At 40.5% G+C, this 115343-nt stretch carries 115 protein-coding genes, 2 tRNA genes and 1 CRISPR repeat array (1 of these 118 cut by a window edge); of the genes, 38 read left to right on the forward strand and 79 right to left on the reverse strand.

Annotated features, from left to right (window positions below; translation table 11 throughout):
* The 14 genes from fliH to flgK all read right to left on the reverse strand — a co-directional run.
* Positions 1-240: the beginning of a flagellar assembly protein FliH gene (gene fliH, locus C9J41_RS02025; RefSeq protein ID WP_107205496.1), read on the reverse strand. It extends 564 nt beyond the left edge of the window; the window shows 240 of its 804 coding nt (coding positions 1-240); its start codon is at positions 238-240; its stop codon lies beyond the left edge, outside the window.
* Between the two features lie 35 nt (positions 241-275).
* Positions 276-1319, reverse strand: a complete 1044-nt coding sequence (fliG, locus tag C9J41_RS02030; protein ID WP_107205920.1) for a flagellar motor switch protein FliG — start codon at positions 1317-1319, stop codon at positions 276-278.
* Positions 1312-3060 (reverse strand): flagellar basal-body MS-ring/collar protein FliF, encoded by a 1749-nt coding sequence (gene fliF, locus C9J41_RS02035; protein WP_107205495.1) that lies wholly within the window; start codon positions 3058-3060, stop codon positions 1312-1314. Before fliF ends, fliG begins: the two co-directional genes overlap by 8 nt.
* Before the next feature lie 61 nt (positions 3061-3121).
* On the reverse strand, positions 3122-3433 hold the full coding sequence (gene fliE, locus C9J41_RS02040; RefSeq protein WP_107205494.1) for a flagellar hook-basal body complex protein FliE: 312 nt from the start codon (positions 3431-3433) through the stop codon (positions 3122-3124).
* A 41-nt stretch (positions 3434-3474) separates the two neighbouring features.
* Complete coding sequence (locus tag C9J41_RS02045; protein ID WP_107259334.1) at positions 3475-4854, reverse strand: sigma-54 dependent transcriptional regulator; 1380 nt, start codon at positions 4852-4854, stop codon at positions 3475-3477.
* 37 nt (positions 4855-4891) lie between these two features.
* A complete protein-coding gene (locus tag C9J41_RS02050) occupies positions 4892-5932 on the reverse strand; it encodes a PAS domain-containing sensor histidine kinase (protein ID WP_107205492.1) in 1041 nt (346 codons plus the stop codon).
* 338 nt (positions 5933-6270) lie between these two features.
* A complete protein-coding gene (locus C9J41_RS02055) occupies positions 6271-7719 on the reverse strand; it encodes a sigma-54 dependent transcriptional regulator (protein ID WP_107205491.1) in 1449 nt (482 codons plus the stop codon).
* A gap of 274 nt (positions 7720-7993) precedes the next feature.
* Positions 7994-8395, reverse strand: a complete 402-nt coding sequence (gene fliS, locus C9J41_RS02060) for a flagellar export chaperone FliS (protein ID WP_107205490.1) — start codon at positions 8393-8395, stop codon at positions 7994-7996.
* A 52-nt stretch (positions 8396-8447) separates the two neighbouring features.
* Positions 8448-8747 carry a flagellar biosynthesis protein FliS gene (locus C9J41_RS02065; protein ID WP_107205489.1) on the reverse strand — a complete coding sequence of 100 codons (300 nt, stop codon included), beginning with the start codon at positions 8745-8747 and terminating at the stop codon, positions 8448-8450.
* A 12-nt stretch (positions 8748-8759) separates the two neighbouring features.
* Complete coding sequence (fliD, locus tag C9J41_RS02070) at positions 8760-10145, reverse strand: flagellar filament capping protein FliD (protein WP_107205488.1); 1386 nt, start codon at positions 10143-10145, stop codon at positions 8760-8762.
* Positions 10146-10156: 11 nt separating this feature from the next.
* Complete coding sequence (locus C9J41_RS02075) at positions 10157-10582, reverse strand: flagellar protein FlaG (RefSeq protein ID WP_107205487.1); 426 nt, start codon at positions 10580-10582, stop codon at positions 10157-10159.
* Positions 10583-10652: 70 nt separating this feature from the next.
* A complete protein-coding gene (locus tag C9J41_RS02080; RefSeq protein ID WP_107259328.1) occupies positions 10653-12071 on the reverse strand; it encodes a flagellin in 1419 nt (472 codons plus the stop codon).
* Between the two features lie 200 nt (positions 12072-12271).
* Entirely contained in the window at positions 12272-13507 is a 1236-nt protein-coding gene (gene flgL, locus C9J41_RS02085) for a flagellar hook-associated protein FlgL (RefSeq protein ID WP_107259326.1), read from the reverse strand.
* A 12-nt stretch (positions 13508-13519) separates the two neighbouring features.
* Positions 13520-15853 carry a flagellar hook-associated protein FlgK gene (gene flgK / locus C9J41_RS02090; protein ID WP_107245634.1) on the reverse strand — a complete coding sequence of 778 codons (2334 nt, stop codon included), beginning with the start codon at positions 15851-15853 and terminating at the stop codon, positions 13520-13522.
* A 234-nt stretch (positions 15854-16087) separates the two neighbouring features.
* Here flgK and C9J41_RS02095 point away from each other — a divergent pair, with 234 nt between their 5' ends.
* Positions 16088-16276 carry a flagellar hook protein gene (locus C9J41_RS02095; protein ID WP_107205483.1) on the forward strand — a complete coding sequence of 63 codons (189 nt, stop codon included), beginning with the start codon at positions 16088-16090 and terminating at the stop codon, positions 16274-16276.
* 96 nt (positions 16277-16372) lie between these two features.
* On the opposite strand, the gene flgJ is transcribed toward C9J41_RS02095, so the two are convergent.
* The 11 genes from flgJ to C9J41_RS02150 all read right to left on the reverse strand — a co-directional run bounded on the left by flgJ (position 16373) and on the right by C9J41_RS02150 (position 26034).
* Positions 16373-17359, reverse strand: a complete 987-nt coding sequence (gene flgJ / locus C9J41_RS02100) for a flagellar assembly peptidoglycan hydrolase FlgJ (protein ID WP_107294139.1) — start codon at positions 17357-17359, stop codon at positions 16373-16375.
* Between the two features lie 42 nt (positions 17360-17401).
* On the reverse strand, positions 17402-18493 hold the full coding sequence (locus C9J41_RS02105) for a flagellar basal body P-ring protein FlgI (protein WP_006646763.1): 1092 nt from the start codon (positions 18491-18493) through the stop codon (positions 17402-17404).
* A 45-nt stretch (positions 18494-18538) separates the two neighbouring features.
* Positions 18539-19309, reverse strand: coding sequence for a flagellar basal body L-ring protein FlgH (gene flgH, locus C9J41_RS02110; protein WP_199187034.1), 771 nt, complete (start codon positions 19307-19309; stop codon positions 18539-18541).
* Positions 19310-19364: 55 nt separating this feature from the next.
* Positions 19365-20153 (reverse strand): flagellar basal-body rod protein FlgG, encoded by a 789-nt coding sequence (flgG, locus tag C9J41_RS02115; RefSeq protein WP_107205480.1) that lies wholly within the window; start codon positions 20151-20153, stop codon positions 19365-19367.
* A gap of 16 nt (positions 20154-20169) precedes the next feature.
* Positions 20170-20919: a flagellar basal-body rod protein FlgF gene (gene flgF / locus C9J41_RS02120; RefSeq protein WP_107205479.1), complete on the reverse strand. Its 750-nt coding sequence runs from the start codon at positions 20917-20919 to the stop codon at positions 20170-20172.
* Positions 20920-21093: 174 nt separating this feature from the next.
* The gene (gene flgE / locus C9J41_RS02125; RefSeq protein WP_107205478.1) at positions 21094-22488 is read right to left on the reverse strand and encodes a flagellar hook protein FlgE; all 1395 of its coding nucleotides are present in this window, start codon (positions 22486-22488) and stop codon (positions 21094-21096) included.
* Between the two features lie 6 nt (positions 22489-22494).
* Positions 22495-23220 (reverse strand): flagellar hook assembly protein FlgD, encoded by a 726-nt coding sequence (flgD, locus tag C9J41_RS02130; protein ID WP_107205477.1) that lies wholly within the window; start codon positions 23218-23220, stop codon positions 22495-22497.
* A 17-nt stretch (positions 23221-23237) separates the two neighbouring features.
* On the reverse strand, positions 23238-23654 hold the full coding sequence (flgC, locus tag C9J41_RS02135) for a flagellar basal body rod protein FlgC (RefSeq protein ID WP_045082774.1): 417 nt from the start codon (positions 23652-23654) through the stop codon (positions 23238-23240).
* Positions 23655-23656: 2 nt separating this feature from the next.
* Positions 23657-24052, reverse strand: a complete 396-nt coding sequence (flgB, locus tag C9J41_RS02140) for a flagellar basal body rod protein FlgB (protein ID WP_005370239.1) — start codon at positions 24050-24052, stop codon at positions 23657-23659.
* Positions 24053-24204: 152 nt separating this feature from the next.
* Positions 24205-25032 (reverse strand): protein-glutamate O-methyltransferase CheR, encoded by an 828-nt coding sequence (locus tag C9J41_RS02145; RefSeq protein ID WP_045148043.1) that lies wholly within the window; start codon positions 25030-25032, stop codon positions 24205-24207.
* A 66-nt stretch (positions 25033-25098) separates the two neighbouring features.
* On the reverse strand, positions 25099-26034 hold the full coding sequence (locus C9J41_RS02150) for a chemotaxis protein CheV (protein WP_107205476.1): 936 nt from the start codon (positions 26032-26034) through the stop codon (positions 25099-25101).
* 150 nt (positions 26035-26184) lie between these two features.
* Between C9J41_RS02150 and flgA the strand changes: the two genes are divergently transcribed.
* The 3 genes from flgA (at position 26185) to C9J41_RS02165 (ending at position 27788) form a co-directional block, all read left to right on the forward strand.
* Positions 26185-26892 (forward strand): flagellar basal body P-ring formation chaperone FlgA, encoded by a 708-nt coding sequence (flgA, locus tag C9J41_RS02155; protein WP_107205475.1) that lies wholly within the window; start codon positions 26185-26187, stop codon positions 26890-26892.
* Between the two features lie 120 nt (positions 26893-27012).
* Entirely contained in the window at positions 27013-27324 is a 312-nt protein-coding gene (gene flgM, locus C9J41_RS02160; RefSeq protein WP_105060722.1) for a flagellar biosynthesis anti-sigma factor FlgM, read from the forward strand.
* A 35-nt stretch (positions 27325-27359) separates the two neighbouring features.
* Positions 27360-27788: a flagella synthesis protein FlgN gene (locus tag C9J41_RS02165; RefSeq protein WP_107294140.1), complete on the forward strand. Its 429-nt coding sequence runs from the start codon at positions 27360-27362 to the stop codon at positions 27786-27788.
* 2 nt (positions 27789-27790) lie between these two features.
* On the opposite strand, the gene C9J41_RS02170 is transcribed toward C9J41_RS02165, so the two are convergent.
* Complete coding sequence (locus C9J41_RS02170) at positions 27791-28252, reverse strand: LPP20 family lipoprotein (protein WP_107294141.1); 462 nt, start codon at positions 28250-28252, stop codon at positions 27791-27793.
* Between the two features lie 10 nt (positions 28253-28262).
* Positions 28263-28898 carry a FlgO family outer membrane protein gene (locus C9J41_RS02175; RefSeq protein ID WP_005370226.1) on the reverse strand — a complete coding sequence of 212 codons (636 nt, stop codon included), beginning with the start codon at positions 28896-28898 and terminating at the stop codon, positions 28263-28265.
* A gap of 144 nt (positions 28899-29042) precedes the next feature.
* On the opposite strand from C9J41_RS02175, the gene C9J41_RS02180 reads away from it, so the two are divergent.
* The 6 genes from C9J41_RS02180 to C9J41_RS02205 all read left to right on the forward strand — a co-directional run bounded on the left by C9J41_RS02180 (position 29043) and on the right by C9J41_RS02205 (position 32408).
* Positions 29043-30179: a flagella assembly protein FlgT gene (locus tag C9J41_RS02180; RefSeq protein WP_107287240.1), complete on the forward strand. Its 1137-nt coding sequence runs from the start codon at positions 29043-29045 to the stop codon at positions 30177-30179.
* Between the two features lie 46 nt (positions 30180-30225).
* Positions 30226-30302 (forward strand) — tRNA-Arg (locus C9J41_RS02185).
* A 499-nt stretch (positions 30303-30801) separates the two neighbouring features.
* Positions 30802-30990 (forward strand): AlpA family transcriptional regulator, encoded by a 189-nt coding sequence (locus C9J41_RS02190; RefSeq protein WP_107294142.1) that lies wholly within the window; start codon positions 30802-30804, stop codon positions 30988-30990.
* A gap of 118 nt (positions 30991-31108) precedes the next feature.
* A complete protein-coding gene (locus C9J41_RS02195) occupies positions 31109-31576 on the forward strand; it encodes a helix-turn-helix domain-containing protein (RefSeq protein ID WP_107294143.1) in 468 nt (155 codons plus the stop codon).
* Between the two features lie 22 nt (positions 31577-31598).
* The gene (locus tag C9J41_RS02200; RefSeq protein ID WP_146151671.1) at positions 31599-31778 is read left to right on the forward strand and encodes a hypothetical protein; all 180 of its coding nucleotides are present in this window, start codon (positions 31599-31601) and stop codon (positions 31776-31778) included.
* A gap of 114 nt (positions 31779-31892) precedes the next feature.
* Positions 31893-32408, forward strand: a complete 516-nt coding sequence (locus C9J41_RS02205) for an HGGxSTG domain-containing protein (RefSeq protein WP_107294145.1) — start codon at positions 31893-31895, stop codon at positions 32406-32408.
* 57 nt (positions 32409-32465) lie between these two features.
* On the opposite strand, the gene C9J41_RS02210 is transcribed toward C9J41_RS02205, so the two are convergent.
* From C9J41_RS02210 to C9J41_RS02260, 11 genes are all read right to left on the reverse strand, one after another.
* The gene (locus C9J41_RS02210; RefSeq protein WP_233220376.1) at positions 32466-32960 is read right to left on the reverse strand and encodes a M48 family metallopeptidase; all 495 of its coding nucleotides are present in this window, start codon (positions 32958-32960) and stop codon (positions 32466-32468) included.
* A 63-nt stretch (positions 32961-33023) separates the two neighbouring features.
* Positions 33024-35306: a CRISPR direct-repeat array (repeat unit 32 nt; unit sequence GTTTCAATCCACGCTCCCGTGGTGGGAGCGAC).
* A 176-nt stretch (positions 35307-35482) separates the two neighbouring features.
* Complete coding sequence (cas2, locus tag C9J41_RS02215) at positions 35483-35776, reverse strand: CRISPR-associated endonuclease Cas2 (RefSeq protein ID WP_107294147.1); 294 nt, start codon at positions 35774-35776, stop codon at positions 35483-35485.
* Positions 35777-35791: 15 nt separating this feature from the next.
* Positions 35792-36820 carry a type I-C CRISPR-associated endonuclease Cas1c gene (gene cas1c, locus C9J41_RS02220; RefSeq protein WP_107294148.1) on the reverse strand — a complete coding sequence of 343 codons (1029 nt, stop codon included), beginning with the start codon at positions 36818-36820 and terminating at the stop codon, positions 35792-35794.
* Positions 36817-37440 (reverse strand): CRISPR-associated protein Cas4, encoded by a 624-nt coding sequence (gene cas4, locus C9J41_RS02225; RefSeq protein WP_199194424.1) that lies wholly within the window; start codon positions 37438-37440, stop codon positions 36817-36819. The genes cas1c and cas4 overlap by 4 nt, the downstream gene beginning before the upstream one ends.
* Before the next feature lie 2 nt (positions 37441-37442).
* The gene (gene cas7c, locus C9J41_RS02230) at positions 37443-38315 is read right to left on the reverse strand and encodes a type I-C CRISPR-associated protein Cas7/Csd2 (protein ID WP_107294150.1); all 873 of its coding nucleotides are present in this window, start codon (positions 38313-38315) and stop codon (positions 37443-37445) included.
* Positions 38316-38325: 10 nt separating this feature from the next.
* Positions 38326-40305, reverse strand: coding sequence for a type I-C CRISPR-associated protein Cas8c/Csd1 (gene cas8c / locus C9J41_RS02235; protein ID WP_107294151.1), 1980 nt, complete (start codon positions 40303-40305; stop codon positions 38326-38328).
* The gene (gene cas5c, locus C9J41_RS02240) at positions 40302-41036 is read right to left on the reverse strand and encodes a type I-C CRISPR-associated protein Cas5c (protein WP_107294152.1); all 735 of its coding nucleotides are present in this window, start codon (positions 41034-41036) and stop codon (positions 40302-40304) included. Before cas5c ends, cas8c begins: the two co-directional genes overlap by 4 nt.
* 16 nt (positions 41037-41052) lie before the next feature.
* The gene (locus tag C9J41_RS02245; protein ID WP_107294153.1) at positions 41053-43545 is read right to left on the reverse strand and encodes a CRISPR-associated helicase/endonuclease Cas3; all 2493 of its coding nucleotides are present in this window, start codon (positions 43543-43545) and stop codon (positions 41053-41055) included.
* A gap of 327 nt (positions 43546-43872) precedes the next feature.
* A complete protein-coding gene (locus C9J41_RS02250) occupies positions 43873-44247 on the reverse strand; it encodes a contractile injection system protein, VgrG/Pvc8 family (RefSeq protein WP_107294154.1) in 375 nt (124 codons plus the stop codon).
* 110 nt (positions 44248-44357) lie between these two features.
* Complete coding sequence (locus C9J41_RS02255; protein ID WP_107294155.1) at positions 44358-44858, reverse strand: Hcp family type VI secretion system effector; 501 nt, start codon at positions 44856-44858, stop codon at positions 44358-44360.
* Between the two features lie 387 nt (positions 44859-45245).
* Positions 45246-46538 (reverse strand): site-specific integrase, encoded by a 1293-nt coding sequence (locus tag C9J41_RS02260; RefSeq protein ID WP_107294156.1) that lies wholly within the window; start codon positions 46536-46538, stop codon positions 45246-45248.
* A gap of 618 nt (positions 46539-47156) precedes the next feature.
* On the opposite strand from C9J41_RS02260, the gene C9J41_RS02265 reads away from it, so the two are divergent.
* Positions 47157-47690 (forward strand): hypothetical protein, encoded by a 534-nt coding sequence (locus tag C9J41_RS02265; RefSeq protein ID WP_233217610.1) that lies wholly within the window; start codon positions 47157-47159, stop codon positions 47688-47690.
* 103 nt (positions 47691-47793) lie between these two features.
* Here C9J41_RS02265 and C9J41_RS02270 read toward each other — a convergent pair.
* Positions 47794-47869 (reverse strand) — tRNA-Ala (locus tag C9J41_RS02270).
* 204 nt (positions 47870-48073) lie between these two features.
* Here C9J41_RS02270 and C9J41_RS02275 point away from each other — a divergent pair.
* The gene (locus tag C9J41_RS02275; protein WP_107205470.1) at positions 48074-48610 is read left to right on the forward strand and encodes an LA_2272 family surface repeat-containing protein; all 537 of its coding nucleotides are present in this window, start codon (positions 48074-48076) and stop codon (positions 48608-48610) included.
* Between the two features lie 60 nt (positions 48611-48670).
* Here C9J41_RS02275 and gltX read toward each other — a convergent pair whose 3' ends face one another.
* The 5 genes from gltX to zipA form a co-directional block, all read right to left on the reverse strand.
* The gene (gltX, locus tag C9J41_RS02280; RefSeq protein ID WP_107259314.1) at positions 48671-50095 is read right to left on the reverse strand and encodes a glutamate--tRNA ligase; all 1425 of its coding nucleotides are present in this window, start codon (positions 50093-50095) and stop codon (positions 48671-48673) included.
* 266 nt (positions 50096-50361) lie between these two features.
* Positions 50362-50991, reverse strand: a complete 630-nt coding sequence (locus tag C9J41_RS02285) for a DUF2057 domain-containing protein (RefSeq protein WP_107245642.1) — start codon at positions 50989-50991, stop codon at positions 50362-50364.
* Positions 50992-51068: 77 nt separating this feature from the next.
* On the reverse strand, positions 51069-52160 hold the full coding sequence (locus C9J41_RS02290) for a porin (protein ID WP_107245644.1): 1092 nt from the start codon (positions 52158-52160) through the stop codon (positions 51069-51071).
* A gap of 529 nt (positions 52161-52689) precedes the next feature.
* Positions 52690-54702, reverse strand: coding sequence for an NAD-dependent DNA ligase LigA (gene ligA / locus C9J41_RS02295; protein ID WP_107294157.1), 2013 nt, complete (start codon positions 54700-54702; stop codon positions 52690-52692).
* Between the two features lie 144 nt (positions 54703-54846).
* Complete coding sequence (gene zipA, locus C9J41_RS02300; protein ID WP_107259312.1) at positions 54847-56202, reverse strand: cell division protein ZipA; 1356 nt, start codon at positions 56200-56202, stop codon at positions 54847-54849.
* Between the two features lie 355 nt (positions 56203-56557).
* On the opposite strand from zipA, the gene cysZ reads away from it, so the two are divergent.
* From cysZ to crr, 5 genes are all read left to right on the forward strand, one after another.
* Entirely contained in the window at positions 56558-57319 is a 762-nt protein-coding gene (gene cysZ, locus C9J41_RS02305; protein WP_107205465.1) for a sulfate transporter CysZ, read from the forward strand.
* Between the two features lie 270 nt (positions 57320-57589).
* Positions 57590-58558, forward strand: a complete 969-nt coding sequence (gene cysK / locus C9J41_RS02310) for a cysteine synthase A (protein WP_107294158.1) — start codon at positions 57590-57592, stop codon at positions 58556-58558.
* 308 nt (positions 58559-58866) lie between these two features.
* Entirely contained in the window at positions 58867-59154 is a 288-nt protein-coding gene (locus tag C9J41_RS02315; RefSeq protein WP_008986407.1) for an HPr family phosphocarrier protein, read from the forward strand.
* A gap of 54 nt (positions 59155-59208) precedes the next feature.
* Positions 59209-60933: a phosphoenolpyruvate-protein phosphotransferase PtsI gene (gene ptsI / locus C9J41_RS02320; RefSeq protein ID WP_107205463.1), complete on the forward strand. Its 1725-nt coding sequence runs from the start codon at positions 59209-59211 to the stop codon at positions 60931-60933.
* A gap of 40 nt (positions 60934-60973) precedes the next feature.
* On the forward strand, positions 60974-61483 hold the full coding sequence (crr, locus tag C9J41_RS02325) for a PTS glucose transporter subunit IIA (protein WP_005370195.1): 510 nt from the start codon (positions 60974-60976) through the stop codon (positions 61481-61483).
* A 122-nt stretch (positions 61484-61605) separates the two neighbouring features.
* On the opposite strand, the gene C9J41_RS02330 is transcribed toward crr, so the two are convergent.
* From C9J41_RS02330 to C9J41_RS02340, 3 genes are all read right to left on the reverse strand, one after another.
* Complete coding sequence (locus C9J41_RS02330) at positions 61606-62502, reverse strand: Dyp-type peroxidase (protein ID WP_107205462.1); 897 nt, start codon at positions 62500-62502, stop codon at positions 61606-61608.
* Positions 62503-62712: 210 nt separating this feature from the next.
* Positions 62713-63126: a hypothetical protein gene (locus tag C9J41_RS02335; RefSeq protein WP_107294159.1), complete on the reverse strand. Its 414-nt coding sequence runs from the start codon at positions 63124-63126 to the stop codon at positions 62713-62715.
* Positions 63127-63145: 19 nt separating this feature from the next.
* Positions 63146-63592: a DUF2919 domain-containing protein gene (locus C9J41_RS02340; protein ID WP_107294160.1), complete on the reverse strand. Its 447-nt coding sequence runs from the start codon at positions 63590-63592 to the stop codon at positions 63146-63148.
* A gap of 425 nt (positions 63593-64017) precedes the next feature.
* On the opposite strand from C9J41_RS02340, the gene C9J41_RS02345 reads away from it, so the two are divergent.
* From C9J41_RS02345 to C9J41_RS02355, 3 genes are all read left to right on the forward strand, one after another.
* A complete protein-coding gene (locus tag C9J41_RS02345) occupies positions 64018-64365 on the forward strand; it encodes a DUF2956 domain-containing protein (RefSeq protein ID WP_107205459.1) in 348 nt (115 codons plus the stop codon).
* Positions 64366-64379: 14 nt separating this feature from the next.
* A complete protein-coding gene (locus C9J41_RS02350; RefSeq protein WP_107205458.1) occupies positions 64380-64817 on the forward strand; it encodes a DUF1499 domain-containing protein in 438 nt (145 codons plus the stop codon).
* 69 nt (positions 64818-64886) lie between these two features.
* Positions 64887-65120 (forward strand): hypothetical protein, encoded by a 234-nt coding sequence (locus tag C9J41_RS02355; RefSeq protein ID WP_107205457.1) that lies wholly within the window; start codon positions 64887-64889, stop codon positions 65118-65120.
* A 45-nt stretch (positions 65121-65165) separates the two neighbouring features.
* Here C9J41_RS02355 and C9J41_RS02360 read toward each other — a convergent pair whose 3' ends face one another.
* The 6 genes from C9J41_RS02360 to napF all read right to left on the reverse strand — a co-directional run bounded on the left by C9J41_RS02360 (position 65166) and on the right by napF (position 69768).
* The gene (locus C9J41_RS02360) at positions 65166-65306 is read right to left on the reverse strand and encodes a TIGR02808 family protein (protein WP_107205456.1); all 141 of its coding nucleotides are present in this window, start codon (positions 65304-65306) and stop codon (positions 65166-65168) included.
* A 15-nt stretch (positions 65307-65321) separates the two neighbouring features.
* Positions 65322-65897 (reverse strand): NapC/NirT family cytochrome c, encoded by a 576-nt coding sequence (locus C9J41_RS02365; protein WP_107205455.1) that lies wholly within the window; start codon positions 65895-65897, stop codon positions 65322-65324.
* Between the two features lie 19 nt (positions 65898-65916).
* The gene (locus tag C9J41_RS02370; protein ID WP_107294161.1) at positions 65917-66426 is read right to left on the reverse strand and encodes a nitrate reductase cytochrome c-type subunit; all 510 of its coding nucleotides are present in this window, start codon (positions 66424-66426) and stop codon (positions 65917-65919) included.
* A 67-nt stretch (positions 66427-66493) separates the two neighbouring features.
* Complete coding sequence (gene napA / locus C9J41_RS02375) at positions 66494-68980, reverse strand: periplasmic nitrate reductase subunit alpha (RefSeq protein ID WP_107294162.1); 2487 nt, start codon at positions 68978-68980, stop codon at positions 66494-66496.
* A complete protein-coding gene (locus C9J41_RS02380; RefSeq protein ID WP_005370174.1) occupies positions 68977-69249 on the reverse strand; it encodes a chaperone NapD in 273 nt (90 codons plus the stop codon). Before C9J41_RS02380 ends, napA begins: the two co-directional genes overlap by 4 nt.
* 21 nt (positions 69250-69270) lie before the next feature.
* Complete coding sequence (napF, locus tag C9J41_RS02385; RefSeq protein WP_199187032.1) at positions 69271-69768, reverse strand: ferredoxin-type protein NapF; 498 nt, start codon at positions 69766-69768, stop codon at positions 69271-69273.
* Between the two features lie 287 nt (positions 69769-70055).
* Between napF and narQ the strand changes: the two genes are divergently transcribed.
* Together narQ and C9J41_RS02395 are read left to right on the forward strand one after the other, a co-directional pair.
* Positions 70056-71741: a nitrate/nitrite two-component system sensor histidine kinase NarQ gene (narQ, locus tag C9J41_RS02390; protein WP_107294163.1), complete on the forward strand. Its 1686-nt coding sequence runs from the start codon at positions 70056-70058 to the stop codon at positions 71739-71741.
* A gap of 4 nt (positions 71742-71745) precedes the next feature.
* The gene (locus C9J41_RS02395) at positions 71746-72372 is read left to right on the forward strand and encodes a response regulator (protein WP_107294164.1); all 627 of its coding nucleotides are present in this window, start codon (positions 71746-71748) and stop codon (positions 72370-72372) included.
* A 48-nt stretch (positions 72373-72420) separates the two neighbouring features.
* Here the strand turns inward: C9J41_RS02395 and C9J41_RS02400 are convergent, their stop codons facing one another.
* Positions 72421-72699 carry a helix-turn-helix domain-containing protein gene (locus C9J41_RS02400; RefSeq protein ID WP_107205449.1) on the reverse strand — a complete coding sequence of 93 codons (279 nt, stop codon included), beginning with the start codon at positions 72697-72699 and terminating at the stop codon, positions 72421-72423.
* 240 nt (positions 72700-72939) lie between these two features.
* Here C9J41_RS02400 and C9J41_RS02405 point away from each other — a divergent pair, with 240 nt between their 5' ends.
* The 3 genes from C9J41_RS02405 (at position 72940) to C9J41_RS02415 (ending at position 74791) form a co-directional block, all read left to right on the forward strand.
* Positions 72940-73293, forward strand: coding sequence for an ArsC family reductase (locus C9J41_RS02405; protein WP_005370164.1), 354 nt, complete (start codon positions 72940-72942; stop codon positions 73291-73293).
* A gap of 13 nt (positions 73294-73306) precedes the next feature.
* Positions 73307-74437, forward strand: coding sequence for a succinyl-diaminopimelate desuccinylase (dapE, locus tag C9J41_RS02410; RefSeq protein WP_107205448.1), 1131 nt, complete (start codon positions 73307-73309; stop codon positions 74435-74437).
* A gap of 159 nt (positions 74438-74596) precedes the next feature.
* On the forward strand, positions 74597-74791 hold the full coding sequence (locus C9J41_RS02415; protein ID WP_107205447.1) for a DUF2897 family protein: 195 nt from the start codon (positions 74597-74599) through the stop codon (positions 74789-74791).
* 82 nt (positions 74792-74873) lie between these two features.
* On the opposite strand, the gene C9J41_RS02420 is transcribed toward C9J41_RS02415, so the two are convergent.
* The 6 genes from C9J41_RS02420 to C9J41_RS02445 form a co-directional block, all read right to left on the reverse strand.
* Positions 74874-76115 carry a glutamate-5-semialdehyde dehydrogenase gene (locus tag C9J41_RS02420; protein ID WP_107205446.1) on the reverse strand — a complete coding sequence of 414 codons (1242 nt, stop codon included), beginning with the start codon at positions 76113-76115 and terminating at the stop codon, positions 74874-74876.
* An 82-nt stretch (positions 76116-76197) separates the two neighbouring features.
* Positions 76198-77352 (reverse strand): glutamate 5-kinase, encoded by a 1155-nt coding sequence (proB, locus tag C9J41_RS02425; protein WP_107205445.1) that lies wholly within the window; start codon positions 77350-77352, stop codon positions 76198-76200.
* Positions 77353-77607: 255 nt separating this feature from the next.
* Positions 77608-78012 (reverse strand): sigma factor-binding protein Crl, encoded by a 405-nt coding sequence (gene crl / locus C9J41_RS02430; protein WP_107205444.1) that lies wholly within the window; start codon positions 78010-78012, stop codon positions 77608-77610.
* Between the two features lie 273 nt (positions 78013-78285).
* A complete protein-coding gene (gene frsA / locus C9J41_RS02435) occupies positions 78286-79545 on the reverse strand; it encodes an esterase FrsA (RefSeq protein ID WP_107205443.1) in 1260 nt (419 codons plus the stop codon).
* Between the two features lie 157 nt (positions 79546-79702).
* Entirely contained in the window at positions 79703-80161 is a 459-nt protein-coding gene (gpt, locus tag C9J41_RS02440; RefSeq protein WP_107205442.1) for a xanthine phosphoribosyltransferase, read from the reverse strand.
* A gap of 69 nt (positions 80162-80230) precedes the next feature.
* Complete coding sequence (locus C9J41_RS02445) at positions 80231-81520, reverse strand: NCS2 family permease (protein ID WP_107205441.1); 1290 nt, start codon at positions 81518-81520, stop codon at positions 80231-80233.
* Between the two features lie 1093 nt (positions 81521-82613).
* Between C9J41_RS02445 and C9J41_RS02450 the strand changes: the two genes are divergently transcribed.
* Positions 82614-84074, forward strand: a complete 1461-nt coding sequence (locus tag C9J41_RS02450; RefSeq protein ID WP_107205440.1) for an aminoacyl-histidine dipeptidase — start codon at positions 82614-82616, stop codon at positions 84072-84074.
* Between the two features lie 104 nt (positions 84075-84178).
* Here the strand turns inward: C9J41_RS02450 and dinB are convergent, their stop codons facing one another.
* Positions 84179-85258, reverse strand: a complete 1080-nt coding sequence (gene dinB, locus C9J41_RS02455) for a DNA polymerase IV (RefSeq protein WP_255418304.1) — start codon at positions 85256-85258, stop codon at positions 84179-84181.
* A 234-nt stretch (positions 85259-85492) separates the two neighbouring features.
* On the opposite strand from dinB, the gene C9J41_RS02460 reads away from it, so the two are divergent.
* A complete protein-coding gene (locus C9J41_RS02460) occupies positions 85493-86713 on the forward strand; it encodes a response regulator (protein WP_107294166.1) in 1221 nt (406 codons plus the stop codon).
* 61 nt (positions 86714-86774) lie between these two features.
* Here the strand turns inward: C9J41_RS02460 and nqrM are convergent, their stop codons facing one another.
* The 9 genes from nqrM to bolA all read right to left on the reverse strand — a co-directional run bounded on the left by nqrM (position 86775) and on the right by bolA (position 94917).
* A complete protein-coding gene (gene nqrM, locus C9J41_RS02465; protein WP_105060759.1) occupies positions 86775-86996 on the reverse strand; it encodes a (Na+)-NQR maturation NqrM in 222 nt (73 codons plus the stop codon).
* A gap of 11 nt (positions 86997-87007) precedes the next feature.
* Complete coding sequence (locus tag C9J41_RS02470) at positions 87008-88033, reverse strand: FAD:protein FMN transferase (RefSeq protein WP_198038429.1); 1026 nt, start codon at positions 88031-88033, stop codon at positions 87008-87010.
* Positions 88034-88185: 152 nt separating this feature from the next.
* On the reverse strand, positions 88186-89412 hold the full coding sequence (gene nqrF, locus C9J41_RS02475; protein ID WP_107205436.1) for an NADH:ubiquinone reductase (Na(+)-transporting) subunit F: 1227 nt from the start codon (positions 89410-89412) through the stop codon (positions 88186-88188).
* A gap of 22 nt (positions 89413-89434) precedes the next feature.
* Entirely contained in the window at positions 89435-90031 is a 597-nt protein-coding gene (gene nqrE, locus C9J41_RS02480; RefSeq protein ID WP_005370126.1) for an NADH:ubiquinone reductase (Na(+)-transporting) subunit E, read from the reverse strand.
* 7 nt (positions 90032-90038) lie between these two features.
* Complete coding sequence (locus C9J41_RS02485; protein ID WP_107205435.1) at positions 90039-90671, reverse strand: NADH:ubiquinone reductase (Na(+)-transporting) subunit D; 633 nt, start codon at positions 90669-90671, stop codon at positions 90039-90041.
* The gene (locus C9J41_RS02490) at positions 90664-91455 is read right to left on the reverse strand and encodes a Na(+)-translocating NADH-quinone reductase subunit C (protein ID WP_107205434.1); all 792 of its coding nucleotides are present in this window, start codon (positions 91453-91455) and stop codon (positions 90664-90666) included. Before C9J41_RS02490 ends, C9J41_RS02485 begins: the two co-directional genes overlap by 8 nt.
* The gene (locus C9J41_RS21870) at positions 91445-92689 is read right to left on the reverse strand and encodes an NADH:ubiquinone reductase (Na(+)-transporting) subunit B (RefSeq protein WP_199194425.1); all 1245 of its coding nucleotides are present in this window, start codon (positions 92687-92689) and stop codon (positions 91445-91447) included. The genes C9J41_RS02490 and C9J41_RS21870 overlap by 11 nt, the downstream gene beginning before the upstream one ends.
* A 3-nt stretch (positions 92690-92692) precedes the next feature.
* Positions 92693-94033 carry a Na(+)-translocating NADH-quinone reductase subunit A gene (locus C9J41_RS21875; RefSeq protein ID WP_107205919.1) on the reverse strand — a complete coding sequence of 447 codons (1341 nt, stop codon included), beginning with the start codon at positions 94031-94033 and terminating at the stop codon, positions 92693-92695.
* Positions 94034-94605: 572 nt separating this feature from the next.
* Positions 94606-94917, reverse strand: coding sequence for a transcriptional regulator BolA (bolA, locus tag C9J41_RS02500; RefSeq protein WP_107205432.1), 312 nt, complete (start codon positions 94915-94917; stop codon positions 94606-94608).
* Between the two features lie 148 nt (positions 94918-95065).
* On the opposite strand from bolA, the gene C9J41_RS02505 reads away from it, so the two are divergent.
* From C9J41_RS02505 to C9J41_RS02540, 8 genes are all read left to right on the forward strand, one after another.
* Positions 95066-96190, forward strand: a complete 1125-nt coding sequence (locus C9J41_RS02505) for a methyltransferase (protein WP_107294167.1) — start codon at positions 95066-95068, stop codon at positions 96188-96190.
* A 98-nt stretch (positions 96191-96288) separates the two neighbouring features.
* Positions 96289-96858 carry a YajG family lipoprotein gene (locus C9J41_RS02510; protein WP_107245666.1) on the forward strand — a complete coding sequence of 190 codons (570 nt, stop codon included), beginning with the start codon at positions 96289-96291 and terminating at the stop codon, positions 96856-96858.
* On the forward strand, positions 96858-97409 hold the full coding sequence (locus tag C9J41_RS02515) for a peptidylprolyl isomerase (RefSeq protein WP_107294168.1): 552 nt from the start codon (positions 96858-96860) through the stop codon (positions 97407-97409). Before C9J41_RS02510 ends, C9J41_RS02515 begins: the two co-directional genes overlap by 1 nt.
* 43 nt (positions 97410-97452) lie before the next feature.
* The gene (locus C9J41_RS02520) at positions 97453-97821 is read left to right on the forward strand and encodes a hypothetical protein (RefSeq protein ID WP_107205428.1); all 369 of its coding nucleotides are present in this window, start codon (positions 97453-97455) and stop codon (positions 97819-97821) included.
* 184 nt (positions 97822-98005) lie between these two features.
* The gene (locus C9J41_RS02525) at positions 98006-99400 is read left to right on the forward strand and encodes an MFS transporter (protein WP_107245668.1); all 1395 of its coding nucleotides are present in this window, start codon (positions 98006-98008) and stop codon (positions 99398-99400) included.
* 321 nt (positions 99401-99721) lie between these two features.
* Positions 99722-100474 (forward strand): outer membrane protein OmpK, encoded by a 753-nt coding sequence (locus C9J41_RS02530; protein ID WP_107205426.1) that lies wholly within the window; start codon positions 99722-99724, stop codon positions 100472-100474.
* Between the two features lie 116 nt (positions 100475-100590).
* Complete coding sequence (panE, locus tag C9J41_RS02535; RefSeq protein WP_233220377.1) at positions 100591-101487, forward strand: 2-dehydropantoate 2-reductase; 897 nt, start codon at positions 100591-100593, stop codon at positions 101485-101487.
* A complete protein-coding gene (locus C9J41_RS02540; protein ID WP_107205424.1) occupies positions 101480-102097 on the forward strand; it encodes a DJ-1 family glyoxalase III in 618 nt (205 codons plus the stop codon). The genes panE and C9J41_RS02540 overlap by 8 nt, the downstream gene beginning before the upstream one ends.
* Before the next feature lie 88 nt (positions 102098-102185).
* Here the strand turns inward: C9J41_RS02540 and thiI are convergent, their stop codons facing one another.
* From thiI to pomA, 3 genes are all read right to left on the reverse strand, one after another.
* On the reverse strand, positions 102186-103637 hold the full coding sequence (gene thiI, locus C9J41_RS02545) for a tRNA uracil 4-sulfurtransferase ThiI (protein ID WP_107294170.1): 1452 nt from the start codon (positions 103635-103637) through the stop codon (positions 102186-102188).
* Between the two features lie 364 nt (positions 103638-104001).
* Positions 104002-104925, reverse strand: a complete 924-nt coding sequence (locus tag C9J41_RS02550; protein WP_107205422.1) for a flagellar motor protein MotB — start codon at positions 104923-104925, stop codon at positions 104002-104004.
* An 11-nt stretch (positions 104926-104936) separates the two neighbouring features.
* Entirely contained in the window at positions 104937-105698 is a 762-nt protein-coding gene (gene pomA / locus C9J41_RS02555) for a flagellar motor protein PomA (protein WP_107205421.1), read from the reverse strand.
* 347 nt (positions 105699-106045) lie between these two features.
* Between pomA and xseB the strand changes: the two genes are divergently transcribed.
* Genes xseB through dxs form a run of 3 tightly spaced genes read left to right on the forward strand, consistent with a single transcriptional unit; the run spans position 106046 to position 109073 of the window.
* Entirely contained in the window at positions 106046-106291 is a 246-nt protein-coding gene (gene xseB, locus C9J41_RS02560; protein WP_005370105.1) for an exodeoxyribonuclease VII small subunit, read from the forward strand.
* Entirely contained in the window at positions 106281-107183 is a 903-nt protein-coding gene (gene ispA, locus C9J41_RS02565; protein ID WP_107205420.1) for a (2E,6E)-farnesyl diphosphate synthase, read from the forward strand. Before xseB ends, ispA begins: the two co-directional genes overlap by 11 nt.
* A 24-nt stretch (positions 107184-107207) precedes the next feature.
* Positions 107208-109073, forward strand: coding sequence for a 1-deoxy-D-xylulose-5-phosphate synthase (gene dxs / locus C9J41_RS02570; RefSeq protein ID WP_107290600.1), 1866 nt, complete (start codon positions 107208-107210; stop codon positions 109071-109073).
* 93 nt (positions 109074-109166) lie between these two features.
* Here dxs and C9J41_RS02575 read toward each other — a convergent pair whose 3' ends face one another.
* From C9J41_RS02575 to ribBA, 6 genes are all read right to left on the reverse strand, one after another.
* Positions 109167-111254, reverse strand: coding sequence for a hypothetical protein (locus C9J41_RS02575; RefSeq protein WP_107287232.1), 2088 nt, complete (start codon positions 111252-111254; stop codon positions 109167-109169).
* A gap of 187 nt (positions 111255-111441) precedes the next feature.
* On the reverse strand, positions 111442-111930 hold the full coding sequence (gene pgpA / locus C9J41_RS02580) for a phosphatidylglycerophosphatase A (protein ID WP_107205417.1): 489 nt from the start codon (positions 111928-111930) through the stop codon (positions 111442-111444).
* 9 nt (positions 111931-111939) lie between these two features.
* Complete coding sequence (thiL, locus tag C9J41_RS02585; protein WP_107205416.1) at positions 111940-112923, reverse strand: thiamine-phosphate kinase; 984 nt, start codon at positions 112921-112923, stop codon at positions 111940-111942.
* Positions 112924-113055: 132 nt separating this feature from the next.
* Positions 113056-113526, reverse strand: coding sequence for a transcription antitermination factor NusB (gene nusB / locus C9J41_RS02590; RefSeq protein ID WP_005370080.1), 471 nt, complete (start codon positions 113524-113526; stop codon positions 113056-113058).
* A gap of 2 nt (positions 113527-113528) precedes the next feature.
* The gene (gene ribE / locus C9J41_RS02595; RefSeq protein ID WP_005370076.1) at positions 113529-113999 is read right to left on the reverse strand and encodes a 6,7-dimethyl-8-ribityllumazine synthase; all 471 of its coding nucleotides are present in this window, start codon (positions 113997-113999) and stop codon (positions 113529-113531) included.
* Between the two features lie 234 nt (positions 114000-114233).
* The gene (gene ribBA, locus C9J41_RS02600) at positions 114234-115337 is read right to left on the reverse strand and encodes a bifunctional 3,4-dihydroxy-2-butanone-4-phosphate synthase/GTP cyclohydrolase II (RefSeq protein ID WP_107205415.1); all 1104 of its coding nucleotides are present in this window, start codon (positions 115335-115337) and stop codon (positions 114234-114236) included.
* Positions 115338-115343 lie beyond the last annotated feature (6 nt).

A 115343-nucleotide genomic window follows, 5' to 3' on the forward strand; every position in this document is an offset into this window, starting at 1 on the left:
CTCTATTCCTTCGTCATACGCCGATTGCTGCATCGCTTCTAAATCAGCAGCCGTTAATGGCGGAGGCCCCGCTTCTTCTTCAGGCTCGAATTCTTCAATAACAGGGCGAGGCTGATAATTAAAAGCGTTGTCACTTTGTTCTTGACGCTGTTCTGAATAATCAGGGTATGCCCAACGTTCTAATTCTTGTGCTTGATGGTCTGAAACTCGAAAAAAGCCGCGACGACGTTCATCACTCATGACGACCACCTGCTAATTCAACAATAGGGATAATTTTATAGGTACTCATCTGCACCGCCACCGCCGCCGCCCAGCATAATTTCACCTGCATCAGAAAGACGACGAGCAATGGTTAGAATTTCTTTTTGCGCCGCTTCTACATCAGCAACACGAATCGGCCCCATCGCTTCTAATTCTTCACGTAGCATCTCAGAAGCACGCTTGGACATATTGGCGAAGAATTTATCACGCAGCATATCATCCGCACCTTTTAGTGCTTTTTGTAAGAGATCTTGTGGTATATCACGGAGCAAGGTCTGAATACCGCGATCATCGACTTCTGTTAGGTTATCAAATACAAACATTAAGTCTTGGATCTGGGTCGCCGTATCTTCATCCGTTTCACGGATCTGATCCATCAACAAGCCTTCAACATTATTATCGAGGTAGTTCATGATCTCAGCCGCAGCTTTCAAGCCGCCAATTTTAGCCGCTTGCGCACCAGCTTGACCTGCAAACTGTTTCTCCATGATATCGTTCAATTCATGCAGTGCCGCTGGTTGTACTTCTTCTAAGTTCGCAATACGCATCATCAGATCTAAACGTACACGCTCAGGAAATTGCGCTAAGATTTCCGCAGATTGTTCCGGCTCTAAGTATGATAAAACAATAGTTTGGATCTGCGGGTGCTCATTAAGAATAATGCTCGCTACTTGACGAGGATCCATCCATTTCAGCGAATCCAAGCCACGAGAGCCACTGCCCATCAGGATTTGATCAACAAGGTTATTCGCTTTATCTTCACCTAGCGCAGCAACTAATGTGTTACGTACGAAATCTTCGCTACCCATGCCAATGCTAGTGTATTTTTGAATATCTTCGAGAAACAATCGGTGTACACCGGAGACTTTCTCTTGGCTAAGATCTGTCATACTCGCCATCGCACCACCCACACGTTGCACCTGCTTAGGTTCAAGGTGACGAATAATACTGGCAGCGTCTTGCTCACTAAGGCTAAGCAGTAAAATGGCGGCTTTTTCTGTCCCACTTAGCGTATTTGGATCAAATTTATTTTCACTTATAGCAACATCATTAGCCATCTTCATTCACCCAACTTTTAACCACTTGTGCTGCGAGATCAGGTTCATTATCCACCAATGCTCGAACGGCTTTCAGTAAATCTTCATCTTTATGTAAATTTGGTAAATCTAAGCTACTAGAGCTCAATTCAAACCCTTCACCGCCATCCAATTCTGCGCCAATAAGCCCAACAGCATCCGCTGAGTTTGCCATAACTGGCATACCATTTTCGTCTAATGGCGTACCATCTGGTGCTTGGTTTGGATACAACAGCTTACGCATTGCTGGACGTACTAATACCATAATCACCACAATAATAACGAGCGCCGCTGCAATCCAACGTACCCAGCTACTAAAGTTCGGATTTTCCCAGATAGGGAGATCGGCAGCTAATTGAGATTCTGGTAACGCAAAAGGAACGGAAAGCACTTCAAGTAAATCCCCTCGCGCTTCTGAAAAACCAATCCCCCCCATTAGCAGGCGGCGAATTTTAGCAATTTCTGCTTCTGAAACAGGTACGCGAGTCACATCGCCCGTTTTAGGATCTGTGATGGTCTTATAATCCACCGCAACAGATACCGTTTGACGGTCAATCACCCCCGTTTGTGCACGCTTATGACTAATCGTGGTATCTAATTCATAGTTACGGGTAGATTCTCTATGTACCGAGCCATCACTGCCGTTTGTACCCGACTGCATGTCTTTCACATTCTGAGGAATAGCCGATTCAACCGGCGGCTGATTACTTAATGCGCCAGGAATACCTGCAACTTGGTTACCACCATTAATATCTTCCAGCGTAAATTCACTGCGCGTTGCCGCCGTTGATGGATCATAGCGCTTACGGGTTTCTTCTAACGCCGAGAAATCCATAGCAACGTCAACTTGCGAAGTATAATTACCCAGCCCTAAAACAGGCATTAAGATAGCATCAATTTTTTCGCGTAATGCTTGTTCCTGTTTTCGCTCTAATTCGTATTCTTTACGTTTCGCTGTTGTACTAGGATCTTCAGTACCAGAGCTCAATAAACGACCATGTTGATCGGTTACCGTGACTCGTGTTGGACGAAGCCCAGGTACCGCTGTTGCCACCATATCAACAATGGAATCTACTTCTTGTTGGCCTAATGAACCACCAGAAGATAAGGTTAAAAAGACTGTTGCCGTCGCTTCTTGATTATGACGAACAAACACACTTTGTTTTGGTGTCGCCAATAAAACCTGCGCTTTACGTACTTGGCTAATTTGTTCGATAGCACGGGCTAATTGACGTTCACGACTGAGCTTTAAACGCTCACTTTCCATTCGTTGTGATACACCAAATCCCATGTCTTGCAATAAAATATCATCGCCTTCTGCCGTTTGGGCATTTAGTCCAGTACGGGTTAAATCTAACTTGATCGCACTGTATTCATCAGCAGGAACGCGGATCGTATTGCCATCTAATTGATATTCAATTTTCTTTTGATCAAAGTGATCGAGGATTGGAATTAATTCTTCGGTATCATAAGTACCTAATGGGCGCATCTCAGGCTCTTTGATCCACATTGTTACCAACACGATTAGCGCTACACAAATTGCCACCGATAGCACTAGAATAACTTGACGTAATAAATCCAAGTTACCCAAAATACTATCAGTCGAAGAGGCTTTCTTCTCTGAAATATCAGCACCTTGATCTGCGCCCATATCATCATGTAATACAGGAGCGGCGCCATTGCCCGATACCGCCAAAGGTTGATTAATGTTTTCTTCTGCCACGACTTTTACCCATAAACTGCAAGAATAACGGTGTTACTTTCCATACTTTAAAAAGTCAGGCTTATACCGGCATATTCATTAATTCTTTGTACGCTTGTACCATTTTATTGCGAACTTGTACGGTTGCTTCAAACGCCACACTAGACTTATTTCTTGCAATCATGACATCTGCTAATGAAACGCTACGATCACCTTGATCAAAACGCGTTGCTAACTCACTGGATTGCCCTTGTATCTGATTCACAGATTGCAATGCATCACTCAAAAGATTGCCAAAATCAGAGCTCACTTGTTGGGCTGTTGCAGGGGAAGTGGTATTTTGAGCATCCAGTCTCATTGCTTGCATTTCTGCTTGTAATCCGTTTACTTTCATTCCGTGATTCTCTCTATCAATGTATTTATTTTAACCGCTCACTACGCAGGAATTTCAATACCTGCATCACGCATTTTCGCCAATTTATAGCGCAAAGTTCGAGGACTGATCCCTAACTGCTCTGCCACATCTTTACGGCTGCCTTCACAGGCGATTAAAGTATCTAAAATAATACTAAACTCTTGTTCACGTAACTCACTACCCAGCCCTTCTCCCGTTGCCGCCGGTTTAGGACGAGCAGCCACAACGCAAGGTTCAGGCTCTGGCACACTTTGAGGCATTTCCGTATCTAACCAATCAAAATGTTCTAATAAAATATCTTGCTGTTGAATGTGGTTGTTATCGCAAAGAATTAACGCGCGTTGAATAACGTTATCTAATTCTCGCACATTCCCAGGCCACGGGTATTGCACTAATTTATCTTGTGCAGCTTGGCTTATACTTGGTACCACATTTCCTTGTTTGATACTGTGTCGCTCTGCAAATAATGCCGCTAAAGGCAGAATATCGCCCTGACGTTCAGCTAAAGCAGGCCAAGCAATTGGGAAGACATTAAGTCGGTAGTACAAATCTTCACGAAAATGCCCTTCTGCCACATAAGTTTTAAGTTCACGGTTACTGGTCGCAAGAATACGTACATCTAACTTAATGCTTTTGCGGCCACCTAGACGTTCAACTTCACGTTCTTGCAATACACGCAATAATTTTGCCTGTAAGCCTAAATCCATTTCACTGATTTCATCAAGCAATAAGGTACCACCTTGCGCTTGCTCAAATTTACCCGGACAGGCTTGAATCGCCCCCGTAAATGCACCTTTTTCATAGCCAAATAAGGTCGCTTCAAGCATATTTTCAGGAATGGCAGCGCAGTTAATGGCAATAAAGGGCCCATCTTTACGCTCGGAGTTATCATGGATATAACGAGACAGTACTTCCTTTCCTGAGCCACTCGGCCCTAGCACCATCACATTCGCCTCCGTTTTTGCGACCTTATCAGCAAGTGCTAATAACTTGATACTTTTCGGATCAGCAACAACGGTTTTACTGCTTTGTTTTTTTATCGGCGCATAACGCCCGACCATGTTTAACAGCACTTCAGGGGCAAAGGGTTTTGCCATATAATCAATCGCACCTTCACGCATTGCCGCGACTGCATCTTCAATATTGGCGTAAGCCGTCATTAATAGTACTGGGATTTTAGGCCAATTTAATTTAATACTGCGAAGTAATGCTAATCCATCCATCCCTGCCATTTGTACATCAGAGACAACGATATCAACCGTTTCCGACTTCATGATCACTAAAGCATGCTCTGCGCTTTCCGCTTCAATCCATTGATAGCCAGCTAACGCTAACGTATCAACCAATGCTTCACGTAATCCTTCATCATCTTCGACTACTAAGACTCTCGTTTGATTCATCTCTTCTCTCCATGAGTAAGCTCTGGCACTTTAATGCTCACGATGCGGCTAACTGTGATTGCATATTCTGCTGTGAGGCAATGGGAAGGGTTAAAGTAAAGCATGCCCCTTTACCTAACTCTGATATTAAAGACAACTTGCCACGATGCGCGAGTGCCACCATTTGAACAACGGCTAATCCCAACCCTGTACCTTGTTTTCGAGTGGTAAAGAAAGGCTCTAAGACCTTGCTTTGGAGCTCTGTCGCAATACCGGGGCCATTATCAGTGACTGATAACAAAATTTCGTCACCTACGGCATAACAAGACACAGCAACAGTACAGCCTTTACCTGACATTTGGATAGCGTTTGTAATTAGGTTACTGATAGCGCTCGCCAGTGCATTTTCATTGCCTAAAATAGCCAGTGATTCATCATCACAGTCAATACTAAAATCAACATTTTGGCTCATCACCAAGGCTTCAACCATGTTTTCCATACTATTAAGTAAACTTTCTAATGAAAAACAATTAACCACTTTATTATCACCACCTTTGGCGAACAGCAGCATATCATTAACTTGTTTTTCAAGATCTTGAAGACGATCGACAAGTTTACTTTGGAAGCGTTCACGGGTTGTTACTGGCAAGTTAGGGGCTGATAAATTAGCGGCGTATAACATCGCACTCGATAATGGTGTTCTGACTTGATGCGCCAAGGATGCCACCATTTTTCCTAATGATGACAGTCGCTGCATTTCACTTAATCGTGATTGTAATCGGCGCGTTTCTGTCATGTCTGTAATGACAATTAACTGTCCAGCCGAAGAGGCTGAAATAGCTAATTTTACCTTAGCGCCAGAGCGCAGTGAAATTTCGTGTCCATCATCTTCCTGAGGCTGAAAACAGCGCTGGATAATATCTACCCAACGTTCACCTTCAAGGGGCTCGCCGAGCAAACGTAATGCTTCATTATTGGTTTCACAAATAATGCCTTTAGGATCGAGTAAAATGACACCAACAGGCATCACTTCCAGCACTTGTTGATAACGTTCAACTTGTTGTTCTAATGCCCCAATCACAACCGCTTTATCATCCATGCATGAAACCTAATAACAAAAAATCCAATCTAATTCATAAAAAAGCAATTTACATGCCATGTATTATTCTTTTAAATCATGCAATTACAAAATAGTCATGACAAAAAAACAATGTCAAAAAAATGACAATATATTAGAGTTTTATGGAATTGGCTAAAAAAATACAGATTGGCAGCAGTTTTTTGAGAGGTTATTGCTAAAAATAAATTAAAAGAAAGTGATTGTTAGCCCGCTCTGTTGAAAGTGATGTATTAACAACCTGCTATTTCGATTGCTATGAGGAATAAAAAAGCCGATGTCAAATTAATGGCATCGGCTTTGTATAAATTCATGACGCTCTATAAGCCTTCTTTATTCAGACCATATTTACGCATTTTTTCTACTAACGTAGTGCGTCGCATACCAAGCATATCAGCCGCCCTTGCAACAACACCTGACTGAGCATCTAACGCTTGCTTGATCATATCAACTTCAAGATCAGCTAACATTTCTTTTAAATTTAGCCCTTCAGGAGGAAGCTCGCTATTTACACCTGTTTGCTCATCTTCATATGATGAAAACATACTTGCTAATGCTTCTTGCTCTAATTCCTCAACACTTGGTTGAGAACTTTCTGGCGTAAAGTCAGGAAGTTGGCCGTAGCGATACTTAATCGGCAAATGATTAGTATCGACCATTTCACCGGGGTACAGAATACATAAACGCTCAACAAGGTTTGCAAGTTCACGTACGTTACCCGGCCAGTTATGCTCCATTAATGAATTAATCGCACGCGGTGTGAAGTGAATGCGTTTCGCACCTTCAGCTTCCATTCGAGTAAGCAACTCTTGAAGTAATAAAGGCAAATCCTCAATACGTTCACGCAATGCGGGCATATCAATAGGAAAAACATTAAGGCGATAGTACAAATCTTCACGGAATAAATTCTCATGGATCATTTTGTCTAAATCGCGGTGTGTTGCTGCAACAATACGTACGTTGGTTTTAATGGTTTGACTACCACCAACACGTTCAAAGCTTCGTTCTTGCAAAACGCGTAGGAGCTTAACTTGCATCGACATCGGCATATCACCGATTTCATCAAGAAATAACGTACCACCTTCAGCTAATTCAAAACGGCCTTTACGTGCAGAAATCGCACCAGTAAATGCCCCTTTTTCATGACCAAACAATTCACTTTCCAGTAAATCTGGCGGAATAGCACCACAGTTAACAGGAACAAACGGACCTTTACCACGCGCAGAGTGATAATGAACGTTACGTGCCACGACTTCTTTGCCTGTACCAGATTCACCTAAAATCAGCACACTGGCATCACAAGCAGCCACTTGCTCCATAAGGTGACGGATCTGACTAATTGTAGAGCTACTACCAACCATGCTACGGAATAAGGTATTTTTACGCCCTAGCTGAGGAACTTGGTAAGCACGTTTACCCATGTATTCTTGGCAATGACGGAAAGCATCAACGAGTTGGTTATAATGCAAAGGTAACTCTAGATCGCCAACATAATTCGCTAAACCAGAAAGATGAGCACGGTGATTTCCAAGCGATACAACAGGAATATGGGCATGAATTTTTAATGCATCTACGATATGAGATAAATGTTTATTTACTTCAATATTGCCCAGTAAACATGCGCCCCATGACTGCTGCCATAATGATGCATCAATACTCTGTGACGAGATAATTTCACACTGCTCACCAACAAACCCCAGAATTACACTGAGATCATGACGTTGCTGTTGATCGTCCTCAATAACGAGTGTCTTTGCTAAACCTTGCATAGAATGGATATAGCCTGCCTTCATAAAATGATGTAATTATTGGCTTATTTAATAGAAATGCGAACCACTGCCAATATTATTGGTATCTATTGTAATTAAACCATAGGAGAAGGCAATATTTGATAACGGAAAGGTGTGATACCAATACAAGGATAGATAAAACAATAGGACGAATATTGCGCATTTACAGCTATTCATCCTATATTTGAAGAGTTATTACCATTTTTTATAGTGTTATCCTGCCTATATGCATTTTAACACTTAACTTTATTAATTAACTCGCTTCACTTAAATGATGATACTCAGTTGGGATTTGATCCCACGCTGATTTGATCTCACGTAGCATACCAATCACATCATCAATGGGCTTAGTTTGGTTTTCGGCATTTGCTCGGCTGATCTCTGCAGCCATAAACTCATATAGGGCATCAAGGTTCTTGGAAATATCACCACCGTCTTCCATTGATAAGCAATCACGCAGACTTAGTACAATATCTAATGCTTTGCTTAAACGCTCGCATTTAACCGCAACATTGCCTTGCTCCATTGCCGCTTTTCCTTGAATTAAACGCTCAATCGCCCCTGCATACAGCATTTGAATAATACGGTGAGGAGAAGCACTGGCTAATTGTGCGTTTACTGAAACTTTTTTATATGCCTGAAGAGAACCACGCATGATGTAATCCCTTATTTAATAAGTGAAATCAAAATCAACAAAACCAAGAAGGCTATAAACCGTTTTGTTGAATATTGCTATACAGTGATAACGATTGTTTGCTCTTTTTAGAACGCACTAATCGCTCGCCAATAATGTCTTTGTGTTTTTGAATTAAGCTTTTTAATGCTTTCGTTCGTGCAACCACATCATCAAACACGACACGCGTTAAATCCGGTTGCCCTAAGATGTTTTCTACTTCTTGATGACGCAGAGCAACCAAATTTTCCAATTGTTGAGGAAAATCATCAGGATAATCTTGCTGCTGCAAAAGCTGTTCAATCTGCTGTTCGAGTTGAGTTAATTTTTCCATTTTTCATTCACTTTAAAATGTCATTAGGCTCATCATGGTATTCAGCTGATTATTCATTTTTCCAATAGCTGCATCCATCGCGGTAAACTGTTGATAGGTTCGTTCTTCATAAGCTTTCATTCGCTCATTTAAATCATCCATATCATCGTTTAATCTGTCTTGCTGCTCTTTTAAACTTTTCTCTTTATTGGTTAGAGAGCCGTCCGTTGAACTGGTGTAACCTTTAAAAATAGCTTCAGCCTTATCAAGAAAGCCTTTTTCATCGGTATGGAAGAAAGAATTAAATGCATTAAAATTATCTTTTAAAGACTCATCTAACTTTTCATCATCAATCTCGATTTTTCCATAACGGTCAGTGGTAATACCAAAGTCACTTAAGCTATAAGTTCTACCATCAACTTCGATACCCGCATTCATCATATTTCGCATTTGACTGATAATTGAACGGGTTAAACTATCACCGTTTAATGGCCCACTAGATTTAGACTCTGTATCGTATTTACTTAAACTATCAGCGGTATCGATAAACTCATTGTACTTTTCAACAAAGTCTTCAATTGAAGACTTTGCCGTTGAAGTGTCGTTGGTGATATCAATCGTTGCGAACTTAACATCGTCAGTATTTGTGAGTTTTTTAATATCAAGCGTCACACCTTCAATGGCATCTTCGATTTTATTACTACTACTAGTGATCTCGGTGAAGTTATCAATTTTTATTTTGGCATCAACACCGTTTTGCATCTCAACCATATCGGCATTGGCTGTTGGATTGGCAGGATCAAAGCTTAATTTGGCTAGCTCGCCCGTCATCCCTGAAGCATCAATAGAAATTTCATTGGCAACACCGGTATCAGTGCTTGAAAAAACAATTTTCGAACCATTGGCATCATTAATAACTGTTGCCGTTACACCAGGGTTATCTGCAGAATTGTTAATTGCATTCAGTACATCTTTTAAGCTGCTTTTATCTTGATCAATGGTGACAGACATGGTTTTACCATCAACGGTAATTTCCAAATCGCCCGATCCCAGTTGTGCTTTAGGATCGGCATCAAAAGCACTGTTAGTGACCACTTTATGAGATTTGGCAATTTCTAACACTTCAACGGTATAACTACCATTTTTTGCTTTATCTGATGCTTCAACAGAGACAAAATCTTTCTCAGATGATTTAGCTGATTGACCTGCAAATACTTTATCTTCAGCAAATTTTTTCACCATATCTTCTAAACCAGATACCGCCGATTTAATTTGCCCGTAGCCACTTAACTGTACTTCCAGTTTTTGTTGCTGCTCTTTAATGCGTTGCTCTTTTGGCGTACGCTCGGCGGCAACCAATTGTTGCGTCATGCCCGCCACATCTAAGCCAGAAGCTAAACCACCTGCACTTAACCCCATGAGTTTTCCTTTTACACTTTATGACTTAACGAGCCTAAACCGTACTTGGCCAAATTTTTGTTTAAATCTAGCAATTCTTGTGCCGGAACTTGGCGAATAACTTCACCCGTTTTGTTATCAACTATGGTGGCAATTGGTTTACCTGACTCATCATCTTGATGGAAACGTAACGAACGATTGGCAGATTGTAATGCCATTTCAATCTGCTTAATTCTCTCTTGTTCCGACTTTTGCTCTAGCAAAGATGAATTAAGGGGATCGTCAATGTCACTGGAATCAATAGGATTAACAGCCTTTATCGATGATAGGGAAGATTCAGAGCTAACAGTTTGTTGCTCTACACCTTGAGGGGAAGTGTGACGAACTTTCTTATCGCCTTCCATATCCTGATTAGAGGTTAAAGACGATGAAAAGATAGTTATCGGATTGATCGCCATAGCCAGTCCTTAGCGATATCGCTGTAAGTAAAAAGCCCTGTATTGAATATACAGGGCTTCATTTGAATGATTAACCCAGTAGGCTAAGTGCCGCTTGTGGGATCTGCTTAGCTTGCGCAAGAATTGAAGTACTTGCTTGTTGCAGAATTTGGTTCTTCGTCATGTTAGTGGTTTCAGCTGCGAAATCGACATCTTTAATACGGCTGTTTGATGCATTTACGTTTTCATTGATGTTCGCAAGGTTATTTAGCGTGTGGTTAAAACGGTTTTGTACCGCACCCAAATCTGCTCGTTGTGAGTCAATCCCAGCAATAGCTGCGTCAATAACGTCTAGTGCGCCTTGAGCACCACTCTGACTTGTAATATCGATATCTTTAACAGTACTTAAAGATGAGTTACCAGCTGCAGTAGTAATGGCTGTAGCAGTACCAGTTACCGTAAACTTATCACTAGAACTAAAAGTTAATTCAGAATTAACTACAGCACCACCAACATTAACAGTAGCAGCTGTACCAGCAACTCCCGTTGAAGGATCAACTGCCGCCATAGTTAATGTACCGCCTGCAGGACCTACAGCTTTAATACCTGCAACATCTTCAGCTTCGATCTGCAATTTACCTGTAGACTTATCATAAGTAGCATTATAACCATCTTTACCGATATCACTTGCAAGCTCAGACATATCACCATTATAAGAGCTTAAGTCATAACTTGTTGTACCAATCTCCAGTGTACCAGTATCGGAAGCAGTCAAATTATCCAACTCAACACGAGCCGTAGCCTTAGCTTCAACACCAGTACCCAATGCACTCAAGGCATCAGCTGCTGCTTTAGCATCCATTGTTGAAATATCAGTAGCAGCTGAAACACCATTTGGACCTGATAAAACTATATCAGTTGCGCCTGTTGCTAAACCGTATGCTGTGCCTGCTGCTGCTGCTGCGCCAAATACAGTACCAGCACCTGATTTCTGGTGTTGACCAATATCGCCAGAAGCAACACTTGATAATGAAACATCAATAGTCTCATTCGCATTTGAGCCAACTTGGAAGGATTTCGTACCGAAAGTACCATCTAATAACTGTTGACCACCAAACGTTGTAGTATCTGCAATACGGGTCATTTCTGTTTGTAAGGCACTTACTTCTTTTTGAAGTGCTTCACGGTCTTCAGCTGAGTTTGAGCCATTCGCTGCTTGAAGAGACAAATCACGCATACGTTGAAGCATGTTTGTTGTTTCTGACATCGCGCCTTCAGCGGTTTGCGCCATTGAGATACCGTCGTTGGCATTACGCATTGCTACGTTTAGACCGTTTGTTTGGCTGGTTAAACGGTTTGAGATTTGAAGACCTGCAGCATCATCTTTTGCAGAGTTAATGCGAAGACCAGAAGAAAGTTTTTCCATGCTATTAGCAACGCCGTTGCTTGCACCGTTTAGGTAACGCTGGGCGGTCATTGCAGAGACGTTAGTATTAACTGTAACAGCCATAATTGTAGCTCCTTGATTTGATACCCAGCGATTCCCGGGCTAACTAAGTATTTCCTGTTGTGATTTCTTTAACGGCACGGCGAGAAAATGCTTTAATGTTTTTTTTTATTTTTTTCTTATCAAGGGTTAACTTTATTTTTTTACAGTAAGTTAGACAAAAAAAGCGGCAATTTATTGCCGCTTAATTCTATGGCAGATAGCTATAAATAATTAAATAATGTGAGTTCTTTTGTCTTATTAAACGCAGCCTGTGATGCTTGCAGTGCCATTGATTGTTCATTCATATCAATGATCGCTTTGCTGTAATCAAGATCTTCTAAGCCGCTTTGTGCTTTATTCAAGGTTAATTCAAAATCTTTGTGTTGTTCGCCTTGTCTATCAAGGGTTTGTAACACACTACCAACCTGCGAGCGCTGCTGGTTCATGTGAATGAATGCGCCATTTAAATCATCAATTACACGTTGTAAATTGGCATTACCTTCTGCTGATGACGTTGGCTGCTCTGCGTTGTTAATCGCATCTTGAAGAGAGTCTAAAACGTTAAAGGTTTTACTCGGGGTTAACGCGACACTATCACCCAGTTTGATTTCACCATCAAATTGAAAGTCTAACGTCCCCGCACCACCAGCAGCTGCGAGATCAAAGTTTACCCCCACTTTAGGATCATAAGTATTTTGATCTAATAGTACCCCCGTTGTTGGGTCCCCTTGATAAAGTTGATATTCCATTACACCAGCATTATCGACAAACTTAACACTGTAATTGTTGCTGTCATTAGGATTGCTATTTGTTGCCGTTAAAACATGTAGCTGCGAGTCTGGTTGTAAACCAGAAAAGTCAGGCCGGTAATCACCGTAAGGGTTGGGTATCGCCATGAAGACATCATTACCCGTTAAGCTGGTCTTCACCTCTAAGTTTTTATCTATTTGGCTATGACGCGCTTGATCATCCCCTTGATAAACAATGGTTGGTGGCGTTTGTCCATTTTGCATAAACGGTTTGGTGGCTGATTGTGTACCTGCAAAAATATAGTTACCCGATTCATCTTGTGTATTTGCCAGCCCCAATAACTCATCATAAAGGCTCTGCAATTCATCTTTAAAGGCACTGCGATCTTCTGCAGCCATAGCACCATTGATCATGCGAATGACTTTTTGTTTCGTCACATCAAGATTGTTCTCTACACCCGTTAACGTTGATTCCGTCACATTCATGCGGTTGGTCGCTAATGTTATCGCATCTTGATATTGCGTGATGAGTGTCTGCTCTTGACGATAATTCTGAATCATTACTGATGAAACAGGATCATCACCGGCGGTTAATACGCGTCGACCCGTCGCTAAATGTTCATTACTGGTATTTAGTTCACCCTGCTTACGCATTAAATTCGAGGTTAAACTTTGATACTGGCTAGCAGTAGAAACTCGGTTAATCATGATTTACTCCTACTACACGGTACGCATTAAGGTATCAAAGGTTTCTTTAGCCACTGACATGATCCGAGATGATGCCATGTAAGATTGCTGGAACTTCATAAGATTAGCGGCTTCTTCATCAAGATTAACACCCGATAAGTTCGATACTCGCTCGGACGCGGCATCAAAATCCAATTGATTGACTTCTGCAGTTTTATCCGCATTATTCTTTAACATACCAATGTCTGTTGCTAACCCTTCAAACAAATCAATCACACTCGATTTGCCCTCATTCATGGTTTTGCCATGCTGAATTTGCTGCATTGCTAAGAAGTTACTGTTGCCACCTACCGCATTAGTCCGGCCTAAAGTCACCGTGAAGTTATCTCCAACTTGACCATTATCCGTCAGTGACAATGTCGGGGCTGTTTGGCCTGCAAAGGTAATTTCTTTACTCACGTTAGTTAATGGATAAGCCAGTGATTGGACGGTATTACCCGCATCATCTTTTAAATCCATTAGGGTGTTCGTTTGAGTATTCGTTACTGTTAACTTGTCAGAAGCGGTGATGGCTAACGTAAACGTATCACCAATCGCTGCACCTGAAGTTAAACTTGCTACGCTGATTTGATCACCATTGCTAGCAACCATGGTTAATACATTGCCCGTTGTTGTCAGTGGATAGTCTAGCTCGTTAACAACAGCACCCGTAGCATCCACTAAATTAATCGGATTATTTGCAGCATCTACCATGCTAAGTTTATCGCCCGCACCATTTAAGCTAAGGGTATACGTGCCTTGTGCCACTGTGGCACCAGCAGCTTGAATAGCCGTCAGCGTCGCTGTACCAGTGTTACTTGCATTATTGGTCGCTGTTAAATCAGCGCTGTTAATAATGTCGACTCTGTAGGTGCCCGCTAATTGGTCAGGCACTAACCCGCCGGCTTTATTGAGCTCTGCTGTTCCAACGTTATTTGGGTTAGCTTCAATACTGGATATTTTATTCCCTGCTAGGCCACGAGGATCTGACATCTCCACGCTAATGTTTGCCGCACCACGACGCATCGGCTGAATGATGACGGTCTCACTTTGTCCTGCCGCAGGGGGATTGCCCATCACAGTATTCATGGTTAACGTTAAACCATCGACACTGACTGATAAAGGCATTGTCGCCGTTGGAGATATAAGTGGATTGCCGTTTGACTGTTTCATCTCATTGCCAGCGGGATCGATTAAGCGAAAACTATAATCAGTACCATCAAATTCAGTTGTAAGCTGGTATTCTCCCGTTTTTAACGCATTTACATCATCAATTTTGACATCAATGTCAGTTTGGCTACCTAATGGCTTTAATACTCGCTCTTTCATTAAGTTAGGGTTGTTAACATCATAAAAAATAGCACCTCCAACCGCACCTGAGAGATCGGTACCCGATTGCTGCAAATCGTTTATTTGCTTTGAAAAGCCAATCGCCATTCGCCCCATTTCATCGAGGCTTTTATCTATTACATCATCACGGATCGACAACATGGCACCTAATCCGCCGCCAATGTGATCACTTTTAATGGCTTTGGCTTGATTCCCATTAATTAATGCCATCTGTTTGTCTTCCAAATCAGGATCACCATTAACCATTTTTAATTGTGATGATTCAACGCCAGAAACCAAGGTATCACCGCTACCAATAATGACTTTATCGGCAAGGCTGCCTTTATCCGCCAATACTGTCACTTTGGTATATTTGGCTAATTCATTAATTAAGCCTCGTTGTTTATCCAGCAAGTCATGGTTTTTATCGCCATCAGGCATGCCTTGTAAACTGGTATTAATAGCGGCAAGTTCTTGCCCTAATGCATTCACACGCTCAAGTGTTACATCCAGTTGCTCATTCACATCTCGACGAATATTGGTTAACGTCTCATAAGAATTATTAAAACTTCTTGCCGCTTGTTCGGCATGCTCTAACACGGTTTGACGAGAGCCAAGATCGTTAGGGTGATCTGACAATGAACGTACCGAGTTATAAAAATTATTCATGCTATTAACGGTGTTAACAGCACTTTTTGAGGTGAAATCATCCAGCATCATCATGTGCTGTTGACGAACATTTGAAGCTTCAAGCTGGGTGGTAGAGAGGGTTAATTCACGGGCAGCAAACTGATCATAAGCACGATTAACGCTATCAATGTACGCACCACTGCCGTAATAGTTACCGCCGCTCCATTGTGCATCGGCCGCTTTTTGATCGACCACCTGACGGCTATAACCTGCGGTATGCACGTTACTAATATTATGGCTGGTTACATCAAGTTGCTTTTGCGATGTACGCAAACCACTGATACCAAGCTGCATTAAATCCGACGCCATATTAATTCCCTAACTCATTAACAACGTGATGTTTTATATCAATCTTAATGACGCTTATTCATATAAGGCGTGCATTACGATAGCTTCTTTGCAAAAATCGAACCAATTAAAAATAATAAAAGTTTTTTTAATTAAACGATTATTTTTGAGTATTTAAAGATGGTAATAAATCGCTATTTGTTTATAATTTAAAAGCTCAACCCAAATTAAAATAAAACATAAAGGATAATGATTATGAACTTATTAGTATCAGGATTAATTGGTTACGCATTAAAAGAAGTTGTTGTGCCACTCGTTAATGATCATTTTGACGATAAAAAAACAGAAGAAAAGCAAGTACCTGAAAAAGAAGTAGAAAATGCTTTATTTGAAAGTAACGATCTAATTAAAATGGTATCGAACATTATTGACATTGTTGTATAACCCTATATTTCAGATACTAAAAGCCTTCCATCAAATATTATTTGATAGAATATAAATGTTTTATTTTAATTCGCTTTTTTTATATATCCCTTCTTTTTACATTAATGTTTTCACCTTTTTCATTACTGCTAATACTTTATTACTGTAATTAGGATCGGTGGCATACCCTGCTTTATGTATTTCTCGAATAAATTGATTCGGCTCACCACTATGTTTTAACGCAGTTGAATAACGTGGGTTCTGTTGTAAGAACTTCACAAAATCTTGAAAGCTATCTTGATAAGAGCCATAAGAGCGAAACGCCGCATTTTCTTGTACAGCAACACCGTTATGATATTCCAATGTACGCGTGGCAACCTTTTGCCCACTCCAACGTGGATCGGCTTTAATATTAAATAAGTTGTTACTCGTTCCTGCCGCATTTTTGATCACTTTTTTACCCCAGCCTGTTTCTAACGCCGCTTGCGCTATCAACATTGCGGGATCGGTTCCCAAAGCGCGTGCCGCTTTAGTCGCATACGGTGCCATATGATCAACAAATGCTTGTGGCGTTTCAAAACGATCAGGTTCAGGTTGTCGTAATGGCGGCTGAATATCGGCAGTTTGTAGTCGCTGCTTATATTTTTCTAATACCTGTTGTGCCGCAACACTGTTTTGATCTTCTCGTTGCGGTAGTTTTAATGGCTGGGATTTATTATCGATTGGGCGAATCTGCAATGGATCCGTATTGTCTTTTTTCGGGAATAAATCTGTCGTTGGAGTATGCGGCTTTTGCTCGTTATCTTCGCCACCCAATTGCTTAACAATCATATCAGCCAAGCCCAAACTTCCAGTGGTGCTTAGTTGAGATGACATCTGCTCATCATGCATTTGCTGATAAAACTTACTGTTATTGCTGCTCATTAAATCAGATTCAAACGCTTCGTTCGCTTCGCGCATTGACTTAAATAACATCTGAGTAAAGATAGACTCAAACTGATTAGCCGCCTGACGCAATGATCCCTTTGAATCTTCGCCAATACCCGCACGTAGACGGTCTAGGTTACTAATATCATGGACAAAACCGGGATCAATTTGCTTCATATTACAATCCTTGTTAATTACTTTTTACTTAAATCATCAGTGTTAAATAATGATTAACTGTCCTTCAATGGCACCCGCTTGTTTCAGCGCTTGCAAAATTGCCATTAGATCTGATGGCGCGGCGCCCACTTGATTCACCGCTCGAACAAGCTCATCTAACGACACGCCCGGCTCAAACTTAAACATGCGTGCATCAGATTGTTGTACGTTGATATTACTGTTCTCAACCACGGTCGTTTCACCACCAGCAAAGGCGTTGGGTTGACTCACCTGTGGATTTTCTTTAATGGATACTGTCATACCACCATGCGTAATTGCCGCAGGTTTTAACTTCACATGCTGGCCAATAACAATGGTACCAGTACGTGAGTTAACGATAATTTTGGCTGAGCCTTCTGCAGGATCAAACTCTAAGTTTTCAACTGTTGATAGGAACGCAACTCGCTGGCTAACATCGCGTGGTGCTCGCACTTTTATTGATGTAGCATCGACAGCTGATGCCATTTGAGGCCCTAAAAACTGATTAATAGAATCTGCCATACGTTGTGCCGTAGTAAAATCTGAATCATGCAGGTTAAAGGTTAAGTAATCACCGCGTCCAAATGGGTTTGGTACTTCTTGTTCAACCATTGCACCATTAGAGATTCGACCTACCGTTGGCGTATTACCGATAACTTTAGAGCCATCAGCCCCTTCAGCACTAAAACCACCAACGACCAATGTACCTTGAGCTATTGCATAAACCTTGCCATCTAAACCTTTTAAGAAAGTTTGCAATAACGTACCACCTCGTAAACTCTTGGCAGAACCAATAGAAGAGACGGTAACATCAATGCTTTGACCTTGTTTGGTAAAAGGAGGCAAAGTGGCATTAACGGCAACAGCGGCAACGTTTTTGATCTTTGGCTTTGTACCTACCGGCAATTGAATGCCGAAATTTTGCAACATGGCATTAAAGCTTTGATCGGTGAAAGGCGTTGTCTCGCCAGTACCAGGCAAACCAACGACTAAACCATAACCGACGAGTTGGTTACTACGAACGCCTGCAACAGAAGCGACATCTTTAATACGTGCCGCATCCACAGTGCCAGATAATAAAATTAATCCAGTAATAATAATTGCGCGAAAATTCAATGGATTCTCCTGTCCCTAACGCTATGTTTTGACAAAATTGGCTGATTAGAAAGCAACGTTAAAGAAACGTGATAACCAATTTTGCTCTTGAATATCTTGGCGATCACCGGTACCTGAGTATTGGATCCGCGCATTAGAAATACGTGTTGATGCAATGGTGTTATCTTGGCTAATATCGTCAGGTCTAATATGTCCGCTAACCCGAATATATTCTTCGCCAGTGTTAAGCATTAGCCATTTTTCACCACGTACAACCAAGTTACCGTTATTTAAAACCTCAACCACTTCAACTGAAATAGAACCTTTAATACTGTTACTTTGATCGGCAGAAGTAGAGCCTGCAAATGTGTTGTTGTTCGACATACCATAAGACAAGCTGTAATCACGAATGGTGACGGGTTTCCCCCCTAGCTCTATTGGCTTCATATTTAAATCGGTAGATTTATCTAAATCTGAACTTGCACTCTTTTTCGCTGCGGTTTTTTCTTCGAGTAAAATTGTGACGATATCACCAATACCACGGGGCTTAGTGTCGTCATACAGATCTTGCACTTGTGATTGATTAAACAAAGAGCCTGTGGCAGTTGCGTAATGCTCAGGTTTATCTTGTGGACGAACAGGATTCCAAGCGGGATCGCCCGCTTCTGGATCTTCACGTTTACGGATCCGATCAATCAGCCCTTTCGACTCTTTCTCTTTACCTTCTACCGCATCAACATTGGTGGTGGCTTTTTCAATATCACTGCCAGCAACATCAGGTGGTGTAGATACACAGCCTGTTAATGCCAAACTTAATAGAAGTAATGATTTTTTCATCCACTGACGATTCATTTTATTTACCTGAGCGCAATTCATTCATTACCACCAATCATTACAACTGCTGGTTAACGTAACTCAACATCTGATCGACAGTTGAAATCACCTTCGAGTTCATCTCATAAACACGTTGTGCTTCAATCATATTCACAAGCTCTTCCGTCACGTTTACGTTGGACGTTTCAAGCATAGATTGGCGAATAGAACCATATCCTTCTAAGCCTGGCGTTCCTTCTTGAGGATCACCACTCGCGCCTGTTGGTAAGAATAAGTTCTGACCGATAGGCTCCATACCACCTGGGTTAATAAAGTCGACAGTCGTAATTTGCCCCAAGGCTTGGTTTTCTTGCTCTCCACGAATACGGGCAGAAACTTCACCATCAGTACCGACGGTGATGCCTACCGCATCTTCAGGTACCACAATCTCAGGCTGGACAGGATAGCCACTACCACTGGTAACCAATTGACCTTCAGAGTTAATCGTGAACTGACCATTACGGGTATAACCTATGTTGCCATCTGGTAATAGCACTTGGAAAAAGCCATCACCTTCGATCATCATGTCCATGGCGTTATTGGTGGTTTGAGTATTACCTTGAGTAAAGACTTTTTGTGTCGCAACCACTTTTGAACCCGCCCCCAACATTAAACCTGTTGGTAATGTGGTATCTTGAGTTGACTGACCGCCCGGTTGGTTAATATTTTGATAAAAGAGATCTTCAAAAACCGCGCGACCTTTTTTAAAACCAACGGTTGATGCGTTAGCCAAGTTGTTAGAAATAGTCGAGATATTTGTCTGCTGCGCGTCAAGACCGGTTTTACTTACCCATAGTGCTGGATGCATTGTTCTGTCCTTTTAATTAGCCAATACGCATAAGAGAAGAAGAGGCTTTATCCATTTCTTCTGCGGTTTTCATCAGTTTTACTTGCATTTCAAAGTGGCGCTGAAGATCTATCATGCTGGTCATTTCAGAAACCGCATTCACGTTACTGCCTTCAAGCATACCTTTCGCCAGTGTTACACTGGCATCTGCATCAAGCGGAATACGCTCGCCGATGGATTTAAATAAACCATCAGTATCTTTAAATAACGCTTGATTATCAGGTTTAACCAATTTGATGCGATCAACGACTGCGATTGCATCAGGCGGCGCACCTTGTGGTAAAACCGACACTGTACCGTCTTTACCAATTTCAATTTTACTGATCGGAAGTGGGATAAAAATAGGACTGTCGTTTTGGCCTAATACCAATTGACCATTACTGTTTTGTAGCATGCCTGTTTGATCAATTTTCAAATGCCCAGCACGGGTGTAAGCTTCTTGGCCTTTGACATCCATTACAGCAAGCCAACCATCACCTTCAATAGCAACGTCTAAATCACGCCCTGTATTGATCACTGAACCTTGTGCAAAATCATTACCCGGGCGCTCAGTCATTGAAAACACTCGGCTAGGTAGACCTTCACCATAGGCTTGCATACTGCGCGCCTGTTGTAAGTCGGCACGAAAACCTGTTGTACTGACATTTGCCAAGTTATTGGCATGAACTTGCATACCATACATATCTTGTTTTGCGCCACTCATGGCAAGATACAGAGCACGATCCATTTTTTGACACTCCTATTATCTAACAGCATCAATAAAGCAAAAACTAAGCCAATTATATTTATTGTTTAATAACAGTGAATTGAGAGCAAAAGAGCAAGAAGGTAAAGCAGGAGGGAAAAAAATTGCCGCTTCAACGAAAAGGTAAAACGGCAATAGGACTGGAAAGGATAAAGCTTAACGAATTTGTAGAATATTCTGTTGTAGCTGATTATTCACATCTAGTGCACGAGAGCTGGCTTGGAAGTTACGTTGCGCGGTTATCAAATCCACCAGCTCTTGAGTCATATCGATATTTGATTGTTCAAGCGTTCCGCTTTTAACAGAGCCAAATGAACCTTGTGATGCATCGCCCCAAATCGCCTGACCTGATTCTTGGGTGGTATTCCAAAGCGTGCCACCTAACTGTGCTAACCCTTGTTCATTAGAAACACGGGCTAAGGCAACACGTCCTACAACGATATCTTTACCATTTGAATAAGACGCCAAAATATTGCCTTCAGGATCAATATCAACTTTCGATAAATAACCTGTTGTCGCGCCGTCTACATCTTGAAATTTGCGCACTTCAAACGCTGAAGCATATTGCGTCGGATCATCATAATTCATAGTTAACGATTGCGTAGGATCAGCACCACCGACATCAATACCAGCAGAAGCGAATGTCTCCATTTGGATATTTAATGGCATTGGTGGAGTTGCTGGAACGGCAGGTGGATTACCAGGGTCTCCAGGATATGGCTGACCATTTTGATCAAATCGCATCCGATAGCCTGTCACTACAGGGGCTGCAGGGTTTGTATTATCAATAACTTGATAAGCTGCAGGGATGCTTGCTGGATCTGGCTTTAATAACCGCTCTTGACCACTGTTATTGGTAACAGTTTGATGCACTTCCCATGTATTAGCATTGGTTGGAACGGCATTAGGATCATATTTAGCGACATAATAAGTCGTCATTTTATACGGTTTACCTAATGAATCATAAATCGTTGATGACGTTGATTTATTGAAAGAATCAGGATCTTTAAAGTCAAATGGACTATTTTTAGGCGTTGTTTCTTTATTAGGTAAATTTAAAGACACTTTGATTGTGCCTGATTTTGTTGGCTGACCAAATACATCATCAATTTTCATCGATTTTGCTTCATAAGAAGCCACGGTATTTGAATCTTTATTGACAGGGTAACCCAGTAGAAACTTACCTTCAGAGTTCACTAACTCATTTTCGTTATTTAGATGAAATGCACCATTGCGAGTAAGATTATTATTCGAAGGTTCATTCTTATTATCTGCCACAGCAAAAAAACCCGAACCAGATACACGTAAATCTAATGGGTTATTGGTATAAATACTAGAACCTTCATGGAACTGTTGTGCAACCGTTGAGGTTTGTACGCCCCCACCCGTTGTCGTTTTACCATTAGAGAAAATCGAATTAGAATAGACATCACCAAATTCAGCACGTGATTCTTTAAAACCAAAGGTGTTGGCATTGGCTATGTTATTACTGGTGGTATTTAGATCTTTTTGAGCTGCACCTAGACCGCTCAACGCAATGTTCATACTCATATTCGATTATCCTTTTTGTGTTGCTTTGCCAATTTGTAGAACATCAGCCAACTGAACTGGCTTATCGAAACCAGCAAGGTTTAACATCACCTGACCGTCGTTATTCCCTAATAAAACGCTATTCACGTTTGCGTGTGTAAGCACTTCAAAATTCTGGCTTTCGCCTTTTACATTGCCTGACACAGAAAACTTATACATACCTTGCGGCATAATATTGCCATCATCATCTTTACCATCCCATGTAAAGGGATGTTCACCGGCTGATTTAGCACCAAGACTCATGGTTTTAACCAATTCACCTTGTTCATTTTCAACGCGCAACATTGCGTTATCAATGCTTTGCGTTAAACGCGTCATGCCAGACATTTCGCCTTCGCTACTGCGCATTGCGGTTGAATTAGGAATAAGTACATCTTGTCCAACAAGAGAAGAAGCTTGTAGTGCTTGATTTGACGTCATCGCACTATTTAATGAGCCAAACTGCTCATTCATTTTGTTAATGCCATCAACGGTAGCGAATGATGCCATTTGCGCGATCATTTGATCATTACTCACAGGTTTAAACGGATCTTGCTGTGCTAACTGCTTGGTTAGTAATGACAAGAAATCATCTTGCTTTAGCTGATTTTTTCCTGTGACTTCTTGCTCTTGTTCGACTTTCTTATCTTGCATGCTTTTTAGCTGGTCAAGGTAAGAAAGATTGCTGGTTCCTGCACCATTAACTGTGCTCATAATGACAACTCCTTACCTTATTTGCCCATCTGCAAGGTTTTCATTAGCATCTGCTTACTTGCATCGGCTACCTGAACATTATTTTGATATGAACGAGATGCTGAAATCATATTCGCCATCTCTTCCATCACATTAACGTTGGGCTTATAAATAAAACCTTCAGCATTTGCCATCGGGTGCTCTGGATTGTATTCAGCTGATAGCGGCTTATCACTTTCAACAATACCTTTAACTTGCACAGGTACGCTGCTGCTTTGATGATAAGACGCAGAATTTAATGCGGCGGCAAAAATAGGATGACGGGCTTTATAAGTTTCTTCTGCTGAACTACTGACACTGTTGGCGTTAGCAAGGTTACTTGATGTGGTATTTAAACGTACAGATTCAGCACTCATTGCCGATCCCGTTACATTAAAAACATTAAATAAACTCATTATTATTCCCCTTTCAATGCCTTGCTCAGGTTCTTAAATTTAGAACCTAAAAAATCCAACGATGCTTGATATTCAATACTATTTTGCATAAACAAGTTTTGCTCTAGTTGGGCATCCACCGTGTTGCCATCCCCTGTATCCGGCTGTGTTGGCACACGATATTTTTGCTCGCCACTGACTTGTGTAGAGGCATTAATGTGCCGCCCATTTGTTCGGCTTAGGCCAATATCTGCCCCAGATGTTGCCGCTTTAAGCGCACGACTGAAGTCTAAATCTTTTGCTTTATAGCCAGGAGTGTTGGCATTAGAGATATTACTCGCTAGGGTTTCGGCACGTTTTTCACGTACGCCAACAGTATACTGATGAACCCCTAATGCTTTATCGAACGAAATGGACATATCTTGCCTCCACAATTACTTAGCAGTAATGAAGCAAAGACAGTGCCAATTTTAAGAATTGAGAAATTAAGAAGATGGTTGGTAACTAGAGAGGAGAATAATTAACTAAAAAGCGCTACACGCAATATTAACAAGCGGCAGCGCTTCTTCAATTAACGGAGTTTATAAATGATGCCAGGGTTACAACGGATCATTTCAAATTTTTCTGTTAACCCTGTTAGTGACTCTGATGCACCTAAGAACAAATAGCCACCAGGATTTAAGCTGGCCGCTAATTGATTTAAAACTTTCGATTTCATCTCTGGAGAAAAATATATCAAAACATTTCGACAGAAAATAATGTCAAACTTCCCCAGCAATGCATAGCTATCTTTAAGGTTCTGCGGCCTAAAATTAACCATTTGTTTAACTTTATTGTTAACCCGCATACGGCCATCACCATTGTCTTCAAAAAACATACGGCGACGCTCCGGCGATAACCCTCGGCTTAAAGCAAGATTGTCATACACACCTGCTCGGCATGTTTCTAGCATCGTCTGTGAGATGTCAGTGGCTGTAATTTGAATAGATGGCAGTAAACCAGGACGCTTAGCTTGGGTTTCCAAAACCGTCATCGCCATAGAATACGGTTCTTGGCCTGATGAACTCGCCGCAGACCAAATTTTGATCGGTTTTTTATTTGCTGCAAGTTCAGGCAAAATTTTGTCTGATAATACGGTAAAAGGATAACCATCACGAAACCATAATGTTTCATTGGTTGTCATCGCATCAACGGCGGCAATACGTAATTCACGATTACGACCTGATAATACATTCTGCAACAAGTCTGAAAGCGACGATAAAGAAAAACGATTCACTAACGGGCTTAAACGACTGCGCACTAAATATTGCTTGCTATCGCCTAATACGATGCCACATTGAGACTCAAGAAATCGGCAAAATTCACGATATTCTTGGTCATTTACAGTTACTGCTGTCATTTACAACTCTTCTTTGTCAGTACATTCGGCATTAAATACTCAATAATTTTTAATAATTTCAAACTGTTACGCCGATTCAATTGAGCTATCAGGCATTGCCCCTTTTACAGCTCGACCCAATTCGTCTGGGTTAAATTTAGGAATAAAAGCATTTGCTCCTACACGTTCAACCATGGCTTGGTTAAACACACCACTTAATGATGTATGTAAAATAACATGTAAGTCTTTTAATTTAGGATCATTTCGTATCTCAGCAGTTAATGTGTACCCATCCATTTCAGGCATTTCAATATCTGAAATAATCAATGCTAGTTGATCATAAATAGAGCCTTGAGCGGCCATTTCACGCAATTTAATAATGGCTTCTTTACCATCTTTTACGAGTACGCATTCACAACCAATCGCTTCTATCGCTCGTTGTACCTGCTTACGTGCAACGGTTGAATCATCAGCAACAAGAACCCGACGCACGGCAGGGCCATTTTCAACCAACTCTTCAAGCACGGTTCCTGTAATGTTGGTATTAACCGGTGAGATCTCATCGAGAATTTTTTCAACATCTAAAATTTCGACCAGTTCACCGTCTATTTCTGTCACAGCAGTCAGATAGTTACTTCGACCAGCCCCTTGAGGAGGTGGAAGAATCGATTCCCAATTCATATTAATAATGCGTTCAACAGAAGACACAAGGAAACCTTGAATAGAACGATTAAATTCCGAAATGATAATAAAGCAATTCGTTAAATCGGTGATTGGGCGTCCACCGGTCGCTAAACTCATATCAATAACAGAAATGGTTTGTCCTCGAATATGAGCAACACCTTTAATCAATGGATGTAAATTCGGCATTGATGTTAATTGGGGACACTGCAGAACTTCTTTAACTTTAAATACGTTAATGCCATAACGTTGACGTCGATTAAGACGAAATGTCAGCAGCTCTAATCGGTTTTGCCCAACTAATTGTGTCCGCTGGTTAACTGAATCTAAAATACCTGTCATTGGATAAACTCCCTGTCGTGTTATAAATCGCGCTCGCGAACACACTTTATCCACTCACGATCACATCTGATAAATAATCAAGATATTAGAATATCTAGCTATAACTGCGAATGTTATAGTAATTCTAACCATGACCAAAGAGCATTTACCGTGACAAGCCACAGAGATCAAAAACTCTTGCCAATTTTTATCGGCCTTTTGCTATTTTTCTTTAGTACAAATATCTTTGCTTCTGATTATAACGTGCTAGATTCCGTGGAAAAATCCGCTGAAAACTTAATAAAACAGCAAGTTACCTTACCAGAAAAAGGGAAATTAAAAGTTACAGCAGCAGAGCTTGATAACCGTCTTCGTTTTTCTACTTGTTCAGCGCCACTTGAAGCCAGCCTACCCGGCAAACAAAACTTAAGTGGTAATGTTACTGTGCTTGTTAAATGCCCTACCGAAAACTGGCAGCTTTATGTCCCTGTAAATGTACAATTAACACTGCCTAAAGTTGTCGCCAGCGTCGCTCTTGGTCGAGGCATGGTTATTACTCGAGATAAACTTTCCGTTCAAATGGTTGAAAGTCGCTTCCAACGAGGCAATAGCTTTGAAGACCCTAATGAAATCATAGGATCAAAAGTTAAACGCTCAGTAAAATTAGGAGAAATGATCCAAGCCCGTGATATTTGTTTAGTATGCCGTAACGACACTGTCATTATCCGTGCCGGAACAGGCGGACTAAATATAGTAACAGAAGGCAAGGCACTGTCTGATGGAGCTATCGGTGAAGAGATCCGAGTTCAGAATAAAACATCAAGACGTATGATTGATGCTATTATTACCGCAGTTGGTGAAGTAACCGTAAAGTATTAGTCAGAAAAGTTGATTGCGCATGACGATAAATAAATCATTTTATCTTCATAATATTTACTAAAGTCTGTTCACACTTTGCCGATAGCTAGGTATCACAGTTAATTATCAAGGTAAAACATTATGGCAAGTATTGATCACCTACGTGGTGGACAACCTGTAAATACCACACGTGTTGGCCAACAAAAAACAACCACAACGGAAGAGCAAACTACCACCTCAAACATTGCTAAAGAACAGCATGACGAAGTATCTTTAAGCTCTCAAGGTAAAGCTGTGGGCCAAATTCATCAACAATTAGCAACAGAACCAAGCTTTGATGCAGGAAAAGTGGCAGAGATCAAACAAGCAATTGCAAATGGCTCATATACTATTGATGCCGATAAACTTGCATCAAATATGTTAAAGTTCGAAGACGAGCTTAATGGGCTTTAAGATAACATTTGCATACTAAAATTGAGATCAGCGTAATGAAACAGACACTTGGTCAACTGCTTGAAGTTCAACAAACCACCTTATTGTCTTTAATCGATCTTCTCAAACAAGAAAGAGTGGCAATTACTCGCCGCAAGGCATTAGAAATTGAACAGATTGCCAAAGAGAAGTTAGATCTGATCTACAAAGTCCAACAGCACGATTATTTATTGTCTTCCCATGAAGAGCGCGACCAGTTAACACTGATCAACGATTACCAAACACAAGTGAATACGATTCAAGATCTAGTTAAAGAATGCCAACAATATAATGATATCAATGGCGAAGTATTACAGCGCGCTCACCTCAGCTTTCATAAGCTAAATAACTTATTCCAGCAAAGTCGTGGTCGGCACCAAATGACCTACAATTGTGATGGTGTCGCACAAAATGTTCGTTCATTAGGTACCAACCTAAAAGCGTAAAGTTAAAACATGACTTCTTGTTTATTCGGCACATGAAACACTTCACCGTGTTGCTTCATTCGTTCCATCAAACCAATATTTAACTCCATTTCCGTGACATAACTGTCACCGACAGGATAACTGCGAATAACTTTTGCCCCACGAATAACACCATCTACTGCGCCATCCGTACTTTCATATCCTAATTGCTGATCATCGAGTGATGTGGTTGCACTAATGCGTAATCCATAAATTTGCTCTGATAATTCGCGGTAAGCATCTAACTTAGAAGCGCGCATTGCACGAATACTTTTTTCTTCTTTGGTTCGCCCTTTTTGCTCACTAATTGAAGCATACCCTACCGCTTGGATCACATCTTTACTTTGGGTTAAGTCAGGACCTGGAACCGTTGCACTGCCTGATGTTGTATTAGTACAACCTGACAGTAATAACATCGCAGCAGCTAAAGCCACATAATATTTCATTGTTACTTCCTTACGGCTTTAAAATTACATTATTATCAGGACGGTTACGCACATCTGTACGCATAATTACCCCATTTCGTAACTGAATCTTATTCATAAAATCCAAGTCTCGGCCAATACGCTCTGCCGGAAGAAAACCTTGTGCTGTTGCAATTACGACATTTGAGCGCATACCGATAATTCGTGCATTAATGAGCACCCCACCACTTTGACGCAGCATTGTGCCTGTTAGCACGTAATCAACAGGTTGCTGTGACGCTAATTCTTTCCAGTTGCGACTAATACTAAAATCGCCACTACGAGTCACTTTAATTACCCCTGTTGACTTGTAATCAACCACAGTAAAACCACGCTGCTGCATTTGGTACATGAAGTTTTCACTCACCACATTACCGAGCCAGTTGGTTTCCGTCATATCTTGTAAATCAACAAACGAGGTGACGGCTAATGGCGTACTTGCCGTTAAATATTGATTCGACGTTACCAATTGATTCGCTAATCCTTCAATAAAATAATCAACGGTATGTCTTGGCGTGTCTGATAAAGAATAGGCGCCTGATGAGTATTTCTCTTTACCGTTATAAACCGGAGGTGCGGCACAAGCAGTCATCGCTAACGACAACACAATTACAATCCACTTATTCATTACTTCCCCGCCCTCAAATATTGTTTTCTTTATATCGTATGAACATTTAAATTCTTTAATACAAGCGCCCAATTGGGAACACTCTTTGCATTCACTTTTTCATCGAACTATTAAAAAGCAAAAAACATACCTAAATGGGCTTTTATGAATAAATTTTTTTTACGCAGCTTAAGTGCACTTTGTTTGTTTTTTTCATGTTATAGCTCAGCCCAATGGGTTGAAGTAACAGGTGAAGCTGTCATTTTAGAAAGTGAAGAAACAGCACGTGTTAATGCACTAGAAGATGCGGTATATCAAGCGATGAAGCATGCGGGCGGTGAAATCGCAACACTGCCGTCATTAAAACCTTATTTCGCAGAGCCTAAGCAACAATACCGTTTTAGTGGTAATGAGATCCGCAATGTAACGGTTCTTGAACAAAAGAAAGCAGGCGGCAAAATGTATGTCACCAGCCGTATCGACATTTACCCATCGGCAAAAAGTTGCCACAAGACCCAATATAAAAAAGGCATTCTATTAGGCAGTTTTTCAATTACTGAGCCACAACAAGCAGCCATGGGTAGCGTTTATAAAATAGGTACTGATTTCGCTTCAATGCTCGGAAAGCAAATTCAAAAACGTTCCCAAAGCTTTATTGTTACTGGTAAAACAACCGTCCCTTTCAGTGCAACCCAAGCATCTGCAATGACGATGCTGGCTGAAGATCACGATGCGCAATATTTAATTGGTGGTGAAATAACAGATTTGACCGCCACCCTTGATGAAAAATTAGTTAAGAAAGATCAAGTTAATCGCCAGTTTGCTGTTTCATTGGAAATAATGGACGGTAAAACAGGCGAGATCATCTACCAAAATAGCTACCGTGAAATTGGGTTATGGCCGTTTTCTCGCTCAAGCCATGTGGATACCAAATCAGCACGTTTTTGGGTTTCACCTTATGGACAGAGCATTCAACGTATCAGCCAAAATATGATGCTAGATATTGAAAGTGCGCTCTCTTGCCGAGCCAGCCTCCCAGAAATCATCAACATCCATAATAATGTCGCACAAATGAACGTTGGTCGTATTCATGGTGTAAAACAAGGTGATAAATTAAAACTTTGGCATAGCGCAGGATTTATTGATCAAAAAGGTATACCGCGGAATCGAATGGTTGATACAAAAATTAGCTTAACCGTTGATCGCGTTTATGAAAAGTCAGCGGAACTTATTGTTAATCAACCAGAATTAGCAGCAAGCATCCAACCTGGTGATTTACTAACCAAGCAAACGCGACGTTAAGAGTATTCCCTTATATTTTTGAAAATATACCGTATAATACTCAAATGCTTCCTTAGCTCAGATGGATAGAGCGTCCCCCTCCTAAGGGGAAGGCCACTGGTTCGACTCCAGTAGGGAGCGCCATATTTTTCAAAGGCTTAGCGATTTTTTATTGCTAAGCCTTTTTTATATCTGGATGAATAGGTGTAGTTATAGGTGTAGTTAGCACTCTTTACTTTCTCCAAATACACCATCCCCCAAAAAAGTAAAAAAAATCTTTGTTTTTTAAATTTGTGTTAATAACATCACAAATACATGAAAAATTCAGAATAGAGTAGAACGTTCAATACCTGATTGGTACCCTCGGCAATCTATACATTTTCATTTCCAATAATACTAACACTCCACGTTTTGAGTTTTTTTTGAACAACTAACTGTACTATTTTTGACCTCGCTGAAAAATAAATAAAAAAAATAAAAAAAATCTTGCGCATGTAACTCTCTCTTTCAACCTCCAATAAGGTACTAACAACAACAAAGAACATAAAAATTTTATTTAATCACACTTTACAAGCTTTCAAACTATTCTATAGTATTTCAACGCACCCTAAATAAGACATAAAAATTATAGGTAATTTAAATAATGAATAAACGTCTTATTACTCAAGATGAACTTTGTGAATTAACCAGTAAAGGTCGTATAACAATATGGCGCTGGATAAAAGAAGGTATATTACCTGAACCAATGAGAATTAATGGTGTAGTTCTCGGATGGGAAGAGGATGTTATTAAAAATTGGTTAAAAAGCCTTTGCTCTTCAGATAAAAAGTAAAACACTTTTATTAATTTATTTATTAATGGTTTGATTATCTATCATAGTGATAGTAGATAATTATCAGGGTGGTAGATGTATTTGTCACCCATGATAAAACAATCTATCAATGTGATAAATGACAAAAAATAGTATGTCATATAATACGCAATTTGAATTAACGCAATTAATTACTAAAACAGCACCAAAAATATTAGGCTTAACACCGACGAATAAATCAATATTATTGCATATAGTTAGCTTTATGAATTCAGATTTTGAATGCTACCCATCAGCAAAAAAGATAAGTGAGATAAGCGGCTATGGGGAGGCAACTATTAATCGAGGCATAAAAGAAATTGTATTATGTAAAATATTAATAAAGAAAAATAGAAGTAATGGAAGCATCAAAACAAGCAATTTCTATAGTTTAAATAAAAAAGAGTTAAACTATAAGGTTTACGGTGAGTCAACCACCGTAAATAGACCTAAAGAAAAAAGCAATAGTAACAATGACTACTTAGCGGAAGATGGCAACTATTACATTTCATCTACCGATTATTACATTAAGAGAATGAATAATGAAATCAGCAAATCAATGGTATGAATTATACTATAAGTTCAAACTTATGAATACTCAAGATCCTGCTCTTACTATTGGTAAGTTTATTAGAATGTACACTACTAAAGCAGATAGTAGTGCTCGTAATGCATTTAAAAAAATAGAAGAAGATATATATATTAATTTACAAAATACTTTTAATAAAAAGAACAAAACAAACCCTAATGTACAGCATGTTCTTTTTTAATTTAAAACACTGATAGAAAACAACATTATTATTGCGAAATTATCATTAGTTTAAAAATAAGTGCGCAATTAGCTATATGTTTTTTTCAATTAATACTAACCAAAGGTAATCATTATGCTTTGTAATGCCAAAAACAAAGATGGTAGCTTATGCACTGAGTTAGGTGCAGGTAGGAATAACCGTTGTTATAAACATGGTGGTGCGTCAACAGGGCCTATCAGTGAATTGGGTAAATTAATTAGCTCTCGAAATGCATTTAAGCGTTTTCCTAATTGGTTTTATTTAAACATTGTTGATGATTCATATATATTGAGAGCAGACAAGGCTTTTATAGCTTTGGATATCTTAATGGATAGCGATATTATTCAGTGGAGCACTGTATTTGGTATAGTCGATAAAAATCAGATACCGCTTGAAACGATGAAATATTTCTTATTCGAAAAATATGGTTATGAAGCATTGTTAGTTGTACAAACAGCGCTTGATAAATATTACCAAGAAATGGATTACCAGCATTTTAAGTTTCATGTATATCAACCGCAGTTTCAGTTGAAAGATTACTTCCAAGAAATAACACGACCACAAAGTCAGTTTTTAGATAATTGGATGAATACGCATGATACTTGGTAGAAGTTAGTAACATAGGTAAGTAATTTAATGAGTGCGCACTCATCTTTATTTAATATTTTAAATTACAAGCTTATGCCCATTATCTTTAAGCCACTCCTTATGCTCAAAGTAATCAGGCATTACTCGTTCAACTTCACGCCAGAACTGTGGAGAGTGATCCATTTGTATTAAATGACACAACTCATGGATAACCACATAATCCACTACTCGATTCGGTGCCATCATAATGACCCAATTAAACTCTAAGTCACCATAAGGTGTACAGCTTCCCCAGCGGCTTTTAAACGACTTAATTCTAATTACGCCAGTTTCAACACCTACGATATGGGCGTAACGTTCAACCTTCTCTCTTATCTTCTTTTCAGCTTGACGCTTATACCACGTAATAAGCCCTTTACGTGCGTATATCCCATGATCGATATCATCAGGCTTATTAAAGAAATCAACAATCATTATCGCTTCATCCAAACGTTCAACTAATGCTTGGCTGGTGGCTTTTACGTCTTCGAATACAGCTTCTTCAACCACACCGCCACTACTGACTTTAACCACTTCCACCATCTATATATTATAAAAAACATATTCAGTTTCAGATAAGCAATACTGCTCGAACTAGTTTCAATCCACGCTCCCGTGGTGGGAGCGACTTGGTGTTTTGGCTGTTGGTATTGCTGTTGGTATGTTTCAATCCACGCTCCCGTGGTGGGAGCGACGTTTTTAGTAAGTATTAATTCTAACATTTAACTAGTTTCAATCCACGCTCCCGTGGTGGGAGCGACACCCAAAAAGAGTATCATGGTTTTACGTTTTGTGTTTCAATCCACGCTCCCGTGGTGGGAGCGACATGATTCAACAGATGCAAACAGCGTCACGTTGGGTTTCAATCCACGCTCCCGTGGTGGGAGCGACGCAGCGTGTTTCAATGGTTACTAATGCCGATTGGTTTCAATCCACGCTCCCGTGGTGGGAGCGACACGCCAAACTCATCATTCGGATCTGGTTCATCTTGGTTTTAATCCACGCTCCCGTGGTGGGAGCGACTATGAATGAATGGGCGTTTAACTATATAGCATGGTTTCAATCCACGCTCCCGTGGTGGGAGCGACGATGCGAATGAAGATGTCGGGCTTTGCTCTGTTCCGTTTCAATCCACGCTCCCGTGGTGGGAGCGACGCGGTTCAGCGACATTCAGTACAGCGTTAGACCTGTTTCAATCCACGCTCCCGTGGTGGGAGCGACCTTGGCAAAGCGGTGAACCATCTTCTTTTTTATTGTTTCAATCCACGCTCCCGTGGTGGGAGCGACTAAAAAGCGCAGTTGAACATGCAATACTAACGTTTGTTTCAATCCACGCTCCCGTGGTGGGAGCGACCTCAGTAACAGTGTAAACGCTCTTATGGCTCTTTAGTTTCAATCCACGCTCCCGTGGTGGGAGCGACGTGATTGTAATCTTTGTATTCTTCTGAATCTTCCGTTTCAATCCACGCTCCCGTGGTGGGAGCGACGTACATCGTAGAGAAATTAACTTCTGCTGTTTCAGTTTCAATCCACGCTCCCGTGGTGGGAGCGACCTCATACGTTGCCATTAAACGCGCAGCACTACCGCCGTTTCAATCCACGCTCCCGTGGTGGGAGCGACCGGTAAGTTCAAACATCTCGATACACCCCTTCTTGTTTCAATCCACGCTCCCGTGGTGGGAGCGACAAATCCATGTCGATATTACGATCTATTAGTAAGTGTTTCAATCCACGCTCCCGTGGTGGGAGCGACGTCAGGTAGGTTTATACCCGATCCACCAGCACCAGTTTCAATCCACGCTCCCGTGGTGGGAGCGACGGATTGGTGAGGCTATATTGAATGGTATTAACAAGTTTCAATCCACGCTCCCGTGGTGGGAGCGACGTTAGTTAGCAAGTCCACGTTAAAACTTTTAAAGAGTTTCAATCCACGCTCCCGTGGTGGGAGCGACAAAGCTCCATTGCTGTAAATGCTTCGCCAGTCTGGTTTCAATCCACGCTCCCGTGGTGGGAGCGACCATTTTTTTATCCTATTAAGGTGTTAACCATAAAGTTTCAATCCACGCTCCCGTGGTGGGAGCGACTTGTAAGTAGGGGAGTTACTTTCTCAAGTGTTTGAGTTTCAATCCACGCTCCCGTGGTGGGAGCGACGATTCAGAATCCCCTATGGTTTTGGTGTTGTAATGTTTCAATCCACGCTCCCGTGGTGGGAGCGACCATCTGACCCTGTAGAATTACCTAGCGGTGGTGTTGTTTCAATCCACGCTCCCGTGGTGGGAGCGACTCTGGCTCACAGTAATCATAGTCTTTATAGCAGCCGTTTCAATCCACGCTCCCGTGGTGGGAGCGACATGCAAGCCATTAACTTGATGTGTTTTTGTTGATGTTTCAATCCACGCTCCCGTGGTGGGAGCGACAATTGGTATAGCTACACTGATAGCAAGGTTTATTGTTTCAATCCACGCTCCCGTGGTGGGAGCGACCTAAGTATGATCAGTACAACGAATTCATCGACGAGTTTCAATCCACGCTCCCGTGGTGGGAGCGACGACACATTTAGACATGGTGACACACTGTTTGTGGTTTCAATCCACGCTCCCGTGGTGGGAGCGACTTGATACAGGGTGGGGTTCCCCTTCCACATGGTTAGTTTCAATCCACGCTCCCGTGGTGGGAGCGACGCCACGTTGTTTAGACCACGTTAACATGTGAACTGTTTCAATCCACGCTCCCGTGGTGGGAGCGACTAATCCGCTAATTTATCTTTTGCAATGTCTAGGAGTTTCAATCCACGCTCCCGTGGTGGGAGCGACAGCAGATCGCCAGCAAGCATTTAGTGACATTAACGGTTTCAATCCACGCTCCCGTGGTGGGAGCGACTGCCTTTTGGGTAAAGCCGATGTAGCCTATGCTAAAAAGGGGGGTTGCGCTAACCATATTTAAAAGTGAGATGATTTTTTGAATAGTAGATCCTAATTTGTAAAAGAACTTTATAATCAGTAAATTAAATTTGAGCTAACCTAATAGGTTTTTCATGAGAACATAAGGTTAGCGAATTAGATAATCAGGTTATCTTGGTAGATATCAACAGCAACTTTAGCACCATGATGCTCAACACGATGACGCCAATTTTTTCCTAATAGGTAAAAACGTAAACTATCCACATCTGGCTCATACAATGCCAGTAGCTTAGCTTTAAATTTTACCCATTGATCTGGTGCTATATCGCATTCAAATACTGAATATTGAACTCTTACGCCATAATCTAAACAAAGTTTTGCAATTTGACGTAGTCGACGTTTGCCAGATGAATCACTTAAACATACATCATAGGTTACTAATACCATCATAGTTAGATATCTCATTTAACGTTGATAGAATGGTGGATAATGTGCAATATCCCCTCGAATGTATCTTGCTAAGAGCATGGCTTGTATATGAGGGAGTAATCCTATGGCAATTTTTTCGTTTAAAAAAGGATGATGAATCTCTTCTTGTTTCTTTAGCTGATATGCCTGAAGAATAGCTTTACGTGTATCCTCTTTTATACTGACACCACCTAAAGTATCTGTTTCAAAATCTTTCATTGATACTTGTTTTCGATTGATGAGTGTGAGTACTAAACGATCAATAAAAAAGGACCGAAATTCTTCAAGAAGATCTTGTGCCAAACTGTCTCGTCCTGGACGTTCAACATGTAAAAATCCAACTTGAGGATCTAAGCCTACGCCTTGTAATGCACTACTTATTTCATTGCCTTGAACAGCATATAAAAATGACAACATGGCATTGATTGGATCTTTCGGTGGGCGACGGTTTCGACCATCAAAGCGAATATCATTTGATGAATTAGTGATTAATTGATCAAATACTTTAAAATAATGACTGGCAGCTTCGCCTTCTAATCCTCGTATTTTTTCAAGATCAGTATGTGCTGGCAATTCTTCAATGATTTGACGATGTCTGTTTATTGCATTCTGGATATCGACGGTATTGTTATGATTACGAGCATGCCGTTGTAATACTGCTCGAGAGCTACGTATTTTTGCTGCTACAATATCTCTAGCTAAAATAGCGGCTTGTTTATCTGTAATCTCGTATTGTGCTCTGCGTAATAAAACATTACCTGATTGTTTACCAACTATACGTGCTTGAAAACGTCCATATTGATTAAAAAAAGCCAAACCAGTGCCATTTTCGCCACAAAACCCCATGACTTGAGGTGATACCATAATGTTACCAAAACAAAAAATATGACTGATAGAATGTATCGGTAATTGGATGAGTTTTTGTTTCTTTCCTTCGACTTTTATATCAATAATCAGTGTTTCACGTTCTTTATGAAGGTAGGCACCATCTCTATTTATATAAAGACAGTTTTGTAATTTTTTCATTCATCGCTATCCATGCGGTAAAGGGATTTTAGATATTTTGTTGATTTATCTTGGCGAAATAACGAGGGGAAACATAAATCATTTAATGAACATGCCTCACACGCTTTGGTTAATATGGGTTTCGGTGTTACTCCACGATTAAAAAGGTTCTTAACTTCTTGAATAATAGTGAGGGTTGTCTGTCGTAATGACTCATTGATCTCAATATCAACTCGTTTACGTGTTTGCCAATACCATAGCGCACCTGTAGTCACTTCTTGATTTGTCATTTCTTCGATACAGAGTGCTTGTGCACATAATTGAACACGATCACTGTCATCTTTTTTAGGGCGCCCTCGCTTATATTCTACGGGAGTATAAATGTACTCTTTAATATGATATTCAAGTAAATCAAGCTTGCCTGTAATACCTAGCTGTGGCGCAGCAACGTTAACACCCCGTTCAAAACGGATGTTTTTTCGAGTTTCAGGAGCGCCGTGATCGACTCTTTCATGTAGCTGATTACCTTGCGCTGTTAAATAGTTATCAGCCCAAACCTGTTCGCTATGAATTAGCGCACACTGTCTCGGACAAAATACATAATGCTGTAATGCTGAAAGAGGGATCAGGCGCTCATCCATGATTAGAAACCTTCTATAATTTCAGGTGTTAGATCAGGTAATACATTCATTAAACTGTCGTTAAGGGCTGAATTGTCTAACGGTAACCCTTGTTCTAGATGATGACGTAGCGTCTGATGCACCTTAGCCGATGAATATTGACCTGATTTACTGTTATGCTGCCACCAAATAATTTTATCTACGACCATTGAGCCTTCTGGTCGTGCTGATGAGGCATCACCTTCAAATAAACGTGGCAAAAGCGTTTTTATTATTTCCGCATCATCATCACTAAAGCCCGTTTTTGTTGCCAGTTGTGGCGTCATTGCACCAAAGCTGACATAAGTGGCTTTATCTACACGGTGTTTCATGCCCATCGTATCGGAAGATTTTTTAGAACCATCCCCTTCACCACTGACACTTTTTGTAATTTGAGTACTTTCAATACTGATTGGCTCAAGACTAAATGCGGATTGAATGGTTACAGGACCACGAATAGGCAATGAAATACCTTCACTTCCCGTTGATTTTGAATAAGCAAAAACTTGTCCAAAGGCACGAACATCAAACCATTTAGCACAGACAATTTTAGTTGCGTCAGCAATGGTGGTTTTTTTTGTATTAAACACATCTTTGCCTACACCAAACTCAGCAGATTCAGCGCGATTACGTAAGCTCGTCATACTATCCGTTTTTTTCTCATCGGATTGCACGAAAATAGACTGCTCTGCTTCTTGTAAGCGATCGCGTAGTTTGCGTTTAAGACAAACATCGGTAACTTCACCAAAACCCTGATAATCTTGACGAGGACGATTACCGTTTAAAGGATCGCCATTTGGATTGGCATGGTTAACCGTAAAAATAATAGCAAAATCAATTTTATGATTCAGTGACATAGTGATTTCCTTAATTAATAACTTCTTCTTGAGATTCAGTTGCCGTTTTCTTTGCCATCAATTCAAGCCGTTGGCTATGGAATCCAAGTAGGAATTCCGCAGAGAGCGCTTTGTCTGAGTTAAAGCTATCGCTGTTAAATAAGCTATGGATCTGATCGAGTAATTGCTTTCTAGCGGTGATAAAGCCACCGTGCGTGTTTTGTAATCGCTGAATATAAGGTAACAGTGATAATTCAATCGTTTTCCAGGTAGTAAATGGACGATCAGCAAAACGCTGCATTAATCGTCCCGCATTGGTTAATCGCTTTTCACCAGATTTATCTAACGAGAATTGTTCGATATTTTCGGCTACGGCGAGTAGACGACCATAAAGATAATCACGTGAAGTATTATTCGTTTCTAACGCCATAGCGTAGTTTCTCCATAATGTTCTGATTGCGTAGCCGCGATATAGTGCACAGGCGACACCGAGATTTTGTTCCCACTGTTCTAATTCAAAACTGTGACGTTGAGTTGCTCTGTATGTTGCTCTGCGCATAATATCGAGAGGAATCGATTGTTTATCGATAATCGATGGCAGTAAGCGCTCTGAAATGTTTTTCTTAAGTCCTTGACCACTTTTTGTATTGGCCATGTCGCCATAAACTGCGTCTATGATTGCCGTTTGACTAGGTGCGTTGCGATACCATTTTGGTGTTCCAGCCTCTTGTTTTTCTTTGCTTGCTCGTTGCCACCAAGCACAATCAAGGTGCCACGCTTCAAGGTTTGATAAATATTCAGCTGGTTGAAAATCACGATAATACGTCACCCCCATTCGACCAGGGGTTGCAGAGTCCAATGCCATCACGACAATCGAATCTGTAAGCGCTAAAGGTGCACCTGAAAATTTGCCTTTTAGCTTTTCACTGAATAAATGACCGAAGCGTTGACCTAGATCTTTGCTGTGATCTAGCGTTAGCTCTATAGGCGTTGGTGCAGGTTCAGTATTAAGAGTTAAATTATCAACATCTCCCCAATCGTCATTAAATAGGGCTTCTGGTTCATCAAGGCTTTCTAGTGGTTGAGGAATGTCTGGCTGATTTACCGCCCATGCAATAATGACTTGATCACCATTACGATATCCTTGGCGATCAATAAGCCAACGTAAGGTATTGTGGGCTTTTTGAGTGACTTCAAAACTCACAGTTGCGGCTTGCTGACTATCGAAAAATCGTCCACGATAGGTATAGCCATCTTTATCATTTGAAGATATAAGCTTGGCTTTATCACCTGTATGACGAATTTTTGCAGGATGGTTGACCGCTGCTGCTATATTGTTGCCAGTGACATAACACAGTGAAGATTTACCACTATTGTTAATATCAAAGTCAATCCATGCCTGTTGTAGACTGCTGTCTTTCCATGTTTGAGGACATTGATCACCTGCAATTTCAACACTCCAACACACTAAGGCACTTCCTTGCTCAACTTGCCCTTTTTCTTTCGGTAATACTTTTAAGAGCAAGGGAGTTGGTTTGTCTGAATCATCCCATGATGTTAGTAAAATCTGATTTTCATCAACATGGCAAATACCCTGTTTGATTAAGTCCGCAATGATCGTTCCTTTACTTATATATAGGTAAACAGCCGCTGCTTTAGGGTGTGAATGTGGCGATTCTATCCATTCCTTTAGCTGCGCTTCATAGCCATTAAAATAAGGCTTCTTTTTACCACCATAATTGGCATAGTCTTTCGCCACATATTGCAGTTTATCGGCCAAAGGATGTGGTGCTTCGCCACTACTACGACTGGCGGATTTTTCGGTGGCGGGCAACACAATTTGCGTTTTTTCTAAAACCTCAGCCCGAATAAACTCACCATTTTGATTTAGCGTAATGTGAATATGGGCATTTTGAGGAGTATGGCAAATCGGCATGATCTGCTCTGACTGAACTAAGTCAAGTTGTTGTACTGCCTCATAAGTTTTATATAATTTTCCTAACCAACTCATTGTTCAACCTCCTGTTTTTCAACAGGTAACAGATTGACATCCAGTTCAAACTCTTTGGCTGTCATCGGTCGAACATGGCGAGTGATCAATTGTGGTTCAGAATTATCAAACTGCTGAGGATGCTCAAATTCAATGATGCCATAGCGCATGGTTGGGAACCAAAATCGACTGTCTAGTACATCTTTTCCTGTTTCGTCTGGGTAACCAAAACTGTGGAACATTAAACCAAAGCTCAGTTCATCAATATTGTCATAAATACTGCTGCCAGAGCCAAATTCACAGGGCTCGACATAGGCTTGGCAATCTCTCGTTCCAAGAAAAATATCTTGGCGACCGCCTTTTTCAAGCATGCGTTTCGCAATGGCAAAGTGTTTGCCATCAATGCGATCTTGTTTAAGTTCAGGTCGATGAGTATTCCATTCAAAATGGGCTTCGACTTGATACTCCACTTCATGCAAAAAGGTATAAATAGCAAGCGTATTACCACCGCCCCAAACCAGAGGTTTAGTACCTTTAGTTTGGGTACGAATCGGGTTGATGATCCGTACTCGATCAATGACCCATATCAAGGTTGGCTTCCAGTAAATGGATTTTAGAATGCCCTTAAGTGCTTCATAGGTTGGAACATGGTAACTGCATTTTTCGCCACCAATTTTGGTCACGGGATCCGTAAACAGAGCATAACGACCCCAGACTCGAAAACTGATGCTATTTTTAGGTGTTGAGTTCACGTAATACTCTCCGTAGTTAACAGCTATAAAAGTTAGATGAGTTGACTATCTCTGTACTCAGGCCAAAGGCGTCGTCGTAATATTGTTCATTAAGACAATAAATACCGGATCCAGGTTGAGTTTCATAAATGGCTTGAGTTTTCAGTAATTTTTCAAACACATTTGGGAAAACATTCACACTGTATTTTTGCGCCTGTTTTAAGGCTTGAAAGTACGATTCGGCATCAAATTTTTTATCTTTACTGCATAAGGTATTGATGATGTCTTTGGCTGTGGGCTGAGCGTCAACATGTCCATCTGATGATTGGTAATCAACAATAATGGCTTGGGTTGGGGCGTCTATCGCCTTGAAAATATTACCCGCCTCCATAAAAGATTGCTCTAAACGCGGTAAGTTATGTTGTTCTATTCTGTGCTTATTTAAAGAGCAAGGGTGCAATTTATTGTTTGATAATAAAGCCAATAATGAAGTGGTGTTTTTCTGACTGTCTTTGCATGGATAATCCATATCCTCACTACGCTGAAAAAAGTAATAATAGAAATACTGAGCCATTGCCTTTGGATCGAGTAAATCATCAAAACCTTCGTTCATGACTCGCTCAGTGATCCTTTTGCCTTTCTCTATATCAGTTAACATTTTGGTGTTTTCATTATCTGGGTTAACAACAAAAACGGTAGCGGTCGACTTTTTGCCGTTACGGTTGCATCGACCCGCTGCTTGAGCGATAGAATCCAACCCAGCTAAAAAGCGGATCACGCTGGCAAAATCAACATCGACACCAGCTTCAATCAGTTGAGTACTAAAGCACATGACAGGCTGATGATTTTCAAGACGCTGACGAATTTTGGCTAAGATAATTTTACGGTGTGCTGAGCATTGATTGGTACTAAGATGAAATAAAGCATCGGCATCCATTTTATTTTGGCAAGCAAAATATAAATCTTGTGCCCATTGTTTGGTATTAACAATGGTTAAACAACTTCCCGTTGATTCAAATTGTTCTATTGCAAGATCTGTGATTTCATCTAGCGACCAACCAAGCGGTTTGCAACAATTCTTGATATGAACGCGTTTTAAATCATCAAATAGCGCACCCACATTTGAGACTAACTCACCAGTGATCTTTAATTGACCTTTTTCACTATTGTCTAATTGGTTGAGTAACGGTTGTGTTGCTGTACATAACAGTGCGGTTGAATTGGCCTGTTCAACGAGAAAGTTTAATGCATTGCAAAACAAATGGGTGCAGTTAATCGGTAATGTTTGGATTTCATCAAAAATAAGAACACTATTAGCAAGTTGATGTAACCGCCTGGCACTTTTAGTGCCACCAGAGAATAGTGCTTCTAAAAACTGTACCATAGTTGTAATGACTATGGGCGTGTCCCAGTTTTCTGCACAAATTTTACTTTGCCAAGTTTGATGTTCAGGCTCAATACTCGAGTGATGCTCTAGTACCCATGGATGAATATCATCGGGGTGTTCGATCGCTTCACGAATAACCTGAGCATTTTGTTCAATGATTGATGTAAATGGAATGATATAAAAAATATGCTCACATTGATGTTTTTTCGCATGATGTAAGGCATAGCGAAGACTGGCATACGTCTTACCGCCGCCAGTCGGCACGGTTAGACTATAAATGCCTTGTTTTTCTTGAGCTTTGTTTAGACAATCCAATGATATATTTCGGCGAATAGTATCAATAGGATTTCTAATGTTGAATGTGGCTAATTTATTTTCTAAGCGTGTGATTGCAATATTCCAATCAGGTTTGATTGAACGAGATAGACGCTCTTGTAAACGGCGAGGCTCACTAAATTCAGCACTATTTAAGCGGTCTGCGTCAATTAAACAGCTAAAAAGGAAGCGTGTGAGAAAACCAAGTTTAAAGCTATTAATAGTTGAATTTGCTGTTTTGGGAGAACCAAGTATGGATTTTATTTTTTGAAAAAATTCATCTAATAGCTTAGGGGCACCTTCTGAAGTAATTAACAATTCATTAACACGATGTATTATTTCTGGATCAGCATTGTTTCGACATTCTTGTAAATGTGCTTTATCTTCTGACTTTTGAATACGAGAATTAAAGATATTTCCTTTATTAAAATCAGCTGAGAGAACATCAATCAACCCACTATGATGTGATGCAATACATAAAGCTAATATTTGCCCACAAAGATCCCCCTGACCTTGACCACCATACTTTTTAAGCGCTTCATAAATATATTGAGCACCTGCTGTTGCGTGATCAATTTTACCCTTATTGGCTTTAGCATCGATAAAGCAGACATCGTCAGGGTCAATTAACCCTTGAGCTGACTGTATATAGTTTTGAAAAGCTTGGCTATATTTACCGAAATCATGAAGTAAACCTAGTATTAATCCTGTCTGTTCTAGGTTGATTTTTTTTGCAAACTCACTACAAAGTTCACCTGTTTCTGATAAATGTTGAGCAACAGTTTGAAGCTGAAGATCTGTATCACGATAATGAGCAACAAGTGGCATAGGTATTACACACTGACATCAATAATTATTCTTTGAATATATTATTTAATACGGGTGTGAAATATAGGCAATTACTCAGATTCCATTTAATTATCAATATATTGTGTAACAAAATATTAATACTTTTTTTTTGCAAAAAATTATCTTGAAGCCAAACTCGATTCTTTCATCATTTAATCTGTGAAACATGCCATCATCCACAAAAAAGCAGAGAATAACTCTCTGCTTTTTCGAATATTTAAAAATCTCGCCTAGATTTAACTTCGCTATAATTACTTATAGTAACTTGCTTAGATAACGCATTAAAAAAAGGATATATATCATTATTTAAATATACTCTATAACAAAGATATAAATCATCACAATCAGTAAACAACCATTTTGACGTAACGCTAATAGCGCAAAAGGCGGCACTAACTCCACCTGATAAAAGGTATGGTGATGCCCCGTATCCCCTTGGGTAAATTGACGTACAATGCCACGCCATTGTTGCTGTTTTTCCCCATGCATCCACACTGTTAATGATGCAGGGCGATCGATGGTATCATTTGCCGTCAATGTCGATTGACGGCTCGCCAGTTCAATCGTAAATGAGAACGGTAACGAGAGATTATCTACGCCGTTAAATGCCGTCACCACAAATGTAGAAGCCTCTAACCCTTCTACCTCAAAGGTAAATTGTAACCCTGTTTGCTGCGCCATGTTTTACCTTAACTCCGCTTCCTTTCATTTATCGATAACGACAAAAACCCGCACAACAGAGGCGTTATGCGGGTCAATATCAGTCGTGATGATTACGCTTCTAGCTGTGCTCACCAGTCGTCAGCACCGGATGTACCTGAAATAGTGTGATCCCAGTTGATCTTACGGTAAGACATCGACACTTCAATAAGCTGAGTAAAGTCCACTTTTGACGCATCCTGACAATGTGGCATTTGTGTATCAATATTCACGATCGTGGCATCGGTTAATGTGGTGGTGAAGTAATGTTCTTTTTTACCGTCAACAGAGGTGCGATACCATTTTAACTCAACCAATGGCAACATTTCCCCCGATGCTAAGGCGTTATACATCAGTGGTACCGCTTTATTCAGCGCAACGGTGAACGGAAATGGCTTATGAACACGTTGACCTGAAGGTTGACCCGACTGTGGATCCGTCGGTACGGTCACCACATGCTTAAACTCTTGCACCAACATTTGGTCTTCGTGACCTTCAACATAAATGTTACCGACAGAATCAGCCGTGAATGCACCCGCTGTAATGTTGCCCTGAGTTTTACCTTGAATAGCAATATAACAAGGAGTTGGCATAAGAATATCCTTCAAAAAAAAGATGATAAATGCGTCTATTACGCCTGCACTTATAAACAATATTAATGCCAACTTTTAATTTACTTTAACCCATTGAATACATGTGGTTTTCATAAATCAACACACTTTAATAGGCTATTTGTTACCTAAATATCAAGCAATAAATTACCCATAAGCCAAATATTGCCCACTCTGTGCTTTGATATTTTTATCACATCTATTATTCATTGATGAGATATATACGAATAACACACTAAATAAAATTTAAGGTAGAAAAACTACGTTCCAAATGTCTCTAGAATCGAGATAGGCAAAACTAAGTCATTTGTCTTTATGACTTATCGTCTGGCTTTTTATTTACATAAACAAAAGTGACCTAAGTAACAATCAACCAAACAGCGAGATAACGTTACTTACCTCATTCGCATTTAATTTCGCTTCCCAACGCTCAAGTGCTATACGCTTCTCTTTAAAGTAATCATAGCGGTCATAGTGTTTAGAGCTAACATCATTCATTGAGTGGTTTTGAATGCGATCTCTTATCTCTTTTGATATGCCAAGCTCCCCTGCTAATGTTTTCACAGTACGACGTAAATCCCTTGGTACAAACTTCTTAAATTCAGTATCAACACAAAACTTACGGATTATTCTGGATAAATAATTTGGGTCTAAATGTCCTGAAGCACTATCTCTAGGGAAAAGGTAGACACTATCGCCGCTGATCTCTTTTAATCGGCTTAATAGTGAATACGCTGTATCGGTTAAAGGGATTAAGTTAGCTCTGTAGTTTTTTGAAACTTCACCAGCTATTTCAAAAGACGCATTATCAAAATCAACGCTATCCCAGCGGGTAGCCATCACTTCATACGGACGCTGCCCTCCTAAATGAACACAAAGTTTAATTAAGATATGAATATCTTCATCAAAATACATCCCTGATTCATTGCTAAGTAACAGATAGAGTTCGTCCCATTTTAGCCAACGTTCGCCAACCCTATCAGCGTGGGATTGTTTAGGTACTGAAGTTACAGGATTAAATGTCACATTAAATAATGTTTCAGTACACATCTTGGCTGGATCATTATCATGTTTCAGAGCATGGTTAAATGCAGCATGTAAGTAAGAACGAACCTTATTACTTTGAGAGCTCGCACCTCGCTGTATCATTCTAGCTAAAACCATCTTGATATCATGAGGTGTAACATCTTTAGCCTTTGTTGCTGGTGGAATTACTGGGTAAACGTCAGCTTGAATAGCCTTTCTTACTCGCTCACTAGTACGCTTACCATCTAGCACCATTTGCTTAATATAACTATCAACCAACTGTTCTAAACAACCCAACTTATTTTCTAAGTTCTTTAGTCGTTCATTCTCTCTCTCTACTTGCTCTTTTGATTGACGTTCTTTTTCTAATTCGTCTTTTGGGTTAAGCCCCTCTTTCAGCATACCGCCATAGGTTCTAGCAAAAGTTCGCGCTGTATCCAATGACATTTGTGGGAAAGAGCCCAATTGAATGAAATGACGTTGGCCTTCAACATAAAAGCGAAAAACGAAAACTTTTGAGCCAGACGAATAACAACGAATACCTAAACGTCCACATCCACGCTGGTTTGTCTTATCCCACAAATAGTCAAAAGACTTACTTGTTTTAAACCCTTTAATTTTTGTAGCAGTAAGCATTACAACCTCACATAAAATATAACGCTAACTCATGTATAACTAGATGCAGTAACTGGTGTAGTTAGTGACGTAATAGGTGTAGTTAGCACGTAATAATATGCAAAACAAAGTAATACTATAAAACACCATTATCAATGTAACATTTTGATTTTGAATGACTATTAAATGGAATGAAGTAAAATAAAATGAAATTAAATATCGCTTTATTTCGACTCCTAAGGGGAAGGCCACTGGTTCGACTCCAGTAGGGAGCGCCATATTTTTCAAAGGCTTAGCGATTTTTATTGCTAAGCCTTTTTTATTTTCACACAATGTAGTGTCGTAACAATACAATATAGATTCAGTCTTTATCACTTCGGGTCGCATGATTTAATCTGCTCATCTTTGAACAATCTGCTTTATAACGTGTTATTAGCCTTATTTTTGTGGCTAATAAACGGCTACAACTATTATTATCAAAAATATTTTTACTGTTTTAAATCAATAAAATGGATTTATTTAGCTCATTACTTGAAACATAACGTTACAATATTTGAACGTTGTTTTTTATTGTTTAGTGTTTATACTGCCAGCACTTCATAACTCTCATGTTATGAGTTTGTATAGGACATTATGAAAATGAAATTAGCATCTCTTATTGTATCTGCCGCTCTTCTTGCCCCTGCAGCAGCTATGGCTAACACACCAGTTCAGCTTTCAGTACCCGGCGTAAACCTACCAGCAGGTAACGTTACAGGGGTTCGCTTAAATGCTTTATATGGGCATACCGCTTCTGTAACAGGTGTAAACTTCTCATTATTAGGTCTTTCAGATATTGATACATTCAAAGGTCTAAACTTTGGCCTAGCATTTGGTGTGAACCGTACTCGTTCGATGATGACGGGGCTTGAATTTGGTCTTGCAAACTTGAACGACGGTAATGCGAAAGGGGCTGATTTTGGTGCCGTAAACTATACTGCTGGCAACTTTACAGGTGCGCAGTTCGGTACATTTAACTACGCAGGAACACTAAATGGCCTACAGTTTGGCTTAGTGAACGCAACCGATCATATTAATAAAGGCATTCAGATCGGCCTGATTAACTATGATAAGTCTGGTACTTTCGTCAGTAACAGCTTACCTGTATTCCCTATTGTAAATGCGCGATTCTAAGATTTCGCTATAGCAATAAAGAGCCTCGCCACTATGCGGGGCTTTGTTTTAAATGGATAAATTTAGACATAAAAAAACCTCGCACAAGGCGAGGTTTAGAATTTGGTGGAGCTAAGCGGTATCGAACCGCTGACCTCTTCGCTGCCAGCGAAGCGCTCTCCCAGCTGAGCTATAGCCCCAAAACAAGAATACAATAAAATCTCACTGCATCAGTGTCAACATAACTACAAAGATATAAGCATATTTGTGAATTAACTCAAAAATATAACCCTAACAAACATAAAATAATCACGCCTATATCATTTACTTACCATTGACACCTCTAGTAATAAAGTGCGGTTAAATATCTTTAATGGTGACGACTAACCTTAAGGATTATTTTCATGAAGCTTCAACTGACCTCTCTTTTACTCGCAACGGCAATTTGTGCTCCATCCGTTTACGCTGATTCTCCAGTACAACTTTCTGTTCCAACGATTAACTTGCCTGCAGGTGATGTATCAGGTGTTCGAGTAAGTGCACTTTATGGTCGAAGCCACAATGTGAAAGGGTTAAATTTTTCCGTTCTTGGTCTTTCTGATATTGATAACTTTACAGGAATTAACCTTGGTTTGTTCTATGGTGCAAACCGTACCCGTACAAGTATGAAAGGGTTTGAATTAGGTTTAGCAAACTTTAATGGCGGAACAGCAAAAGGGGCTGATGTCGGCCTAGTAAACTACACAGCAAGTAATTTCACAGGTGCGCAATTGGGACTCTTTAATTATGCAGGTAGTTTAAATGGACTCCAATTTGGCTTTATGAACGCAACAAATCATATTAATAAAGGTATTCAAATAGGTTTAATCAACTTCGACCGTTCGGGTACTTTCGTTAGCAAAGATCTTCCTGTTTTCCCTCTTGTGAACGCAAGATTCTAATTAGCAAATATAAAAAACGGAGCATTAATGCTCCGTTTTTTTATTTTATATTTAACAAGCTTATGCGTTAGCTTCACGCTCTGCAATAAATGCTAACGCCATTTTGATACGAGCGACAACACGCTCTTTACCAATAAGCTGCATCACAGCATCAACAGAAGGCGACTGACCTTGACCTGTAACAGCTACACGTAAAGGCATACCCACTTTACCCATACCTAGCTCAAGTTCTTCACACACTTGTGCAATAACGGCATGAAGATTTTCTGTTGTCCACTCTTCAAGTGCTTCAACTTTAGCCAGTGCAAGCGCTAACGCTTCTTTTGCAACAGGACGTAAATGCTTTTTCGCCGCGCCAGCTTCAAATTCGTTAAAGTCTTGGTAGAAGTAACGAGATTGTTCAGCAAGTTCGATCAATGTATTACAACGCTCACCCACTAGCGTGATCACATCTGTAATAGCAGGGCCATTTTCAATAGAAATTTCTTTCTTATCTAAGTGCCATTGTAGGTATTTCGCAACATACTCAGGTTCAGCTGTTTTGATGTAATGGTTATTTAGCCATAATAGCTTATCAGTATTAAATGCAGATGCTGATTTACTTACTGATTCTAGGCTAAATAGATCAATCATCTCTTGTCGTGAGAAAATCTCTTGATCACCATGAGACCAACCTAGGCGTACTAAGTAATTCAGTAATGATTGTGGCAGGTAACCATCATCACGGTATTGCATTACACCTACAGCGCCATGACGCTTAGATAATTTTGCGCCATCATCACCTAGAATCATTGCGCAGTGTGCAAACTCAGGTACTGGTGCACCTAGCGCTTTATAGATATTAATTTGACGAGGCGTATTGTTGATGTGGTCTTCACCGCGAACAACTTGAGTAATACCCATATCCCAGTCATCGATAACCACACAGAAATTGTACGTTGGGCTACCATCTGTACGACGAATGATAAGATCATCAAGCTCACTGTTCGCAATTTCGATGTGACCACGGATTTTATCATCAAAAATGACCGTCCCTTCTTTAGGGTTACGGAAGCGAATACAGAATGGTGAATCTTCTGTTGCTGCGGCATTAGCTGCAATAATTTTAGGGTGGTTTGCATCGTAGCGAGGTTTAATACCAGCTGCCATTTGCTCTTCACGGATTTCGTCAAGAAGCTCTTTCGGACAGTAACACTTGTACGCTTTGTCTTCTGCTAGAAGTTGATCAACCACTTCGTTATAACGATCAAAACGCTTAGTTTGGTAGTAAGGGCCTTCATCCCAGTTAAGCTCTAACCACTCCATCCCTTCCATAATCGCGTCGATAGCTTCTTGAGTTGAACGCTCTAGATCCGTATCTTCAATACGAAGTACAAACTCGCCGCCCATATGTTTAGCGTATAACCATGAGTAAAGTGCAGTACGAGCACCACCTACGTGCAAAAAGCCAGTTGGACTTGGTGCAAAACGAGTTTTAACCGTCATTGGAATTACCTTATGAATGAAGGACTACACAGTAAGGGCTACTGTGTCTTATCTAATAACGAGTATTTTAGCACCGTGGAGTAAATCTACAATGCTTTGTCTACAATGAGAAATTCGAAGTTTGGAGAGGTGTTGAGAAAGATTACTCTAATAAAACTATCAATACAGAGATTATTTTAATAAGACTTTGAAAAACAAATTACCTCTATCAATTATTATCAATAGAAGTAATTTATAAAATATATTGTTTACGTTTTTAATCGAAACTATAAATTTTTTAGTCCCCAAGACATAAATTCTTGTTTTTCTTCTTCAGATAGGCCAATGAATGCATTTTTCAAAAACTTCATTTTTGCTTCAGGTGATGGAGTAGAAGCTGGAATGGTTGGAGTACTAAACGTTGTTTCAACATACCCAATTGATGCAATACCGCCAGACTTGTTATAATCAGCAACTTCTCTTTCGTAGTCTCTAAAATTCTGTAATCCTGAGCTATTTAATTGAATATATTCGAATTTAACCTCATCACCCAGACTATTTTTTAGTGTTATTTCAGGCGACTTATTAAAAGCTTCAGCTTGATCTAATGTTCGAATTTTTGGATACCCTAGAACTAATTTAGTATCTTTTGCATCAAACTTAATTAATAATGGCGTTGAATTAAATTTCTTTTTTGCAGCATCATCTAATACAACTGTACCGATGTTAAATAAAATTTGATTTTCACCATTAGGTAAAACCACTTCATTTGTAGCTTTTATAAAAGACCATCCCTCCTCTTTTCCATTTACAACAAGAATATTTGTTTCTTTTGATGATTCAAATTTCACATCAGCATAAATGTTACTAGAGAACAGCGATACCAATGGCAACACACTACAAATTATTTTTTTCATACAAGTATCCTGTTTACGCTTAAGAAAAGAACGAGCATTACGCTCGTTCTTTAAAGTTTTAATTAATAAAGTATTAATTAAAAGTAGTATTCTACACCTACAGAGTATTCCATGAACTCTGGGTTTTGATTATCAACACGTTTAGCTGCTTCATCAGCACGCTCTACATGACGAACACGTGTATAAACAACAGCTGATGGGTCAATAAAGTACATTACCTGACCAGAAATTACAGAGTCGTCAGTGTAACCAACTTTCTTACCATCACGCTCTAAATCTTCGTTCGCCGCATAACCTACCTTAAACTGGTAATCAGCGATGTTATACATTACACCAGCAGTGTAAGCATTTTGACTCTCATCCGCAGTACCAGCAACTTGTGAATTAGCTTCCATCATCTTGTACTGAGCAAAGAAGCCTAAACCGTTCTCAAAGTTACCTTGTACACCAACTAGGTAAGTATCATTAATCCACTCTGAAGAGTTATTACGCTCATATGCAGCCTGTAGTGTTACAGGGCCAATTGCGTAATGCGCAGCAGCACCACCCCAGTTGCTATCAGCTTGAGCAACAGCATCACCACGACCAAATGCTACATCAACGCTAAAGCCACCCCATGTTGGCGAGTCCCAACGCACAGTGTCAGATTGACGGTCTTGATAAGGAGCACCTGCAATACCATAACCCCAGTCATAAACATCACCTAGACCTGGGTTAGATCCTGGCCAGTCGATGATTTCATAAATAGGAGTAAGAACACGACCAATACGGATTTTACCCCAGCTATCACCTTCAAAGCCTACAAATGTATCACGTACACCTAATTTACCACTGTCACCAGCAGCGTTACCGCTACCGCCAACATAGCCAGACTCAATCTGCCAAATGAATTTTGGGCCGTTAGCAAAATCTTTGCTGCCACGGAAACCAATACGTGATTCATTATTTAATTTCCAATTACTATCTTCTGCCCAAAGAGCTTTACCTGCTTCGTTATAATCACGAGTCAGTGCTTGCATAGCAATAACACCGTAAACTTCATATGAAAATGACTCTTTAAGCTTTTGAATAGCAACTGCATCTGCACCTTCAGCACTAGCTGAAATTGAGGTCATTGCAGCAGCTGCGATTGCAGCACCAAGTAGTGTACGTTTAAACATGTTTTCCATGGAATAACTCCTAAAAGATATAAGCTGTTTACCTGTAACCTGAAAGGTTGGCCGCCGAAGGCTACAAGTAAATTTCCCATATGTTAGCCGAATCATTTCGACCAATTCATATTTTTTTCGTTCAAAATTGAACTTTGTGTAACTTCGCTATTAAGACTACTTTCGCAGCGCAAAACATCAATAAGAACTTACTTTCTTGTGTTAAAAATTTGATTCAGTGCAAAGTTTCCAGCCTATAGTGATCCAGTTCAAATGTTTTCACCAAAAAGTAAAATCACAATTAAAACAATAACCTATAAACCAACCAGCATATATGTGTGACCCTGATCGTATTTTTCTTTTTATTGACATACCTGATTTTTTTAAAAAACAAATTATTAACACAATGATTTGTTGTTGATAATGAAACATCTATTACACGTATTGATCACACAGTTATATACACTGTTTCATTTAATTCATAAAAAAAAGCCGCCCAAAATGGAGCGACTTTTTTTGTAACAAAATTTATCAACCTTATAAAAAGGTATTAAGCCATCAGATCAACGAGTTTTTGTTCGTCCCAGATCTCAATACCTAGCTCTTGTGCTTTCGTTAATTTAGAGCCAGCCGCTTCACCTGCCACTAATAAATCAGTTTTCTTCGAAACACTGCCTGTGACTTTTGCACCTAATTTTTGTAATGCAGCTTTCGCATCAGAGCGAGTTAATTGAGATAGAGATCCTGTTAGTACAACCACTTTTCCATCAAGCGGTAATTCGACATCCTCATCAATTTTTTCAATTTCAGGCCAATGTATCCCAACTTCTTTTAACTCGTTCACAACGACCATATTGTGCTCTTCACGAAAGAAATTAAAGATATGCGCAGCAACAATACCACCCACATCAGGCACTTCAATTAACTGCTCTTTCGTTGCTTGGCTAATTGCTTCTAATGTCTCAAAGTAATTCGCTAGGTTTGCAGCCGTTGCTTCACCTACCTCACGAATACCTAGAGAATAAATAAAACGAGGTAATGTTGTCAGTTTTGAAGCATTCAGCGCATCAACCAGTTTTTGAGCTGATTTAGGTCCCATACGCTCAAGTACCGTCACTTCTCCTGCACTGAATTTAAACAAATCAGCAGGTGTGGTTACCATTTCACGATCAACCAGTTGCTCTATCACTTTTTCGCCACAACCATCAACGTCTAATGCTTTACGTGATACGAAGTGTTTTAACGCTTCTTTTCTCTGGGCTTGACAGAAGAGGCCACCGGTACAACGTGCGACGGCTTCGCCCTCAATACGTTCAACCTTTGACTGACAAACAGGGCACTCTGTTGGAAATACAATCGCTTGCGCATTTTCTGGGCGACGAGACTCAACCACTGAAGCGATTTGTGGAATGACATCACCAGCACGACGAATAATAACGGTATCGCCAATCATCACGCCTAAACGCGCCACTTCATCAGCATTATGCAGTGTTGCATTACTGACTGTTACACCGCCCACAAACACAGGTTCAAGCTTAGCAACGGGTGTAATTGCACCTGTACGCCCAACCTGAAACTCGACATTGTTTAGAGTTGTCATCTCTTCTTGGGCTGGGAATTTATAAGCAATTGCCCAACGAGGTGCTCGAGCAACAAAGCCAAGCTGTTGTTGTGTATCAACATCATCAACTTTAATCACCACACCATCAATTTCATAGCCTAGTGATTGGCGCTTTTCACCAATACTCTGATGATAAGCAATAACTTCTTCAATACTGTCAACTTTGCGAATTTCTGGGCACATTGGAAGTCCCCATGCTTTTAACTGGCACAGGCGTTCATATTGCGTATTGGCAAGTTCACGTCCATCGACAACACCGACAGCATAGGCATAAAAACTTAACGGCCGCGTCGCGGTAATTTTAGGATCTAGCTGACGTAAGCTACCAGCTGCTGCATTTCGAGGGTTTGCAAATGCCTTATCACCTTTTTTAAGCGCTTTGATATTTAACGCTTCAAAGCCTTTTTTAGGCATAAAGACTTCGCCGCGAACTTCTAATCGCTCAGGCCAGTCGTCGCCTTGAAGCTTTAAGGGAATAGCGCGAATAGTACGCACATTATGAGTGATATTTTCACCTGTTGCGCCATCACCTCGGGTTGCTGCTTGTACTAACCCCCCCTTTTCATACATTAGGCTCACAGCAAGACCATCTAATTTAGGCTCACAGCAGTAACTAAGTGTTGCTCCTGAACGCAAACGATCTTGTAAACGTTTTTGAAATGCACGTAAATCATCATCATTAAACGCATTGTCTAACGAAAGCATCGCGATCTCATGTTTAACTTGAGTAAACCCCTCTAACGCAGCACCACCAACACGTTGGCTTGGCGAATCAACCGTTATCCATTCTGGATGCTCAGCTTCGATCTTTAGTAATTGCTGCATCATCCGGTCATATTCAGCATCAGGAATTTCTGGGTTATCTTCAACGTAATAACGATGACCGTGGTAATCGAGTTGCTGTCGTAGCGTTAATAATTGTTGCTGAAGGTCAATACTCATTTTTTCTACCTGACAAATCTTGATAGTTTCTGCCAAAACAACGCCCTATCGATAATAAAACGATTAAGACTATTGCCTAAATTTAAATAAAAAAACAGGCCCCTTAAAGGAGCCTGCTCATTAATGACTTCATCTTTTTAAAGATTAAGCATCATTATATTTCACTGATTTTTCTCGATATTGCGTAATACGATTTGGCGTGATCATTACACGATCTTGATCGAGAACATCTGCATTTAACTCATCAGCAATTTGCTGTGCTGTTTGTAGCATTAAGTTAAAGTTACTGGCTGCCTTACCGTAACAAGGCAACATTAAGAAAAAGCCGATACCTGGTGTTTCAAAATGTTGGTAGTTAGTTTCAGGGAAAGAGCCTGGATTTAGCAAGTTAGTTACTGAGAAAATAACAGGTTCCGTGCCAGCTAAATCAGCATGACGATGGAACACTGAATTCTCACCAAAAATTAAACCATGACGCTCTAAACATGCGAACAGTGACGGCCCACGTAAAATCTTACCATTGCGCGCATGAACACATAGCGATATATAAGTTGGTGGTAATGGCTCTGGCTCTGGCTCTGGCTCTGGCTCTGGCTCTGGCTCTGGCTCTGGCTCTGGCATGAAAGATACACTTGGCTCTTGCTTGGCTTGAATCGAAGGCTCGGCAACTTGCACAACGTTTTCTTCAACGACTGGCGTTGCTACTTCAACTTGTGCAGGCTCTTCAGCAGGAACAAATTGTGCTTGAGGCTCAACAGCAGATTTTTCAATCGGTTGTTCAATAATTTCAGGCTCAACCACAGGAATGTCGACGACCACCTGTTGTGCTTGCTGAAACACTGGCTCGGCCGCTACAGGTTGCTGAACAGTTTCTTGCACTGGAGTATACGTAGGCTGCTGTGGTTGCTGAATGATTTCAGGCTGTACTGGCGCTTGCGTTTCTACAACAGGAGCTGTAGTCGCTGAGTTAATAGTTGCCGCAACCTGAGGCTGTATAACAGGTTCAACAGGAGCGCTATTCGGTTGAGCAGCCGATTGTTGAACATTTACAGGTTGTACAGATTGCACAGATGTTTGTGGTGATACTTGCTGAGGTTGCTCAACTGTCGTAGCTTGTGGTTGAACGGTTGTCACTTTTGTAGGTACATCGTCATTATCTGTTGCTGACATTCTAGGGAGATCATCATCACCGTCATCAACCGTAACATTGCCTAATAATGGATCTTGCTGTGGACGCTCACCAAAACTAAAACCAGGCTCTTTGCGTTTTGTTGGCTTTGTCTTTTCAACCACTTCCTGTGGCTTACTTACAACACGTGCTTCACTGACACTCTCTTCAACGTCACCTTGAAGATCAAATGCCGTTTCATCGATTTTACCTACTGGCTTTTCACCAAACTTGGCCGGTTTTTCTTTTCGACTTGTCCATAGACCATGAAAAAGAAGCGCTGTAATCGCAAGCGCACCAACAATAATAAGAACTAGACGCAATTCCTGCATACGAATACTCTGAAATTAACTCGTTATCCCTAGACGGGGTTAATAATAGTAAAAAATCAACTAGGCAGACAAAATCTCTAGCTAGAATTTCTTGCCGATGACTTACTGTACCAAAACTCAAATGATAATGAGAAGTTGAATATCGCTATTCAGGCAAGATAGTCTTTACAACGTGAGTTTTGTACACTTTATACACCATTTTTCATTATGAATGATGAGATTTAATGGTTTGTCAAAACTGTGACAACCATATTTTCATTTGATTCCATCCTACATAGCCCGTTAACATACTCTATATAATCTCTCTATCATCCCTCATCAAAATAAATGTGAGAGATCCGATTAAGGAAATCGAATGTCGCAACAGCATGCCATAAAATCAACAACCAGCGGTGCTGGATACTTTTTTACAGGGTTACAACTGGTTACCCAACCAGGAACGCGTCGTTTTGTAATCATCCCATTGCTCATCAATATTCTTTTATTAGGTGGCGCATTTGCCACCTTACTTACTCAGTTGAATGGCTGGATTGATGGTTGGTTAAGTTACCTGCCTAGCTGGCTTGAGTGGCTATCTTATGTGTTATGGCCGTTACTTGCTATTGCTGCATTAGTGACGTTTTCTTATTTCTTCAGTACCATTGCCAACTGGATTGCTGCACCATTTAATGGGCTATTAGCTGAATATATAGAAGCTAAACTCACAGGTAATAATCCACCTGATGATAGTTTTAAAGCGTTAATAAAAGATCTACCTCGAACCATGGGCAGAGAGTGGACTAAATTAAAGTATTACTTACCCAAAGCAATTGGCTTATTGATCCTAATGTGGATCCCTGCCATCGGCCAAACGCTTGGTCCTATTTTATGGTTTTTATTTAGCGCTTGGATGATGACGATTCAATATGTTGATTATCCGTTTGATAACCACAAAGTGCCATTTATTGATATGCGAGATGCCCTCAAAGAACATCGTGGCCAAGCGTTAAGTTTTGGTGCCATCGTAATGTTTTTCACTATGACCCCAATTATTAACTTACTTGTCATGCCTGTGGCTGTTTGTGGTGCGACAGCAATGTGGGTTGATCATTACCGCGAGCAATTTAAACGCTATTAAGATCAACGATAAATATCTACCAAAGAGCACTTATTCTAGTGCTCTTTTCTTTTCTATTACCCTTGCTGCAAACACCATTGTTTATCGTTATTTGAGTAAAACATATTTGTAAATTAGTCACTTGACGCTTTTCATCCCACTATATATCTTTAGTTCAATATAATTCACACATTGATAACAATAAGATATAACCATTAATTACTTTTCAAATCACTTATCCAGTATATTCTTAATTTATATTACTTTTAACGTGTCACGAAGGAACGAAGCATGAGCAAGATTTATGAAGATAACTCACTAACTATTGGTAATACTCCGCTAGTGCGCCTTAACCGTGTAAGTAACGGTAAAGTGTTAGCTAAAGTAGAAGCTCGTAACCCAAGCTTTAGTGTTAAATGCCGTATTGGCGCTAACATGATTTGGGATGCTGAGAAAAAAGGTCTTTTAAAAGAAGGCGTTGAACTTGTAGAGCCAACTAGTGGTAATACTGGTGTTGCACTTGCTTTTGTTGCTGCTGCACGTGGTTACAAACTCACATTAACCATGCCTGAGAGCATGAGTCTTGAGCGTCGTAAACTATTAAAAGCGTTAGGTGCAAATCTTGTACTAACTGAAGCGCCTAAAGGCATGAAGGGCGCGATTGATAAAGCTGAAGAAATTGTAAATTCAGATCCAACTAAATACCTACTGCTACAGCAATTTAATAACCCAGCAAACCCAGAGATCCATGAAAAAACCACAGGTCCTGAAATTTGGGATGCAACAGATGGTGAAATCGATGTATTTGTCTCAGGTGTGGGTACAGGCGGTACACTTACAGGTGTTAGCCGTTTTATTAAACAGCAAAAAGGTAAAGCCATTACTACAATTGCAGTTGAGCCACTAGAGTCACCTGTTATAACCCAAACATTAAATGGCGACACTGTTCAACCAGCGCCGCACAAAATCCAAGGTATTGGTGCTGGTTTTATTCCTGGTAACTTAGATTTATCATTAATTGATGAAGTTCAAAAAGTAAGCTCAGATGACGCAATTGAAATGGCGCGTCGCCTAATGGATGAAGAAGGTATTCTTGCTGGTATTTCATCAGGAGCAGCGGTTGTTGCTGCAAATAACATTGCATCTCGCCCAGAATTTGCAGATAAAAATATTGTTGTAATACTGCCTAGTTCAGGTGAGCGTTACCTATCAACAGCACTATTTGCAGGCATTTTCACAGAAAAAGAAACACAACAGTGATCACACTTTATAATTTTTAATAGGTATATCACTATGAAAAAAGCCCCTCTGCGGGCTTTTTTGTTGCATTTTGGACTTAGCTTTAATATAAAACTCGCACGTTTTATTTTTCGCTCCGAAATAAAGGGGTGAAAATGCGCTTTAATTACTAACAAGTAAGTTTCTGATAAAACTTTGACTTGGATTAAAGCTAAGACAATATGATATTAGGTAGTTTATACTGCAGCAGCACAAGCAAATTATCTGTATTATGCTTGTCATAAATAATTTAATTATTAAATAAAATACTATATCTATCGGGGTGAATTATGTATCAGAAGCAAGTTGAAATCACAGCACCAAATGGTTTACACACTCGTCCAGCGGCTCAGTTCGTTAAAGAAGCTAAATCATTCGATGCAGATGTGACTGTAACTGCTAATGGCAAAAGCGCTAGTGCGAAAAGCCTATTCAAGCTTCAAACTCTTGGCCTAATTAAAGGCGCACAAATCACTATCTCTGGTGAAGGTGCTCAAGCTCAAGAAGCTGTTGATGCTCTAATTCAGCTAAAAGAAGATCACGACGGTTCTCCAGTTGCAATGTTCCGCGAAATCTAAGCTACGTTTATATACAAACGAGTTTTCAGTTTTTAGTTAATTTAAGGTAAGGCTATGATTTCAGGTATCTTGGCATCTCCAGGTATTGCTTTTGCTAAAGCACTACTGCTGCAAGAAGAAGAGGTTGTTCTAAATAAAACACCGATCTCTGCAGACCAAATCGATAACGAAATTCAACGTTTCTTCGACGCACGAAAGAAATCGTCTGAGCAGCTAGAAGTAATCAAAGAAAAAGCACGTGTCACCTTTGGTGAAGAGAAAGAAGCGATCTTTGAAGGTCACATCATGTTGCTTGAAGATGAGGAGCTTGAAGAAGAAATCATAGCCCTTATTAAAGATAAAATGTCTGCTGACTTTGCAATCTACTCTGTTATCGAAGAACAAGCACAAACACTTGAATCTTTAGATGATGAGTACTTAAAAGAACGTGCAAGTGATATCCGCGATATCGGTAGCCGTTTTGTTAAGAATGCATTAGGCATTAACGTAATCAACCTAAGTGCTATCAACGAAGAAGTTATCCTTGTTGCTAACGATCTTACACCGTCTGAAACAGCACAGATTAACCTTGATTATGTTCGTGGTTTTATCACTGATATCGGTGGTCGCACCTCACACACTTCAATCATGGCACGCTCGCTTGAGATCCCAGCGATTGTTGGTACAAACGATATCACATCAAAAGTTAAATCTGGCGATATGCTAGTACTTGATGCAATCAATAATCAGGTTGTAATCAATCCAACGGATGATGAATTAAACAAATTTAAAGCTATCAGCGACGCGCATAAAGCAGAGCAAGAAGAACTAGCTAAGCTAAAAGATCTTCCAGCAATCACGCTTGATGGTAAGCAAGTAGAAGTTTGCGGTAACGTTGGTACAGTAAAAGACTGTGACGGCGTAAACCGTAATGGTGGTGAAGGTGTAGGTCTATACCGTACTGAATTCTTGTTCATGGATCGCGATTCTCTACCGACAGAAGAAGAGCAATACCAAGCGTACAAAGAAGTTGCAGAAGCAATGCACGGTGAGCCAGTGATTATCCGTACTATGGATATCGGTGGTGATAAAGATCTTCCATACCTAGATCTACCAAAAGAAATGAATCCATTCTTGGGTTGGCGTGCAATTCGTATCAGCCTTGACCGTCGTGAAATTTTACGTGATCAGTTCCGTGCTATTCTTCGTGCATCTGCACACGGTAAGATCCGTATCATGTTCCCGATGATTATTTCGGTTGAAGAAGTACGTACACTTAAAGCTGCAATTGAAGAGTTTAAAGTTGAATTAACGGCTGAAGGTTTAGCTTTTGATACTGACATCGAGATCGGTGTGATGGTTGAAACGCCAGCAGCTGCAGCAATTGCACACCATTTAGCGAAAGAAGTTTCTTTCTTTAGTATTGGTACCAACGACTTAACCCAGTATACTCTAGCAGTTGACCGTGGTAATGAGCTAATCTCTCACCTTTACAACCCACTATCGCCTGCTGTACTTACAGTGATCAAGCAAGTTATTGATGCTTCTCACGTTGAAGGTAAGTGGACAGGTATGTGTGGTGAGCTTGCCGGCGACGAACGTGCTACCCTACTTCTTTTAGGTATGGGTCTTGACGAATTCAGTATGAGTGCGATTTCTATCCCTCGCATCAAGAAAGTTATCCGTAACGCTAACTTTGCTGATGTAAAAGCAATGGCAGAGTATGCTTTAACTCTACCAACAGCTGCTGAAATCGAAGAGCACGTAGAAAAATTCATCGCAGAAAAGACCATCTGCTAATATAGCTGCAGATAATATAACAACGCTTAGGAGCATCGATATGGGTCTGTTTGACAAATTGAAGAAACTGGTTTCTGACGACAGCAGTGAAGCTGGTGCAATTGAAATCATCGCACCACTTTCTGGCGAAATCGTTAACATCGAAGATGTGCCAGATGTCGTATTTGCTGAGAAAATTGTTGGTGATGGTATCGCTATCAAACCAGCTGGCAACAAAATGGTTGCACCAGTAAACGGTACTATTGGTAAGATCTTTGAAACGAACCACGCTTTCTCTATTGAGTCTGACGATGGCATCGAACTTTTCGTTCACTTCGGTATTGATACTGTTGAACTTAAAGGCGAAGGTTTTACTCGCATCGCTGAAGAAGGCCAAACTGTTAAAGTTGGCGACACTATCATCGAATTCGATCTTGCACTATTAGAAGAGAAAGCGAAGTCAACTCTGACTCCAGTTGTTATCTCTAACATGGACGAGATCAAAGAGCTAACTAAGCTTTCTGGCGCAGTAAACGTTGGTGAAACACCAGTACTACGCGTTAAGAAATAAGTTAAGTTCTATAACTGATAAAAAAGCGCTACTTCGGTAGCGCTTTTTGTTTATCTGAGCTTTAAAAAAGCATGCTTAAAACAGAGTTCATCGCATGCTTGTATCTATCGATTTTATAGTAATTAAAGGCTCTTTAGCATCGCCATCGATGGTGCAAAGAAGTATGCGCCAGTTACCGGTTTTGAGAAACGTAACATTTGGTCTGTTTTACCATCCGTTTCACCAAACATGCTTTCAAGCTGCGCATCAAAGTGATGCTGACGCTGACAGTAAGCAATGAATAGTAAGCCATGATCTGATGTTACAGAGCCATATGGCAAGCTGTGGCGCAGAATCTTTAAGCCTTTACCATCTTCCTTAATATCAACGCGGCCAACGTGTGACGCAGCTGGCACATCTTCTAGTTCAATAGAATCTGGTTTCGTTCTACCAATCACTTTTTCTTGTGCTTTTACGTTTAGACGATGCCATGCTGGTAGGTTATGAACATAACGCTGTACCATTACATAGCTACCACCCGCAAACTCACCTTCAGCAATAACACCCACATTAGCACGATCTTCTGCTGTTTGTGGATTCTCTGTGCCGTCAATGAAATCTGTCATGTCACGGTGGTCAAGGTATTGGAAACCATAGGTTTCATCTAACACTTCTACGTCTTGAGACAATTTTTCTAAGAAAACGCGAAACGCATAAAAGTTAAGATCATGGCGATTAGAATGGATATGCAGTAAGACATCACCCCCTGTTGCTGGCGCAATAGTCTCACCTTCACCTAACTGACGAAACTCTGTTAATTCAGCTGGGCTTTGTTGACCTAAAGACTCCCAAAATGCCTTACCGAAGGCAACACTTGCATGTAACTTTGCGTCTTGCTGCTCAGTATTGAGATCCGCAAGTAACTGATGAATTGACTGGCATTGAGCAATAACATTTTGCTTATTACCTACAACATTCATCACCACATAAAGGGCAAAGGCGCCACGATCTGGAACGATTGCTGGTTGGGCAATACTCATAGGTGTCTTCTCCTAACAGGATGTTTAGTCAAAAATGAAAAGTAATTATAACGATATAAAGACGTAAATCACTTGATCTTAATACATTAGTAGAAAGTTTTACTCTTATCCCAACGATATAGGACATTTTGATACCGACTTAATACTAAAACGCCTTCTAAAAAGAAGGCGTTATTAAGAAGAAAAAGATCAACTATCGATGTTAATACATTATGCCGTCATTATTTCAATTTGAAGTTTAACGCGCTCTTCTAAGTCGGTATTTTCACTTTCAAATAATACTGGCATATTAAGCCCAGTAGACAAAGTTTTGGCTAAAATAGTACGCCAACCACCATCATCTAATCGCTCTTGGATCTGAAAAGCAATTTTCACTTCATCTGGAGAAACATCAAGTAGTTGAGCACGACCAATCACTTCACGACACAAGTTATGTTTACTTTGACTTAAGCCATTAAAAAATATCGTTTCTTCACCAGGCACTAATGATAATGAGGTATTCACTGCATGCTTCGAATGACAGTAACTGCTCAATTCAAAGCTAACATCAAGTAACCAATCAGCCATCGCTAACGGGCTCAGTAACGTGCTTAACAGCAGTTGTCCTCGACTAAAATCATTCATTACAGCTCCCCTTTACAGGCTAGTCTGCAAATATATCTTTAACTCGAGAGCTTCTTAGAAGGTACAACCCAAGCCATGCTGTTAACAGTAATGTGGTTGCCCGTATCCAGCTAAACTCACCATGACTGATAACCAAATGATATATTTGCATTAAAAAATCAAAACTATATGCAGCAAGTAACACTCTTTTCCCTTGCCGCCACAGAAAATGTATTAATTTATTATTTTTATTTCGTTGACCTGATAACCACATCAATAATATTGCGGGACTACCTATTGCCATACCTATATATAAAACATCTCTTATTGGATAAATAAGCTCAAGTAATTCACCGCCTTGAGTACGGCTAACCCCCGCCATAACAAACACTACCCAAGCTTTGGCGTTAAATAGCAAGACGAACCACAACACGGTATTAATTTTTAATTGTCCATGCTGATCATAAGCATCTATCGGATATAACAAGCCATTTCCCTCAAATAGGTATCCAATGAAATTCAGATCAGAGCTTAATAAACTTCTCTATGGTTCACAAACGACTCTAATCTATTCATTTAGATTTTGAACAACAAGGATAAAGTTTTGTGCTGAACCGCACTTTTCCATTTTTTATATTGCCGTTATCGTCACACTTTTTGATCTAAAAAAAACAAAAACACTGTTTTTTAAACATAGATCACAGACAGTAAAAGGTATATACAAATACCTAAAAAACATAAAGTTACACATTAAAAACACCGTTAACAAACCTTTTACTCATTTCTGAAAATTTCCTACACAATCAGTAAGATAGTCCATTACCTTTTCCGTCTATTTTATTGCTATGACATCAACTCTGTTATTTATGGGATATAATCAACGCTTAAATGTTATTTTCAGGGATCTATACCATGGCGAGTAGAAAACAACCGGCCTCTTCACCAGAAACACAAGCTGAAGCTATACGTATAGCAAAGGCCACACAGAAGGTAGGGCAAACAAAAGAGCAAACTCGACTGATTGCACAAGGCATTCAAAAAGGTATAGAGCAATATAAAAAGCAGCAAAAAGCTAAAGCTCGTGAGCAAGACAAACTGAAAAAAAAGGTTTCACGTAATAAGGCCTCTAATGATGCTAACAACGCCTCAGAAGTCATAACTAATACAACTGTTATCCACCATCAGAGTAAACTCGCTTGGGGGCTTTTAATTGCCTCATGGTTAGGGTTTATCACTTACCTACTTCTTCCGCGATTATAAAAAGGATTTACATCGTGTTACTTCGCTTTACGCTATTGCTGTTACTCTTCCTCACTGGCTGTAGCGATACAAAGACAACCTCATGGACGCGTTCAATAAATCAGCTTTGTGAAAATAAGCCCAATTGTGTCTCAACGATTGAAAAGCGTGAACAGTTTAGCGTTAAGCCTTTTCTTTTAACGGCGAAAGGTGAGCATAGCTGGGAAGAAATAAAACGGGTAGCGCTTCAGTTACCAGGTGCAAAAATAGCAGAGCAATCAGATCACTATCTTCATATTGAAGCCACCAGCAAGATTTTTCGGTTCATTGATGACTTTGAAGTCGAAAAAAAAGCACAGCAGTTACAAGTACGCTCTGCATCACGAGTTGGTTATTCTGATTTTGGTGTGAATAGGAAGCGAGTTGAAACATTCCGTAGCCAATTAATAAAGCACGAACTGATTAAACAATAAAAAACAATTTGATAATAATTCTCATTTGCATGTATATTTATAATATTATTCGAAACAGGATTAATTATCATGGATAAGACAACGTTTAAGCTCTTCACGCTATTAGGACTAAGCGTTATTCTTGGTTTACATTTTATTGAAGTCAGTACAAACGAAAGTCAGTCATTCTCTATCGCTTATTTTATGTTTGAATGGCTGCCACTTTACCTTGCTTGGGGATGTTGTTTACGATTGGGTATCGCCAGTGGCAGCGTAATCCCCCCGCGAAAAAACAACAAAAGCCGCCCTTCTATAACGCACTAGCGCATTAAAAGGACGGCTTATTACTTCTTTATCTCGAATATTGGCTTATTCGCTAATTTTTTTATCTTTACCTAGCGAAAGTAGCCAAATACAAATAGCTGCGACTACAGCAAACCCAGATAGAACAATCACCGGCATGGCTGCGTAACCGAGTATATGCCAAATCACTGACTCTAATGTGCTCATCTTATCTCCTTAGGTTTATTGCCAACCTTCAATGTTTTTCATATCAGGCAGTTTATGTGCAATACCCTTGTGGCAATCAACGCACGTTTTATCTCCTGATGCTAATGCCGTCGAATGCAGTTTTGCACTACGAGGCGCTTGCTCTGAGAAATCCATATAATTGAATTCATGACAATTACGGCACTCTTGTGAGTTATTGTCCTTCATTCGCTTCCATTCCCGTTCTGCTAAATGCCCACGGCGATCAGCAAATTTTTCAGGAGTATCAATCGTTCCCATTAAATGGGCCACAATTTCTTTTGATGCCTGTACTTTACGCACGATCTTATCTGTCCAATTGTGAGGAACGTGACAATCCGAACAAATAGCACGGACACCAGAACGATTAGAAAAGTGGATCGTTTCTTGAATTTCTTCAACGATTGGTGCGTGACAACCAGCACAGAACTCTTCAGTGTTAGTCTTTTCCATCGCGGTATTAAATGCCCCCCAGAATAATAAGCCGCCAATAAACCCCATAAAGAGAACGAGACCTACTGCTACTTTGCTGGGTGTTTTTAAGCGTAACCAAAACGTTTTTAATAACTTCATATATCATCCCTTACTTTGGTTACTGCAATGCACTAACACGTTTGAAGTCATTCTCTACTAATGGCTTAGCATCCGCTTGTGGTACGTGACACTGCAGGCAGAAGTAACGACTTGGTGATACATCAGATAGCACCTGTCCTTCTTGCGGTGACACATAGTGCGTTACACTGATTTTGGTTGCGCCCATCTCTTTGGCATTTTTCCAGCTATGACAAGCAAGGCATTTGTTTGCGTTTAGCGACACTTCGTAATGACGGATCGTGTGTGGGATCAACGGTGGCTGATACACATAATCGTTATCAATTACACCTTGATCTTTCGGATAATGCTTCATTGGATCAGCAGGGCGTGTATCTTCTAATTCAGCAGAGCCACGTAATGATTCAAGGCCACCAATACCGCCCGGATTTAATATTTCTGTTTTCGCTACGGCTTCTGATACCGGTTTAGCTGGTGTTGATTCTTCGCTTTGCACAACCCCAGCCATTAATGCACTCACCGCTAATACAACCAATAAGATTCTTTTCATGATGTTCTCCGCCAACAGGCTAATTCTGAAATGAGGCGAGTGATTGATTCACTCGCCATAGGCAGGCTTATACCTTGCTGATTTTAACTGGACATTTTTTGAAGTCTGTTTGCTTCGATAGTGGATCGGTAGCATCAAGGAGCAACTTGTTCACCAAAATTCGAGCATCAAAAAATGGCACAAAAACCAAACCTTGTGGCGGGCGATTACGGCCTCGTGTTTCTACTCGACAGCGTACTTCACCTCGGCGATTAGAGATTTCAACTTCATCACCACGACGTAAGCCACGTGTTTTAGCATCTTCTGGGTGGATATAACACAGCGCATCTGGCACTGCTTTATATAATTCAGGAACACGTCGAGTCATGGTACCTGTATGCCAATGTTCTAATACTCGACCTGTACAAAGCCACATATCAAATTCAGCATCAGGTACTTCAGGTGGCGCTTCATAAGGCGCTGAAATAATCCATGCTTTACCATCAGGCTTACCATAAAAGTCCCAACCAGAACCTTTTTTTGCATAAGGATCTGAGCCTTCTTTAAAGCGCCATTGCGTTTCCTTGCCATCAACAACAGGCCAACGTAAACCGCGCACTTGGTGGTAAGTATCATACGGTGCTAAATCATGACCATGATCACGACCAAATGCCGCATATTCTTCAAACAAGCCTTTTTGAACATAGAAGCCTTGCGCTTTTGCATCATCATTTAACGGTTGGGTTTCCGTTAATGGGAATTTATCAACCTGTCCATTGCGGAATAAAATGTCATACATGGTTTTACCACGGTACGCTGGCATTTTATTAACCAACTCATTTCCCCACACTTCTTCAATAGTAAAGCGCTTCGAGAATTCCATGATCTGCCATAAGTCAGACTTAGCTTCACCTGGTGCTTCAACTTGTTGATACCAAGCTTGTGTACGGCGCTCTGCATTACCATATGCCCCTTCTTTTTCTACCCACATTGCGGTTGGTAAAATAAGATCGGATGCTTGTGCGGTAACGGTTGGGTATGGGTCGGAGCAAACAATGAAGTTTTCTGGATTACGGTAACCCGGTAATCGCTCTTCATTAATATTAGGGCCAGCTTGCATGTTGTTATTACACATCACCCAATACGCATTTAACTTACCGTCTTTTAACATGCGATCTTGAACAACAGCATGATAACCAGGTTTAGGTGGAATAGTGCCTTCCGGTAACTTCCAGATTTTTTCAGCAATGGCTCGGTGTTTAGGATTCGCAACCACCATATCAGCAGGCAAACGGTGAGAGAACGTCCCCACTTCACGTGCTGTACCACAAGCTGATGGCTGACCCGTTAATGAAAATGGACTGTTTCCTGGGGTTGAAATTTTACCGGTTAATAAGTGCAGGTTATAAACCAAACTGTTCATCCACACACCACGGGTATGTTGGTTCATTCCCATGGTCCATAGTGACATCACCTTGGTTTTAGGATCAGCATAAAACTTCGCAAGCTCTATTAACTTTTCAGGTTTAACTCCTGACATTTCTGATGTTTTTTCAAGCGTATACTCAGCAACAGAAGCTTTGTATTCCTCAAAATTCATTGGGAAAATATCACCTGAATTCGGGTGAGCAGCTTGCTGTTGTAGTGGGTTATCGTCACGCAGACCATAACCAATATCTGTTTCAGCACGTTTAAAGTGGGTATGTTTGTTAACAAAGTCCCAATTAACCGCATCGTTTTCAATGATGTAATTAGCTATAAAGTTGGCGATGGCTAAATCGGTTTGAGGCTTAAAAATCATACCGTTATCAGCGAGTTCAAAAGAACGGTGATAATATGTAGACAGTACATTGACTTTAACATGAGGGTGACTTAAACGACGATCAGTAATGCGAGTCCATAGAATAGGGTGCATTTCTGCCATATTAGAGCCCCAAAGGACAAATGCATCAGCATGTTCAAAATCATCGTAACAACCCATCGGCTCATCAATACCAAAGGTACGCATAAACGCACCAACAGCAGATGCCATACAGTGGCGTGCATTCGGATCGATATTGTTAGAACGGAAACCGGCTTTCATCATTTTTGATGCCGCATAACCTTCCATCACCGTCCATTGACCTGAACCAAACATACCTATGCCTGATGGACCATGTTTCTTTAAGGCTAATTTCCACTTTTCAGCCATGATATCGAAAGCTTGATCCCAAGAGATTGGAGTGAATTCGCCTTCTTTATCATATTTTCCATCTTTCATACGAAGCATTGGCGTTTGTAGACGATCTTTTCCGTACATGATCTTTGAAAGGAAATAACCTTTAATACAGTTAAGACCTTTATTTACTGGTGCTTTAGGATCACCTTGAGTAGCAACAACTCGACCATTTTGGGTACCCACCAAAACAGAACAACCTGTACCACAAAAACGACACGGCGCTTTATCCCATTTAATTTTTGTTTCATCAGAACTAACAATTAAATTAGTTGCTGACGCGGGTAAGGTAATACCTGCAACAGCCGCAGCTGAAGCGGCAGCATTTGCTTTAACAAATGCGCGTCTTGTCATTTTCATGAGTTGCCCTCTGGTTGCGTCTCAAAGTGCTCTATTTGGTGATACACCAAAAAAGTAATTAACACATTTTCTAAATTATTGATTTTATCTATGGTATCGGTCACGTAGCCTTGGTTTTCTGTCTCAAGTACTACAATGATTTTCCCTTCTTCACTGTCGCCCGGTATTTCGGTATTTGGCATTGCTAAGATCTGCTCTTTTATTTCTTGCAAGTGCTCAGGTTTTACATGAACCACGAGACTTGATATATGTACTTCTTGTAAAGACATACAGACCCTCTTTGATATGTACTATTGTGCGTTGTTCTCTACACAATCGATTGTTATTGCTGATACAGGACACCCAGATAAACAGGCACCACATCCAGTACAGTCTTTCTCTGTAATCGTTGGCATCGCGACTTTTCCAACCTGTAATTGAAATTTGATCGCTTGAGGTTCACACATATCACCACAGCTTCTGCATTCAATATTTTTAGATGCCATACAACTTTCATTAATCGTTGCAATGATGTCCCATGGCGATTCTAATTGCGGAAGGAACAACGGTTCAGGACACGCCTCTGCGCACTGATAACAAAAAGTGCATTCACCTTCACCTTGGCTGAAATCCACTTGAGGAAAGCCGCCATCACCTTTCACTATGATGTTTGTCTCACAATGTTCGATACAACGTTCACAACGCGAACAAAGATCGGTAAAAGTATCTGCATGATTTAGCCAAGGTAAGCGTGGAATGTTTGATGGTGTTTTGCGTGTGAATAATGAACGTCTTAAACGATCAACCATCATTACCTCTATCGTTGTACTATTTGTGTTACATGGCTGATAAAATACTCAGCAAATAACTCAAATAGCATGCATTAATAAGCTATTCATCTTTTTATACATTAATTCTAAATAATGAAATAATTGCTTAAATACCCCCTAAGGGGTAATTGGTAGGAGTTTTTGCTCTAGATCAATAAATCTAGCTGATAAAGCTCACATTAATAGCTTAATTTTCTGCATCAAAAATTAAGCTATTAATAATTTCAGGGTAAGTAACAGTAAGGATTGCTGTGAATAGGCAAAAAATGACACATTCTGTAACAACGACGATAGCGCGTTCTTTAGTGTTAATTTTGATCATTTCGATAATAACGACTGCACTTGCATTAATGACATTGGTTTCGAGTCAAAATGATGCTGAAGCTATAAATATTGCAGGTTCTTTACGCATGCAAAGCTATCGATTAGCTTTTGATGTTGAAACAGAGTCGCCTCTTTTATCTACACATATTGAACAATTTGAACACTCGCTTTATTCAGCGCCAATGAAAGAACTCTCTTACTGGTTTACCTCTTCAGAGATCCAACAACACTACGATCACATCGTTCTGCGCTGGGCAGAGCTGCACCCGATCCTTGAAAAAGATAACAACACGGTATTTATTCAACATGTCGCCCCATTCGTCCATCGTATTAATACTTTTGTTTCTGAACTGCAAAAATCATCAGAACTTAAAATCCAACGACTCGCTATTATTGGCGCCATAGGCCTTAGTCTGATTTCTCTTATCATCTTCTACACTATTCGTTATACACGCCAACAAGTTGTCGCACCTTTAAATGATCTTGTTGATGCTTGTAAGCAAGTAAAGCGTAAAGATTTTCGATTGGATTTATTAAATAATAGCAATAATGAACTAGGTATTCTTGCCCATACCTTTAGTAGAATGTCATCAGATCTTGAACAGCTTTATCAAGGCTTAGAGCGCAGTGTCAATGAAAAAACCCACCGCTTACGTCATGCAAACGAATCACTCCAAGTGCTTTATAATTGCTCACAACAACTTTCTGTTAGCCATTTAACCCGAGAACAATTTACCAACATGCTTGAAACCATGATTGCTATAGATGGCTTAATTGGTACAAAACTGATCATTGCAGAGCCAAATGGCAGCACATCAGAAATTCAAGTGGGTCAACAAGCAGGTCAACATTGGCAATATAACGAATTGTATATCGATGGTGAATTAATGGGACAACTTTGGTGGCAGTACACTTTACCTTGTCCTGATAAGGCATTAATTAATAATATCTCTCAGATCCTTGCTCGCGCTATCTATTACAACCGCGCCCAAAAACAAGCGGAATATTTATTGATAATGGAAGAGCGCGCGACCATTGCCCGTGAACTCCATGATTCATTGGCACAATCGCTCTCCTATTTGAAAATTCAATTAGCCTTATTAAAAAGAAAACTCAATCAAAGCGATCAAAATGAAAGTACCCATCAAACTGTCCATGATATTGAAGAAGAGTTAAGTAACGCTTATACCCAACTGCGCGAATTACTCAGTACATTTCGGTTGATGATTAAAGATGCCAATTTTGGTGAAGCCTTAAATCAAATGTTAGAACCATTAGAAGAGCAAACCGATGCACTCTTAATTATAGATAATCAAATATCATCAATGGCGTTAGATGCCCATAACCAGGTTCACCTGTTACAAATTATTCGAGAAGCAGTATTAAATGCGATTAAACATGCAGACGCCGATGAGATTATCGTAAACTGCCAACAAACCGATCAACATATTGATGTCACGATCATCGATGACGGTAGAGGATTCGACCTTAACGAGAGAAAACGTGATCATTACGGTTTAAGTATTATGCAAGAGCGCGCATCACGGCTACAAGGTGAATTAAAAATACAATCGGGAATCAATCAAGGCTGCACTATCTGCCTTCTATTTCCATTACAAAAAGGATAACACGATGACATGCTGGAAAGTTATGATTGTAGATGATCACCCTCTCATGCGTCGAGGGATAAGCCAACTATTAAGTATTGAATCAGACTTCCAATTAGTAGGTGAAGCCAGCAATGGTAATGATGCTATCGCACTCGCCCATGAAAAATCACCAGATTTGATCTTACTCGATTTAAATATGAAGGGATTGTCCGGTCTTGATACGCTAATAGCGATGCGTGATGAAGGAATACTTGCCTGTATTGTTATATTAACTGTCTCTGATAGTCGAAGCGATATTAAAACAGTACTCAATGCTGGCGCTGACGGTTATTTACTCAAAGATACTGAGCCTGATGAATTAATCGAACAACTAAAATCAGCGTTATGTGGTGGTAAAGCCTATAGTGATATCGTAAAAGAGTGCCTTGATTCACCACATACCCCTACGAATATTTTGTCTCAATTAACAGACCGTGAGACGCAAATATTACAAGAAGTGGCAAAAGGTCAACGTAATCGCCAAATAGCCGAACAGCTTTTTATCTCAGAAGCGACGGTTAAAGTTCATATGAAAAGTTTACTCAAAAAGCTACAAGTAAAATCCCGTACAGCCGCCACTATTTTATACCTTGAAGCCAAGGGCCAGTAATATCCTATTAAAAACGCATAACACGTGACGTCTTATGCGTTTTAATTTTTAGGATAACGCCGCTAATAAGTAGGGTTCTTTTTCTTTGATCCATTCCAAATCAAATGGTCCCCAATCACTCAGCGTATAGTAACCATCATTATGACGGCGACCATCTTGAATGAAAGCAAGCTCAATACCGATGCTAGGTAGCGCTTTTAATACATCTTGAATAGTGCGACGCGGCCAGCCTGTTTGCTCAACCAAACGAGGGACATTAGGTCTCTCTGTATTTTCTACTAACAATGCTAAATAAAGTCGACGGGCAAAAACCGGATTCAGTTCCATTGAGGCCTCCATAAAATATTCCACATATTATTAAGCAGTGGAAAATATTTATGTTGAGTTTGATCAAGCCCGCTTTATCTTTACTTCTATTAAATAGAAAAATAAAAAAGCATTATTGTTTTTGTTAACAATACCGTTCTCAATCTCTTACAATCAGCTCACAAACAACAACACTTGCGGTCATTGTGTAATCTCGTTATAAAAGACTATCCATTAAAATATAATCAAGTCAGATCTTTTATGAGTACTACAGCCTACGGCATCAAAAACTGCGACACTATCAAGAAAATGAAAAAGTGGTTAGAAGCAGAAAATATCGAATACACTTTCCATGATTACCGTGTTGATGGCTTAGATCGCGCTCAACTCGAAACGTTTGAAACAGCACTTGGTTGGGAAGCCATGCTTAATAAACGTGGAACGACTTACCGTCAACTGACTGATGAGCAAAAAAATAGCTTAAACCGCGACAATGCCTTAGCCCTAATGTTAGAGCAACCAGCAATGATCAAACGTCCGCTATTAGTACACAATGATGCGTACTACTTAGGTTTTAAACCTGCTCAATACCAAGAAATTTTCCATCAACAATAACAAGGATACAAGGATGTCTGATAGCCCAGTTATTGCGCTTGCTAAAGATTTAATGAGTCGCCCATCTGTTACTCCTGAAGATGCAGGCTGCCAAGATGTAATGATCGCTCGTCTTGAGCAATTAGGCTTTATTATCGAAACCATGGTATTTGAAGATACCACCAACCTTTGGGCTCGCCGTGGTACCCAAGCTCCACTGTTTGTTTTCGCTGGTCACACCGATGTGGTACCGTCAGGTCCAGTAGAGCAATGGCACACGCCACCGTTTGAACCAACGATTATCGATGGCTACCTTCACGGCCGTGGCGCCGCTGATATGAAAGGCTCTCTAGCATGTATGATTGTTGCCATTGAGCGTTTCATCGCAGAAAACCCAGATCACAAAGGCTCAATTGCCCTGCTCATCACCTCTGATGAAGAAGGGCCGTTTATCAATGGTACAACCCGTGTAGTTGATACCCTTGAAGCCCGTAATGAAAAAATCGATATGTGTATTGTCGGTGAGCCTTCAAGTACTCACCACGTTGGAGACGTTGTTAAAAACGGACGTCGTGGCTCAATTACCGGTGATTTAACCGTAAAAGGTATTCAGGGGCACGTTGCCTATCCACACCTTGCCAATAATCCCATTCACAAAGCATTACCAGCCCTCGCTGAGCTTGCTGCCACCACATGGGATAACGGCAATGCATATTTCCCACCGACCAGTTTCCAGATCCCAAATGTTGCCGCAGGCACGGGCGCATCGAATGTGATCCCTGGAGAATTTGAAGTGCAATTTAACTTCCGCTTTAGTACTGAATTAACGGATGAAGAAATAAAGCGTCGTGTACATTCAGTATTAGATGCCCATGGTTTAGATTACGACTTAAAATGGACATTAAGCGGTCATCCATTCCTTACCGATAAAGGTACGCTAGTCGAAGCGGTTGTTGCAGCGATTGAAGAAGTAAACCACCAGCAACCTGAACTTCTTACTACCGGTGGTACATCGGATGGTCGATTTATCGCTCGTACCGGTGCGCAAGTGGTTGAGTTAGGCCCTGTAAATGCCACTATTCACAAAGTGAATGAGTGTGTAAAAGTCGCAGATCTTGAAAAGCTAACCGACATGTACCAAAAAGTATTAGAAAAAGCACTGTAATAACAAACGCATTCAATACTCAAAGCAGCTAACGTATTTCACGTAAGAAGTGAAATATGTGGCTGCTTTTTTATTGCCATTAATGACTAATATATAAGCTAAATGATCGATAAAAGTGTTATCCTGAAAATACTCTATCACTAAATTAGTGAGGCTAATATGGAATGGCTTTTTAACCCTTGGGTGATCTCTTTTATTATTGTTGCCGTCATCGCTAGCAACATTGCAGCGCTAAAATATACCGCTTATATGAAGATTGAGATGCAGAAAAAACACAAACTGTTTGACGACAAACACCCTCTCAGTAAGCAAGAAAATCCTGTATCTCAAGATAAAAAAGACGACAAAGAATAAGAAAAAATCAAAAATTACTGGCATAAAAAAAGCTGCCAATTAGTGATTACTAGCCGGCAGCTTTTTACATTTTATTTAACGATTAAGCACGGCTTAAGTAATCAGCAACACCCACCCACTTATAACTCGTCAGCTCTTCTAAACCCATTGGGCCACGAGCATGCAGTTTCTGGGTTGATACCGCAACTTCCGCACCTAAACCAAATTGCGCACCGTCAGTAAAACGTGTAGACGCATTCACATAAACAGCCGCCGAGCCTGCCGCATTAACAAAACGTTCTGCCGACTGCAGGTTATTAGTTAAGATTGAATCGGAATGGCTCGCATTGTGCTTACGCATATGGAAAATGGCTTCATCCACATCGTTTACCACCTTAATACCTAAGGTGTAGCTTAACCATTCAGTATCAAAGTCACCTTCTGCTATCTTGCGCAGAGAAGACGCTTTACCTTCAAGTAGATTATAGGCTGCTTCATCAGCAACCAGTGCTACCTTGGCTTTGTTCATACGCTCAACTAAACGTGATAAGAAGGCTTCTGCTACTTTCTCATTTACAAGTAAGGTATCTAACGCATTACAGGCCGATGGACGCTGTACTTTGGCATTTTCAACCACATCTAAAGAACGAGTAAGATCGGCACTTTCATCAACATAAATATGGCTAATACCAAAACCGCCGATAATCACAGGAATAGTGCTGTTTTCTTTACACATTTTATGTAAACCCGCACCACCACGAGGAATGATCATATCTACGTATTGATCAAGCTTAAGCAGTTGTGAAACAAGTTCGCGATCGGGTTGCTCTATGTACTGTACAGAAGCGGCTGGTAGTCCTGCTTTTTCCAATGCCACTTGAATCACTTTTACCAGTGCCATATTGGAGTGGAATGTCTCGCGACCACCACGAAGGATGCTAGCGTTACCTGTTTTTAGGCATAATGCCGCAATATCAATCGTAACATTCGGACGCGCTTCATAGATCACACCAACAACCCCTAATGGAACGCGACGACGGCTTAAACGCATACCATTTTCAAGTACGCGGCTATCAAGCTCTGCACCAACAGGATCATTAAGATTAATCACATTACGCACATCATTTGCAATACCCGCTAATCGTGATTCATTTAGTAATAAGCGATCGACTAATGCATCAGACATACCTGATTCAAGTGCGGCATCAATATCTTGTTTGTTCGCTGCTAAGATAATGTCTTTATTACTTTCTAATTCATCAGCAATAATCGCTAAAGCATTATTTTTAACTGCAGTTGCCGTTGTTGCTAACTCGAAAGCAGCCTGTTGTGCCGCTTGTCCCATTAATTCAAGATTCACAATAATTCCTCTATTAATCCTTGTCGTGATGCCAATACTTCTCTGTATTTATACATACATGTCGTTTTTAAATAACTACCATATCATCACGATGGATAGCCACGTGACCATGTTCGTAACCCAACACAAGGTGGATTTCTTGGCTATGCTTTCCTGCAATTTTTGCCATATCTACACTCGAGTAGCGGCAAATACCACGTGCTAATAGGTTATTTTGTTTATCAAAGATACGCACCACTTCACCGCGTTCAAAATCACCTTTTACCATGGTGATCCCTTTCGCAAGTAAACTACTCCCACGTTGTTGCACAGCAATGACAGCGCCATCATCAATAACAATGTCACCGGCTGGAGGAGGCCCAGCTAAAATCCAACGCTTACGGCTTTCTAATGGGGATTCCAGCGGTAAGAAACGCGTACCAACAGATTTACCTTCCGCTAAATCAATAATGACATCAGGACGACGACCAGCAGCGATGATCACTTCAATACCAGCTCGACGAGCCACATCTGCTGCCTGTAGTTTTGTTGCCATGCCGCCTGTACCTAAACCACCCACAGTGCCACCCGCTAATTTACGCAGTGTTTCATCAATAGTATGTACTTCACGGATAAGCTCTGCATCAGGATTACTACGAGGATCGGCGGTAAATAGACCTGGTTGATCTGTCATTAATAACAGTTTATCTGCGCCACCTAAAATACCGACAAGTGCGGATAAGTTATCGTTATCACCCACTTTAATTTCTGTTGTCGCTACCGCATCATTTTCATTCACAACAGGAACAATACCGTTATCCAGCAAGGCAACTAACATATCACGCGCATTTAAATAACGTTCCCGATCGTTTAAATCTGCACGCGTTAATAGCATTTGACCGATATTGATCCCATAGATACCAAATAAGATTTCCCACTCTTGAATTAAGCGACCTTGACCAACCGCAGCCAGTAATTGCTTACTTGCCATTGTTTTGGGCAGTTCGGGGTAACCTAAATGCTCACGTCCTGCTGCAATTGCACCAGATGTGACAATAATAATTTTATGTCCTTGACGACGAAGCATCGCACATTGACGGACAAGCTCAACCATATGGGCGCGATCTAACTTCAGCGTACCGCCAGTAAGAACACTGGTGCCCAACTTAACAACAATTGTTTGTGATGCAGCAGATGCTGCAAGGTCTTGCTCTCGAGCATTAGTATTTTTGGTATCTGCCATGGGGATCAAACAAAATAGAAAGAAATAATATGTACTTTGTTTTATCAATACTGCTAATAAAGCACAAGAGAAAAACAATGACTAAATACATATAAGTGCGCAAATATTTAGTTAAACAACTGAAACGCTTACAAATCACACAAAATTATATTTAAGCCGCTAAATTCGGTTATCTTAGGCAACAAGATGTAAAAAAAAGATACAAAAAAACCCATCACTTCATTGGATGGGTTTTATAAATTGAGAGCAAATTATTTATGCTAGCTCAGTAAGCGGTGTTTGTGTGAGTTCTGAAGATGGAGATAAGGTTAATTGGCATTCATCAACAATAAATGGCGTCAACTTACGGTGAAAATCTAATAATGTTTTCATCACCGCATCTTTATGCTTTGCGGGTAACTTTCCATTACTCCACTCACCATTTAAATCAAAACGGCCAAAATCATAGCAATATTCATAACCATTATCGGTTACTGTTAAAATTAACCACCAGCCCCAAAATTCACGTTGTTCGGGCTCTTTATCAGCATTAACACAACTGGCTAAACAATCAAAAAAGAACTGACCTTCTTTTGATTTTTTCTCACGTAAGTAAGGACCCAGCGCAGTTAATTTTGTTATTAAACGCCCATGAGGCGGAAAAAGAGTTGTCGAAGTCATTGCAAATCCATCCATAGTCAACTGCAGTGATGAGTATGCTAATACTCAAAATAATATACGTTTACTAACGTTTTTTAATCACGTTGTTTATGTGCAACATGATAGCTATCAGTATTTATATATTATGGTTGAATATGGATAAAATGCTAGTGAAGATACGAAATTTTATTAACAATATCATAGTGGTATAAAATAAAGTTCGATATCCTCACTGCGTACCGTCAAGGTTTTGTCTCCACCTTAACCATTAGAGCCAAATAATTGTCTACTTTATTACCTTAACTGCTCATTTAACCATTCAACGACAGTCGTTAATGAACGGTGGTAGCCATCATGAATAGGCTTTTCTGGTAATGTTATCGCTTTACCACCATAACTGGACAGCGCAATTAACTGATTATCACTTTCAGGGCATACAGGATCATTTTTTAAACTTATTCCCAGCATTGGCATATCAATACGTCGGCGCCCCAAAATTCCTTGATGCTTTAACGACCATGCCGGAAGATGAGAAATGATGCTCGTTTCTGATTGACCATTTTTACCCATTCGAGATGCTAACACATCAAGATACATCCGAGGGATCTGCTCAATCATCTTAGGTTGGGTCAACACGCTATGAATCGCGCCGCCCAAGCTAATACAGGTTTTTAAACGTGTTGGCTCCATAAAACCTAAACGAATAGCTGCATTACCGCCCATTCGTAACCCTAGCATTGCAACTTTATGGTGATCGACCCAAGGGACATCACGTATCTGCTGTAATAACGCTTGATGAAGTCGACTGGTATCTTCCGTTAAGTTCCAACGATCACAATGACCGACAGATGGCATATCCAGTGTGACCATCGCATAACCTGCCGGCCCTAAATAATCTTCATATAAGCGCCATAAATCGCATTGCAATGTATCTAATCCACCGCTAACGATCACTGTCGGTAATAGTTTATCGGTACGAGGCAAATGAATGAAGGCTTCAAAGGTTTTACCTTCATACTTGACACTAATCGTTCGCATATCATGCGGGCGTAATTCTATCGCTTCACGATAACTTTGATTGGCTTGCAATTCTGCTTGATCAGCCAATTGATCGCCTTTGATATACGGATACGCGGCAATACTGTAATGCGTGCTGGCTTTTAATAACAACTCAGAAGCTTTAAGTTTCTCGCCTTCATTTAATAGAAGACGTGCTTGCTTTTGATAGCTTGCGCCCAATTGCGCCCATTCATATGTCCAGTTACCTGGCTTATAGCCAATCACCGTATCCAGTAAATGTTCACTCGTACGTGGAGATTTAGCACCCGCAATACGAGCAAGTACCGCTTCAAGCTCTATCGGATCGACGCCCTGCCAAATCCATTGTGGGCGACGTAAAACACGGTACCAGCTAGCCTTACTCTCACCATCCAGCGCATTGTTCACTCGCCCACTACGCACATGAGCAATTTTAACCAAATTCGATGTCTCTTTAGAGGTTGGTCTTGGGGCAAATAACTTTTCGGACAAATTTTCAGGGGATGGCTCAGACACGGCACTCTCCACGTGGTCTTGATGATGTGTAGTGATGATATACCCAAAATCACTTACGTATGTCGATTTAAAACAAAAAAAGACGCCTTATCGGCGTCTTATTAATCAATCTTAGTTTACAGCAGCAAAGCAATAAACCTTGATAAAGGGAGAATGCTTATCGCTTAGCGATTGGATCGACAAACGTTACTGCCATATCCCACGGTTGTTCAATCCACGTTTCTTGTGGGATATCAACAACGTAATCATCAACTAAATGTTGACCTGCAGGTTTTGCGCATACTGTTACAAATTTACCACGTGGGTACAGTTCACGAATTTTTTCAGCAGTACCGCCCGTGTCGACTAAATCATCAACAATAATAAAGCCTTCACCATCACCTTCTGCTTTCTTGATCACACGCATATCACGTTGGTGATCATGATCGTAGCTTGAGATACATACGGTATCTACATGACGGATACCCAGTTCACGCGCCAAAATAGCAGCAGGAACAAGACCGCCACGGCTAACAGCAATAATACCTGTCCACTGCTCAGCAGGTAGCAACTTTTCAGCTAGCTGACGAGTGTAAGTTTGCATGTTATCCCAAGTGATGATGAATTTATTACTCATAGATAAAGAACCTCTGGATCAACGATGTTAAATCGCCCTAAATAGATAAAGCTTTATGAAATCTAAAACTTAAAGAAAAATTATTTTTGCAAGGAACAATGCTGAAATAACCCAAACACTGATATTTACATCACGCCCCTTACCACTCATTGCTTTAACCGCAGCATAAGTGATAAAACCAAGGCCAATACCTTCAGCGATAGAATAAGTTAAAGGCATCAACAAACAAACCACAACAACCGGTGCAGCTTCTGTTAGATCACGCCAATCAATTGCCACTAACCCCGACATCATCAAAATCGCGACGTAGAATAATGCACCAGCCGTTGCGTAGGCAGGTACCATGCCAGCTAATGGAGCAAAAAATAGAGCGAGTAAGAATAATACACCAACCGTTACCGCAGTAAGACCGGTACGACCTCCGACTGCGACACCGGACACACTCTCGACAAAAGAAGTGGTATTCGATGTACCCAATAAGGCACCAACAGAGGTTGCTGTACTATCTGCAAGTAACGCGCGATTTAAGCGTGGCAACTTGCCATCTTCACCGATTAAGTTTGCTTTTGTCGCAACACCGACAAGCGTACCTGCGGTATCAAATAAATCGACAAACAAGAAAGCAAACACAATTGAAATCAGGCCAACTTCCATTGCCCCCGAAAAATCTAATTGCATAAAGGTTGGTGCAATGCTTGGTGGCATTGACATAATGCCGCCATAAGTCACTTCACCAAATGCAATACTCAACCCAGTAACAATTAAGATTGCAATCAAGACTGCAGCTTTAAAGCCACGATGAACAAGCGCTATGGTTAGAAAGAAACCAAGTGCTGCCATCACAACAGGAAAACTGGTTAGATCGCCTACTTGTACTAACGTCGCAGGGTTATCTACGACAATGCCTGAACTCTGTAATGCAATGAAGGCAAGGAATAAACCTATACCTGCAGAAATTCCGGTTCGCAGCGCCATTGGTATGGAGTTAATGATCCATTCCCGTACTTTTAATAAACTTAACGCAATAAAACACAAACCTGATAAGAAAACAGCGGCTAACGCAACTTGCCATGTATACCCCATGCCTAGCACAACGGTATAAGTAAAGAAGGCATTTAAGCCCATGCCTGGTGCTTGTGCGACAGGATAGTTAGCAAAAAATCCCATCACAAAACAACCGATCATCGCTGCTAAACAGGTTGCAACAAATACTGCACCTTTATCCATTCCCGTACTGGATAGCATAGTAGGGTTTACAAAAATGATGTAAGCCATGGTCAGGAATGTTGTTAAGCCAGCAAGCAACTCCGTTCGCACAGTTGTGCCGTGTTCCTTTAGTTTAAATAACTTCTCAAGCATGTTTCTCTGTTCCTTGGAGATTGACACGTTAGTATTAAGCAAAAGAAAACGTTTGCGTTCTCAATTCGAGCGCGATTATAAACATCAGATCTATCAATTTCCAGAAAATATCGAGTAAATGCACAAAACTAAGACTAATAAATTTAATTTTGTTTTTTTGGCTTTTAAGAACAGATAATTAGCAATATAAAATCAATGCATTAGCTAAAATATTCCAAATTAATATATTTCATCTATTTTATATTTATGAGATCTACAGCAATAAAACGTACTAAGGATCACATCGCGATGTGTGACTAACTTGTTATGACGATTTAAAGGTAAAAAAACGCCGCTTCAAAGCGAAGCGGCGGCGAATGTTGCAAATAATCGCTCACGATTATTTAGTATTCTCAAGTTAGGGGGTGAACAAGCTGTTCGGCTAACTAGTCAGCAACTAGATAACAAAATTCTTAGTAACCAAAGTAATTAGGGTAAGTAAAGTTACCTGTATATACAGAGCGGTTATTCCAAAAGTGTGTAATTGAATCAAAAATTTTCATTTTAAATCACCTTATAAATAAGTAATCCAAATTAACCACATAAATATTTATGCGCTTAATCCTTGGAGGGGAAAGACCATCGTGGTCGCACTTATCTCGGTTCCATGGAGGCGATATCTCGGGTTCATCCTGAACGTGTACAGTGTTTTCTCATACCTTTATGAGACTGTCTAAATCATAACCATTACGTAATTTACTTTCAAGCGTTTCCTTTAACCTCGTCACACTTTTTACAAAAAAACATTGTTAAACCAATTTTGATGTAATTTTTTTTCAATTTTGATCGGTTAAATCTTGCTTTATGATCAAGAAAATAAATATAAGAAATAATTACGTAATCATCAGCTCAATGTATACAAGTCAAGCGCCGTTAATACTTATTCATTATCGTATTCGTGGTTTAAGATTTTACTTTTTTCTCTACCTCCACCGAAGTCTGAATGATATGCTAAAAAAAATGCGATGGAGTAAATCGCTACTTATATATGTCATTTGACGGCTAATAGCCTGACAAGTGTCACTGGACCAAAATTCTATAAAGGTAGGCTTCCGTGTCTGAAATCAGTCAACTATCTCCTCAAGCTGTATGGCAATTTTTCGATCAAATTTGTTCGATCCCTCATCCTTCTAAATATGAAGAACAATTAGCACAATTCATCATTGAGTTTGCTAAAAAAGAAGGCTTAGATGTTCGCCGTGATGAAACAGGTAACGTCATTATTAAAAAGCCAGCAACAGCAGGCATGGAAAACCGTAAAGGTGTGGTACTTCAAGCGCACATCGACATGGTTCCACAGAAAAATGAAGAAACCGTTCACGACTTCACAACAGATCCTATCCAACCTTTCATTGACGGTGAATGGGTAACGGCAAAAGGTACAACATTAGGTGCTGATAACGGTATGGGTATGGCAAGCTGTCTTGCGGTACTGGCTGCTAAAGATATCGAACATGGCCCATTAGAAGTACTACTTACTATTGATGAAGAAGCTGGCATGACCGGTGCTTTTGGTCTTAAAGAAGGTTGGTTAGAAGGTGACATTCTACTAAACACTGACTCTGAGCAAGAAGGCGAAGTCTACATGGGTTGTGCTGGCGGTGTAGACGGCGCAATCACACTTGATATAAAGCGTGAAGCAACACCAGCAGATCACCAAGCAATTAAATTAGTCCTAAAGGGCTTAAAAGGCGGTCACTCTGGTTGTGATATTCATACTGGCCGTGGCAACGCAAACAAATTACTGGCTCGCTTTTTAGTCTCTCATGCAGACGATCTTGGCTTACGTATTAACAACTTCACAGGCGGTAGCCTACGTAACGCAATTCCTCGTGAAGCGTCGGCGATTGTTACCCTACCAGCTAAACATGTTGATCAACTAAATACATTATTCGCTCATTACCAAACGCTACTAAGTGCTGAGCTTGGTCATGTAGAAACAGATATCAACCTATTTACTGAATCTGCTGAACTACCAACAGATGTAATGGTAATGGCAGATCAAACACGTCTAATCAATGTATTAAACGTCTGCCCTAACGGTGTTATCCGTATGAGCGATGACATTGAGGGCGTTGTTGAAACATCGCTAAATATGGGTGTTATCACGACAGAAAGCGATAAAGTGATCGTACTTTGCTTAGTCCGTTCTTTAACTGACTCTGGTCGTAGCTATGTAGAAAGCATGTTGCAATCATTAGCAACCTTAGCAGGCGCACAATGTGAGTTTTCTGGTACATATCCAGGTTGGAAGCCAGACGCTGATTCTGAAATCATGCACGTATTCCGTGACATGTACCAAGAGATGTATGGTAATAAACCCAACATCATGGTGATCCACGCAGGTCTTGAGTGTGGCTTATTTAAAGAACCGTACCCTGAAATGGACATGTTATCATTTGGTCCTACCATCAAGTTCCCACACTCACCTGATGAGAAAGTGAAAATTGATACCGTTCAAATGTTCTGGGATCAAATGATTGCAGTACTTAAAAATATTCCTGTTAAAAAATAAACTTACGGAATAACAAAAACGGGCTTAACGTGATCTCATGTTAAGCCCGTTTTTATATGCACTGTAATAAATGTGTCAACAGAGAAGGTTCTGTTTTCATCTAATCAAAAACCAAAAGAAAGCTGTTGCGCTTTTAAACCAACCTCTAACCCAACACTTAAGCCTATTAAGCGTATTTCACGAGAATTTTGTCGGGTCATCGCTTCTTTTAATAAATCGATAAATTGCGCTTTATCTAATTTAGGATAAATATGCTCAACCGTAGTTTGTTGAAAGTCTGCAAATTTTAACTTTATACCTTGCTTGGCAATATCTAACTCAGGCCGTACTTTACGTAATCGTTGCTCAAGCTCAGGATATAACTGATCAACCACTTGCCAACACTGATCAAAACTTGAAATATTTTGACTAAAGGTACGCTCTACCCCAACCGACTTTCGTTGTCGTTCAACAATCACTTCACGCTCGTCAATACCGTGTGCTCGAGACCATAATGATTGCCCAAATTTGCCAAATTGCTGTAGCAGTAAATGACGGTCATAATTTTGTACATCACGACCAATATACAAGCCTTTCTCATGGAGTTTTTGAATAGTTACCTTTCCTACCCCAGGTATTTTTTCTAGTTTTAGTTCAGCAACAAAACTATCCACATCTTCAGGTGTAACCACATATTGACCATTAGGCTTATTCAGATCTGAAGCAACTTTGGCAATAAACTTCACCGGAGCCACACCCGCAGAAGCGGTGAGCTGTAACTCCTCTTCAATTGCACGGCGAATATCCTGAGCAATTAAGGTCGCAGAGCCATGAAGCATTTCGCAATCAGATACATCTAAATATGCTTCATCTAAGGATAATGGCTCGATTTTATCCGTGTACCTTAAGAAAATAGCCCGTATCTGTTGGGATATTTCACGATAAACCTGCATTCTGCCTGGCACTAAGGTTAAGTGTGGGCATAATTTTAAAGCATGAGCCGTTGGCATTGCTGAATGAATACCATATTTACGGGCTAAGTAATTACAAGTACTGACGACGCCTCGCGTCGAGCGGCCACTAATTGCTATCGGAATATCACGTAAAGCTGGATTATCACGAGCTTCAACGGCAGCATAGAAACAATCCATATCGACATGAATAATTTTCCTTTGGCCTGCTATTTGTTTCGTTATATTCGCCACCAAAGACACTTGTAGTTACTGTTTATACATACAGCTATTATAACTATGAATTACGATAGTTGGAAAACTAAAAATATTCATCTAAAAAGGAATACAAATTAAGTTTGATATTTCACCAACAAGATCACAAAAATAAAACCTAATAAAATATTTGATAATCAACCCATTACATCTAATGTTATAAATATCAATATACACCGAATTTATTATGCGTATTGCTAAAAGGAGTTAACTTTGCAACATCAAGTACTTGTTGTCGAAGATAGCCGCGCATTTCGTCACTATCTTGATGACCAATTGAAACAAGCTGGCTTCAAGGCTATTTTTGCCGAAAACCTATCACAAGCTAAAAAATTATTAGCCGACCCAGAACGTTATCTTTGTGCTGTACTCGATTATTGCCTTCCGGATGGTCAAGATGGTGAAATCATCGATCTCGTATTAGACCACAAGGTCAAATCAATCGTTTTAACTGCCCAATTTAATGAAACTATCCGCGAAAAAGTTCTTGCCAAAGGCGTTTTAGATTATTTACTTAAAGATAGTGCAGCTTCCGTTGCCTACCTTGTACCACTATTACTTCGTCTAGAAGCTAACTTAGAGCATAAAGCACTCGTTGTTGATGATTCTGACATGGTACGAAATCATGTCAGTCATTTATTAGAAAAACAGAACCTCACGGTATATGAAGCCTCTGACGGTAATGAAGCGCTACAAATCATTGATGATAATCCAGATATAAGCTTAGTTATTACTGATAACGATATGCCAGAAAAAGACGGCATTACTATGACCCGTGAAATCAGACGTGAGTACAGTCGAAATAAAATGGCGGTATTGGGTCTATCTGGTAGTGACGACAGCACGATGACGGCGCAGTTTCTAAAAGCAGGTGCCAACGATTTTCTCTATAAGCCCTTTAATCAAGAAGAGTTTAACTGTCGTATTCATCATATTCTAAATATGAAAGATACCTCTGATAAGCTGTATCGGATGGCAAACCAAGATGCTTTAACAGGGCTTTGGAATCGTCGTTACTTCTTCACTCATAGCTGTTGTCAAACTGAAAATGAGTCGTTGAATATAGCGATGATTGATATCGACTTTTTTAAAAAAGTTAACGATACGTATGGCCATGATGGTGGTGATGCCGTACTCATCAGCATCAGTAAAATCATTGATGCTCACTTTCCAGAATCGATTGTTGCCCGCTTTGGCGGAGAAGAGTTCTGCATTCAGCATTATGGTCACTTCCCTAGCTTTTTATCAACCTTAGAACTTGTTCGACAACGCATTGAATCAATTACTATTCCCTACCTTGATCAGCAGATAAAAATCACTATAAGTATTGGTGCAGCAACAAATTTAAAAACACTGGATAGCCTAATTAAACAAGCTGACGATAACCTTTACACCGCCAAGAAAAACGGTAGAAATCAGTTAGTGAGCAATTAAATGGCATAAAAAAGCCTGAGTTAGCTCAGGCTTTTCTTTTATCTTTATTGCTCAAAGACAGTTAGATAATTTGATTCTTTTTCCATTCAGCTGCACGAGCAGCGCGGGCTTCACGCTTTTTACGCGCATCACACGGCTCAGGGCAATCACATTCTTTTGCAATACCAATACCGTCTAATCCCCCACAGCTGCCACTTACGGTTTTACGTTGGAAAATATAGCCAACTGCCATTGCGACAATCACTAATAAGAAAACAGAAAATGTGACTAAGTAAATAACCATGACTACCTCATTTATTTTTTAACAACGTATTGCTCAAACGTATCTGACTTATATTCAACGAAGCCATCTTTGGTCTTTACAATCAACATTACAGGTAACTTCTCTTTATTGGCTAATGCTATAGACTCTTCTTCCCCCATAACAGAAAAAGTCGTCGCGTATGCATCTGCCGTCATACAAGATGGCGCAATAACTGTAACCGACACAACATGGTTAGCAATTGGCTTACCGGTTTGAGGATTGATCAAGTGAGAATAACGCACTCCATCTTCTTCAAAGTAATTACGATAATCACCCGATGTCGCTATTGCCATATCGCCAGCTTGAATTATATCTTGTACCGCCCTCTCACTTGCAACAGGTTTTTCAATCGCAATACGCCATGGCACATCAGAACGGTTCTTTCCTTGTAAGCGAACTTCACCGCCGACATCAACCATGAAATCTTTAACATGCAGATCATCTTTTAAATAATCAGCAACGACATCAACGCCATACCCTTTTGCGATAGATGAAAGGTCAACATACAGGTTAGGCAGATCTTTCACTAATTTATTACCCGATAATACCGCTAAATGTTGATAACCAATTTCGGCTTTTCGAGTCGCAATCTCTTTATCTGTAGGGGTAGATTCTGGGCGAGCTTCAGGACCAAAACTCCACAAGTTTACCAATGGACCCACCGTCACATCATAAGCCCCATTACTTAGCTTAGAAATACGTAATGCTTCAGAAATTACTTTTGCCGTTGCCGCAGAAACCTCAAAAGGTTGAGAAGATTGTTGCTGGTTAAATTGGCTTAATTCAGAATCAGGACGATAAGTCGACATTTGATCATTAACAAGCTCTAAACGCTTATCAATTTCTTTTTGGATAACTTCTGGGCTTGGTAATCCCTCTTGCTTAATGAGTTTTACTGAATAGTAAGTCCCCATTGTTTGCCCATTAATATCAATCTGTTGACGACTATCACCACAGCCTGTCAACAACATTAACGTTGATAACACCAACGTACTACACAGCAGGAAACGCTTCACTTCATACTCCATCGTTCATGTTGTTTTTTAGTCTGATCACTTCTCACTATTGATAAATAACCACAATAAAAAACAGGTTTAAAAGGGTTAGTAAGAAAAAAGGCTGACCATTCACTGGTCAGCCAATTTAATTGTGAGCGAAGGGCTATGTATTAGCCACCGAAATCATCAAGTAGGATGTTTTCATCTTCTACACCAAGATCTTTAAGCATGCTGATAACAGCCGCATTCATCATTGGTGGACCACACATGTAGTATTCACAGTCTTCAGGTGCTTCATGATCACGTAAGTAGTTTTCGTAAAGCACGTTATGAATGAAGCCAGTGTAACCATCCCAGTTATCTTCTGGTTGTGGATCAGACAGTGCACAGTGCCATACGAAGTTATCGTTTTCAGCAGCAAGCATATCGAAATCTTCAACGTAGAACATTTCACGCTTAGAACGCGCACCGTACCAGTAAGACATCTTACGCTTAGAGTGCAGACGCTTAAGTTGGTCAAAGATGTGAGAACGCATTGGCGCCATACCAGCACCACCACCCACAAATACCATCTCATTGTCAGTATCTTTTGCGAAGAACTCACCAAATGGACCTGAAATCGTACACTTGTCACCTTCTTTCAGTGACCAAATGAATGATGACATTTGACCTGGTGGTACGTCTGGATTATTAGGCGGCGGCGTAGCAATACGCACGTTTAGCATAATAATACCGAACTCTTCAGGGTAGTTCGCCATTGAGTAAGCACGGATGATATCTTCATCAACCTTAGACTCGTAACGGAATAGGTTAAACTTATCCCAGTCTTCACGGTACTCTTCTGGAACATCAAAGTCAGAGTACTTAATATGGTGAGCAGGTGCTTCAATCTGGATGTAACCACCAGCACGGAAAGGTACTGATTCGCCATCTGGAATTTGTAGCTTAAGCTCTTTGATGAAGGTCGCTTTGTTATCGTTAGAGATAACAGAACATTCCCACTTCTTCACACCAAAAATTTCTTCAGGTAATTCGATGTCCATATCAGACTTCACGTTAACCTGACACGCAAGACGCTCGCCTTCACGTGCTTCACCTTTGGTGATGTGATCTAATTCTGTTGGCAGAATATCACCGCCGCCAGATTTAATTTTTACACGACACTGACCACAAGAACCACCGCCACCACATGCTGATGATACGAAGATACCGTTACCCGCTAGAGCACTTAGTAGCTTGCCACCTGCACCTGTGGTGATCGCTTTTTCTGGATCGCCGTTTACTGAAATAGTGATGTCACCTGTTGGTACTAGCTTAGATTTAGCAAATAGAATTACTAAAACTAGAGCCAGGATAATCAAGGTGAACATGACTACGCCAAGAAGAATAATATCCATTGATATTCCTTACTTATCCTGATTACAGCTGTACGCCAGAGAAAGACATGAAGCCTAACGCCATCAAACCTACGGTGATAAAGGTAATACCTAAACCACGAAGACCTGCCGGTACATCTGAATATTTCATCTTTTCACGAATACCCGCAAGTGCAACAATTGCAAGCATCCAACCCGTACCTGAGCCGAAGCCGTATACGATAGATTCTACAAAGTTGTAATCACGCTGTACCATGAACGATACACCACCGAAGATTGCACAGTTAACTGTGATCAACGGAAGGAAAATACCTAGTGCGTTATATAGCGGCGGGAAGAAGCGATCTAGAATCATTTCTAGGATCTGTACTAACGCTGCGATAACACCGATGAAAGTAATAAAGTTCAGGAAGCTAAGGTCAACACCTTGAACTAATGCACCATCTTTCAATAAGTAAGTGTAAACAAGGTTGTTTACAGGTACTGCAATCGTAAGTACTACGATTACGGCAACACCCAGACCAAACGAGGTCTTAACTTTCTTAGATACCGCAAGGAATGTACACATACCTAAGAAGAAAGATAATGCCATGTTCTCGATAAAAATCGAACGAACTAATAGGCTAAGATAATGTTCCATGTTCCCCTTACTCCTTCGCTTCTACTTGTTCTGGACGGAAAGTACGAATCACCCAGATCATGAAACCAATTAGGAAGAAAGCAGACGGAGCTAACAGCATTAGACCGTTAGGCTGGTACCAACCACCATCAGACGTTAGTGGTAATACTTGCATACCGAATAGCTTGCCAGAACCTAGTAGTTCACGGAAGAAAGCAACTGTAATCAGAACAAAACCATAGCCTAAACCGTTACCAATACCATCTAAGAAAGACGGAAGCGGTGGTGATTTCATTGCGTATGCTTCTGCACGACCCATTACGATACAGTTAGTAATGATAAGACCAACGAATACAGATAGCTGCTTAGAGATATCGTATAGGTACGCTTTTAGTACCTGATCTACCACGATTACTAGTGATGCGATAATTGCCATCTGAGCAATGATACGCACGCTGTTCGGGATTTGATTACGTACAAGTGAAACAAATAAGTTAGAGAATGCAGTTACTACTGTTACTGCGATTGTCATAACAAATGCTGTTTCTAGCTTAGTGGTTACCGCTAGCGCCGAACATACACCAAGGATTTGAAGGGCGATTGGGTTATTACTAATAAAAGGTCCAAATAGGATCTTTTTCATTTCTTTAGCATCAGCCATTATTCAGATCTCCTGCACGTAGCTTAGCAAGGTAAGGACCGAAGCCTTGAGCACCAAACCAGAAGTCGAAGGTGTGCTGTACACCATTACTTGTTAATGTTGCACCAGAAAGACCATCAACATCGTGTTCGCTACCTGCTGGTGCGCCACCTTTAACAATCTTAATTGCAGGCTTGAAGTTCATATCGTACAACTTCTTGCCAACGAACTGCTCACGCCAAGTTGGGTTTTCAACTTCACCACCCAGTCCCGGAGTTTCAGCTTGATCGTAGTAAGTAATACCATCAACAGTGTTACCGTCCATACCAACAGCAACAAATGCGTACATCATTGACCATAGACCGTTACCGTGGATAGGTAAGATAACTTTGGTTGTTTGACCTGCAGCATCTTTAACAAGATATACAGTCGCAACGTTAGCACGACGAATGATCTTCGCTAAATCTTCGTTCGCTGGAAGCTTAGTAGATTCAGCTGGATCTTTCGCTGCTGCACGCTGATCATATTGTGCCGCAGTTTGACCATCAATCTCAGAAACGTATTCACCGGTTTTAATGTTAACAAGCTTAGGCTCGATGAACTTACCGTATGTTTCTTTAACGTTCGTTGTTGGTGTTAGCAAACCTGCAACAGAAAGAATATTACGCTGTACGTCAAGTACCGCATTTTCTTCTTGCTTAGGGCGTAATGAAACAGCTGCTACTGATACGATGATTGAACACACTAGGCTCAATACAACAACAAAAAGCAGCGTTCTTTTCATGCTATCTTTATTACTTGCCATGGCGAGCCAGTCTCCGTTTGATATTGCCTTGAACAACTAGGTTGTCAAATAGAGGTGCAAATAAGTTAGCGAATAGAATCGCTAGCATCATGCCTTCTGGGTATGCAGGGTTAACTACACGAATCATTACAGCCATTGCACCGATCAATGCGCCATACCACCATTTTGCTTTGTTGGTAAACGCTGCAGAAACAGGATCCGTTGCCATGAACATCATACCGAATGCAAAACCACCTAATACAAGGTGCCACTGCCAAGGCATGCTGAACATTGGGTTCGTATCAGAACCAATGATATTAAATAGCGTTGCTGCTGCAATCATACCGATCATCGTACCGGCAATAATACGCCATGAAGCAATACCCATAATAACGATGAATGCACCACCGATCAGGATAGCTAATGTTGATACTTCACCAATAGAACCTGGGATATGACCGATAAACGCGTCCATCCAAGTAATTGTTTGACCCGTGATAGTGTTAACAACACCCGCTTCACCACCTTGAGCCCACTGACTTAGCGGAGTCGCGCCAGAGAAACCATCCGCCGCAGTCCAAACTAGATCACCAGAGATCTGAGCTGGGTATGCGAAGAATAGGAACGCACGACCTGCAAGTGCAGGGTTAAGGAAGTTACGACCAGTACCACCAAAAATTTCTTTTGCGACGACAACACCAAAGGTAATACCTAGTGCTGCTTGCCAAAGCGGTAATGTAGGTGGAACGATCAAGGCGAAAAGAATAGAAGTTACAAAGAAACCTTCGTTAACTTCATGCTTACGCACTATACAGAACAACACTTCCCAGAAACCACCCACAGCAAATACTACTGCGTAGATAGGTAGGAAATATGTTGCACCAAGCAACATCTTACTGCCCCAACCTGCGTCAACGGATAATGTTCCGCCTAGCATTTGAGTAAACCAGTAATGCCAATCTGCAGCAATAATGGCTGTTAGCTTGTCAGCTGTGTATAGGTGGTTAAGACCAGCAATAGCTTGATCACCCACGTTGTACATCCCCCAGAACATTGCTGGGAAGACCGCAAGCCAAACCATGATCATCAGACGCTTAAGGTCGATGCTGTCACGAACGTGCGCAGAAGTACGCGTTACTTGACCTGGTGTGTACATGATAGTTGCAAACGCTTCATATAGCGCAAACCAACGTTCATGCTTACCACCAGGTTCAAAGTGATGTTCAATATCTTCGAGGAAATTCTTGAGACCCATGAATTACCCTTCCTTCTCAATTTTGTCCAAGCACTCACGTAGCAATGGACCAAACTCATACTTACCAGGGCAAACAAATGTACATAGTGCTAGATCTTCTTCATCTAGTTCTAATGCACCAAGTTGTTGCGCGCTGTCTGAATCACCAGCACATAGATCACGAAGCAGTAATGTCGGCTCGATATCTAGTGGCATTACTTTTTCGTAATTACCGATAGGTACCATTGAACGCTCAGAACCATTCGTTGTTGTTGTCATATTAAACAACTGACCAGGGAAGAACTGGCTTAAGAATGTGCGAGTTACAGAAAATTTGTTTTTACCAGGTACAATCCAGCCCATGAATTCTTTTTCATAGCCTTCACGCAACGCCGATACTTGTAAGTGATAGCGACCTAGATATGCATGTGGACCTTCAGCTTTTACACCGTTAAGCACAGAACCAGAAAGAACACGCAGTTGACCAGGCATCATTTCTGAATCAGTCAGTTGCTCAAGAGAAGCACCAATGCGAGTACGCACTAGACGCGGCTTATTAACAACAGGGCCTGCAAGAGAAACAACGCGATCTGTATATAGCTCACCTGTTAGGAATAACTTACCGAACGCAATAACGTCTTGGTAATTAATACCCCAAGCAATGTGATTTGCATCTGCACCATAGAGCATGTGAATGTGCGTACCAACAAGACCCGCTGGGTGCGGACCGTTAAATACGTGTTCTTCAACATTTGCTTCTGATGAACGCGGAAGACTAGCACCAGACTTACAAACGTAAACTTTACCGCTAGTTAGACGAGAAAGAACCGTCAAACCAGCAATGAAAGCATCACTTTGTTCATTGATGATAACTTCTGGATTCGCAGCCAATGGATTGGTATCCATAGCCGTCACAAAAATAGCTTGAGACTCAGATCCAACAGCTGGAACCTTGCTAAATGGACGCGTACGAAGCGCAGTCCACATACCTGACTCAACCAATTGATCGACAACAACAGCACGATCTAGTTGAGCAAGTTGAGCTGACTCATACTTGTTAAATGTGATTTGCTCATCGCCTTCGACATCAATTACTACAGATTGAAGAACGCGCTTAGCACCACGGTTAATTTCCGCTACCTTGCCACTAGCTGGAGCAGTGAACTTAACGCCAGGATTCTTTTTATCTTCAAAAAGAACCTGACCTTTTTTCACTACATCCCCTACGCGAGCATGCATTGTAGGACGCATACCAACATATTCTTCGCCAAGCAAGGCGACTTTAGAGATGGCATTACCATCATGTATCGCCTGGGTAGGAGTCCCTGAAATTGGGATATCCAAACCCTTTTTTATTGTAATCATACGCACTTGCACTACATTAAAGGGAAAAAAGAATTTTCTATTGCGCAATTAAGACACGACTTTTCACAGTTCGAAATCGGTCTACAAGTGAATTTCACTTGCCAAGTACCAATACCGCAACATCTAGTTAACTACCTCACCACATCCATTAGCGGCAAGTAGTTTTTCAAGGCGGCGATTCTACCACTAACCGCGTTGTTTTTTCTATGCCAATACGCGCGATTCCGACTGAAAACCAAGCAACAATTGAAGCGCAATAGTTTAATAACTCAATAAGTTTGATGAAGCGCACATTTATTAAAAATAACGCCATTCGACCTTGCATTTATTTTCAGGTCTGTTTTTAACATAAATGTCATCATCACTTTTATTGAGATAATCAAATTAATACATACCGTTAACAAGTGAGTGTTATTTGAATCATCACCTAAAATTAGATTAAATATTGACCGCGATGATAATTTTTAACAAATTTAGATGCTAGTTATAGATTCGCACTCAGTTTTATATTACCGACAAATAATAAAAAAGGCCGTTATAACAACGACCTTTTATTTAATATATTTCACTAATTATCCAATTTGTGAACCACCACGACAAGATGGTGATGCAGGTGCTGCCATTAGCTCAGACCACTCCGCTTCAGTGTAAGTGTGAATAGCTAGAGCATGAATATCATTTGCCAATTCATCGGCCAACACACTATTAATAGCACGATGCCTTGCGATTAAACGCTGGCCATTAAATTGAGCACTCACAACGACAACTTTAAAATGACTCTCAGAGCCAGGGGGAACATTATGCATGTAACTTTCATTAAGCACTTCTAAATGCTTAGGTGCAAACGCATCATGAAGTTTATGCTCGATACGTTGTTGGATCATATTTACTTTACCTCCGCTCGCAATATCGCACTATTGCCAAATCTTTCTCTACTTTATTCTTGTTCTGATGTCGTATTTCCTTTGCACTCGCGTGGTGTTCTGCGAAAATAGCCGACTATTTTGTAAACATACCTGAAAGTTATCCGCAATGAAACCAGAGCTAACCTTACACCAACGCACTCTATCGCTAACTCGTTTTCCAGTAAGGAAAAATGAAACTCTGCAAGCATGGGATGCTGGCGATGAGTACCTGATCAATTATTGCAACGATCTGGAACTCGACCCTGAACGTCCAATTCTTATCATGAACGATAGCTTTGGCGCATTAAGTTGCTGGTTTTCAAATCAAGCACCTGTCACAAGTGTGACGGATTCTTTTGTCTCTAAACAGGCATTTATTGCTAACTTAGAAAACAACCAATTACCAATGATTAATATTGTTGATTGTCTTTCAAAATTGCCTAACAACCCTCAGTTAATTTTGTTAAAGCAGCCTAAAAACAATCGGTTATTAAGCTGGCAATTACAACAATTATGTCACTTACTTCCTGCTGATTGCACTATTATTGCGGCAGGTAAAGTAAAAGAGATTCACTCTTCAACCTTAAAGCTATTTGAAAAGTTTTTAGGTGAGACCAAAACATCACTAGCCGTTAAAAAAGCGCGATTAATATTTTGTAAAACCAATCCTAACTTAGCAAAGCCCCTACCCCGCCCTACGCAATGGGAGGTGCCTGAGCATAAGTTAACAATCACTAACCATGCCAACGTATTTTCTAGTGATAGCTTAGATATTGGTGGTCGTTTACTGCTAGATTTCATTCCACAAGATGCAAAGTATAAAGATATTATCGATCTTGGTTGTGGTAATGGGGTGATCGGTATTAAAGCTGCACAATTAAACCCACAAGCTAACGTTGTTTGTGTCGATGAAAGTTTTATGGCGACTGCATCATGCCGTGAAAATGCAGATTTAAACTTAGACAATCCTAAACAATTACAAGTAGTAACAGCTAACTGCTTAGATAACTTCCCACTTGATAGCGCTGATTTAGTCTTATGTAATCCTCCTTTCCACCAGCAAAATACCGTTACTGATCATATTGCTTGGCAAATGTTCTGCGATGCACAACGAGTATTACGTCAAGGTGGCGATCTGATCGTGATCGGGAATAGGCAATTGGGTTACCATGAAAAGTTAAAACGTGTCTTTGGTAATGTAAAACTTATCGGCCAAAGTAATAAATTTGTGGTTTTACAATCGTCAAAATAATCTAACGTGTTTATGACGTTAATTTATTGCTTGTGATATTTAATACGACATTGATTTTTCGTTTATATTTAAACAACGAATACAAGGAAATGGAGAGCATGAAAAAATATATTGTGATTGCCGCAGCATTATTACTAAGCGCATGTGCAAGCCGTCCTGCGCAACCACCACTCGCTTTAACATTAACGCCAGTTTTAGCACAGCAAGCCACATCACAGCTTGCAGTACAACTATCAAGCAAAGATGATCGTAATCATAACTATATCGCCATTGTTGATAGTGGTGCGACCAATGTTGAAGAGTTTCAACCGGAAAGTAATATTGCATCAACCTTTCAAGCTGCATTAAAAAAACAATTTGCCAGCGAAGGAATTACTGTAAACACTGCTTCAACGTCAAATATTGCTATCAATATTCAGCAAGCCTTAGTCAAGGTAACCCAAGGCTTAGTTAAACATGATATTGATAGCCAACTTCAAATTGAACTTGTTGTAACTACACCAAAAGGTACTTTTAGTAAAAAATATTCTGCTCGCTCTACCAAGCAAGAACCTTTTAAAGTGACACGCGAAGAAATCGCACAAAGTTTAGAGAAAATGATGAATTCAGTGCTTAAAGAGATCGCCAAAGATGGCGAATTGCATCAATACTTAACGGAGAATGTTTAATGTCACGTTTTTTACTTGCGCTATGTTTACTTATCGCTTTACCTGTCAGTGCTGCAACACAGGTCTTAGTAACAACAAATTTAGGGGATTTTACGATCCAACTAAATGAAGAAAAAGCCCCGATTAGTAGTAAAAACTTCTTACGCTATGTTGAAGAAGGTAATTACAACGAGACGATTTTCCATCGTGTTATCCCTGGCTTTATGGCTCAAGGCGGTGGTTTTGATAAAGACATGGTTAAACGTCCAACGCATGCTCCGATCAAAAATGAAGCAAGTAATGGATTGAAAAACGACACCGCAACTGTTGCTATGGCACGTACGCAAAATCCAAACTCTGCGACTAACCAATTCTTTATTAACTATAAAGACAATGCATTTTTAAATGCTGCAGGTAATAATCCAGGTTATGCGGTATTCGGTAAAGTGGTTAAAGGTTTTTCTGTTGTACAAGATATGGCTAAAATCCCAACGGGTTCTAATCGTGCAACAGGTATGCAAGATGTACCACAGCAGCCTATAATCATTGAATCAATGAAAGTTATTAAATAAATTGATTACGTCACCTGTGCGCAATCAAGTACAGGTGACGTATATGATCACACCTCTCTACCAACCGTCTGTTTTTCATCGTCAAAATAAACGAATTCAGCAGTTTATTTTTGAGCAAGCCCCTTCTTTTGCGCTGTCTACTATTGCAACTATTGAGGGCGACGTTCCTTTTTATCATCTAAAAAATGATGCCCATGAATGTCTTGCTCAGTGGTGGGACATGAATATCGCTGATAAAGATCCAATCGATGATTATGAAGCTACTTTTTGGCTATTACTTCAATACGTTATAAAGCTCGAAGATTACCAATTGCTAGGCAACATTTATATTCAACAAAAAATCACCAATCACGCTTATTACTTACTCAATCTTGCCCCTTGCCCTGAACTAACACAGATCCAGCGTCCTTAAATATTTACCCTTAAATATCAACCTACTTTTACGGTTTATGAATTAAAAGCACAAGTTGTTGTCGAACTGATAATGAAGCAATGCACACTAGGCTTATTGCTGCTAAGATCTGATTTATAAAGAAAAATAACAGTTTTATACTTTGCTAAGTATCAATGGTCGATACTTGTGTTACGAGGAAAATATGGACAAAGCCATACAACAAAATAATACCACCGGTTGGCGTGTGTATTTAAACCCCAAAGCATTGATCATGTTCGCGCTAGGGTTCTCTTCCGGCTTACCTATTTTATTAGTCTTTGGCACCCTTTCATTTTGGTTACGAGAAGCTGATGTTAGCCGAACCAGTATCGGTTTTTTCAGTTGGGTAGCCCTTGCTTATGGCTTCAAATGGGCATGGTCACCACTTGTGGACCGTTTTCCTTTGCCCATTTTTTCTCGATTATTTGGTCGACGTCGTGGCTGGATGTTATTTTCGCAGCTGATCATTATTTTATCGCTATGTGGTATGGCGACCAGCAACCCACAAACTGATCTTCTTCAATTTGCCTTATTTGCGATTGTTGTCGCCTTTGCTTCTGCGACACAAGATATCGTCATTGATGCATTTCGTATTGAACTTGCTACCGTACGCTTACAAGCAGCATTATCTGCAACCTATATGGCAGGCTATCGATTAGCGATGATCATGGCAGGAGCTGGCGCACTGGCTTTTGCTGCATGGTTCGGCTCTGATAGTGGTTATGATCCTGCAGGCTGGAAAGCCGCTTACTTTATCATGGCGGGTATGATGTCAATTGGCGTGATCACCACCCTCTTTGTTAAAGAACCAAAGATCGACAGCTCATCAATTCAAAAAATCGAACATAACTACCAACAAAAATTACAGCAAAAAGGGATAGGTAAAAAACAAGCAAGACTCGCTGCGTGGTTTTATACCGCTGTCGTCATGCCTTTCCAAGACTTCTTTCAGCGCTATGGTAAAAACGCACTACTGATCTTATTGCTCATTAGTTGTTATCGCATTTCTGATGTGGTGATGGGCGTAATGTCTAATGCGTTTTATGTTGACATGGGCTTTACTAAAAATGAAGTGGCGTCTATTTCAAAAGTCTTTGGGGTGATCATGACCTTAGTGGGCGCTGGTTTAGGCGGTATTCTTGTCAGTAAATTTGGCACCTTACGTATTCTTGCCTTAGGCGCTTTATTATCCGCAATGACCAATCTGTTGTTTATGGTATTTACCTATGTTGGTAATAACCTCGAGATGTTAACTTTAGTTATTTCAGCAGATAATTTAGGTGCAGGTATTGCAACCGCTGCTTTCATCACCTTTATGTCTAGCCTAACCAATGTGGCTTTCTCTGCAACCCAGTACGCATTATTTAGCTCTATTATGCTACTTTTCCCGAAATTTATTGCGGGATTCTCTGGCGTTTATGTCGACCATTTCGGCTATAACATCTTTTTCCTCACCACCGCATTGATAGGTATTCCAGTATTATTTTTAATCAAACTCGTTGCTAAGAATGATGCTTTAACCCTTCCTGAAACAACTGATACGTTGGAAGAAAAATAACCTCACCTATGATAAGTAAGGTTTCTGTTGAAAACGGAAGCCTTAACTTACCTTTCTCATGTAAATTGCGAATTTTTGCCACCAAAAAAATTAGCACAGAGTATTAAAGTCAAAAAAAGTTCATTTAAATCGCAATATAAATTCAGATTCATCACATTTTTAATGTAAATGTAATCGATTTCAGCCGATCATGATCACAAAAAGCAAAGGTTTGCGCAAACGTTACATTCCCAAACGAGATATAAAACACTAGAATCAGCGCCAGAAAAACGGGGCGGCCAAAAATCCCTATATTTAGACCATATTGAGTGAGATAAAAACATGCGCAAGTCACTAGTAGCTTTAGGCGTTTTAACAGCAGCATCAACATTCCCAGCACAAGCAGAGTACTTGTATGGTTTTGGTGATATGAGCGTTAACTACTTAGATTGGTCTAACGGTACAGAAGAGCGTGCTGGTCACCAAAAAGACTTCTGGTACTTAGAACTTGAAGGTGGTGCTGGTTTTAGCTGGGGTGAATTATACGGTTTCGCTGACTTAGAAAATGCAGATCAAGGTTCTGATAAAGCACGTACATCGGTTAAAGGTACAATCGCTTACAAAACTGGTATTGCAGAGCTTCGTCTATACGGACAAGTTTACAACACGAACAGCGATGGCTTCACTGCACAAAATAACGTGCTAGGTCTATCTTACGCATTCAACGGTGATGGCTGGTTCTTCAACCCATTTATCGGTTTCCACCACACAATGACATCTGCTGATTGGAAAAATCCTTCATCTTTTTCTGGTATGAATGGCGGTATGTTTGGTTGGGTTGCAGGCTACAACTTTAATGCATTCGGCGAAAAATTCATGATCAGTAACTGGCACGAGTCTGAGTTTGGTCGTAATGACAACTACATGATCGTTGCTGGTGAAGGCGATGATGTAAGCGCAAACGGTGCACTAGCACTATGGTGGAACGCAACGGATCACGTAACAACAGGCATTCAGTACCGTTACGCTTACAACAAGCTAGGTACTAAAGGCAACCAAAATGCTGTAATTTACTCAGTTAAATATAACTTCTAATCAATAAGTTATTGAGTAATTAATGAGAAAAGGCGCTATATCAGCGCCTTTTTTGATCCTGCACTATTTGAACAATGTTACTATCTACACCAATATAGTTAACAATGGATTGCAGTGTGAAAATCACAATATTGGGTGCAGGCGCAATCGGCTCATTATGGGCTATCGCTTTGCAACCGCAACATGATGTTCAAGTTTGGACCCGTTCATCCATAACCCGCTATCCACTCACGTTTCAATCTTTGAGTGGTAAAGTAAGAACTTACTGTTTCGATGCTAATCACATAGATCATTTACAACAAAGTGATTTACTCCTTGTGACAGTAAAATCGTTCCAAGTCATCACCGCCTTACATCCCCTTATTAACGATCTTTCAGCGCGATGCAAGATAGTGATCATGCACAATGGGATTGGAAGCCATGACGCTGTTAAGCAACTCTTTCCTAAACATACTATTTATTATGCCACCACATCCCATGCTGCTTTAAAAACAGCTGAAAGTACGCTACGCCATACAGGGCTTGGACAAACGTTTATTGGCCCATTGTCCTCTGCCATCTCCACTGATAACTCCATCGCTGACATGTTCAATCAAGCATTATCACCGTGCTATTGGCAAGATGACATCATGGAGCCATTATGGAAGAAACTCGCCATTAATTGTGCAATTAATCCATTAACAGCCATTCATCAATGTACTAATGGTGAGCTTGCTAATGAAGGCTATCAAGCCCAATTAATCCAAATTTGTAATGAAGTCACGCTCGTTATGCGAGCAGAAGGCTACAGGATAAAAAATGGTGAGCTTTATCAACAGGCACTCACGGTAATAAAAGCGACCGCTGATAATTATTCTTCAATGAATAGAGATGTTTTTTATCAGCGCCCAACAGAAATCGACTATATTACTGGCTATCTTATTCACCAAGCGAAAATATTCGATATTGCTGTGCCTGTGAATACCCAGTTATGGCAAACCATCACATCAATGGAGTCCTCATATCATGCTTGAACCAATAACGACTGCTCCTCGCGTTGCTGTTTGTCTTGCTCCTGGCAGTGAAGAAATGGAAGCAATTAATACAATTGCGATTTTAAAGCGGGCTGGATTTGAAGTAACGATTGCAAGTACCGCAGAAGATGGCGCACTAATTTTAGAAGGATCTCGCGGGATCAAGCTCGTAGCAGACGTGCCTTTGATCAATGTTGCCGATGAGCCATTTGATTGCGTGGTGTTACCCGGCGGTTTAAAAGGCGCGGAACATTTTCGTGATAGCCCACTGGTAGTTGAATTTGTAAAGCAGCATCATTACGACGGTAAACTGATCGCCGCGATCTGTGCAACGCCTGCGGTGATGTTTATTCCACATCAAGTGTTCACACATTCAATCATGACATGTCATCCTGCTTTTCAACATCATATACCAACACATCAATTACGCGTTAAACGTGTGGTGTATGATAAAAATACACGTCTATTAACCAGTCAAGGCCCCGGAACTGCACAAGAGTTTGCGCTAGAGATAGTGACGCAACTGGAAAATAAAGCCAAAGCGGCTGAAGTTGCAGAGCCTATGGTTGTATGGCCGAATATGCATTACGACGTATTACCACGTACTTAATCTATTGAGATTAAGTAATAGAAACTCGCCCGATAACAAAAAGCCTCGCAATTACGAGGCTTCTTTTATTTAAACAAAGCAGTGGCGATTATAAAGGACGGTAAACTTTTACGTTCTCGAAACCATTCTCTTTTAGGTACAGCGCCTGAAGGCGGCTCATCACACCACGATCACAGTACAGAAGGTACGTCTTATCTTGCGGTAAGTCACCGAACTGCGTTGCTAGCTTATAGAAAGGTAAGTGCTTAACTTCGATACCTTCAAGCTCTAATGGGCTTTCATCTTCTTCATCTGGGCTACGAATATCAAGTACAATTGCGTCACCTGCTACCTGCTCAACTAATTCAACTTCAGGAGCTTGTTCTTGGCTTTGCTTTTCGATGTCACGAATATCCATCACACGCGCCTCATCAACAACACGATCAAGAATAGAGAAATCAAATTTGTCTTCTTCAATTTCAAGCTTCGCTTTGACCGCTTTTACTGTTGGGCTCTTAGAAATCACGCCACAGAACTCAGGCATGGTTTTCGCAAAGTCTTCAGTGCCGATTTCACGTGCAACATTGATGATATCTTCTTTATCCCAGTTAATCAGTGGACGAAGAATTAGGCTATCTGTTACGCCGTCAATATGACGAAGGTTAGTTAATGTTTGGCTTGAAACCTGACCTAGCGCTTCACCCGTTACTAATGCTTCGATACCGAATTTATCAGCAACTTTACCCGCAGCACGCATAAACATACGCTTAAGGATAACGCCCATTTGACCATCGTCGACTTTCTCTAAAATCTCACCAACAACAGGTTCAAAATCAATCGCGATAAATTTAACTTTTGCTGAAGAACCAAACTTGTTCCAAATATAATGCGCAACCTGCTTAACACCGATCTCGTGTGCAGGACCACCTAAATTAAAGAAACAGTAATGGACTTTACTACCACGTTTGATATGCAAGTAGCTTGAAACACCAGAATCAAAACCACCAGAAATTAAACTTAATACATCTTCTTGTGTACCTAGCGGGAAGCCGCCTAAACCTTTATGGCGGAATAATACAAGGTTCAATAGATTATGTTCAATTTCAATGTTAACTGTCACATCAGGCTTTTTCAGTCTTACTTTTGCAGACTCGATAGCTTGATTAAGACCACCACCGACATAACGCTCAGCTTCAATCGAAGTAAAATCATGCTTACCAACACGCTTAGCACGAACACAGAATGTTTTACCTTCCAGCTCAGGGCCAACAAGCGCTAATGTTTGTTCAAAAACATTATGAAGATCAGTAAATTCCGTTTGCTGTACTTCAAGGGTATGGTGAATACCAGGTGTCTGCATCAGAATCGCTAAAATCATATCGCGCTTTGATTCATCAGATTCATTAATTTCCAATGAAAAACGGCGGTTATAAACGCTAACAGACTCTGACTGGCGCTTTAAGATGATGCGTAAATTAGACTCAAGAATTTTGATAAAACGCTTACGCACTGAATCACTTTTAACAAAAATCTCTGGGTGTGGCTTAACAATAAATTTCATAACACGCTTCGCTTCACAGGGCTTACAGTACAGAATCAATTCATTAACGGATGATTTTTAACAGATCATATCGTGAAAATTGACAGAGAGTACCAAACGGAATTAAAGGCGCGAATTATACAGCAAGCTACCGACCACTGAAACAAAGATATGAAAACTCACGACGTTATCTTCGATTAGACTTACCGCATGTTATTGGCTTTCAATTATATTTACCTTAGTCATGATCATCTCTGCCAGCAACTCTCATCGACGAAATTCAGCGTAAATATCTTAAGCTCTTGATAAACAGCCACTCTATTTGCCCCAATAAAAATGGCAGCGCTAGCGCTGCAATTATGGTAATAACCTTAAGTACTACAATCTATTGAGCACTAAAGTTACTGCTGATCTCATCACTAAAATGCGGTTTACCTTGCATGATAGATATTTCCACTCGACGGTTTTTAGCTTGCCCTTCTCGAGTTTTGTTATCAGCAATTGGCTGAGTATCTGCCAATCCAACCACCCGCATTTTTGTATGATCAAACCCTTCTACTTTTTCCATTTCTTGCGCTACTGACACTGCCCGCTGCGCTGATAAATCCCAATTAGATCGGTATAACTCTGAATCCAATTTATCACTCGCGGTATGTCCCGTAACTCGAATAATGCCCGGCACATCTTTAACGAGCATCGCAACTTGGCGTACTAATGGCTTAAATTTAGGTTGTAAAAACGCCGAACCTTCTGGGAACGAACCTTTTTCACGAATACGAATTACCAACTGCTGGCCAAGATTCTCAATTTCTATAATTTTGTCACTGATCTCACGTTCTAATGCTTTAGTCAGTATCTCTTTTAATTTCTCTTGTATTTGATCGGCTTCAGATTCGTCATTTTCATTATTTTGTGTCGCCGTTTTTTTACTTTGTCCACCTGTTAGTTTACCCGCATCACGTTGTGTGCCCCCAGCTCGATCAGACTCGCCTTCGTGAAAATCTAATGAACGCTGCGTCATATCAATCGTTTGTTGCATAATCACTTCGATTGGCGTTGGCTCAGGCCGGCCTGGCCTAAACTCTTGCGCAATAACACTTGTACCTTTAGGGATATCATTAACTTCAAGCATATTTTGCACCCCGAAAGCGTATTTCATTGAACCTGCAATTTGCTTAAATTTCAGTACATCCATTTCAGAAAAAGAAAGTAGTAACACAAAGAAACACATTAATAGTGTGGCAAGATCAGCAAAGGTCGCCATCCATGGAGGCGCACCTTTTTTACATTTACAAGATTGCTCTTCCATAAAACTGTCTCTTACTCGTCAAGGATCACACTACGTTTCTTCTCATGAAGGTAGTTTTTCAAATAACCATCAATCACTCGTGGATTCTGCCCATCCTGAATTGCCAGCACGCCATCTAAGATTAAACGCTTATTTAAACGCTCTTGCTCTTTACGCAAGGTTAATTTATCCGCGATAGGTATCGCTACCATGTTTGCCAACATCGAGCCATATAGCGTCGTTAATAAGGCAACGGCCATTGCAGGACCAATAGCTTTCGGATCATCCATGTTAGAAAGCATGGCAACCAAGCCAATAAGCGTACCTATCATTCCCATAGCAGGCGCAACATCACCAAAGGAGGAGAAGATCCCTACCCCTTGTTCATGACGTTCATTGGTTAATGAAATATCTTTTTGTAGCGTGACGCGAACCACATCAGCATCATGGCCATCCACCAGCATATCAATGCCTTTACGCATAAAAGGATTCGTAATTTCCATCTCTTCTAATGCTAAAAATCCACCTTTACGCGCCGCATCAGCCATTTCTACAATTTTGGCAATTAACTCTTCTGGATTATCAGTCTTAAACATAAAGGCTTTAATGGCGATTTTTGCAGCACCAAAAAATTGCCCAATGTTGTATTTCATTAACACAACAAAAGTACTGCCGCCTAATACAATCAAAATCGATGATGTATCGTAAAACATAACCAGATCGCCGCCGAGCAGCATAGCCATAACAATGAATGCGAATGCACCAAGCAATCCTATAAGCGTCGCCAAATCCAAAGCATGATCCTCTTTTGCTAGGTAAAAATAATGGCTTGCGTTTATTGAACATCAATCAACACATCTGAATCTATCACTGAGATAATACGCTCTAAAGACAGCCAAAACTTTAAAGCCACCGCCATATTCACTATTTCGCCAAGGCACTTCTTAGCATTAAATGATGAATGTCATCAGCAAAGTAACTCTTTATCGACCAATTCAGCTTTTCATTTAGCTTTTTATTAACCAATTAATGAAGACTATTTATTAAAATTACTGTCAGCGACACAGATTCCTGTGACATAATTTGACCCCAGTAATTCTCTACGTTATTTTTCGTGCACTTAGATAAGAGTGAAAATGATATGGCAGCAAAAAAACCAGAAAATATGGCATTCGAAGCCGCCCTTGATGAGCTAGATGCCATTGTCAATGAACTAGAATCTGGCGATATCCCACTGGAAGATGCGCTAAAAAAATTCGAACGAGGTATTTCTCTTGCTCGCAGCAGCCAACAAAAGCTGACACAAGCTGAGCAACGTGTAGAAATTTTGCTTCAGGCAGATGATGAAGCTCCACTGACTGATTTTGAACCAAGCCATGACCAATAGTTCTTCTTTATCGCTATCCCTTAAGTGCTATCAACAACGTAGTAATGACGTATTAGCAAACTGGTTATCAACTCAACCATTTGCAGATAAAGCCCTACTTAAAGCCATGCAATACGGAACACTGCTGGGTGGCAAACGTGCGCGTCCTTTTCTAACCTATGTAACCGGTGAAATGTTAGGGGTAACTCAGGACTATCTTGACACGCCAGCCGCTGCGGTTGAGTGTATTCATGCGTACTCATTAATCCATGATGATTTACCTGCGATGGATGATGACGCATTACGTCGTGGTCAACCCACTTGTCATATTGCGTTTGATGAAGCCATTGCCATTCTTGCGGGTGACGCACTACAAACACTGGCTTTTGATATTTTGGCGAATGGACAATTGAGCCAAGATGGCAACACCCAACGTATTGCTATGGTAAGTGAGCTTGCAAAAGCATCAGGCGCTGCCGGAATGTGTCTAGGGCAAGCCTTAGATCTTGATGCTGAAGGTAAACATGTTGGATTAGAACAACTAGAATTAATCCACCGACACAAAACAGGGGCTTTGATTCGCTGTGCCGTCCGCTTAGGAGCATTAGCTGCTGGTGATAAAGGCGTAGCAATTTTGCCGCAACTTGATAAATATGCAGAAGCTATTGGCCTTGCATTCCAAGTGCAAGATGACATTTTAGATGTGATCAGTGATACCGAAACCTTAGGTAAACCACAAGGTTCTGATCTTGCCTTGGATAAAAGTACTTATCCTGCCTTGCTTGGCTTAGATGGTGCACAAGAAAAAGCACAACTACTTTATCAAGAAGCACTACAAGCATTAGCGGCTATACCCTACAATACATCCCAATTAGAAGTTTTTGCCCGATATATTATCGAACGCAAAAGCTAAATCAGTATAAGCGCCGACACTGTTATGACTTTGGATATCTCAAAATACCCTCATCTGGCCCTCGCAAACACGCCAGATGAATTACGATTATTGCCAGCTGAAAGCCTTCCACAAGTATGCGATGAACTTCGTACCTATTTGTTGAAATCTGTGAGTCAGACCAGCGGCCACTTTGCCTCCGGACTCGGTACAGTCGAGCTTACCGTTGCGCTTCACTACGTCTACAATACGCCTTTTGATAAAGTTATATGGGATGTTGGCCATCAAGCCTACCCACATAAAATTTTAACAGGACGTCGTGATGATATGGCAACCATTCGCCAAAAAGGCGGTTTGCACCCATTCCCATGGCGCGGTGAAAGTGAGTACGACACACTTTCGGTTGGCCACTCATCAACTTCCATTAGTGCAGGTCTAGGTCTCGCGATTGCAGCAGAAAAAGAAGGCCTAAATCGCAAAGTTGTTAGTATTATTGGCGATGGCGCTATCACCGCAGGCATGGCGTTTGAAGCGATGAACCATGCTGGTGATGTTCACAGCGATATGCTAGTTATCTTAAATGACAATGAAATGTCGATTTCTGAAAATGTCGGCGCGTTAAATAATCATTTAGCCCATTTACTATCGGGTAATTTCTATACCTCTATTCGCGAAGGTGGTAAGAAAGTCCTATCCAATGCGCCTCCTATCAAAGAAATGGTAAAACGCGCAGAAGAGCATATCAAAGGCATGGTTGTGCCAAGCACTATGTTTGAAGAGTTAGGCTTTAATTACATTGGCCCTGTTGATGGCCACGATGTGCATGAGCTTGTTAAGACACTGAAAAACATGCGTAATCTAAAAGGCCCACAATTTCTTCATATTATGACGAAAAAAGGCAAAGGTTATGCGCCAGCTGAAGCGGATCCAATTAATTACCATGCCGTTCCTAAATTTGATTTAAGCCAGAAACCATTACCCAAAGCGAAGGATGCAAGTCCGACGTTTTCTAAGATTTTCGGTGATTGGCTATGTGATATGGCAGCTATTGATGACAAATTGATGGCTATCACACCGGCTATGCGTGAAGGCTCAGGTATGGTGCGCTTTTCTAAAGAGTTCCCAGATCAATACTTTGATGTGGCGATTGCTGAACAACACGCGGTGACACTGGCAACGGGCATGGCAATTGGTGGTTATCATCCTATTGTCGCTATCTACTCAACTTTCCTTCAACGTGGATATGATCAATTAATTCATGATGTTGCTATCATGGATCTTCCTGTGATGTTTGCCATTGATCGTGCAGGCTTAGTCGGTGCTGATGGTCAAACCCACCAAGGTGCATTTGATATTAGCTTTATGCGCTGTATTCCTAACATGGTGATTATGGCACCGAGTGACGAAAATGAATGTCGTCAAATGCTCTATACTGGTCACCAATACCAAGGACCAAGTGCGGTCCGTTACCCTCGTGGTTGCGGTATGGAGGTCGATGTCGATCCTAAGATGACAGAGCTTGAAATCGGTAAAGGTATCATTCGCCGTGAAGGTGAAAAAATCGCAATTTTAAACTTTGGCAGCATGCTCGGCTATGCATTAGAAGCAGCAGAAAATTTAAATGCGACTGTTGCTGACATGCGCTTTGTGAAACCGCTTGATGAAGCCTTAGTACTTGAATTAGCAAAAACTCATGATGTTCTTGTAACTGTTGAAGAAAATGCGATTGCTGGCGGTGCGGGTAGCGGCGTTATTGAATTTTTAATGAAAGAGAAGACACTGAAACCAGTACTGAATATTGGTTTGCCTGATCGATTCATTGAACAAGGAACACAAGCTGAACTGCATGAAATGTTAGAAATTGATGGTGCGGGTATCGAAAAACAAATTCGCACTTATTTAGCTAAGTAATTTCACCGTTCAAATAAGCACTATGAAAAAGGTTTTCTCTGTTATTAAGCAGGAAAACCTTTTTCTTTATTAGCCTTACGTCTATTGGTCATCTCAGCCCTTCTCAACTTTCTTTAAAATCACACCCTCATAGCCATTGACTTCAACATACTGTGTCGGCTCACCGAGTGAACCATCGTAATTTACTTTTTGATACAGGCCAGATAATGGTACACGTATCGAATCAACTTGATAAAATTCAGCGTGATTACGGTATTTAGAACCGCGATATAGCACTAACCCTTGCGTATATTGCCGCGCGATAACCCCATCTTTAGGAACATCGTCAAACCACCCTGTTCGATATAACCAAAACCAATTCGCAGGCTCTAATGCAATATCCCCAAACTTTGTCTCATCCGTTGCTACTTTTCCTGTTTTAGATAGCCATTTAACCGCTTCAAAGCCGTTAGGTATGGTCGTTGGTTTACCAATATCAACCGATAATAACTTTTGGGGCTGATACGCCCAATTCTTAGGCTCTCCAGTGCGATACCAAATGGTTTTATTTAGCTGTTTCGGATCGGCATGGGTGTTATTACTGCCATAAATAAAGGTTTGATTCCAGCTGTGGTAGTAGGTTTTATTGGGAATATTAAACAGATAGTACAGGGCTAATCCGGTATAGATATCGTCTTCCCATGCTTGCTGAATTAATGGTGTTTGTTGACTTTTGCCACCGCGAGTTGTGGTCATTATTAAGCTTTTATCGCCGAGTGCTGCTAACGCATAGCTGTCCCAATAGGATTGTAATCGCTCTAAGCCAATTGCAGGGCTTAAATAATGCTCTCGTAACCAAACATCCACCACCCCCCTTAATTGCTTTGGCCAATCAGGGTATTCCCACAAATTAAGCTCAGAAATATTAGCAGATAGCCACTGACTGTCCGTAGTCGATTTAACTAAATCAAGAAAATCAGACATTTTCGCTGCATAATATCCCGCCGCTTTTGAGGTGCCAGCTCGAATCGGCGCTTCTAATATTTGTCCGCCAAATTGAACATTAAATTGGTTAGTACTGAACAATTTGGCCATATCATCATTGTAAGCACCGGTTAAACCTTGACGTTTCCAATCATATTTATACCAATTAGCATGATTTTGATTAAAAGAGTCATCATTAAAATTAGTCCGATACCAGCAACTGCCCGCCCACATTTTTCCAGTAGGGATCACTCTAGCTTGATGTTTAAATCTCGCACTTGCCGCTTGATTAGCTCTTACTAAAAACTCATCATCATCAACATAACCATCACCATTAGGATCGTTTTTAGGATCCCAACCAGGAAACAACATCGTCGCTGTGGATTGCTGACCAGATGTATTCACAACGGATAACCAAGGCTCAATATTAACGCCTTTCACTTCCGCCTTGCTCTTCCAGTTTAAAACGACTACCCAACTACGATACCCCGCCTTTAATGCCTTATTTCCAGTATTCAGCTCACGTCCTTGGAACCTAGCGTTTGTCGGTAACCAGCGCTGGTTAATATGACCAAACCATTTACCTTCTCGTTGAATCCAATGTACATCTGCTTTTTCTAAACCACCAATATCACCATCATCATTTACTCTCGTGATCCGTAATTCAGGATGCTGATTACTATCAATGACGATATTTTCAAACGGGTAAGCAGCATGAAAAATAATTTGTTCATTATCATTAACGGTTAAAGGAAAACGCGCAGTCAAGAAGTCATTATTTCGAATAAGAATACTTAACATCGATTCGCCATTTAATAGGTAATCTAACCCTTGGCTTTGATCAGGAACGGTAAGTTGAGTATCATTTTTATAATGCATGTAGCCCTTTTCAGGATCGTGCCCATTCAGGTAAGCATGGCGGTGAAGCCACCCTTGCTGTTCATCTGGGCGACAATCAAGTTTGTGTACGTAGATATAACCCATCGCAATGGTCTTTTGATTTAAATCGACATCTTGTAAGCTACCAAATACAACATCAGCATGATCCGCTTCCCAGCGCCTAACTTCTTTAATCGTATTTAATTCCGATATTGCGGTTGGCTGTTGCCAGTTTCCCGTTAACACCCAAGCCGTTTCCGTTGATGGATAAACTTGTCCATCAGCCATCGAAGCAACGGTTAATAAACCAACACTGATTATTTTCAGATAGGTACTCATAGAGCAATCCCTTCTCTCTATCTACATAATTTGAGACTAGTTAAACCGTCAGATTTATGATGAAAAATAAATGATTTTATTAGGAATGCGACACATTATATTTTGTAAAAATTGAGGAGATAAAAACAAAAAAAGCTGCACGAATGCAGCTTCTAAATCAATTTTATAATGTGATCGTTAGGTTTAACTAAAAACCAAGCCAGTAGCCAACCACCCATAACGCAATCATTGCCATGAAACCGGCAAGAATATCGTCAACCATAATGCCAAAGCCACCTTTAACATGTTTGTCTAGCCAGCTAATTGGCCATGGTTTTACCATGTCGAAGAAACGGAATAAAATAAAGCCCGTTAATACCCACTGCCATGTGGCTTCTGGGGCGATTGCCATTGTGATCCAAAAACCAACAAATTCATCCCACACAATACTGCCATGATCATGTACCTGCATATCGTTAGAGGTGATGGTACAAATTTTTATACCAATCAACGCAGCAATAAACACGACAACTAAGTACCAGCTAAAAGGTAACTGTGCTAACAGTAAATAGAGTGGAACAGCAGCTAATGTACCCATCGTGCCAGGCACGTACTTCGCTAAACCACTACCAAACCCTGTTGCTAATAAATGCCAAGGGTTACTCATTTTCAATAAATCTTTAGGATTTGTAGACACGCTGATACCTTACTTATTTGAACTCATAAAATGATCCCACCCTGACACTTGCCAATCAATAGGCTCACCTTGTTGTAATAAAACAATACCACTAGATTGAGTTAACTGACCAATACGAGACACTTGAATACCTTTTGCCATCATTAAAGATTCAACTTCAAGACATTGATGCTTCGGTACAGTAAAACACAATTGGTATTCTTCACCGCTGCTTAATGCCAATTGCTGCGCTTGCTCTGGTGTCGAACAATAGGCGATTAGCTCAGAAGATAAAGGAAGCTGCTCGATATAAATTTCCGCTCCGACACCTGATCGTTTAACTATATGATCTAAATCTGCAATTAAACCATCGGAAATATCTAACGCAGCAGATGCAATACCACGCAATGCAATTCCTGCTTCTACCTGCGGTGTCATCATAAAATGACGTTCTTTTAAGGCATAAGACAGAGCAAGATCATGATATGGTTTGTCCGTTAATAATAACGCTAAACCTGCTGCGCTATCACCCAATTGACCGGTCACATATATTGAATCACCTACCTTAGCACCACTACGTGTCAATGCTTGCCCGTTAGGAACAAACCCTTGAACCGTTAGAGTAATACTGAGAGGACCTTTGGTGGTATCCCCACCAATAAGTTGAACATTATACTGCTCAGCTAATTGGAAGAACCCCTCACAAAACTGATTTAGCCAATGCTCATCAAACGTCGGTAGTGTTAACGCCAAAGAAACCCAAGCAGGCGTTGCGCCCATGGCGGCTAGATCACTTAAATTTGAGGCTAATGCTTTATGTGCGACTAATTTAGGATCAGCATCTTGCAGAAAATGCGTGCCGGCAACTAACGAATCGGTACTGATCGCTAATTGACACCCTTCTGGAACACGAACTAATGCGCAATCATCACCAATCGCAAGATCAACATCTTCTCGCTTAACATTCTGGTGTTCAAAGTACCGCCCAATTAAATCAAATTCACCTTGTGCCATAATCGTTCAACTCATCCATTATCAGCCACCATTATAATGCCCTTATCTTTACGATTGCTTCATATCAACACAATAGATAAAAAAAAAGCCAGCTAAGCTGACTTCTTTTATCTAGTTTCGTTACTTCGAAAATTACTTTTCTTTACGAAGTGTTGGTGCAGCTTTATCAAGTACACCATTAACGAACTTGTGGCTATCTTCCGCACCGAATAGCTTAGCTAATTCGATTGCTTCGTTAATAACAACTTTAAATGGTACGTCTTCACGCTTAACCATTTCGTACATTGCAAGACGAAGTAGCGCAAGTTCCATCTGATCAAGATCCTGTAGCGGACGAGATAAGTATGGACGCATCTTGCTATCAAGTTCTTGGTGGCTTAGTACTACGCCTGTGAACAGATCACGGAAGTAGCTAACATCAGTATGTGGTGCAGCAAGAACTGGCGCATCAGCTTGATGTTCTTCTTCTTCAAACTTATCGCCAGAAAGAAAATGTTGCTCAATATCAGCAACATTACCTTTCGTAAGTTGCCAAGAGTAAATAGCTTGTACAGCAAACTGACGTGCATTACGACGTGCGGCTGGTTTCACAGTAACCCCCATTATTAGGATTCGATTTGGGACAGGACATTAACCATTTCGAGCGCGCTTAGTGCAGCCTCTGCCCCTTTATTACCAGCCTTGGTACCGGCACGCTCAATGGCTTGTTCAATAGAATCTACAGTCAAAACACCAAAAGCAACTGGAGTATTATACTCAAGTGCAACTTGTGCTAGACCTTTATTACACTCACCGGCAACATAATCGAAGTGCGGTGTACCGCCACGAATAACTGAGCCTAGAGCAACGATTGCATCATAACGGTCGCTTTTAGCAACCTGTTGAGCAACAAGTGGTAGCTCGTAAGCACCTGGACAACGAACAACAGTAATGTTGTCTTCGCTAACCTGTCCTTGACGTTTCAGCGCATCTAATGCACCTGAAAGTAAGCTTTCGTTAATAAAGCTGTTGAAGCGTGCAATTACGATAGCAACTTTTGCGTTTGGTGCCGCGATGGCGCCTTCAATTACCTTCATGGGCCTTCCTGTGACTATGTCTTTCCGGTTTGAGAAACCGCGGGAGTCTATCACACTTTGCAATATCTCTGCTATGGACAACCGTCGGTTTCAACAGATTTGTTAATATTTATTGCTTATCTGTCCTTGATTCGACCAATAAACAGTATTGAAAGCGGTAGTTAAAAATAATAATTGTCTTTAGCTACCGCAGATATCAGTTATTTTATCACTAGCGTCTAACATTTGGTGAATTTAATCACAAATATACTCAACGACTTCTAAGCCAAAACCTGATAGTGAATGATAACGTTGCGTACTTGATGACAATAAACGCATTTTACTTACGCCTAAATCAGAAAGAATTTGTGAGCCAACACCAACTTGGCGAGACGGATCTTTCTGTGTCACTTTCACCTTAGGTTGACCTGCTTCTTCCGCCGCAATATTTTTCACTTTATGAATAATGGCATCAGTTGGTTCTTGTTTACTTAAAATAACCAATACACCATTTTCTTCGCTAATGCGCTTCATTGCTGCAGGTAACGTCCATTGCGTTGCACCTGATTGCAGAATATCTTTAAACGTATCTTGCAAGTGAACACGTACAAGCGTTTCTTCACCCGCTTTGATATCGCCTTTACGCAGTGCATAGTGCACTTCGTTATCAATCTTGTCACGGTAAGTGATCATCTCAAACTCACCGAACTCTGTTGGTAATCGACACTCAGCTACACGCTCAATCGTGGTTTCATGATTATTACGGTATTCAATCAGATCAGCAATTGTACCTAATTTAAGGCCATGTTTTTCCGCAAACACTTCAAGCTGCGGGCGACGTGCCATCGTGCCATCTTCATTTAAGATCTCAACAATCACACTTGATGGCTCAAGGCCAGCTAAACGCGCAACATCACAACCCGCTTCAGTGTGACCTGCGCGGGTTAATACGCCACCTTCTTGTGCCATTAATGGGAAGATATGGCCCGGCATAACAATATCAGCTGCCGTTGCATTGGCAGCAACAGCTGCTTGTACTGTGCGAGAACGATCTGCAGCTGAAATACCTGTAGTTACCCCTTCTGCTGCTTCAATAGAAACAGTGAAAGGTGTACCAAACTGTTCGGTATTTTCTTGAACCATTAAAGGCAAGTTTAATTTTTGACAACGGGCTTTGCTCAGTGTCAGACAAATTAGACCACGACCATAGGTCGCCATAAAATTAATAGCTTCAGGTGTAATTTTTTCAGATGCAATAATCAGATCGCCTTCATTTTCACGATCTTCATCATCCATCAGAATAACCATTTTGCCCTGACGAATATCATCAATAATTTCTTTTGCGCTGCTTAAAGCCATAACACT

Source organism: Photobacterium sp. GB-50, from assembly GCF_003026755.1.
In the GTDB taxonomy this organism is placed as follows: domain Bacteria; phylum Pseudomonadota; class Gammaproteobacteria; order Enterobacterales; family Vibrionaceae; genus Photobacterium.

What these genes read in the sequence shown, in the direction of transcription:
- C9J41_RS02405 (WP_005370164.1), top strand. Translation starts at nt 72,940, where the DNA reads ATGAGTACTACAGCCTACGGCATCAAAAACTGCGACACTATCAAGAAA.
- gltX (WP_107259314.1), bottom strand. Translation starts at nt 50,095, where the DNA reads ATGACGGTTAAAACTCGTTTTGCACCAAGTCCAACTGGCTTTTTGCAC.
- crr (WP_005370195.1), top strand. Translation starts at nt 60,974, where the DNA reads ATGGGTCTGTTTGACAAATTGAAGAAACTGGTTTCTGACGACAGCAGT.
- C9J41_RS02400 (WP_107205449.1), bottom strand. Translation starts at nt 72,699, where the DNA reads ATGGAACTGAATCCGGTTTTTGCCCGTCGACTTTATTTAGCATTGTTA.
- C9J41_RS02165 (WP_107294140.1), top strand. Translation starts at nt 27,360, where the DNA reads ATGAAACAGACACTTGGTCAACTGCTTGAAGTTCAACAAACCACCTTA.
- C9J41_RS02180 (WP_107287240.1), top strand. Translation starts at nt 29,043, where the DNA reads ATGAATAAATTTTTTTTACGCAGCTTAAGTGCACTTTGTTTGTTTTTT.
- C9J41_RS02175 (WP_005370226.1), bottom strand. Translation starts at nt 28,898, where the DNA reads ATGAATAAGTGGATTGTAATTGTGTTGTCGTTAGCGATGACTGCTTGT.
- flgK (WP_107245634.1), bottom strand. Translation starts at nt 15,853, where the DNA reads ATGGCGTCGGATTTAATGCAGCTTGGTATCAGTGGTTTGCGTACATCG.
- C9J41_RS02415 (WP_107205447.1), top strand. Translation starts at nt 74,597, where the DNA reads ATGGAATGGCTTTTTAACCCTTGGGTGATCTCTTTTATTATTGTTGCC.
- C9J41_RS02200 (WP_146151671.1), top strand. Translation starts at nt 31,599, where the DNA reads ATGAATACTCAAGATCCTGCTCTTACTATTGGTAAGTTTATTAGAATG.
- ptsI (WP_107205463.1), top strand. Translation starts at nt 59,209, where the DNA reads ATGATTTCAGGTATCTTGGCATCTCCAGGTATTGCTTTTGCTAAAGCA.
- C9J41_RS02505 (WP_107294167.1), top strand. Translation starts at nt 95,066, where the DNA reads ATGAAACCAGAGCTAACCTTACACCAACGCACTCTATCGCTAACTCGT.
- xseB (WP_005370105.1), top strand. Translation starts at nt 106,046, where the DNA reads ATGGCAGCAAAAAAACCAGAAAATATGGCATTCGAAGCCGCCCTTGAT.
- zipA (WP_107259312.1), bottom strand. Translation starts at nt 56,202, where the DNA reads ATGCAGGAATTGCGTCTAGTTCTTATTATTGTTGGTGCGCTTGCGATT.
- ligA (WP_107294157.1), bottom strand. Translation starts at nt 54,702, where the DNA reads ATGAGTATTGACCTTCAGCAACAATTATTAACGCTACGACAGCAACTC.
- proB (WP_107205445.1), bottom strand. Translation starts at nt 77,352, where the DNA reads ATGGCAGATACCAAAAATACTAATGCTCGAGAGCAAGACCTTGCAGCA.
- C9J41_RS02445 (WP_107205441.1), bottom strand. Translation starts at nt 81,520, where the DNA reads ATGCTTGAGAAGTTATTTAAACTAAAGGAACACGGCACAACTGTGCGA.
- fliD (WP_107205488.1), bottom strand. Translation starts at nt 10,145, where the DNA reads ATGGGGTTAAGTGCAGGTGGTTTAGCTTCTGGCTTAGATGTGGCGGGC.
- ispA (WP_107205420.1), top strand. Translation starts at nt 106,281, where the DNA reads ATGACCAATAGTTCTTCTTTATCGCTATCCCTTAAGTGCTATCAACAA.
- nqrF (WP_107205436.1), bottom strand. Translation starts at nt 89,412, where the DNA reads ATGGATATTATTCTTCTTGGCGTAGTCATGTTCACCTTGATTATCCTG.
- C9J41_RS02380 (WP_005370174.1), bottom strand. Translation starts at nt 69,249, where the DNA reads ATGTCTTTACAAGAAGTACATATATCAAGTCTCGTGGTTCATGTAAAA.
- C9J41_RS02360 (WP_107205456.1), bottom strand. Translation starts at nt 65,306, where the DNA reads ATGAGCACATTAGAGTCAGTGATTTGGCATATACTCGGTTACGCAGCC.
- C9J41_RS02515 (WP_107294168.1), top strand. Translation starts at nt 96,858, where the DNA reads ATGTCACGTTTTTTACTTGCGCTATGTTTACTTATCGCTTTACCTGTC.
- C9J41_RS02150 (WP_107205476.1), bottom strand. Translation starts at nt 26,034, where the DNA reads ATGACAGGTATTTTAGATTCAGTTAACCAGCGGACACAATTAGTTGGG.
- C9J41_RS02355 (WP_107205457.1), top strand. Translation starts at nt 64,887, where the DNA reads ATGGATAAGACAACGTTTAAGCTCTTCACGCTATTAGGACTAAGCGTT.
- cas8c (WP_107294151.1), bottom strand. Translation starts at nt 40,305, where the DNA reads ATGAGTTGGTTAGGAAAATTATATAAAACTTATGAGGCAGTACAACAA.
- dxs (WP_107290600.1), top strand. Translation starts at nt 107,208, where the DNA reads ATGACTTTGGATATCTCAAAATACCCTCATCTGGCCCTCGCAAACACG.
- C9J41_RS02490 (WP_107205434.1), bottom strand. Translation starts at nt 91,455, where the DNA reads ATGGCAAGTAATAAAGATAGCATGAAAAGAACGCTGCTTTTTGTTGTT.
- C9J41_RS02265 (WP_233217610.1), top strand. Translation starts at nt 47,157, where the DNA reads ATGAAATTAGCATCTCTTATTGTATCTGCCGCTCTTCTTGCCCCTGCA.
- C9J41_RS02260 (WP_107294156.1), bottom strand. Translation starts at nt 46,538, where the DNA reads ATGCTTACTGCTACAAAAATTAAAGGGTTTAAAACAAGTAAGTCTTTT.
- C9J41_RS02315 (WP_008986407.1), top strand. Translation starts at nt 58,867, where the DNA reads ATGTATCAGAAGCAAGTTGAAATCACAGCACCAAATGGTTTACACACT.
- flgG (WP_107205480.1), bottom strand. Translation starts at nt 20,153, where the DNA reads ATGCATCCAGCACTATGGGTAAGTAAAACCGGTCTTGACGCGCAGCAG.
- nqrM (WP_105060759.1), bottom strand. Translation starts at nt 86,996, where the DNA reads ATGGTTATTTACTTAGTCACATTTTCTGTTTTCTTATTAGTGATTGTC.
- C9J41_RS02510 (WP_107245666.1), top strand. Translation starts at nt 96,289, where the DNA reads ATGAAAAAATATATTGTGATTGCCGCAGCATTATTACTAAGCGCATGT.
- flgM (WP_105060722.1), top strand. Translation starts at nt 27,013, where the DNA reads ATGGCAAGTATTGATCACCTACGTGGTGGACAACCTGTAAATACCACA.
- nusB (WP_005370080.1), bottom strand. Translation starts at nt 113,526, where the DNA reads ATGGGGGTTACTGTGAAACCAGCCGCACGTCGTAATGCACGTCAGTTT.
- cysZ (WP_107205465.1), top strand. Translation starts at nt 56,558, where the DNA reads ATGTCGCAACAGCATGCCATAAAATCAACAACCAGCGGTGCTGGATAC.
- flgJ (WP_107294139.1), bottom strand. Translation starts at nt 17,359, where the DNA reads ATGAAGCAAATTGATCCCGGTTTTGTCCATGATATTAGTAACCTAGAC.
- C9J41_RS21875 (WP_107205919.1), bottom strand. Translation starts at nt 94,033, where the DNA reads ATGATTACAATAAAAAAGGGTTTGGATATCCCAATTTCAGGGACTCCT.
- gpt (WP_107205442.1), bottom strand. Translation starts at nt 80,161, where the DNA reads ATGAGTAATAAATTCATCATCACTTGGGATAACATGCAAACTTACACT.
- C9J41_RS02550 (WP_107205422.1), bottom strand. Translation starts at nt 104,925, where the DNA reads ATGGAAGAGCAATCTTGTAAATGTAAAAAAGGTGCGCCTCCATGGATG.
- C9J41_RS02525 (WP_107245668.1), top strand. Translation starts at nt 98,006, where the DNA reads ATGGACAAAGCCATACAACAAAATAATACCACCGGTTGGCGTGTGTAT.
- flgB (WP_005370239.1), bottom strand. Translation starts at nt 24,052, where the DNA reads ATGTCCATTTCGTTCGATAAAGCATTAGGGGTTCATCAGTATACTGTT.
- cysK (WP_107294158.1), top strand. Translation starts at nt 57,590, where the DNA reads ATGAGCAAGATTTATGAAGATAACTCACTAACTATTGGTAATACTCCG.
- fliE (WP_107205494.1), bottom strand. Translation starts at nt 3,433, where the DNA reads ATGAAAGTAAACGGATTACAAGCAGAAATGCAAGCAATGAGACTGGAT.
- ribBA (WP_107205415.1), bottom strand. Translation starts at nt 115,337, where the DNA reads ATGGCTTTAAGCAGCGCAAAAGAAATTATTGATGATATTCGTCAGGGC.
- C9J41_RS02045 (WP_107259334.1), bottom strand. Translation starts at nt 4,854, where the DNA reads ATGAATCAAACGAGAGTCTTAGTAGTCGAAGATGATGAAGGATTACGT.
- napF (WP_199187032.1), bottom strand. Translation starts at nt 69,768, where the DNA reads ATGGTTGATCGTTTAAGACGTTCATTATTCACACGCAAAACACCATCA.
- thiL (WP_107205416.1), bottom strand. Translation starts at nt 112,923, where the DNA reads ATGGCACAAGGTGAATTTGATTTAATTGGGCGGTACTTTGAACACCAG.
- flgH (WP_199187034.1), bottom strand. Translation starts at nt 19,309, where the DNA reads ATGAAAAAATCATTACTTCTATTAAGTTTGGCATTAACAGGCTGTGTA.
- C9J41_RS02080 (WP_107259328.1), bottom strand. Translation starts at nt 12,071, where the DNA reads ATGGCTGTTACAGTTAATACTAACGTCTCTGCAATGACCGCCCAGCGT.
- flgL (WP_107259326.1), bottom strand. Translation starts at nt 13,507, where the DNA reads ATGATTAACCGAGTTTCTACTGCTAGCCAGTATCAAAGTTTAACCTCG.
- C9J41_RS02275 (WP_107205470.1), top strand. Translation starts at nt 48,074, where the DNA reads ATGAAGCTTCAACTGACCTCTCTTTTACTCGCAACGGCAATTTGTGCT.
- thiI (WP_107294170.1), bottom strand. Translation starts at nt 103,637, where the DNA reads ATGAAATTTATTGTTAAGCCACACCCAGAGATTTTTGTTAAAAGTGAT.
- flgC (WP_045082774.1), bottom strand. Translation starts at nt 23,654, where the DNA reads ATGAGTTTATTTAATGTTTTTAATGTAACGGGATCGGCAATGAGTGCT.
- C9J41_RS02075 (WP_107205487.1), bottom strand. Translation starts at nt 10,582, where the DNA reads ATGGCGATCAATCCGATAACTATCTTTTCATCGTCTTTAACCTCTAAT.
- flgF (WP_107205479.1), bottom strand. Translation starts at nt 20,919, where the DNA reads ATGGATCGTGCTCTGTATCTTGCCATGAGTGGCGCAAAACAAGATATG.
- flgE (WP_107205478.1), bottom strand. Translation starts at nt 22,488, where the DNA reads ATGAGTATGAACATTGCGTTGAGCGGTCTAGGTGCAGCTCAAAAAGAT.
- crl (WP_107205444.1), bottom strand. Translation starts at nt 78,012, where the DNA reads ATGACTTCGACAACTCTTTTTCCGCCTCATGGGCGTTTAATAACAAAA.
- cas7c (WP_107294150.1), bottom strand. Translation starts at nt 38,315, where the DNA reads ATGTCACTGAATCATAAAATTGATTTTGCTATTATTTTTACGGTTAAC.
- C9J41_RS02485 (WP_107205435.1), bottom strand. Translation starts at nt 90,671, where the DNA reads ATGGCTGATGCTAAAGAAATGAAAAAGATCCTATTTGGACCTTTTATT.
- C9J41_RS02520 (WP_107205428.1), top strand. Translation starts at nt 97,453, where the DNA reads ATGATCACACCTCTCTACCAACCGTCTGTTTTTCATCGTCAAAATAAA.
- C9J41_RS02190 (WP_107294142.1), top strand. Translation starts at nt 30,802, where the DNA reads ATGAATAAACGTCTTATTACTCAAGATGAACTTTGTGAATTAACCAGT.
- C9J41_RS02285 (WP_107245642.1), bottom strand. Translation starts at nt 50,991, where the DNA reads ATGAAAAAAATAATTTGTAGTGTGTTGCCATTGGTATCGCTGTTCTCT.
- dapE (WP_107205448.1), top strand. Translation starts at nt 73,307, where the DNA reads ATGTCTGATAGCCCAGTTATTGCGCTTGCTAAAGATTTAATGAGTCGC.
- C9J41_RS02255 (WP_107294155.1), bottom strand. Translation starts at nt 44,858, where the DNA reads ATGCCAACTCCTTGTTATATTGCTATTCAAGGTAAAACTCAGGGCAAC.
- fliS (WP_107205490.1), bottom strand. Translation starts at nt 8,395, where the DNA reads ATGCGTGGTTCTCTTCAGGCATATAAAAAAGTTTCAGTAAACGCACAA.
- C9J41_RS02335 (WP_107294159.1), bottom strand. Translation starts at nt 63,126, where the DNA reads ATGAATGATTTTAGTCGAGGACAACTGCTGTTAAGCACGTTACTGAGC.
- C9J41_RS02370 (WP_107294161.1), bottom strand. Translation starts at nt 66,426, where the DNA reads ATGAAAAGAATCTTATTGGTTGTATTAGCGGTGAGTGCATTAATGGCT.
- ribE (WP_005370076.1), bottom strand. Translation starts at nt 113,999, where the DNA reads ATGAAGGTAATTGAAGGCGCCATCGCGGCACCAAACGCAAAAGTTGCT.
- C9J41_RS02395 (WP_107294164.1), top strand. Translation starts at nt 71,746, where the DNA reads ATGACATGCTGGAAAGTTATGATTGTAGATGATCACCCTCTCATGCGT.
- C9J41_RS02170 (WP_107294141.1), bottom strand. Translation starts at nt 28,252, where the DNA reads ATGAAATATTATGTGGCTTTAGCTGCTGCGATGTTATTACTGTCAGGT.
- C9J41_RS02290 (WP_107245644.1), bottom strand. Translation starts at nt 52,160, where the DNA reads ATGGAAAACATGTTTAAACGTACACTACTTGGTGCTGCAATCGCAGCT.
- cas1c (WP_107294148.1), bottom strand. Translation starts at nt 36,820, where the DNA reads ATGAAAAAATTACAAAACTGTCTTTATATAAATAGAGATGGTGCCTAC.
- C9J41_RS02530 (WP_107205426.1), top strand. Translation starts at nt 99,722, where the DNA reads ATGCGCAAGTCACTAGTAGCTTTAGGCGTTTTAACAGCAGCATCAACA.
- C9J41_RS02540 (WP_107205424.1), top strand. Translation starts at nt 101,480, where the DNA reads ATGCTTGAACCAATAACGACTGCTCCTCGCGTTGCTGTTTGTCTTGCT.
- C9J41_RS02250 (WP_107294154.1), bottom strand. Translation starts at nt 44,247, where the DNA reads ATGGCGCAGCAAACAGGGTTACAATTTACCTTTGAGGTAGAAGGGTTA.
- C9J41_RS02245 (WP_107294153.1), bottom strand. Translation starts at nt 43,545, where the DNA reads ATGCCACTTGTTGCTCATTATCGTGATACAGATCTTCAGCTTCAAACT.
- bolA (WP_107205432.1), bottom strand. Translation starts at nt 94,917, where the DNA reads ATGATCCAACAACGTATCGAGCATAAACTTCATGATGCGTTTGCACCT.
- C9J41_RS21870 (WP_199194425.1), bottom strand. Translation starts at nt 92,689, where the DNA reads ATGGGTCTCAAGAATTTCCTCGAAGATATTGAACATCACTTTGAACCT.
- C9J41_RS02345 (WP_107205459.1), top strand. Translation starts at nt 64,018, where the DNA reads ATGGCGAGTAGAAAACAACCGGCCTCTTCACCAGAAACACAAGCTGAA.
- cas4 (WP_199194424.1), bottom strand. Translation starts at nt 37,440, where the DNA reads ATGGATGAGCGCCTGATCCCTCTTTCAGCATTACAGCATTATGTATTT.
- fliG (WP_107205920.1), bottom strand. Translation starts at nt 1,319, where the DNA reads ATGGCTAATGATGTTGCTATAAGTGAAAATAAATTTGATCCAAATACG.
- C9J41_RS02145 (WP_045148043.1), bottom strand. Translation starts at nt 25,032, where the DNA reads ATGACAGCAGTAACTGTAAATGACCAAGAATATCGTGAATTTTGCCGA.
- cas2 (WP_107294147.1), bottom strand. Translation starts at nt 35,776, where the DNA reads ATGATGGTATTAGTAACCTATGATGTATGTTTAAGTGATTCATCTGGC.
- C9J41_RS02365 (WP_107205455.1), bottom strand. Translation starts at nt 65,897, where the DNA reads ATGAAGTTATTAAAAACGTTTTGGTTACGCTTAAAAACACCCAGCAAA.
- C9J41_RS02330 (WP_107205462.1), bottom strand. Translation starts at nt 62,502, where the DNA reads ATGAGTATTGCCCAACCAGCAATCGTTCCAGATCGTGGCGCCTTTGCC.
- C9J41_RS02205 (WP_107294145.1), top strand. Translation starts at nt 31,893, where the DNA reads ATGCTTTGTAATGCCAAAAACAAAGATGGTAGCTTATGCACTGAGTTA.
- C9J41_RS02055 (WP_107205491.1), bottom strand. Translation starts at nt 7,719, where the DNA reads ATGCAAGGTTTAGCAAAGACACTCGTTATTGAGGACGATCAACAGCAA.
- C9J41_RS02420 (WP_107205446.1), bottom strand. Translation starts at nt 76,115, where the DNA reads ATGGGACAAGCGGCACAACAGGCTGCTTTCGAGTTAGCAACAACGGCA.
- C9J41_RS02195 (WP_107294143.1), top strand. Translation starts at nt 31,109, where the DNA reads ATGACAAAAAATAGTATGTCATATAATACGCAATTTGAATTAACGCAA.
- napA (WP_107294162.1), bottom strand. Translation starts at nt 68,980, where the DNA reads ATGAAAATGACAAGACGCGCATTTGTTAAAGCAAATGCTGCCGCTTCA.
- C9J41_RS02065 (WP_107205489.1), bottom strand. Translation starts at nt 8,747, where the DNA reads ATGGAAAAATTAACTCAACTCGAACAGCAGATTGAACAGCTTTTGCAG.
- narQ (WP_107294163.1), top strand. Translation starts at nt 70,056, where the DNA reads ATGACACATTCTGTAACAACGACGATAGCGCGTTCTTTAGTGTTAATT.
- flgD (WP_107205477.1), bottom strand. Translation starts at nt 23,220, where the DNA reads ATGAGCACAGTTAATGGTGCAGGAACCAGCAATCTTTCTTACCTTGAC.
- C9J41_RS02575 (WP_107287232.1), bottom strand. Translation starts at nt 111,254, where the DNA reads ATGAGTACCTATCTGAAAATAATCAGTGTTGGTTTATTAACCGTTGCT.
- C9J41_RS02095 (WP_107205483.1), top strand. Translation starts at nt 16,088, where the DNA reads ATGAACTTATTAGTATCAGGATTAATTGGTTACGCATTAAAAGAAGTT.
- C9J41_RS02050 (WP_107205492.1), bottom strand. Translation starts at nt 5,932, where the DNA reads ATGGATGATAAAGCGGTTGTGATTGGGGCATTAGAACAACAAGTTGAA.
- nqrE (WP_005370126.1), bottom strand. Translation starts at nt 90,031, where the DNA reads ATGGAACATTATCTTAGCCTATTAGTTCGTTCGATTTTTATCGAGAAC.